The organism is Streptomyces sp. YIM S03343, from assembly GCF_054729195.1.
In genome coordinates, this window is the sequence record NZ_JBPUKX010000003.1 from 173,015 (window position 1) to 288,357 (window position 115,343).

Below are 115,343 nucleotides of genomic sequence, written 5' to 3' on the forward strand. Positions count from 1 at the left end.
GTCGTCGGCTTCGACGACCACGAACTCGCCGATGTGATCGGGCTGACCACCGTCGCCCAGCCGGTCGCCGACCAGGGCGCCGCGGCCGCCCGGCTGCTGCTCCAGCAGCTCGACGAACCGGACACCGAACCGCCGGGGCATGTGCGGATGCCGATCCAGCTCGTCCTGCGCGAGACCACCGCCCCGCCCCGCCCCCGCGGACCCCAGTAACCCCTCTACGGCAACCCTCCGCAGCCGTCAGGCCGTCAGGCCGTCAGGCCGCGAGGCCCCAAAGCTCCCCCCACGCCGAAAAGCACCACCGCACCAACCCACCACACCGCACCACCGCACTCTCGCACCGCACGGAGGCACGAACCCCATGAGCTCGACCCACAGAAGGTACCGCCGCTCGGCCTGTACAGGTCTGGCCCTCGTCCTGCCGCTCGCCGCGCTGGCCGCCTGCGGCGGCAGCGGCGGTGGTGACAGTTCCGCCGCGGCGGGCAGCGGCAAGGGCACCATCAGCGTCTGGGCGCACCAGGGCCAGACCAGTGAGGACACCGCCCTGCAGAACGCGGTGAAGTCGTTCAACTCCTCGCAGGACAAGGTCAAGGTCGAGCTGAAGCTGATCCCGGGCAACGACTACACCAAGACCATCACCGCGACCGATGCCTCGAAGCTGCCGGATGTGATGGAGTTCGACGGGCCGACGATGGCGAACTTCGTCTACAACAAGAAGCTCGCCCCGATCGACGACTACGTCTCCGTCAAGACCCTCGCCAACGCCACCGACGCCAGCAAGGCGCAGGGCGAGATCAACGGCAAGCACTACGGCCTGGGCATGTACGACTCCGGCCTCGGCATCTACGGCAGCAAGAAGCTTCTGACCGCCGCCGGCGTGAAGTACCCCACCAGCCTCTCCGACGACTGGACGGCAGAGGAGTTCAGCAAGGCGCTCACGGCGCTGAAGGCGAAGGACTCCGACGGCAAGGTCCTGGACCTGCAGGAGAACTCCGGTTACGCCAACGAGTGGGGCACCTACGGCTTCGCCCCGATCGTCTGGTCGGCGGGCGGCTCCCTGCTCAAGAACGGCAAGGCCGCCGGGGCCCTGGACACCCCGGCCGTGGTGAAGGCGATGAAGACCCTCCAGTCCTGGAAGACCTACGTCGACCCCAACACCGACTCCAACGCCTTCGCCAAGGGCCGCGTCGCCCTCTCCTGGGTCGGGCACTGGATGTACCCCGCCTACAGCAAGGCCCTCGGCGACGACCTGGTCGTGCTGCCGCTGTCCGACTTCGGCAACGGCCCCAAGACCGGCCAGGGCTCCTGGGCCTGGGGCATCGGTGCCGGCTCCAAGAGCGGCAAGGCCGCCGGCGCCTTCCTCGACTACCTCCTCAACGACACCAACATCGGCGCGATGACCACCGCCAACGGCGCCCCGCCCGCCACCAAGAGCGCGCTCGCCAAGAGCGCGCTGTACAAGCAGGGCGGCCCGCTCCAGCTCTACGCCGACCAGCTCGCCAAGCCCTGCGGCGACAGCCAGATCGACACCTCCTGCATCGCCGTCACCCGCCCCGTCACCGCCGGATACCCCACCATCACCGCCAAGTTCAGCAGCGCCCTCAGCTCCATCTACGGCGGCACCGACCCCAAGACCGCCCTCGAGAAGGCCGCCCGCGCCATCGACCGCGACTTCTCCGACAACAACGGCTACAAGATCCCGTAGACCGCAGGACGCTTCGACCGGGGCGGGCACAGAGAACCACCGCCCGCCCCGGCCGGGAACAGGACCAGGAACAGGACCACCCGTGACAACCGTGGAAAGCGCGCACACCGTGACCACAGCGCAGCCGGTACGGCCCGAACGCCCCTCGCCGCCCAGACGCAGGAACCGTGAGTGGCTGCACGGGCTGCTCATGTCCGCGCCCGCCGTGGCCGGGCTCATCGCGTTCGTCGGCATCCCCTTCGGCTACGCCGTCGTCCTCTCCTTCTACAACGTGCGCCTCGGCTCCCCCCTCGCGCCCACCTTCTTCGGCCTGGAGCAGTACCGGCGGCTGTTCACCGACCCCGACCTGTCCGGCCCCTTCCTGCGGGCCCTGCTCAACAACCTGACCTTCGCCGTGGTCGTCGTCCCCCTCCAGACCGCCCTCGCCCTCGGGTTGGCGATCCTGCTGAACCGCAAGCTGAAGGCGATCGGCCTGTTCCGGTCGCTGTTCTTCATGCCGGTGGTCTTCCCCATGACGCTGGTCGCGGTCATCTGGCGGCTCATCCTCGCCCGCAGCGACCAGGGCCTGCTCAACTCCGCCCTCCACGCCCTCAGCCTCGGCAACTGGGGGGCCTTCGACTGGCTCGGCAACGGGCTCACCGCGATGGCCTCGATCATCGTCCTGTCCGTCTGGCAGGGCGTCGGCTTCCAGATGGTCATCCTGCTGGCCGGCCTCCAGCAGATCCCCGGCGAACTCTACGAAGCCGCCCAGCTCGACCGCGCCACCCGCTGGCAGCAGTTCCGCCACATCACCCTGCCCGGCATCCGCCCCACCCTCGTCTTCGTCGCCATGCTCACCTCCGTCCTCTCCTTCCGCATCTTCGACCAGGTCTACGTCCTCATCCACGGCGGCGGACTCGACGAGGACGCCACCCGCACCGTCATGTACCAGGCCGTCACCACCGCCTTCGACCAGAACAACATCGGGCAGGCCTCCGCCATCACCGTCGTCTTCTTCCTGATCGTCGTCGCCCTCACCCTCATCCAGCGCCGCGTCGTCCGGCCCGACAACGAGGACTGACACCACCATGGCCACCACCCACCCACCCCACACCACCCACACCACCCACACCACCCGCGCGACCAGGGCATCCCGCCGCCGGCTGCGCCGCATCGCCGACTACACCGTCCTCAGCGTCCTCGCGTTCGTCTTCGTCCTGCCCGTCCTCTACCTCCTCCTGGGCAGCCTCAAGCCCTCCGACGAAGTCCTGAACGGCCTGACCGGCTTCCTCCCCACCCACCTCACCCTCGACAACTACCGCCACGTCCTGAACGCCCTCAACTCCGACAGCACCGGCCACTTCTGGCGCTTCATGGGCGTCTCACTGCTCGTCGCGTTCCTCGTCGTCACCGGCGGCCTCTTCGTCAACTCGATGGCCGCCTACGGCATGTCACGGCTGAAATGGCGCGGCCAGGAAGCCGTCTTCACCCTCGTCCTGCTGCTCATGCTGGTGCCGTTCGAGTCGGTGGCCGTGCCGCTGTTCTACATGTTCAACAACCAGCGCGACACCCTCTACATCCAGGCGATCCCCTTCATCGCCAACGCCTTCTCGATCTACCAGTTCCAGATCTTCTTCCGGAAGATCCCGCCCAGCATCGAGGAAGCCGCCCGCCTCGACGGTGCCGGCCCCTGGCGCACCTTCTTCGCGATCATCGTCCCCATGTCCAAACCGGTGTTCGCCTCCGTCGCCATCCTCACCTTCCTCACCCAGTGGGGCTCCTTCCTGTGGCCGGTCCTGATGGTCTCCGACCCCGCCGTGCGCCCCCTGCCCCTGGAGATGAGCGTCTTCCAGAGCATGCAGCCCCCGGACTGGGGCCAGATCCTCGCCTTCGGCGTCCTCCTCGTCCTGCCCGTCCTGATCGTCTTCGCCTTCTTCCAGCGCTGGTTCGTCCAAGGCGTCGCCAGCTCCGCCGTCAAGGGCTGAGAATCCCGCCCGGCGGAAAGGCAGTCCGGCACCGCACCGCCCCGCCCTGTACCGGGACCCCTGCCATGACACCGACAGACATATACAAGGACACACCTTGCGCAACCAGATCCAGCTCATCACCTACGCCGACCGTCTGGGCGGCACCATCCGCGGCCTCGGGCAACTCCTCGACGGTTCGCTGAAAGACCTGTTCGGCGGGGTGCACGTACTGCCGTTCTATCTCCCGTACGACGGCGCGGACGCCGGTTTCGACCCCATCGACCACGCGCAGGTCGACCCCCGGCTCGGTGACTGGGACGACCTGCGCATCCTCGGCGCCGATCGCGACGTGATGGCCGACCTGATCGTCAACCATGTCTCCGCGGACTCACCGCAGTTCAAGGACGTGGTCGCTCGCGGTGACGAGTCCCCGAGCGCGAAAATGTTCCTCACTTTCGACGCGCTCTTCTCCGACGGCGCCACCGAGGACGACCTGCTCGCCATCTACCGGCCGCGCCCGGGCCTGCCCTTCACCCCGGTGACACTGGGCGAGCGCAGGCGCCTGGTATGGACGACCTTCACTCCGCAGCAGATCGACATCGACCTCTCGAGTGACGCCGGCCGCTCCTACCTCAGCGAGATCCTCCGCGCTCTTGCGGCCGCGGGGGTCGGGACGGTCCGCCTGGACGCCGTGGGGTATGCCGTCAAGACGCCGCGGTCCTCCTGCTTCATGACACCGGAAACGTTCGCCTTCATCCGCGAACTGACCGCGGAGGCGCACGCACTCGGTGTCGACGTGCTCGTCGAGATCCACTCGCACTACCTGCAGCAGATCGAGGTCGGCCGCGCCGTCGACCGGGTGTACGACTTCGCGCTTCCGCCGCTTCTCCTGCATGCCCTGTTCACCGGTGACGCGACCGCCCTGCACCGCTGGCTGCTGCTCCGGCCCCGCAACGCCGTCACCGTGCTCGACACGCACGACGGCATCGGCGTGATCGATGTCGGACCGGACCAGACCGCACCGGACCGCCCCGGGCTGCTAGACCCGGACCAGATAGACGCACTCGTCGAACGGATCCACCACAACAGCGGGGGCCAGAGCCGTCAGGCAACCGGCTGGGCCGCCTCGAACGTGGACGTCTATCAGGTCAACTGCACTTTCTACGATGCCCTCGGCCGGGACGACGACCAGTACCTGCTCGCACGCCTGGTCCAGTTCTTCGTGCCAGGAGTCCCGCAGGTCTACTACGTCGGGCTGCTGGCCGGTGTGAACGACATGGACCTGCTCGCACGAACCGGCGTCGGCCGCGACATCAACCGGCACCACTACTCCGAGGACGAGATCTCAGCCGCGCTGCAGCGGCCCGTGGTGGCGGCATTGCACTCCTTGATCCGCTTCCGCAACACCCACCCGGCCTTCGACGGAACCTTCCAGCTGGGCACTGTGGGTGAACGCGGAGCGCTGTGTCTGTCGTGGACCAACGGAGAACACCGAGCGACGCTCCAAGTCGACTTCGCCACCCGTGACTACACCCTCTCCTGGACCGAGAACGGCGACCTCCGCGTCACCAGCGACCTGCTCGGCGCCCCTCCCGCCTCCGACACCGCCTGTGAGCTCCTCGAGCCTGTTGCCCTGCTCGGCGAAGAGGAGTAGCCGCCCGTACCGCTTTACATCTCGGCAAGTTGACCGGCGCCCCCGCTCTCGGATCTGCCCATAGCGGGCGCGGGAGGGTCCGGGCAAGGGGGGCAAGTCTAGGCGTATGCCCGAACTCGGCACGGCACCCTCGTAGGGCGGCAGCCGACTGCCGTGAGCCCGCGCCGGTACGCCGCCCGGCCGCCTGCCTCGTGCTGCCGGACACGCGGGTCATCGACGTTCCCCGTGCACTTGAGCGAGATGAGGCGGATTCCATGACCGCGACCAACCTGGTGCTGTCGCCCCGCGCCGCGGCCCCTCCCCTGCTGTCCCGTCTTGCGGTGTCGGCGGCGGCGGTCGAGGGCGGGGTGATGAGCAACGCGGAGATGTTCACCTGGCTCGCAGAGCGGCAGGCCGAACAGCAGCAGCAAGTGGAGCGGGTGCCGTTCGCGGCGCTGCGCGGCTGGCGGTTCGACCACCGGACCGGCGATCTGCGCCACGACAGCGGCCGGTTCTTCACGGTGCGGGGTCTCGCGGTGAAGTCGGACTTCGGGCCGGTGCGGTCCTGGTCGCAGCCGATCATCCAGCAGCCGGAGATCGGCATCCTCGGTATCGCGATGCGGGACTTCGACGGTGTGCCGCATCTGCTGATGCAGTCGAAGTCGGAACCTGGCAACGTCAACGGTGTGCAGCTGTCCCCGACGGTTCAGGCGACCAAGAGCAACTACACGCGGGTGCACGGCGGTTCGTCGGTGCCGTATCTGGACTCGTTCCGCAGGCCGGGCCCCGGGCGGGTGGTCGCGGATGTGCTCCAGTCGGAGCAGGGCTCCTGGTTCCTGCACAAGCGCAACCGCAACATGGTGGTGGAGGTCGGCCCGGAGGTGCGGGCCGAGGACGACTTCGCCTGGCTGACGCTGGGTCAGGTCAATCTGCTGATGCGGCACGACAACCTGGTGAACATGGACGCCCGTACGGTGCTGTCCTGTCTGCCGGACTGGCGCGGCGCGGACGACTATCTGGGCGGCGACCCCGGCTGGTCGCTGCACCCGGACCGGGAGATCCGTACGTGGATCACCCGGCGGCGCGCCGAGCATGAGGTCGCCGTCACGCCGATCCCGCTGGCGCAGACCAACGCCTGGCTGCGCACCCCGCACGCGGTGACGCACTGCAACGGGCTGTACTTCGACGTCGTGGCGGTGGACGTGTCCTCGCGCGGGCGTGAGGTGCCCGCCTGGACGCAGCCGCTGCTGGAGCCCCGGGGCATGGGCGTCACGGCGCTGTTCGTGAAGCGGATCGACGGGGTCCCGCACGTGCTGCTGCGGGCGCGGGCCGAACCGGGGTTCCTGGACGTGGTGGAGCTGGGCCCGACGGTGCAGTGCGTGCCGGAGAACTACGAGCATCTGCCCCGGGCGGACCGGCCGCCGTATCTCGCGGAGACGCTGGAGCGGCGCGCGGGCGCCCGGTACGACGTGATTCTGTCGGAGGAGGGCGGCCGGTTCCGTAACGCCCAGAGCCATTACCTGATCATCGAGACGGAGCGGGAGTTTCCCGCCGTGTCGGACGAGTTCCGCTGGCTGACCTTGCGTCAGCTGGACGAACTGCTGCGTTACAGCCATCACTTGAGCGTCCAGGCCAGGACGCTGGTAGCGGCGCTGAGGACGCTGTGAGCGCGGCGGGCGGCCCGGCGGGGACCGGTCCGCCGGGGTCGGCAGGCACCTGGTCCGGCGCGTCCGACGGCGGTCCGCTGGGGTCCGGCGCGTGCCGACCGTCGTCCGACGGCGGTCCGCTACGGCTCGGCGCGCTCGGTACGTCGTCCATCGCGGCCCGCCGGGTGCTGCCCACGGCGGTGGCGACGCCGGAGGTCGAACTCGTCGCGGTGGCCGGGCGGTCGGAGCGGAAGACGGCCGATTTCGCCCAGCGGTTCGGCTGCGCGGCGGAGACGGACTTCGCGGCGCTGCTGGACCGTCCGGACATCGAGGCGGTGTACATCTCCACGCCCACCGCACTGCACCATGTCTGGGCCCGGCTTGCGCTGCGGGCCGGCAAGCATGTGCTGGTCGAGAAGCCGATCGGCGTGAACGCCCACGAGGCACGGGAGTTGGCCGACCTGGCCGAGGAGCGGGGGCTCGTGCTGCGGGAGAACTTCATGTTCCTGCACCACCCCCAGCATGCCTACGCCGCCGAGCTGCTCCGGCAGGGGCGGCTCGGTGAGGTCACCACCCTCCAGGCCGCGTTCTGCATCCCGCCGCTGCCCTCCGACGACATCCGCTACACGCCCGGCATGGGCGGCGGTGCGCTGCTCGACGTGGGCGTGTATCCGCTGCGCGCCGCCCAGTTGCTGCTGGGCACGGGGCTGCGGGTGGCCGGCGCGGTGCTGCGGGTGCGCGAGGAGGACGGACTCGATCTGTCGGGCCAGGCGCTGCTGGTGTCGCCCGAAGATGTCCTCGTCCAGGCGACGTTCGGTTTCGAGCACGCCTACGCGTCTTCGTACACGCTGTGGGGCAAGAGGGCGCGGCTCACCGTACCGCGGGCCTTCACCCCGCCGCCCGCGTTCCAGCCGGTGCTGGTGCTGGAGGAGCAGGACCACGAGGAGCGGTTCACGCTTCCGGCCGCCGACCAACTGCGCGGCTGTCTCGCCTCCTTCGCCGCCGCCGTGCGCCAGGGTGACGCGCGCGGCAGCGCGGCGGAGGCCGAAGCACGCCGGTCGGCGGTGGCCGGGGCGGAACTGGTCGACGCGGTGCTGAAGGAGGCCGTGCGGGTACCGGTGTCCGCGGGCGACGACGGGGAAGAACGCAACAGACCTGCCACCGCCGTGACGAGCGCCTGACCGCCTCGGCCCCCGCGCCCTGGCACCACCCCTGCGAACCGCACTCCCGAGCCTGCCCCCGCACAGGAGCACCCACCCTCATGGTTCCCCCCACCTCCGCATCCACCTCCCCATCCGCCGCCTACGACGCCCCCTCCGCACCCCGCGCACGCGGCGACTCCTGGGCGTTCGCCGTCACCGTCGCCTGCGACATCGTGCTGCCGGTCGGGCTGTTCTATCTGCTGCGCGGTCTGGGCGCCGGTGAGATCACCGCGCTGCTGGTGAGCGGCAGCGCACCCGCGCTGCACACGCTCCACTCAGCACTCCGGCACCGCCGAGTGGACGCGATCGGCATCTTCACGGTGACGCTGCTCGTGGTGAGCGCCGTGGGCTCGCTACTCACCGCGAGCCCCCGGATCGTCCTCGCGCGGGGCAGCCTTTTCACCGCGCTCGCCGGGGTGTGGCTGCTGGTCACGCTGTTCACCGCGCGGCCCTTCACCTACCAGGCGCTCAAGGCGTTGCTGCCCGGGCGGGCGGGGGTGCTGGAGGGGCTGTGGGAGACGGACGCCTCCTTCCGCCGGATCTGGCGGGCGCTGACCGTGGTCTGGGGGCTCGGGCTGCTCGTGGACGCCGCGCTGCGGCTGGTGATGGCGTACACCCTCCCGGTGGACACCGTCCCGGCGCTCGACGCGGGGCTGTACGCGGTGACCTGGGTGGTGCTTCAGGTGGTCACACAGATTTCGCTGTTCCGGTCGGGCACGTTCGCCAAAATCTTCCCCGGTGGGCGCCCCGGGCGGCGGATGGCAGAGGCTGCAGTGGCGGCAGGGGCGGAACGGACGGAACGGACGGAGCAGGCAGAGCAGGCAGAGCAGGCAGAGCAGGCAGAGCAGCCGACGCAGGGCGGCGGCTGAGGCCGGACCAGACCCAACGGTCGTTTTCCATGATTCTTTTGCCCTTTGAAAAAAGGTTCAAGAAGGTTCAGTACGTACTTCCGTGATGTCGGCTCATGTCCTGAAACCACCCATGTAGGACCTGTACGCTCTTCGCCGTCCGCGGTCGAGCAAACATTCGGGACACAGGCTTCCGCACCGGCCCGGCGGGCACGCGCCCGCCGGTTCCACCGGCCGCACGGCGTCCGCACGCGGACCACGCCGCGCACGGACACGGCGCACTCACAGGTTTAGCCATGCCGAATATTACGTACACCCGTGCCGGGGGGCCGCCGTCGCTTCTGCCGACCGCGCCGAAAGGGCGAGAACCGTGCGCAGTCGTTGCACTGCGGACCGCACACGCCCGGCCGCGATTCCCCGGCGTACCGCTTCCCGGCTTGCCGCGGTCCGTCTAGTGTGCCCCAACTTCCTTGACGTAAAGCCCGGTTCGCACATGCCCACGGAGAACGCTCACATGCTGGAGACCAAGTCCAGACCTGTTCGAAATCGCTTGAATACGGGAGCACGAACGCAGTTTTCCGACACTTTCAGCGCCCTGCTTGCCGGGCCCCTTGCCGCAACTGTTGCCGGGGCATCGGCTATTCGGGGGCTGCGCCGCCTATCGGGGAATTCCCCTACACCGGCTCACCCACACCCACGCCCACCTGCACTTCCTGCCATGCACCCACCGGCCAGCACCGACTGCTTGGAACGCACCTGACGATTGCGCGAGCCTGCCGGGGAGCCGCAACAACGAAGGAGGCCCCGTGCCGCACGGGACCGCGGGAGACCGCCGACCGGACGCGCCGACGTCCGGATCGGCCCTCCTGACCGAGGAACTGGAACACCACCGCACATCGGCCGGGCTGGTGCTGCTGTCCGGGGAACCGTGGACCGGCAAGACCCGGCTCACGCTCGAACTGGCCGCCACGGCACGGCGGCGCGGCTGGACCGTGGCCTGCGGCAGGGCGGCCCGGGACGGCACCGCCCGCCCCTTCCACGCCGTGGTCGACGCCCTCGACGACCATCTCGCGCGCCTCACCGCCACCGGCTCCACGGCCCTGGCCGGGCTCGGTGCCGCCCGGCTGGGGACGTTGGCCCGGGTCTTCCCGGCGCTGGGCGGGCTGTCGAGCGGTCAGCTCCGCGATCCGGGCGGCCTCGACGCCGACGCGGTGCACGCCGTCGTACGGGCCCTGGGCGCGCTGCTGGAGCAACTGGCGGCCTCGGCAGCCGCGGTGGGCGGGCCCGGGCTGCTGCTCGTCCTGGACGACGCCCACCGCGCCGGTCCCGAGACGGCCGAGCTCGCCGACCATCTGCTGCGCAGGCCGCCGCAGGCCCCGCTGCTGACGGTGCTGGCGTTCCGCGAGGGCGGTCCGGCCGCCCGCAGGCTGGCCGCGCTGGCCCATCCGGAAGGCGCCGTACCCCACTTCGTGCTGCGCCCACTGCCCCTGCCGGCGGCCGCGGCGCTGCTGCCCGAGGGACTCGGGCCGCTGCGCCGCACCCTGATACTGCGGGACGCGGCCGGGGTGCCGGGGCTGCTCCGGGCGCTGTCCGGCGGCGGGATGCCGGCGACCGGGCCGCCCTGTGAGGAGGCACCCGACGGCGGGTCACCGGACACCGGCGCGGAGAACGGGTACACCCCGCACTCCGGCCCGTTCACCCCGCCCGAGCCGTTCGAGCCGTTCGAGCCGTTCGAGCCGTTCACCCCGGGCACGCCGTACGAACGGCCGTACGCGCCGTACGCGCCGTACGAACCGCCGTACGCGCCGAACGCGCCGTACGAGCCGTACAGCAGCCTCGAACTAACCTCCGGCCCCTGCCCGTTGCCGCCGTCAGCCACGGCGCCGGACCTGGGCCCGCTGTCCCCGCTGACCCACGGCGCGGCGCTGGCCGCCGCGGCGGCGGGCGATCCCTTCACCCCGGAGACGGTGGCGGCCACTGCCGGGCTCGGCCTCGATGACGCGCTGCGCGCCGTCGACGAGCTGTGTGCCGAGGGCATCGTCGAACAGGACGGCCGCACCGGGCTGTTCAGGTTCCGCCGTCCGGTGGTACGTGCCCTGCTGCACCGCACGGCCGGTGAGGCGTACCGGCGTGCGGCGCGGGTTCTGCCGCACGCCGGGCCGGACGGCGGTGAGCGCAGCGAAGCGGTGGTCGCGGCGCTGCTGGAGTCGGCCGTACCGCCCTCGGCCCGGGAAGCGGAATCGCTGGCGGCATGGGCGCGCACGGCGGTCCACACCCAGCCCTCCCGTGCCGCGTGGGCGGCCGCCCGGGCGGCGGAGCACTCCGACGCGCCGTCCGGCGTACGGCTGTTGCGGTGCCAGGCGCTGGTGCTGTGCGGGCGGCCCGCCGAGGCGCTCGCCGAGTACGCGCGGCTGTGGCCGAGGTCGGGCACGGGCGGCCCGCCGGACAAAACGGTGGCAGGAACAGCGGAAGGAGCGGCGGCAGGGCCCGAGGAATGGGTCGAGGCCGCCGTGTGGCGGGCCCGGGCGCTGCGGCTGATCGGGGCCCGTACGCAGGCCAGGCGGGTGCTGCGTGCGGTGCTCGCCCGGGATGGCGCCACCGGTGCGGCGGGCGCGGCGGTGCGGGCCGAACTGGCCGCGCTCCTGCTGGACTCGGGGCAGCCGATGTGGCGGGCGGCGCTCGCCGCGTCCCGCCGCGCGGTGCGTGCGGTGCCGGAGGGCGACGTGGCGGGCTACGGTCTCGCCCTGGCGCTGCTGGCCGCCGCGCACGCGGCCGCGGGGGCCGCGGGGACGGCACGGGAACTGGCCGCGGAGGCAGGGCCGTTGCTGACCGGGCTCGGCCGTGCGGAGGCGGCGAGGGTGGTGGAGGCGTGGCTGAGGCTCGGCGAGACCGCGATGGACACCGGGGATCCGCGCGAGGCGCGCCGGTGTCTGCAGCGCGGCTTCGATCTGGCGCTGCTGCACGGGCAGGGAAATGCGCTGGGGCCTTTCGCGCTGGCGCTGGCGCGGGTGTGCCTGGAATCCGGGGACCGCAGTGCCGGGTGCTACGCGCGGCTGGCGGTGGCGGAATTCGAGCGGCTCACCGCTTTCGAGGCGGCGGACGAGGCGCGGGATCTCATCGAGCTCATGGAGAATCCCGGCGGATCGGGTTCGAGGGCGGACTCTCCGGTGCGGCTGAGTGCCCGGGAGAAAGAAATAGCGATGCTCATCGGTCCGGGTCTCACCAATCAGCAGATCGCGGAACGGATGAACATCAGCGTGAAAACCGTCGAGACACATATGGGCCGGATCTTCAAGAAGCTCGGTGTGAAATCCCGTGCGCAGGTCGTTCTTTTCCTCTCCCCCTCGAATTCCTCAGATTCCCCAAACTCTTCGAATTCCTCGAATTCCGGGTAGAAATGTCTACCGGTGCCGCGGGAGCGCTCGGCGCCCGGCGGCGCGGACCGAGCGCTTCGGGCCCGCTCGCGGCCCGGCGCCGGCTGAACCACGGATTCCGTTTGCCCCGCACGGTACGGTCCCGGGGCCGACGCGGAACAGGCCAGCGGCCGGGCACGCCCTGGAGTGTCCGGGAGCGTCCGCGGCATCCGCTATGTCTTGGCGGCCGCAAAGGTTCCACCGCCCCCGTGTCGCGTTCCCACCGCCGACGGTGCGCAGGTCCGGGCGGGTGCGAGAGATGCAGGCACAAGGCCGCTGGAGTGCCGCGAGTCCGGCTTCGGGGTCGCTCCGGGGCGCGTCACAGAGGCGTCGCCGGGTGCCCCGTAGGGCCGCGCGGCCCGCTTCCGGCACCACACCCGGGCAAACCGACCGACCGTGCGGTTGGGTGGTTTTCCGCCGGTGGTCGAGTGCACTCGAAGCATTCCATCGGCCGACGGGTCCGTCGACAGCCTTTCGACAGGTACGGAGAAAGGACGGAAAGCGAGCAACGGCCGAACAATTCACCCGACGAAACCGGGTCGGCCGTTCGGCGACGTCGAGGATCGACGGATCGACAGATCGACGGAATTCAGACACGGCCGAAAACGGCCGATCCGGGCGCCACCGGCGCATCCCGCAGCCCAGAGCGCCGCCGCAACCCCCGTTCACCCCCGGAAACCCCCCGGGGTACCCATGACACAGCAGCGGCCCGCCGCGGGGGACGGCGGGCCGCTGCTTCCTGACGTGGCCTTCTGTTCAGTACGGGGGAGGACAACGTTCACTGTGCGGACATGCGAGCGGGGCGGACCACGGTCTCGCCGGTCCGCCCTGTCACACTCGGTGCATCAGCCCCACTGGTCGTCCGCGGGCGAGACCACGAAGCTGGAATGCGCCGGTGCGGCCAGGGTCATCCCCGCTGTGCCCCCGAGTGCATTGGTGGTCGCCGTAATCTCGGCCCCGAGGACACCGACGAATGCGGCGGCGGCCAGAAGTCCGGTCGTGATTCGCAGCGCGAGCTTGCTCATAGCTACCCCTTAGTTCAACAGTTGGCCTGGCACGCACAAGACTCCATGAGCCCGGTTTTCAACCCAAGGGATTCCTGGTGTCGTAAAGTTGCCTGGCCAGAAGTTCCGACACGGGGGAGGTGAGCAACCAATGCCGGAAAGTCCGCTCCCGGCAGGCACTTTCGCCATGCTGGACGACTCCGAGGCAAGCGCCTACCGCAATGCCGTGCTCCTGGGTCGCTTTGTCCGCGAGGAGATGGCGACCGCCCTGGGCGTCTCGCTCGAAAAGACGGCACAAGTCGAGCGGCGCCTGCTCGCGCTCAGCCTGCTGCGCCCCATGCCCGGTGAGCCGGACCTGCTGATACCGGTGAGCCCCGACACCGCGGTGGCCGACCTGGTGGGCCCGGCCGAGAGCCGCATCCGTGACCTCCAGCGTGAGGTCACCGACATCCGCAGCGCGATGGGCGCCCTGCGCTCCACGTACTTCGCCAGCCGCCAGCAGCGCAACCAGGCCGAGGCGTTCGACGTGATCAGCGACGTCCACGCCCTCCAAGCCGTGCTCGACGAGCAGGGCGAACGCTGCCGCAGCGAGATGCTCACCGCACAGCCCGGCGGCGCCCGGCCCTCCAATCTGCTGGCCACCGCCCGGCCCAAGACCCTGGAGCGCCTCAAGCGCGGGGTGCGGATCCGGCACCTCTACCAGCACACCGCGCGCAGCGACCTCGCCACCACCTCGTACGTCCGCGCGGTGACCGAGCACGGCGCGGAGGTGCGCACCACCGACGAGCTGATCGACCGCATCGTCATCTACGACCGTGAGGTGGCCTTCCTGCCCGAACCGCACGTGGACGGCAGGGCACCGGGCGCGGTGGTGGTGCGCGAGCCGACGCTGGTCGCGTTCATCTGCCGGGTCTACGAACATCTGTGGTCCGGGGCCACCCAGTTCACGCCCGGCTCGGAGGAGACCACGGAGATCACCGACGATCTGAAGCGGTCGATCATCAAGCTCATGGCCCAGGGCTACAAGGACGAACTGGTGGCCCGCCGGCTGGGCATGTCGGTGCGCACCTGCCGCCGCTACATCTCCCAGATCATGCTGAGCGTCGACGCCACCAGCCGTTTCCAGGCGGGGGTGCACATCGCCCAGTCGGGCCAGCACGATCTGAGCTGACGCGGCGCGACCGTCCGGCCCGGGACGGGTGCCTTCGTGTCCGACCTGGCAGAACGTCCCTGCGGCAGATCGTCATTGACTGCCAGGGCACAAACTGTCACCGGGCCGGGATGGCACTCGGACCCCCGGCGACGGCAGGCTTGAGGGGACCGTTTCAGGACACGTCCAGGAGGGCGAGCTTGGAGACTTCCCTGCCCGCGCCGGCGGGACACGGACTCGGCAGCCGCCATCTGGTGCACCGCCCGCGCTACTCGGGCCCACGACTGCCGGGCAGCCCCGACGACCTCACCCAGGAGTTCGTCCTCACCGGTGAACTCCCGGCCGGGCACCCGCTGTTCAACGACGGACCGAACCGCTGTCACGACCTCCAGGCGGCCATGGCGATGATCCGCCAGGTCAGCGGGGGCATCGGCCAGGCACACTTCGGTGTCGCCGCCGACCGGGTACCGGTGTTCTACCGCTTCGGCGTGACCAGCAACGACGTGAGCGCCTGGCGCCGCCACACCGGCCCCGGCGTCCTCACCGCGACCTTGCGGGTACGGCCCGACAAGGTGATCGGCGGGATCCCGCGGGCCCTGGAGTTCGAGGCGGGCCTGGAGATCGACGGAACCCCGGCGGGCACCGGCACCGCCAGCCTGCTGCTCCTCGCGCCGCTCGCACACCGCAACCACCGTGAGCACTCCCGCACTTCAGCGCTGGCCGCCGCGGACGGCCGGCCCCCCGAGCAGGACCGCACCGCCCCCCGCACACCGTCGCCGGAACCCGGCGAGGTGGGCCGGACCACCGTGGCGAACGTGCTGCTGCGCTCCCCCGTCACCGTGGGCGGCCAGCGGCTGTCCGCGGCGGTGCAGCCACCCGCCCTGTGGCCGCAGGGCCTCGCCCGGCAGGACGGCGCGGTGTCGTCCGTGCTGCTGCTCGAAGTGCTGCGCCAGACGGCCCTGCTGACCGTGCACCGGCTGCACGGCCTCGACCCCCGGCACTGCGCACCGGTCTCCCTGCACACCCACTTCCGCGGGCACGCCGAACCCGACCTGCCGCTGCGCTGCGTCGCGGTGACACAGCCGGTCGGGATGGACGCACTGGGGCGCCCGCTGGTGACGCTGACGCTCGCTCTGTCGCAGGCCGGGCGTGCCGTGACCGAGGCGGTCGTGTCAGTCGTCGAGGATCTCTGACCTCATTGACCTCAGTGACCTCAGTGAGTGACCTCAGTGACCTCAGTCGTCGAGGATCTGTGACCAGTCCTCCCGCTCGGCGTCCAGGGCCGCGTCGATCACCGCGGCGGCCTCGGCGTCGAGCATCGTGGTGACCTCGGTGTCCAGGGTGCGGCCGAGACCGGCGTCGTAGACGGCGACGGACACCACGAACGCGATGCCGCCGCTGTCGAGGGCGACGGTGCGCAGCGCCCACTCGTCACCGGCGCCGGGCGTGCCGTCGGGGCGGTTCAGCTGGACCGGGCGGCTCTCCGGTCCGAATCCGAACTCGTTGAAACGGAACTGCATGCCCTGCCCGATCGCCTTGCTGTACGCCTCTTTCAGCGTCCACAGCCGCACCAGGCTCGGGTTGCGCTCCGGTTCCGGCAGCCGGGTCAGCATCCGGCTCTCGTGCGGGGTGCAGATGAGCCGGGTCAGACCGCGCGCGTAGATGCTGCGGTCGGCGCGTTCGGCGTCCACGCCGATCAGTCCGCGGGTGGTCAGACCGACCAGCAGCAGGTCGTCGGTGTGGCTGAGGCTGATGTCGATCTGGTCGCAGCCGCGCAGATACGGCCGTCCCGTCGGCCCGTACGCCAGTTCCAGGTCGATCGCCTCGGCGCGCAGGGCGGCGGCCGCCGCGTGCTTGAGCAGCCGGCGGGAGGCGGCGTACCGCTCCCGGATGTCGGCGTGCCCGATGTCGCGGTAGCGCGACCAGTCCCGGCCCAGCACGGCGCGCAGCGCGGGTCCGTCCGGGGCGCGCGGGCGCCAGTCGGCGAGCCGTCCGTGCACCACGGCCGTGCCGTGCCGACGCAAGTCCTCGCGGACCGCCGCCCAGTCGGTGTCCTCCGCGGTGACCTCGATCAGGTCCCCGCCCGCCGCGTTCATCGGGTGTCCGTCCGTTCGCTCGTGACCGGTCGGGTCGGCTCGATCGGCGCGCTCGTCATCGTTCGGGCCGGGTCGCTCGGCTCGCTCGTCATCGGTCGGGTCGGCTCGCTCGGCTCGCTCGTCGCCGGTCCGAACGGCTCGATCGGGCCGACCAGTTCGTGGATCTCGCGCATGCTGCGGGCCCGCAGCACCCGGCCGACCGGGACAGTGCGGCCCGTCTCGCGCTCCAGCACCATCACCAGGCGCAGCAGATGCACCGAGTCCCAGTCCTGCAGCGCGTCGAAGTCGGAGGCGGCTTCTTCCTCGGTGAGGTCCAGCCCGAGTCCGTCGCGCAGCAGGTCGAGAAAGTCGGCCAGACCGGGGTCGCCGGTGCCGGTGGTGCGGTCACGGCTCATCGGCGTCTCCTTCGAGGTCGGCCCGCACGGTGAGATGGCCGGGCACGGCGGGGATGTCGGCCAGGTCGTGCCGGAAGACGGTCTCCGCGCCACCCTCGGAGACGTCACGGGTGCCGCCCTCGCCGTGCGACGCGGGCCGGAAGCCGAGGGAGGGGTAGAAGCCGCCGGCCCGGGAGTTGCGGCGGGTGGCCCGGTAGCGGGCGTGGACGGCGGGCAGGCCGCGTTCGCGGGCATGCGTCAGTACGGCGCTGAGGCAGCCGTCCTCGATGCCGCGGGCCAGCACCCGGCAGCTCAGCAGCATGTTGTCGATGTGCAGCCCGTCGGCCCCGTCCCGGGCGAGCACCGCGCCGACCAGGCCGCTGTCGCCGTACCGGTCGCTGACCCGCACCGCCAGCGGACGCCGCCCGGGCCCGAGGATCCGCTCGGCCGGGACACGCTCCCCGGTGAGGTTGAACTGGTTGGTGCGCAGGGAGAGTTGCGCGATCCGCTCGATCTCGTGGGGGCGCGGCGGGGAGATCCGCACGACGATGTCCAGTTCCCGCAGATACTCCTCGTGCGAGCCGGTCGTCCCGCGCAGCCGCTCACGGGCGGCGGCGGCCCGGTAGCGGGCGGTGCGGTGCCGGTCGTCGTCGGTGAGGTGCGGGGTGTCGAACCAGCCGTCGGCGAGCAACCGGCCTATGTGCAGGGCCGGTTCGTCGCCCAGCGGTACGACGGCGACCTCGGGCAGCCGGTGCCGTACGAGGGCTCGCTCGGCGGCACTGTCGTCGGCGAACACCAGGGCGTCGAGCCCGATGCCGAGTTCCTCGGCGATGCTCCTGAGCGCCTCGTCCTTGCCGTCCCATCCTGCCCGCACGCTGACGAAGTCACCGGCGCGCAGGGTCAGATCGGGATGGTCCGCCAGGACGTCGGCCACAGGCTCGGGGTCGTTCTTGCTGCTGACGGCCAGCAGCACGCCCTGCGCGGCGAGTTGTCTCACCACCCGCTGGAAGGCTGCGTACGGTTCGCCGCGCGGCGTGGGCCCGCAGTGGATGCCGTCGGGCCCGTCCTCGGCGAGCACCCCGTCCCACAGGGTGTGGTCGAGGTCGAGCACCAGGCACTTGCGGGTCATCCCGCGCCGGGCGCGCAGCACATGAACGGCCTCACGGGCGAGGGCGCCGAAGAGGGCGGCGCTGTAGGGGCTGCGGGTGTAGACGGCCAGCCGGGCGTCCGTCACCGGGCCGGTCGCCCCGACGAGCGGTTCGAGATCGATGACGGCGACTGCAGGGCGTTCGGCGCCCAGCCGCAGCAGCCGGGCGTTGAACTCCCGCCACACCGCCCCGAGCAGGGCCCGCTGCCGCAGCCCGACTAGCTGATGGGTGGCGGTGCGGGGCAGCGGCAGGGTGTTGAGGACGAGGACACCGGTGCCGTGGGCGTCATGGGCATCGGCGATGGCCTGCACGCGGTCCAGGATTTTCCCGCACACACGTTCGATATCGTCGACGCCCCAGGGCGACGGCAGCTCCTCCAGCACGGCCTCCGCCCCGAGCACGCACACCGTCAGCTCCGGCTCGCACCGCCGCAACTCGCTGTGCCGGTCTGTCAGATCACGCAGATAGGCACCGTGATCGCCGGTGACGACACGGGCCAGCAGTCCGTGCCGGGCCAGTTCTGCGACCAGCGGGTCGGTGAGCTGGGCGGTGGTGGAGTGCCCGGTGACCGCGACGGTGACGGCGGGCGTCGCGGGGTGCCGGGCGAGCACGTCCTCCGGCCGCAGTCTGGCCAACAGCGCGCCGCAGCGGGTGAGTTCGTCGCCGATCTGTTCCTCGGACCGGTCGGCGGCATCGGCGACGCGGGCGAGGAGGGGGGCCACGTCGGGGTAGGAGGGGGCGAGCCGGCCGGTGCGGTGGAGATCGCGGAAGGTGTCGAGGGGGGTGTGGAGGGGGGCGCTGGTCATCGGCTGCCCCCTGTGGATACCGGACGGACGGCGGACGGTCCGCCGGTGTGAGGTGTGCCCCGGGAGACGGCCGGGTCCGTCGTGGCCGACCAGTCCGGCTGCATCGCCGCCGACAGGGTGAGCCATGCCAGCAGGCCTGCCGTCGCCGGGCATTCTGCGGCCAGTTGGCCGGTGCTGCGGGCGTCGCGGAGGGTGGTCCGGGCGGCGGTCATCGGGCGTGTCCCCCCGGTGCCGGGCGTTCCAGGGCCAGACCCGTCTTGATCCACTTGCTGGACTCCACCGAGACCACCAGCGCCCGCTCCCCCGGGGCCAGTTCGTACTGGAGCCGGTCCATCTGGAGCAGCGGCAGGGCGTTGCCCGTGTTGCCGGTGTCGCGGACGCAGGACACCTCGCGGCAGCCCGGCGGCAGGCCGAGACCGTCGACGATACGGTCGGTCATGTGCCCCGACAGCTGCGGCGGCAGAAGATAGTCGAGCTGCTCCGCCGTCCAGCCCGTCGCGTTGAGCAGTTCCCACACGATCTCGCCGGTGAGGGCGGGGACCTCCTCCTCGATGGTCTTGTAGTCCTCGAAGAGCATCGGACGGTCCTGCTCGGTCTCGGCGAGACCGCGCCAGCCCACGATCTGCCCCGGCGCACGGCCCCGCCCCGCGAAACGGTGCAGCAGGGCCCGTACGGCCACAGCGGAGTCGTCGTACGGCTCCGCGGTCACCACCGCGGCCCCGGCGCCGTCGCCGAACAACACGTAGTTGACCAGCTCCTGGGTGGCCAGATCGGCGGCGTCCGTCCCGGGGCGCAGGAAGCGGTTGGAGACATCGCCGGACACGACGAGACCGGTCTGGTGGCCGCCCGCCAGCAGGGCGCGGGCCAGGTCCAGGGCCTGTACGGCGCCGGAGCAGCCCGCCTGGATCTGGTGGACGGGCAGATGGTTGAGGCCCAGCAGGTCGGCGGTCTCCGTGGCGGTGGACGGCAGCAGGGCGTCCGGGGTGGCGGTGGACAGGATGAGGAAGTCCAGGTCGGCGGTGCCGAGTCCGGCGTCGGCCAGCGCCCGTCCGGCAGCCTCGGCGGCGAGGTCGGCCAGGGTGTGGGTGACCTTCCGGGTCACCGGGTCCCAGCCGAAGTGCCGGGTACGGGTGCCGACGAAGATGTCGATCCAGTCCTCGCTGATCCCGAAGATCCCGCTCAGGGCGGCGTTGTCGACGGGCTCGCCGGGCAGCGCGCTGCCGGTTCCGGCAATGTGCATGAGCGCGGTCGACGCCGGGGACGCCGTGGGTGCGGGAGAGTCCGCGGTGCTGGTCATGCCGTGACCTCCGTGCCCGTCAGTTCCCGTACGAAATCCGCCAGCGTGCCCACCGACCGCAGCGCGGGCAGCAGTTGCTGCACCGTGATGCCCGCGGAGGGCGGCAGCCGCTGTTCCAGGCGGTTTTTCAGCTGCATGATCATCACCGAGTCGAAGCCGAGGTCCTCGTAGATGCGGGCGTCGGTGCCGACCTGCTCGCGCGGGCAGGCGCCGATCTCCATGACCGCGTCGACGACGACGGTCAGCGCGGTGTCCTGGGCGGACGGCGGGGCCGGTCGTGTCGGCGGGGCCAGCGTCTGCACCATTGGTGCGGCTTGTGCGGCTTGTGCGGCTTGTGCTTCCTGTGCCGCCGGTGCAGCCGGTGCGGGTTGCGGGTCCTCCGGTGCCGTCGTCCTCTGGTTCGGCACCGGCACCGGCACCGGCAGCGGCGCCGACGCCGTGTGCCGGAAGCGGCGGGTGTCGGAGAAGACGTACGGCGCGAGGCGCTCCGTGCGGCGCTGGCCGGGGTCGTAGAGGGCGTCCCAGCTGGGCTCGGCGCCGCTGAGGTACAACTCGCCGATCATCTGGGCGAGTTCGGTGTGCCCGGCGATGCGGCCGGGGGCCGGGTGCAGCAGCCGTATGCCCGCGGGCAGCCCCGCGCGTTCGGCGGTGCGCAGCAACTGCCGGGCCGGGCCGAGTTCGACGAGGCAGGTCGGGGCGATGCCGCTCACCAGGGCGGTCAGGGCCTCCCCGAACCGTGCCGGTGCCGTGGCCAGCCGGGCCCAGTGGGCGGGGTCCGGAAGGTCGTCGCCGAGCACCCCGCCCTGGGCGGCGGAGGCCAGCACGATCCGGGCCGGGGCGGCGGTCACCGGGCCCGCGAGCTCGGCGATGCGCGCCGCGTCGGTGTCGCCCGCCGCGCCGGGTCCGGTGTGCCGGCCGGGGAGCGGACGGCTGCCCACATCCAGCGCGTACAGCGCTCGCGCGGCCCGTTCCAGCAGGTCACGGGGGCCCGCGAGGACAAGGTCACGGGGGCCGTCGGCGGCGGCCAGGGTGATTCCGGGGTGGGCTGCGAGGACGTCGGCGATCTCCTTCCGCGAGCCCCGTACGGCGAGCGCGGCGCACTCGGGCAGCGCGTCGGCGACGGCGCCGTGTGCGGCGACGAGACGGGCCGCGTCCGGCAGGGTGAGCACCCCGGCGGCCACCGCGGCGGCTAGTTCGCCGGTGCCGTGGCCGAGCACGGCGTCGGGGACCACGCCCAACTCGGCGAGGGTGCCGGTGAGGGCGTGGGCGACGGCGAACAGGGCGGGCCGGGCCCAGCGGGGGCGGTGGATCTCACGGTCGGAGGCGAGGATCAGGTCCCGCACCGAGCGGCCGGTGTGCGGGCGCAGCGCGTCGTCGGCCTCGTTCAAATGGCGCCGGTAGACGGCGGATTCGCGGTAGAGGACGGCCGTCATGCCCGGCTCCTGGCAGCCCTGCCCGGGGTAGAGGAAGGCGATGGCAGGGGGGCGCAGGGCGCGGTCGGTGACCCGGGCCCAGGTCTGTTCGTCGTCCCTGGCGGCGCGCAGTGCGGTGGCGAGGTCGACGGTGTCGCGCACGGTGAACACGGCCCGGTAGGGCAGCCCGGTCTTGACCTGGTTGCTGGTCCAGCACACCGAGGCGGCGTCGCCGCGCGGCCGCCGGGTCAGGGTGTCGGCCTGCGCGGCCAGGTTGCGGCGCAGCGCCTCCGGTGTGTCGGCGGACAGCGTGAACACCCCGGCACCGGCCGGGCCGCGTGCGGCGGTGACCGGAAGGCGGGGCGGGGAGGCGAGGACGGCGTGCGCGTTGGTGCCGCCCATGCCGAAACTGCTGACGCCGGCGAGGACTTCACCGGGCGGCAGCCGCAGCGGCGCCTTGATCAGCGCCAGGCCCCGGTCCGCCAGCCGGAGTTGGGGGTTCTCACGGGCGGCGAAGCGGCTGGCGGGCACGATGCGGTGGTGCAGGGCGAGGGCGGTCTTGATCAGCCCGGCGATGCCCGCGGCGCCCTCGGTGTGGCCGATGTTGCCCTTCACCGAGCCGATGGCGCACGGCTGTTCACGGGGCACGGCGTGCACCTCGCCGAGTGCAGCGCATTCGATGATGTCGCCGAGGGTGGTGCCGGTGCCGTGCGCCTCGACGAAGCGGACCCGGTCCGCCTCGACGCCCGCCCTGCGGTACGCGGCGGCCACCACGGCCTGCTGCGACCAGCGGCTGGGCGCGGTGACGCCGTTGCTGCGGCCGTCCTGGTTGACGGCGGTGCCGCGGATGACGGCGTAGACGCGCTGGCGGTCGGCGAGCGCGTCCTCCAGCCGGCGCAGGACGACCATTCCGGCGCCGTCGCTGCGGCCGATGCCGTCGGAGTCGACGCTGAACGGCTTGCAGCGGCCGTCCGGCGCGCGCAGCCCCATCTGCTGGTAGACCAGGCCGAGCACGGGGGTGAGCACGACGTTGACGCCCGCCGCGAGCGCCGTCGAGCACTCGCCGGACAGCAGCGAGTTGACGGCGAGGTGCACGGCGACCAGCGAGGACGAGCAGGCGGTGTCCACCGCGAGACTGGGCCCGCGCAGATCGAGGTGGTACGAGATCCGGTTGGCGGTCATCCCCGCGCTGCTGCCGACACCGAGCTGCGGGGTGACGCGGGTGTGGTCGCCCAGGTGCAGCTGGGCCCACTCGCTGCCCATCACCCCGACGAACACACCGGTGTCGCTCCCGGCCAGCGTGGAGGGGGCGCGGCCGGAGTCCTCCAGGGCCCGCCAGGCGCACTGGAGCAGCAGCCGCTGCTGGGGGTCCATGGCGGCGGCCTCGCGGGCGGCGATGGTGAAGAAGTCGTTGTCGAAGACGGTGACGCCGTCGACGAAGCCGCCGCGCACCCCGTCGTCGAACCCGGGCCCGCCGCGGTCCGCGGGCAGCGGTCCGATCGCGTCCCCGCCCCGCATCAGCAACTCCCAGTACGCCTCGGCGTCCTGAGCCCCGGGAAACACACAGTCAAGGCCGACGATGGCAACGGCCCCGGCGCCGGTACGGCCCCCGGCCGCCCCCTCGGCCGGCACCGCGACACCGGGCTCGTCGGCAGCACCGGAGCCTGGTACCGCCGTAGCCCCACCTCCGGCCGTACCACTAGCCGTACCACTAGCCGTACGACCGACCGCACCACCGGCTCCATCCGGATCCCCGGACCCGAACCCGCCCCCCGCGCCCACGGCTCCCCCAGCGCCCACCGCACCCACCGCACCCACCGCGCCGTCCCCCGCCCCCGCGTTCACCGTCGCCCCCTCTCCGGGTCGGCGCCGCGGGACCGGAGATACGCGGCCAGTTGGGCGACCGTCGGGTGGTCCCAGGCCAGGGACGGGTCGACGATGAGGCCGAAGTCGTCCTCGATGTCGCCGCACAGGCTCAGCGCGCACACCGAGTCCATGCCGTACTCGGCCAGGGGCACCGTCGCCTCGATGCTCTCGGGCAGCCGGTCCAGGTAGACCGCGAGATGCGTGGTCAGCCACTGCTGGAGCGGGACCTCGATGTGCCGGGTCGGGGAGGGGGTCATCCCTGAAGGCTCCTTGTCCTGATGGTGCGGGCCCTCGGTCAGCCCGGAATCGGTGTGTTGTACAGGTCGAAGCTGCGCCGGTCGCCGTAGCGGGCCAGGACCTCCCGGTGGACCCGCGCGGTGCACTCGGCGGGCAGTTCGACGGCAGGAGTCCCGAGCCGCTGGGCGATACGGTGCAGGGCCGCGGCGGCCCACGCCGGGTCGGCGAGGAAGGGGTCGGGGCCACCCCGGTTGTGGTGCCAGACCCCGAGCACACTGGCGGCGGCCAGCACCAGCACATAGCGGTCGGTCAGCGCGAACCAGGCGGGTCCGACCGGCCGGTCGGGGGTCAGCGGCGGCAACGCCAGTACCCGGCTGCGTAGTTCGTGCAACTCGGCGATCATCTGTCCGGCCAGGGTGCCCAGGGTGCGCTCGGCGGGCGTGGCGCCGGGCAGCGAGTCGGCGACCGCGAGGAGGGTCGCGCTGACGCTGTCCCGGCCGCAGGCCAGTGCGAGACGGCCGTAGTCGAACGGCGGCAGGGGCGCGCCGGGGCGGAACAGTCCGGGGGGCGCCTCGGCCCCGGCGAACCAGGAGTCCTCGGCGAGGGAGCGCAGCTGCGGGATGATCGTGGCCTGGCAGGCGACGGTGCCCGCGTGGCCGAGGCTGACGACGGGCACGTCGCGGATGTGCTTCTGGAAGATCCCGACGGTGCCTTCCCGGGTGTAGATCTGCGAGCCGAGCACAGTCGCGAGGTCGTACATGGTGTCGCTGAGCACCTGCGGCAGCAGCAGTTTGATGGCGGCCGAGTAGACGCTGGTCTCGGCGGGCAGCAGATGCAGCGCCCGGGTGGCGACGACGGCGAGGCAGTCGTAGACGAGCAGATTGACGAAGGCCCCGGCGAGGGTGCCCGCCGTGTGCTGCGGGTCGGCGGGGTCGAGGCCGCCGCGGCCGGGGGCGTGGGTGCGGTCGACCCTGACTGCGGTGCGCAGTCCGGTGTCGACGGCGGCGGACACAAGGGACGCCATGAGGGTGCGGCTGACCTGGAAGGACCGCAGCGCGGTGGCCACGCCGCCGCCGAGCGGGCCGAGCAGGGTGTCGTACGGTACGACGCACTCGTCGAGTTCGACCCCGGCGAAGAAGCAGCCGCGCAGGCCGAGGGCGGCGGGGCGGCGGGTGACCCGGTAGCGGTCGGGGGGCAGGGTGTGCGGGTCGAGCAGCAGCGCGGAGTGGCTGCTCGCGACGGATCCGGAACCAGGGACGTAACCAGGGACGTAACCAGAAGCGGGACCGACGGCGGGTTCGTCGTCCGGCCCGGTGTACGGCCCGGTGTCCGGCCCTGTGCGGCAGAACAGCACCAGCGCGTCGGCGCGGTGCAGGTTGTTGATGACCGGCTTGGCACCGGTGACGGACAGTCCGCCGGGGTGGCCGCGGGCGCGGACCCCGCTGCGTACGAAGTCGTTGGTGTGGGCGGTCTCGTGCTGGGCGATGGCCGCCTTGGAGCCCGCGAGCAGCAGCCCGGCCAGCCAGTTCTGCTGGTCGGCGGTGCCGCGCATCCAGACGTCGGAGGCGGCCATGAAGGTGGTCATGCCATAGCCCGCGCCGAGCGCGACGTCACGCCGGAAGACGGGCCGCATCACCCGCAGCAGGGTCTCGGCGGAGTCGAAGCGGCCACCGAGCCGGACCGGCACGAACTCGCGGCTCATGCCGAAGTCGTCGAGCAGCGCCTCGGCGTCGGCGGACAGCGCGGCGCGCCGGTCGGCACGCAGCAGCGCGTGGTGGCCGACCGGGTTGCCAGGGTCGGTGGGGTCGCCGAGCAGGGCCTCGACGCGGGCGACCCGGTCCGCCGCCGTGCCGTCGCCGGGCGGTGAGCCCGGCGAAGAGCCCGGCGGGAGGGGCTGCATGAGCAGCGCGGACGGCGACGCGGAGGTCACCATCGGCTGCTCCGCACCATGTCATGGGCCTGGGCGGGACCGGAAGCGGGGGCGGCGGCGGAGGCGGGACCGGCGGGTGCGATCAGCTCGCGGACGGCCGGGTCGAGCACTTCGTGCAGGGGGGTGATCTCGCCGTCGAGGAACAACCTGCGCATCAGGGTGCGCTGGACCTTTCCGCTGGTGGTGCGGCGTACGGTGCCGGGGCGCACCAGGACAACATTGCCCGCCGGGACGTCGAAGTCCTGGCCCACGAGGGTCTGGACGGCGCGGGTGAGGTCGCGCAGCCGGTCGGTGTCCTGGCGGGGCACCCGGGCCTCCTGGACGACGACGAGCTGTTCGCGGTCGGCGCCGACGGTGAACACGGCGCCGTGCCCGGTGCCGAGGGCGGGCCCGATCTCGCGGATCGCCCACTCCACGTCCTGCGGGTAGATGTTGCGCCCGTTGAGGATGACGACCTCCTTCAGCCGCCCGGTGATGTAGAGCTCATCGTCCGCTACGACGCCGAGGTCGCCGGTGCGCAGGAACTCGCCCGGGACACCGGCGAGGGTGGCACGGAAGGTGTCGTCGGTCTCCATCGGGCGGCGCCAGTAGCCCCGGGCGACGCTGTCGCCGCGCAGCCAGATCTCCCCGACCCGGCCGGGCGGCATCTCGGCGCACGCCACCGGGTCGACGACGCGCAGCTCGAAGTCGTGGACCTGGCCGGAGCCGACCAGGGTGCGGGTGGGCCGATCGGGAGTCGGCGGGCGCAGTACGTCGTGCTCCAGGGCTGCCGCATCGACCGTCAACCGGCGTGCGGGGACGCCCGGGTGTCCGCCGGAGACGACGAGGGTGGCCTCGGCGAGGCCGTAGCCGGGGTAGAGGCTGGTGGCGCGCAGCCCGGCGGCGGAGAAGCGGCGGGCGAAGTCGTCCAGGGTGCGGGCGCGCACCGGTTCGGCGCCGCACAGCGCCAGCCGCCAGCTCGACAGGTCGAGGCCGTCGAGCTGGGCGTCGGTGACACGGCGGGTGCAGAGGTCGTAGCTGAAGTTGGGGCCGCCGCCGACGGTCAGGCCGTACTCGCCGAAGGCGCGCAGCCACCCGGCCGGCCGTTTGATGAAGGCGGTGGGCGCCATCTGCACGGAGAGGGTCCCCAGCCACAGGGGGTGCAGCAGATGGGCGATGAGGCCCATGTCGTGGTAGTGCGGCAGCCAGTTGCCGAAGCGGTCGTCGGCGGTGGTGCCCAACAGGCGTTGCAGGGCGGCCTGGTTGGCCATCAGATTGCGGTGGGTGACCATCACGCCGCGCGGTTTGCTGGTCGAGCCGGAGGTGTACTGGAGGAAGGCGAGGTCGTCGGGGCCGGTGTCCGGCGGACGCCAGTCGTCCGCTTTTATGTCGTTCATCTCGCTATCGATGTCGTTATCGATGTCGGTGGCCAGACAAACCGTTTCTCCGCCGCCGGACACGGCCAGCCACAGGGAGGTGTCCGCGGCGTGCTCGCTGTCGGTCAGCACCAGACGCCCGACGGTGTCCTTGAGGATGCCGGACACCCGCTGGAGCCGCTCGCCCCGGTCGCCGGGCAGCGGCGCGGGCACGGCGATCGCACCGGCGTAGAGACAGCCCGTGAACGCCACCAGGAACTCAGGACCGGGAGGGTAGAGCAGCAGTACGGGCCGCCCCTGGGCGCCGTGTTCACGCAGCCGTACGGCGAGGGCGCGGGCGCGCCGGTCGAGCGTGCCGTACGTCAGATGCTCGGCGTTCGCGCCGTCGCGCAGGAACACCAGGGCGTCGGTGTCACCGAGTGCGGCCGCCCGCTCCCGCAACAGCCGGGTGAAGGTGGTGAAAGCAGCGGTCAACGTCAGCCCCCTCATGGTGCGTACGAAGCGGGGCACAGGACACCCCTCTGCCGCCGAAGCACCTCCATCCTGGGATCAAGGCCTAAAGCGCGGCTTGCAATACAACCCGCTTCACGGAAATCAGGGGTAGGGCTGTCCGATTCTGGGGTGTGGCCGACGCCTACATTGGGACACGGAACGAACTGACGAACCACGAACTGTCGTATCCGCCAAATCCGTTGTATCCGTCGTCTCCGTCGTCGGACCTCCACCGAGGCAGCCCCCGAGCGGGCGGCGCGGCGGGCCCGAGAGGGCCGGGAAGTCCCGGGAACGCCCGCAGCCGTCCGACCCCGCCGACCGGCGCGCGACCGAGAAGAGGGTGGGAACATGCGTTTTCGGATCCTGGGTCCATTGGAGATCACCTCGTCCAGGGCGGTCGAACCGCTCAGGCCCAAAGCCGCCAAGATCCGTGTGGTGCTGGCGACTTTACTGGTCCGGCCGAACGAGATCGTCGCCGTGGACCACCTCATCGACGAACTGTGGGGCGAGAATCCGCCGCGCACCGCGACCACCACACTCCAGGTCTATGTCTCGCAGTTGCGCAAACTGCTCGACGCCGCCGACCCCGAGTACGGCCGGGACGCGCTGGTCACCCGCCCGCCGGGCTACGCGCTGTATCTCGACCCGGCGCAGCTCGACCTGGTGGTGTTCGAGGAACTGCACCAGAGCGGCCAGGCGGCGTTACTGCGCGCCGAGCCGGCTGCCGCGGCCGACCTCCAGCGCCGCGCGCTCCAGCTGTGGCGCGCCCCGCTCGCCTCCGACACCCCGCACGGCCCGCTGCTCGCCCGCACCGCGGTACGGCTCGCCGAGATGCGCGCCGCCGCCCTCGAACAGCGCATCCGCGCCGAGCTCCAGCTCGGGCACCATCAGCAGCTGATCGGCGAACTCCACTCCGCGGTCGCGGAGATGCCGATGCGCGAGGAGTTCCACATGCTGCTGATGACGGCCCTGTACCGGGCCGGCCGGCAGGCCGACGCGCTGCGGATCTTCGCCCAGCTGCGCCGCAGCCTGGTCGCCGAGCTGGCCATCGAGCCGGGGGCGCAGCTCCAGCGGCTGCACCAGCGGATCCTGGCGGGCGACCCGGAGCTGCTGTATCCGGCGGCGCCGACGCCGCCCGGGACGGACGGGGAGCGGGGGCCCGCCGCGGAACCGGCCGTATCACGGGAGGCGGAGACATTGCCGGTACGTGCCCCGGCCCCCGCCCCGGAGCCGGTCCCCGCCGCAGCCGCGGCAACCGCCGTCGCCGCGACGACCCTAACCGCAGTCACCACAACCACCGCTACAGCAGCGGCACAGGCACCGCCGCCGATACCGGCACCCGTCGTCGTACCGGAAGGGCCCGCCGGGGACACGCAGGCCATCCGGGACCCCTCGCATCCCTCGCATCCCTCGCTGCTCAAGCCGGCGCTCGACCACATCCCGCCCCGTGACCCGGCGTTCACCGGTCGCTCCGACGAACTCGACCAGCTCGGCGCCCTGTTGCGCAACGTACCGCCCGGCGGCTGCGCGGCGGTCACCGGCCCGGCAGGCACCGGCAAGACCGCGCTCGCCGTCGCCGCGGGCCACACACTCACCGAACTCTTCCCCGACGGACGGGTGTTCCTGGAGCTCGACGCCTCCCAGTCCACGGACCCGGTGGTCTCGCTGACCCGGCTGTTACGGCAGATGGAGGTGCCGGAACCGCTGCCCGCCGACGAGGACGGACTGCGCGGCGTGCTGCACAGCCGCACCGAGGGATGCCGGCTGCTGCTGATCCTCGACGGCGCCGAGTCCGCCGAACAGGCGCGGGCGCTGCTGCCGGACACCCCGGGCAGCACCGCGCTCCTCACCTGCCGGCATGTCCCCGAAGGGCTGACCGACCGGGTACTCGAACTCGATGTGCTCCCCCAGGACGAGGCACGGCAGCTGTTCACCGCCGCGGCCGGACGGCTGATCCCGCAACACGGCAGCGAGGCGGCGGTACGGGAGATCGCCGCACTCTGCGAGGGATTGCCGCTGGCCCTGCGCGCGGCGGCGGCCCGGCTCGCGTCCCGTCCGCACTGGGGCACCGAGATGCTGGCGGCCCGGCTGCGCAGCGAGCAGCGGCGGCTGGCCGAGCTGAGCGCGGCGGCACCGGGCTTCCACGCCCGGCTGCGCTCCAGCTATGTGGAGACCGAGCCGGTGCTGCGGCACGCGTTCCGGCTGCTGGGGCTGCTGCCATCGGGTCCGTTCTGCCCGCAGGCGGCGGCCGCGGTGCTCGGGGAGGACGTGGCGAAGACGGCTGACGTGCTGAACGCGCTGGTCGGGGCGCAGCTGCTGCGCCGGGTGGCGAGCGGCCCGGAGCACGGTACCCACTACCGGCTGCACGAGCTGTGGCGGCTGCTGGCGCTGGAGTGCCTGGCCGCGGAGAGCCCGGCGGCCGAGGCGCGGACGGCGACCGCCCGGCTGGCGGCCGAGTTCACCGCGCAGTTGCGCGCGGTCCACGCCGGGGCCAGGCGCGACGTCCCGTATCCGCTGGAGTGGTTCAGCCGCCGTGAGAACGGTCTGGTGGATGTCGTACGGCGGTGTCACGCGGCCGGGTTGTGGGCGCAGACAATGGAACTGGCCGACGCCATGACGGGGTTCCTGGAGGCGCGGGCGTCCTGGGACGCCTGGGACACCTGCCACAGCCTCGCCCTGGACGCCGCCCGCCAGCAGGAGGACCTGGCCGCCGAGGCGCGGCTGCTGCGTTCGCTGGGCGATCTGGCGTGGCAGCGGCGGCAGTTGGAGACGGCGGGCGAGTTCTACGAGCGTGCGCTGCTGACGGCGGACGCGGCTCCGGCGGCGGTGGAGCGCGGCCGGGCCCTGGTCGGGCTGGCCGATCTCCAGCTCGACGCGGGCGGCCTGGAGGAGGCGGCCACACTGCTCTCCCCCGCGCTCGACGCGGTCGCCGACGACCCGCGTGGGCGCTACGAGGCACACCGCGCGCTGGGGCTGCTGGCCCTGGAGAACGCCGGTCCGGGCGCCGCCGAGGTGCACTTCGCGGACTGCCTGGACATGGCGACGACGCTGAGCGACCCGCATCTGGAGTCGTACGCCCAGCGCTGGCTGGACCGGGTCGGCGGCCGGGACCACCACCCCGAGGGCTGGTCCGAGGTACGGCCGGGGGTGTGGCGTCTGGCGCCCTGCGCCGACTGAGCACCCAGACACGGCGACACGCCCGCGGAGGGAGGGCGCGCTGACAACGTTGGCGGTCCCCGCGCCCGGAAAGTGGCGCGGGGACCGCCTTTTTCAGCGACCGGTGTGACAGCGCATGGCCAAAGTCAGGTGGGCGGGGACCCGTGCGAGGGGCCCGGGCCTTTCCCAGCAGGGCTGCGACCTGGTTGTTGAGCGGTGAACGGTGTCCGAAAGAGACTTGCATGCCCCACACAGCGAAACCACAAGCGCCTGATGGTGCAGTCAGGCACGTCCCCTCCCGTTCGTGACGAACCGCAGCGATCACGGAGATCTCGGAGATCGAAGAAATCGAAGAGACCGAAGAGCTCGAGGAGATCAAAGAGCTCGAAGAGATCAAAAGGCTCGGAGAACGCACAGAACTCAGAGCTCCGGGAGAACGACGAGATCCAAGTCCGCTCCTTGATTCCCGGCCATCGCCCGACGTCGTGCGAAGGCCGGCCGTGCAAGGCGGCAAGCACTGTGCCCCCGTACGTGGATGTGGAAACAGAAAGCGGTACGACATGACCACTCGTATCACCGATGTCCTGCCCGTCGACCACCGGACTACCACGCCGCGCACCGCCGTCGGACACCGGTACACGCACTCCGTCCGACCGCTCCCGCAGGGCGACCGGCGCACGTACACCGCCCATCTCGACCCCGAGCGGCACATCGTCGCCGCCGAGCCGGACTTCGCCCGGCAGTTCGGGCGCACCTCGGCCGACACCTGTGGCCGCAGCCTCTACGAGCTGCTCCACCCGAGCTCCCCGACCTACCTCGACCGGCACTTCATCCGGCTGTCCGAGGGCCGCTGCAACCGCTTCGACGAGCGCATGGTGGGTCTCAACGGCGCGGGCCGGGTGTTCTCCGCCGGGCTGACCGGGATCGCAGTGCACGACACCGGCGGCGGCCTCGCCGGCATCGTCGTGCAGGTGCGCCCCGACCAGGAGGGCGCCGCCGCGCCGGCCGCGGAGCCCGCGGCGCACCCCAAGGAGCGACTGCTGAGCAAGCTCGACGCACAGGTCCTGGAAGGGGTCGCCGCGGGCGCCTCCACCGTGCAACTCGCCGCACGGCTCTACCTCAGTCGGCAGGGCGTGGAGTACCACGTCGGGCTGATGCTCAGAAACCTCAAGGCCCCGAACCGTGCAGCGCTGGTCGCGCGGGCGCACTCACTGGGCATGCTGACGGTGGGCCAGTGGCCGCCGCGGGTGCCGCCGGAGTTCATCAAGTAGACGCCCGGCCGTCCGGGCCGTCCGGGCCGTCCGGCCGTTCGGTGCAAGCTGTACGGGGGTGTCAGCACTCGGCCTGGTCGAAGGCGCGCATCCGCAGGTCCAGGGGCAGGTCCTGGCGGCGGGAGATGCCGAGTTTGCGGTAGACACCGGTGAGATGGCGCTCGACGGTACTGGCGCTGACGAAGAGCTTCGCCGCGATCTCGCGGTTGGTGTGGCCGTGGGCCGCGAGGGCGGCGACCCGTTCCTCGGCGCTGCTGAGCCGGACGTCGTCGTCACCGGTGCGGTCGGCCGACTCCGGGACGGGCGATTCCGCGGAGAACGGTTCCGCGGCGAGCGGTTCCGCGGCGAACGATTCCGCCGAATACGGTGGCTGCGTCGGCTGAGGGGCGCGTTCGGCGGCGGTGGTCGGCCGGATCCGTTCCCGCAGGGGTACGGCGCCGCAGTCGCCCGCCAGCTGCCAGGCCCGCCGGATGACGGTACCGGCCCGGTTGCCCTCACCGCTCAGCCGCAGCGCACCGCCCAAGTCGGCGAGACAGCGGGCGAGTTCGAGGCGGTCGCCGTAGTCACGCAGTTCCTCGACCGCACCGGCGAGGAGGTCGACGCGGCGCCGGGGTTCGGCGGTGGCGGCGCTGAACCGCAGCGTCACCCCGCGCACCCGTGCCCCGGTGGTCACCGGCAGGGCGAGCTGGTCGGCGACCAGGGCCTGGGCCTCGGCAGGGCGGCCGAGGGCGAGCAGGGCCTCGGCGGCGTCGGTGCGCCAGGGCAGCAGTTCGGGCTGGTCGGCGCCCCAGCGTCCAGCGAGGCGACCGGCCTCCAGGAACTCCTCCAGGGCCGCCTCGGGCCGTCCGGTGGCCAGCGCATGACGTCCGCGGGCGCGCAGGAAGGCGAGCGCGTGCACGGTGGAGTACGGCTCACCGGGCAGCGTGGGGTGCAGATGGACGGCCGCCGCGGCGAACTCGCCCTGCTCGGTGAGCGACTGGACCAGCAGCGCGAGCGGGGCGAGCAGGAACGCCCCGCCCCGGCCGCCGAGCCAGTCGATCGCGTCGGTCGCGGCCCGCTGGGCGCCCGCGAGATCGCCGAGCCGCAGCAGGGCGTCGGCGTGCGCGGTGGCGAACGCGGCCTGCCAGCCCGGGGCCTCCCGGACGAGGGGCTGGGCGGCGAGCCGGGCGCACCAGGCGGCGGCCCGGTACGGGCGGTGGTGCACGAGGGTGCGCAGCGCGCGGGACACGGACTCGTAGGTGGTCTGCGTCAACGGCGTGTCGTTCAGCAGTCGTTCGGCGCCGGTGGCGTCGTCGCGGGTGCCCGGGAGCAGCCACCGGGCGGCGGCGCGGACGGGTTGTCCGCTGGGCCGGTCGTGGGTGCCGGGTGAGCGGGGGCCGAGGGTTTCGCGCGGCAGCCGGTCGGGCCCGGGGCGAATGTCGAGATCGGCGTGCGCGAGGGCCTCGTCGGCCTCCGCGACCCGCCCCTGGGCGGCCAGCAGCCGGGCCAGCCAGCCGGCGTCGGCGGGCGACAACTGCCCGGCGCGCAGGGCCGCGTACGGCTCGTCGAGCAGTCGGTGCGCGGCGGCAGGGTGCAACCGCCAGGTGAGGGCGGCGAGTTGAAGGGTGATCCGGAGCCGGGTCGGTTCGTCACGGCAGCCGGAGCGGGCCAGCCGCAGGAACGCCTGGGCGCCGTCGACTCCGGTGGCAGGACACGGCGCGTACTGGGCGGCGTCCCTCAGGGCCTGGATCTCCCAGTCGTGCGCGGCGGCCCCGGCTGCCAGCAACTGGCGTGCCACGACGGCCGGTTCGGCGAGCGCGTGATGCAGCACCCGGGCGGCGTCCCGGTGGGTCGCCCGGCGCTGCTCGGCGGGCAGGGTGGCGAGTACGGCGGACTCGGCGGCGGGGTGCGCGAGCCGGCCGGCGTCCGTGAGGAGCCCGGCGGTCTCCAGCACGTTCTTCGCCCGTACGGCGGCGTCGGCGCCCAGCCTTGCGAGGCGGGCGGCGCGCGGCAGATCGGCCTGCGGACCGAGCGCGGCGAGCGCGAGCGCCAGCCGGCGTGCGGCGGGACCGCAGCGGCGTACACAGGTCACGAACGCCTCGGCGAAAGGCCCGCCGGGCTCGGGCTCGGGCCAGTCGGCTGCGCCCGCGTCGACCGGGCTGCTGGTGGCGCCCTCCCTCTCGGCAAGGAGGGCGCGCACCAGCAGCGGGTTTCCACCGCTGAGGCGGTGGAGTCGGGAGGCGGCGTCGGCGGGCACGGCCATGCCCCAGAAGCGCGCCAGTTCGGCGGTGTCACGGACGTCGAGGCGGGCGAGCGGGATACGCACGAACCCCGGGTGGCGCAGCAGTTCGGTGTACAGCCCGGCGCCGTCGGCACCATGGTGCGGGGAGCGGGCGAGCACGGTGAGCAGGGGCGCCTCGCGGAACGTGTGGGCGAGGCGCAGGAGTTCGGTCAGGGAGCCGCGGTCGGCGTACTGCACGTCGTCGACGCACAGAACCACGGGCCCGCGGGTGCAGGCGGCGGCGAGCAGTGCGCCGAAACCGCCGTTCTCATCGAGCCCGCCGGACCTGCCCGGGTCGTCGGTGGTGAGTGTGACGGCGAGCGTGGCGGTGAGGCGGCGCAGCAGCGAGCAGTCGCGGCGCCGGGCGGCGGGGTCGGCGGCGAGATGCAGCACGGTGAGGCCCAGTCCGGCGGCGGTGTCGGCGGCGTACTGGAGGAACCGCGTCTTGCCGCAGCCGGGGGCGCCTTCGGTGAGCACCAGTTGGGCCGTGCCGTCGACGCAGGCGCGCAGCGCCTTGTCGAGCCGTGCGGTCGCGTCGTCACGGTGCAGGAGCACCATGGGCTCGCCCCCTCCCGGTCGGATTCCCTGCTCGTGGCTGCAGTTTAGGAAGGCATATGCGCGCCATGGGTACGCGCAACGCTGTCCACTGGCTGCACGGCAGGAAGTACCAGAGGGGAAGCGTCCGGTCGCGGGCGGGCGTGGCGTCCCGCGCGCCATCAGCCGACGACGGTCCAGGTGTCGTTGCCCCTGAGCAGGAGCGACAGGTCCCCCTTTCCGAACTGCTCGATAGAAGCGTCGAGTTGGTCTGCCATCTGGGTGTCGTATACAGCCCGTTCGACGGACCGGAAGACACCGATGGGCGTGCGGTGCAGGGTGTCGGGGTCGGCGAGCCGCGACAGTGCGAAGGCGGTGGCCGGGGAGGCGGCATGCGCGTCGTGGACGAGAACCCGCCCCTCGTTCTCGGGTGTCACGTCGATGACTTCGAGGTCGCCTGTGGTGCTGTTGCGTACGACCCCTTTCGCCCCGTCGGCCCCGAACCGGACGGGCTGCCCGTGCTCCAGCCGGATCAGTGTCTCCGGGGCGCGCTGCTTGTCCTTGAGGGCGTCGAAGGCGCCGTCGTTGAAGATGTTGCAGTTCTGGTAGATCTCGACGAGCGCGGTACCGGGGTGGGCGGCGGCCCGGCGCAGGGTGTCGCTGAGGTGCCCCCGATCGGAGTCGATCGTACGGGCGACGAAGGAGGCTTCGGCGCCGAGGGCGAGGGACACCGGGTTGAAGGGGGCGTCCAGCGAGCCCATCGGGGTCGACTTGGTGATCTTGCCGACCTCGGAGGTGGGGCTGTACTGGCCCTTGGTGAGGCCGTAGATCCGGTTGTTGAAGAGCAGGATCTTGAGGTTGACGTTGCGGCGCAGGGCGTGGATGAGGTGGTTGCCGCCGATGGACAGCGCGTCGCCGTCACCGGTGACGACCCAGACGGACAGATCACGCCGGGAGGTGGCCAGCCCGGTGGCGATGGCGGGGGCACGCCCGTGCACGGAGTGCATCCCGTACGTGTTCATGTAGTACGGGAAACGGGACGAGCACCCGATCCCGGAGACGAACACGATGTTCTCGCGGGCGAGCCCGAGTTCGGGCATGAACCCCTGCACGGCGGCGAGGATGGCGTAGTCGCCGCAGCCGGGGCACCAGCGCACCTCCTGATCGGTCTTGAAGTCCTTCATGGAGAGCGCGGCCTCGGCCCTGGGCACGAGGGACAGTGTCTCAGGGGGCATCGGTGATCTCCCTCAGTGCGTGGGTGAGCTGGTCCGCCTTGAACGGCATGCCGTTGACCTGGTTGTAGGAGTGGGCGTCGACCAGGTACGTCGCCCGGATGAGGGTGGCGAGCTGGCCGAGGTTCATCTCGGGGATCACCACCTGGTCGTAGCTGGTGAGGACCGTGTCGAGGTTGCGGGGGAAGGGGTTGAGGTGCCGCAGATGCGCCTGCGCGATCGGCACACCCTCCCGCCGCAGACTCCGCACGGCCGCGGTGATCGGCCCGTAGGTCGAACCCCACCCGAGGACAAGGGTGTTGGCCTGGTCCGGGTCGTCGACGACGAGATCGGGTACGTCGATGCCGTCGACCTTGGCCTGGCGGGTGCGGACCATGAAGTCGTGGTTGGCGGGATCGTAGGAGATGTTGCCGGTTCCGTCCTGCTTCTCGATGCCGCCGATACGGTGCTCCAGCCCCGGGGTGCCGGGGACGGCCCAGGGCCGGGCGAGGGTCTGCGGATCACGCTTGAACGGCCAGAAGACCTCGGTCCCGTCCTCGGTGGTGTGATTGGGCCCGGTGGCGAACTGCACGCGCAGATCGGGGAGTTCGTCGGGCTCCGGGATGCGCCAGGGTTCGGAGCCGTTGGCCAGGTAACCGTCGGAGAGGAGGAAGACGGGGGTGCGGTAGGTGAGCGCGATGCGGGCGGCTTCGATCGCCGCGTCGAAGCAGTCGGCGGGGGTGCGGGGCGCGACGACGGGTACGGGGGCCTCGCCGTTGCGGCCGTACATGGCCTGGAGGAGATCGGCCTGCTCGGTCTTGGTGGGCAGACCGGTGGAGGGCCCGCCGCGCTGAATGTCAACAATGACAAGCGGCAGTTCGAGCGAGACGGCGAGCCCGATGGTCTCGCTCTTGAGCGCCACACCGGGCCCGGAGGTCGTGGTCACGGCGAGCGAGCCGCCGAAGGCCGCGCCGAGCGCGGCGCCGATGCCGGCGATCTCGTCCTCGGCCTGGAAGGCGCGCACGCCGAAGTTCTTGTGACGGGACAGCTCATGGAGGATGTCCGAGGCCGGAGTGATGGGGTACGACCCGAGATAGAGCGGCAGATCGGCCTGTCGGCTGGCGGCGATGAGGCCGTAGGCAAGGGCGAGGTTGCCGGAGATGTTGCGGTAGGTACCGACAGGGAACGCCTTCGCCGCCGGGGCCACTTGATAGGAGACGGCGAAGTCCTCCGTCGTCTCACCAAAGTTCCAACCGGCCCGGAACGCGGCGATGTTGGCGGCGGCGATGCCGGGCTTGTTGGCGAACTTGGCCTTGAGGAACTTCTCGGTCCCCTCCGTCGGCCGGTGATACATCCAGCTCAACAGCCCGAGCGCGAACATGTTCTTGCACCGGACGGCATCCCGCCGCGAGAGCCCGGAATCTTTGAGCGCCTCGACGGTGAGGGTGGTGAGCGGTACGGGATGCAGCCGGTACCGCTCGAGGGACCCGTCCTCCAGCGGGCTGACGGGATAGCCGACCTTGAGCATGGCCCGCTTGCTGAACTCGTCGGTGTCGAGGATGACTTCGCCACCGGCCCGGAGATCGCCGATGTTGGCCCTGAGGGCGGCGGGGTTCATGGCGACGAGGACGTCGGGTGCATCGCCGGGGGTGAGGATGTCGTGGTCGGCGAAGTGCAGCTGGAAGGAGGAGACACCGGGGAGGGTACCGGCGGGAGCGCGGATCTCGGCGGGGAAGTCGGGCAGGGTGGACAGGTCATTGCCGAACGACGCGGTTTCGGAGGTGAAACGGTCACCGGTGAGCTGCATACCGTCACCGGAGTCTCCGGCGAACCGGATGACGACCCGGTCGACTCGGCGGACGTTCTTGGTTTCCAGAGGCATGGGTGTCGGCTCCTGTCAGTGGCTAACCGGGGGCGTTGAAGGGCTCCTTGGACGCGGGTTCGGGTTCGCGGACGGAGGCGTCGATGAGCGGAACCTCGTACCCTCGAACCCCGTACGCGCGAACCTCGTACGCGCTCGGGCTGTCCGGGGCAAGGCACTCGCCCCACACATCACGCAGGGCACCGCTCGCCTCGCCGAGGGTGGCCCCGGCGGCGAGAGCATCCTTGAGCGGATAGAGAACGTTGCCATTCCCCCCGGCGGCCGACCGCACCGAGGCAAGCGCCTGATCGACACGCGGCCCGTACCGCCAGGCCCGCACCTTGGCGAGCCGCTCGCCCTGCCGCACGGCGACGGCGGATCCGCCGCGGAACTGGTCCCCCGGTACGTCGACAGCCCCCAGAATGCCGCCTTCCCACCCGATCTCATGGCGCTGGAGGCCGAGTTCGACAGCGGCGGCGGCACCCCCCAGCGCCTCGACCCGGTCCAGCAGTCCGACGATCCCGGCGTCGATCCCATCCCCGACGAGGAAGCGCGGCAGCCAGGCACCGGGCACCCCGGGCCACCGCACACCGAACTGCTCCTTCATCACCCGGGCCCAGACCCGCCGCCCCGCCCGGAAGGTGAGCAGGGAGGCGAACTCCTCCACATCCAGCCCGGCTCGGGTGGCGGTACGGACGTACTCGATCCCGTTGGCGAGGACGAACGCGGCTTCCTGCACGGGCGAGGCCCCGGCGCGCACCAGCCGGTGGCCGGTGAGGGAGATGGGCCGCCAGCGGGGCAACTCGGCGTGGCAGTAGGCGAAGAGGTCAGCGGTGAGCCGCAGCGAGGGCCCGATCGGAAACAGCCCACGGCCACGCACGATGAACTCGGTGAGGATGTCGTTGCGAACGGCCCCGCGCAGCCGCTCACCGGGCACTCCTTGCTCCTCCGCAACAAGCTGATACAGAAGCAGCAGCAGAGCGGCGGGCCCATCGGCGGTGAGGTAGACCGAGACCTTCTCGAGCGGCACCCCGCCGAAAAGAACCCGCATGTCGTCAAGGGAGTCGACGGCGACCCCGGCCCGACCGACCTCCCCGGTGGCGGTCGGGGAGTCGGAGTCGTACCCGAGCTGGGTGGGCAGATCGAACCCGGCCGACAGCACGGTGGCACCGCCCCCGGCCAACTGCCGGTAGCGGGCGTTGTACTGCGCGGCCGAGGCGACGACAACGCCCCCCGAAACCCCGCCACCGAAGAACTCCCCTGCTCTGACCCGTTCCACCAGGGAAGAGTGACGGCCACCCCTAAAGGCAGACCAGCGGCGGCGCTCAGCTCAGCGGACGGAGGCCCAAGTCACCGTTCGGAAGCGTCGCGCCAGTAGTCCTTCAGCATCTCGCCGGGCCAGGAGGGCTGCGCGACAGGACCGCGCGGGAGCATCTGCTCGAAGACCGCCACCAGATCGACGACGAGCGTGCCGTCGTCCGCGTCGAGGTCGGTGACATGCAGGTCGCGTCCCTCGACACGAAGCAGCCGTGGGAAAGAGGTCGCGAGCCGGGCCGGCCGCCGATGGTTGTGGTGCACGAAGGTGCCCGTGGCGGGCCAGAGCGGGTTGTCGCGAGGGCTGCGAGCATGCAGTGCGACATCGTGTGGGGACCCGAAGTTGAAGAACCAGGTGACTTGGAGGTGCGAGAACTCCTCGATCCCCTGCAAGGTCTCCACCGGATACTCAGGCCGCAGCCGGATGATCGGCTCCACACCACCCTTGAAGTCGTCGAGCCGCCCGGTGTGCCCACCCACGACAGTGGCGATGACAGGCACGTCGATGGACTCAGCAGCCACTGAATTCCCCTTCACCAGCCGTGAAGCCCACGGCGCCGTCAGGCTACGCGTTCGAGTATCGCCCTGGCCCGCTCGTCGATCTCCGCGGCCGCGGTGATCCCCCGGTTCCGGAACGGGGAGAGCACCCTGCGCATGGTGACGACGGCCTCACGCGCTCTGCCCGACTGAACCCCCTCCATGGCACTGAGTGCCTGGCCCCAGGTGGCGCAGGCGGCCTCGACGTTGCCCTGGCGGGCCTGCACCGTGCCCATGTAGCCCAAGGTGACGGCATGGGTCCGGCTGAACCTCTCGGCCTTCCTGGTCAGCACGCTGTTGTGGAATTCACGGAGAGCCCCTTCGAGATCGCCGAGGGTCCACAGGGTGCGCGCGGTCTCATGGGCCAGCGAGGCTCGCTGGAAGAACCACACCCGGTGCGGGTCATCGTCACCGGGCACGGCGGCAGCGAGATCGTCCTCGGCGCGGAGAAGGGCTGCTGTGGCCTCGCGCCGTTGCCCGTCCACGGCAAGGCTCCGCGCATGTACGACGCCGAGCAGCGCACGCTCACGTGGTGTGGCCAGGGTGTACCGCTTCCGGTCGACGGACGCGGTCGCGAGTCTCAGGCCCGCCCCGGTGTGTCCCAGGTCGATCGCCTGATGGGCCATTGCCCGTAGGACATGACCGGCCAGCGCGCCTTCGTCGGCTTCCGCCGCAAGTTTCAGCGCCAGGGTGAAGTAGCGGCGCGCGGCTTCGTGCTCCGAGGCGTCGAAGCTCATCCAGCCGGTGACGTAGACCGCCTCAGAGGCCGCAGCAAGCAAGTGCCTGCGGGTCTCGTCGCTCGCGAAGACACCACCGGCATATCTGGCGACGTCATCGATGATGTAGCGGCGGAGGGCCGTGCGGCCGTCCATTCCGCCATGCCGTTGGTCCCGTTCGGAGAAGAACTCGGTCATCTCCCGGACGGCGGCGACCTCCCCCGCGCCGATGCGTCGGCTGGTCACAGCTGGGCGAGACCTGGCTCTCTCCGGAGCCTGGTCCCACCACTGCTGTCCGGGCAGCACCAGGACACCTGCCGAGTAGGCAGCATCGTGCAGCAGCCTGCGGCGTTCCAAGTCCACGTCGCTTCTCCCCAGATCCACCAGCGCGGTCAAAGTGTCGACACACCATTCGGATACGGGGTCCGTGTCGATTGCCGATTCGGAGAGCCCGATCTCCGCCAGTGTGACGGGGCGTCGCAGCCGACGGGACAACGTCTCACACAAAATGCGCGGCGCCCTGCCCGTGGGACGGGTTCCGGAGATCCACATCGCGATGTGCGAACGGCTCGTGTTGAACAGCTCATTCGCACCGGCCTCGGCAGCAACCCTGACCACCGCCGCTGCGACCTTCGGCTGCGACCAGCCGGTCTCCGCGATCACCACGGCCAGCCTCTCGTTTCTGCGTGCCATCCTTCGTCCCCCGTTCACAAGAGAACGATCTTTGACGGGTTTGACGGCATCGCTGACCTGCCGGGGATACCAACCCGCCGTCATTCACGGTTCGCTCAACGTGACGAAAGCACCATCTGCCGTTGCCCGGGAGGGAACTCGGTGAAGATCAGCCAGACGTGGGACGCCGACATCAGGCCGTTGCCGAGCGCCCCCGAGGACCGGAAGAGCCTGACCCTGGCCGCAGACGACCGCGCTCCCGGCGCGGCACGTTCCTTCACCCGTGGCGTCCTCACCCTGTGGGGACTGGAGGACGTCGTGGACGACGCGGTGCTGATCGTCAGCGAACTCACCACCAACGCTGTACGCCACGGCCAAACCTGCGAAGCCGCCGAGGAAGACTGCTCGACCTCGCAGGCCGAGAGCCGCGAGGGCATCACCCTGACGCTCACGGTCCAGACCGATGTCGTAGCGATCGAGGTTCAGGACAACTCACCGCAGGAACCCGTACAACAGGCTCCCGAGCACTTCACGACCAGCGGGCGCGGCTTGTCTCTCGTATCGTCGATCGCCGAAAGCTGGACCACGTGCCCCACCGAGGACGGAACTGGAAAGCGGGTATCCGCCTTTCTCAAGCGTCCTTGACGGAATGCCCCCGAAAACGCGTTGTCACCCGCCCGGACCCCTGTGCCAGGATCCGGCGCATGCCCATTCGCTACCCGCGCCCCCTGCGTCCCGGTGACCGTGTCGGTGTGACGTCTCCGTCGAGCGGGGTCACGGAGGTGCTGCGTGAGCGGCTGAGTGTCGCCGTCCATGAGGTGGAAGCACGCGGCTACGAGGTCGTGGTCGGGCGGTGCATGGACGGCTCCGGGCACATCAGTGCCCCGGCCGCAGACCGCGCGAGCGAACTGATGTCGATGCTGACCGACCCCACCATCAGGGCAGTTGTGCCACCGTGGGGCGGAGAGACCGCGATCGACCTCGTCCCGCTGCTCGACTGGGACCGGCTCCGTGACGCGGAACCGACCTGGTTCGTGGGGTTCTCCGACATCTCGACCCTCATCACACCGCTGACCCTGCTCACCGGCACGGCGACCGTGCACGGCAACAACCTCATGGACACGCCCTATTGCGTACCCGAAGGGCTGGTGTCATGGCTCGACATCGTCGCCACCCCCGCAGGCCACCGGTTCACGCAGACCCCGCCCGGCCGCCACCGCACCACAGGCTTCGACGACTTCGCCGCCTTCCCCGCCGTACGCGAGTACACCCTCGACTCCCCCGGCACCTGGGCACGACTCGACGCCGACGACGATGTGGAAGCCGAGGGCAGGCTGATCGGGGGCTGCATCGATACGCTGTGCAACCTCGCGGGGACGCGCTACCTCGACGTCACGGACTTCGCGCGCGCCGAATCCCCCGAGGGACTGCTCGTCTATGTGGAGGCCTGCGAGGACAACGCCTTCACCATCTGCCGGAATCTGCACGGCATGAGACTCGCCGGATTCTTCGACCATGCGAACGCGATCCTCGTCGGCCGCACCCGGGCCCCTGACAGCAGCACCCTCACCCAGCACGAGGCCGTCCTCGACGCCCTCGGCCCCTTGAACGTCCCGATCATCGCCGACATCGACTGCGGCCACGTCCCGCCCCACATGCCGATCGTGAACGGCGCCTGCGGGCGCATCGTCCACGCACAGGGCAGAAGCGAGCTGACACAGACACTGACCTGAGGGTCACTCCCCGACGAGGCGACTCCTGGTCACCCTTGTGGGCGATAGCGAGCCAGTGAGTTTTGAAGTAATTTCAAAGTCATGCCGACCGAGAATGCCGCCGTGAACTTCTCCGAGCTGGTGAACAAGAACAAGCAGACGCTTGCCAGGCTGAAGGAAGCACCTCGGCTGCTCCTGCACCGCAGGGACGGCGAGGATCTCGTCCTGACCACGGTGGCGCGGGCTGAGCAGGACCAGACGGTGGTATCCGCCGCCACCCGGATGCTGGCCGCGATGGCGCGCCGGGAGCCCGGCGGTCCAGAACTGCTCCTGGACATACTGCCGGATGCTTTCCCCTGGATTCGTTTCCTGCCCGACCACGACGTCCACGCCTTCGCCGTGGAACTCGTCGACACCATGCGGGCCGCCGACTCCGTAGGCAACAGCGCGTCAGTCGCCCAGATGCTCATCGCCTGGCAGCACACGGCGGAGGCGTACTCGGACCCGGAACTGCTGGCGGCACTGACCCGGGACCACTGCGAGGACTACGGTCCGGTGCCCGATCCGCAGGGCGCCGTGTGAGCGCGGGTCGCGCAGACCGCGCGGCCCCACCGGCACCGGACGGCCACTGCTACGACGGCCCGATCTCCGTCGAGCTCCTGAGACAGCGCTTTCGGATGCCCCGTCCCCTGTGTGGGCCGGGGCATCCAGTCATCCGGAGGATCAATCGCTGCCGTCGTCGAGAGTGATCGGTTTGACGCCGAGGAGGAGATGGACCATCGCTTCCGGCATACGGCCGAAGGATGCCACCCAGGTCTCGACGAGATAGATCTCGCTGTTCTCGTCGATCCCGAGGAAGAAGCGGCCGTGGTCGAGTTCCCCCACCGGGAATATCGACTTTCCCAGTGTTTCGCTCCATTCGGCAAACCGATCCTCCTCCCCCCGGCACAGCATGGGATCAAGCTCAAACGACTGACGCGCACTGCTGATTCCCGGCCCGGAGTTCTCCACGGCAAGCCCCCCGAACTCGGCCAGAAAGGCACTGACCGCCGGATGCCTGCGAAGCCCCTCGCTCTCAAAGGCCGACAGCCACGGCTCTGGGTCGACCCACCGGCCAGGCACCCATCCGGCCTCGCGCAGCACCCGGGTCACTTCGTCGGGGAGAACCACTGCCTACACCACCTCTCTGTCGACCAGATCCTTCGACAGAATGCCCCCATGACCACGTCCGAAGAGAGCACCGCGCACGGCACGACCGGCACGACCGGCACGACCGGCTCATACGACCCCAAGGCCGATCTGCTCCGCTACCTCCAGTCCGCCCGTGACGCCCTGTTGTGGAAGCTGGAGGGGCTCTCCGAGTACGACGTCCGTCGGCCGCATACGCCCACCGGGACGAATCTGCTGGGTCTGGTGAAGCACGTGGCGAGTGTTGAACTCGGGTATCTGGGCGACACGTTCGGACGGCCGTCCGGGGAGTCTTTGCCGTGGTTCGAGGAGAGTGCCGAGGACAACGCGGACATGTGGGCCACCGCCGACGAGTCACGTTCGTCCATCGTGGAGCTCTACCGCCGCGCCTGGGCCCACTCGGACGCGACGATCGACGCACTGCCGCTCGACACGGTCGGCAAGGTGTCCTGGTGGCCCGACGGCAAGGACGAGGTGACCTTGCACCACGCCGTCGTACGGGTGATCGCCGACACCCAGCGGCACGCCGGGCACGCCGACATCATCCGCGAACTCACGGACGGCACCGTGGGGTTGGCCCAGGACAACGACAGCATGGCGCCGGTCGACGAGGGCTGGTGGGAGGACTACCGAGCCCGTCTGGAGCGAGCGGCCAGGGAGGCCGACGAGCGGGACCGGTGAGCGGGACCGGTGAGCGGGACCGGTGAGCGCCGCGGGCCGGTGCGGGGCCCCACACTGGCCCGCCTGGTTCGACATATGTGAACATAGATGTATGTCGAATACCGAGGCGCTGCCGCTGCTCGAGCCCGAGGCGGCCGAGGACGGGGCGGTATGCTGCCCGCCGCTGGCCGAGCGCCCGTTCACCGCGGAGGAGGCCGAGACGGCGGCGCGGATGTTCAAGGCGCTGGGCGATCCGGTACGACTGCGCCTGTTCTCCTCGGTGGCCTCGCACGAGGGCGGCGAGGCATGCGTGTGCGACATCTCCGACGTCGGCGTCTCCCAGCCGACCGTCTCCCACCATCTGAAGAAGCTCAAAGAGGCCGGTCTGCTCTCCTCGGAGCGGCGCGGCACCTGGGTGTACTACCGGGTCGAGCCGCCGGCACTTGCCGCGATGCGGAAGCTGCTGGCGTTCCAGTGACGTGTCGCAGAGAAGCCCCGATTCGCAGAAAGGTCCCGATCTCCGATGCCCCAGAAGCCTTCCGTGCTGTTCGTCTGCATCCACAACGCGGGGCGCTCGCAGATGGCAGCCGCATGGCTGACGCACCTGGCCGGTGACCGTGTGGAGGTCCGCTCGGCGGGCTCGGCCCCGGCCGACCAGGTCAACCCGGCCGCCGTGGAGGCGATGCGCGAGGTCGGTGTCGACATCTCCGCCGAGACCCCGAAGGTCCTCACCGTGGACGCGGTCAAGGAGTCCGACGTCTGCATCACCATGGGCTGCGGCGACACCTGCCCGGTCTTCCCCGGCAAGCGCTACCTGGACTGGCAGTTGGACGACCCGGCCGGCCAGGGCGTCGAGGCGGTACGCCCGATCCGAGACGAGATCAGGAAGCTGGTGGAGGGCCTGATCGAGGAGATCGCATCGGAGGGCCGCCCCGGCACCGCACTGTGATCGCGCAGTCCGCCGGATTCAGGCAAGTTGCACGCGCGTCACGTTGACCAAGGGCTGGGTGAAGAATCCCCCGTCGATGAGTCCCTGCTCGATCTGGTGCTCCGCCTCGAAGAGCAGGCTGTCGCCGACGAGGACACCGCCCAGGAAGGGAATGTTGATGCTTCCCGATCCGTCGACGACGAACGATCCGGAACCCGGGTCCACGGTGCCGTCGGGCGCGAGGAGCCGGACGAAGAGCATGTCCCCGGGCTGGATCTTGTTGTCGAAATCCACCCGCGCGAAACCCAGCGTGAGATTGACCGTGGCAGGGGAAAGGATCCCGTCGGCCACGAACCGATCCTGAATCTCGTCGCGAAGCTCAGGCGTCAGCGCCTTGCCGGTCGCCTGAATCGTGCTGAGGGACGGAATCCGCAGCAGACCGGACGGGTCGACGGGGTACTCATGCGTGAACGCCGTCACCGCACCCGAGGCGTCACGGACCTCCACTTCGACGATCTCGCCGAGGTCCAGAGAGGTATCCGACATGGTCACTCCATTTCCACCGTGCCGCCGTCGAACCACCCGGAGCAGCGTCTCCCAGACCCGACGAAACCCAGATTGACACGACCCTGAAGTCACCAGCGGAACGAATCGCCGCCGGACGCGGATGAACAGGGGGAGCCCGCACCCCAGCCCGCACCCCAGCCCGCACCCAGCTCACACCCCAGCCCGCGACGCCCCGCGTCTCCTCCGACGGGGTGTTCCGGAAGACACCGCAGATCGCCATCCGGTCACGGGGCCGGGCCTTCGGCATCCCAGTCAGTGAGCACTCGGGCACGGTGATCGCACACGACAGTCGAGCGCCATGGGGCACCGCGGTGCCGGACAAGCGTGCCGTCTTCCGCCCTGCGCCCTTCCCACCTGCGCCCAACCCCCACCTCTAGGTGAGTACGTGACACGCGAATGCGTACCTGATACGCTCTGCGTACCGCATACGCCGAGAGGATATGGACGATGGCCATGCCGGAGCTGAAGCCCAAGGCAGGAATGAAGGAGTGGTGCGGCCTGGTGGTGATCGTCCTGGTCACCCTGCTGGTCGCCGTCGATGTGTCGGTCCTAGGATTCGCCATCGCCCCGCTCAGCGAGGACCTCGCGCCCAGCGCCACCCAGCTGCTGTGGATCATGGACATCTACAGTTTCGTGCTGGCCGGCACCCTGGTCACCGTCGGCTGGCTCGGTGACCGCGTCGGCCGCCGCAAGCTGCTGCTGATCGGCGCCGCGATGTTCGGCGTCGCCTCCGCGGGCGCCGCATTCTCCACCAGCCCGGAGATGCTCATCGGCTCGCGGGCCGTGCTGGGCCTGGCCGCGTCGACCCTGACGCCGACCTCCCTCGCGCTGATCCGCAACATGTTCCACGACTCCAAGCAGCGCAAGGCCGCCATAGCCGCCTGGGGCGGCACCCTCACCTCCGGTGCCGCGGTCGGTCCCGTCGTCGGTGGTCTGCTGCTCAACAACTTCTGGTGGGGCTCGGTCTTCCTGATCAACACCCCGGTCATGGTCCTGGTGCTGATCCTCGGACCCGTACTGCTGCCCGAGTACCGCGACCCCGACCGCGGCCGCCTCGACCTGCTCAGCACCATCCTGTCGCTGGCCGGTGTGATGACCCTGATCTACGGCTTCAAGGAGCTGGTCATCAACGGCTACAGCCGCAACGCCGCCATCTCCGCAGGCGTCGGCGCCGTGCTCCTGATCCTCTTCGTCGTCCGCCAGCGCACCGCCGCCGACCCGATGATCAACGTCCGGCTGTTCCGCAACGGCGGGTTCAGCGGTGCCGTCATCACCAACATGATGGTCGCCTTCGCCCTCATGGGCAGCAGCGTCCTCACCAACCAGTACCTCCAGATGGTCCTCGGCTACTCCCCGCTCAAGGCGTCGCTGTGGTCGCTGGCTCCGATGCCCGCCATCGGCGTCGCCGTCGGGCTCGCACCCGTCCTGGGCCGCAAGATCAAGCCCGCGAGGATCATCGGCGGAGCGCTGCTGATCATCGCCGCCGGCTTCGGGATCCTCACCCAGGTCCAGGTCGGCTCCAATGTCGCCGTGCTGCTCACCGGTGTCGGGCTGCTCGCCGGTGGCATGGTCGCCTGCAAGACGCTCGCCGCCGAGATCGTCGTCACCTCCGCCCCGCCGGAGCAGGCAGGTTCCTCCGTCGCCGTCTCCGAGACCTTCACCGAGTTCGGCATCGCCATCGGCTTCGCCACCCTCGGCAGCATCGGCTCCGCCGTATACCGCCACGACATGACCGACGTCGGCCCCGCCGGGGTCTCCGGCTCCGCCCTGCACGCCCTGCGCAACACCGTCGGCGGCGCCGCCGACGTCGCCTCCCACCTCTCCGGCGGCGCGGGCGGGCAACTGATCGCCACCAGCCACGACGCCTTCACCCACGGCATGCAGATCGCCTGCCTCACCGGTGCCGGACTGCTCGCCCTCACCGCCGTACTCGCGGCGTTCCTGCTGCGCAGGACCCCGATCGAGGCGGCCCTGCCCGGCTCCATGGAGGCCGCGCAGGCCCAGGAAGGCGACTACGCCGCCCAGCAGTTCACCCAGTCCGTCGCTCGGGCGGACGGCTCCCCCGCCGACGCCGTCCGGCACATTTCGGTCGCCTAGCGCCACCCCCGGCGACAGGCCGGTTCGAAGAGGTCCCCGAAGAGGTCCCCGAAGAGGTCCGCTCCCGACGTCAGCGTCGGGAGCGGACCTCTCTTCGTGCCTGCCCTGTACGGGAGTTCAGCGGGCCAGCGGGGTCTCCCCGCCATGCGTCCTGATCAGGACCTCGATACCGTCCAGCACGCACCGGAGGCCGAACGTGAAGTCGTCCTCGGCGGCCTCGAACGTGCCGGCGTCCACCAGTTCGCGCACCGCGGGGAAGGACTCGGCGTCGATGAACTTGTCCATCGCCCTGCCGTAGTCCGCCATCAGCTCCGCCTCGCTCTCGCCCAGGCTCGCCATGCCCGCCGACAGCTGCGCGTTGTGACGGACGTAGCCGACCAGCAGCAGCATCACCGACAGCTTCTCGTTCGGCGTCAGACCGGTGCGGCCCAGCGTCCGCAGGCCGCGCTCCAGCCAGTTGAGCTGGCCGGGCTCCAACGGCGGGCCGCCGACGGGGATGTGCACCATCCACGGATGGTGGCGGAAGACCTCAAGGAAAGCCCGCGCCCACTGTTCGAGTCCCGCCCGCCAGTCGCGGTCGCTGTCCGGCAGCTCCGGCGGCATGCCGTACGCCATGTCGACCATCAGGGCCTGGAGTTCGTCCTTGCTCGACACATGCCGGTACAGCGACATCGTCGCGAACTCCAGCCGCTTGGCGACCCGCGCCATGGACAGCGCCCCCAGGCCCTCCTCGTCGGCCAGCTCGATCGCCGCCTGCACGATACGCACGGTACTCAGGCCCGTGCGCCCACCGCGCTGCTCCCGCTCCCGCAGGTCCCACAGCACACCGATGCTGCTGGGCAGCGCCGAGTCGCCGTCGCTGCCTTCACCCGTCCCGGACCGTTCCGGCCGTTCCGCCTTCATACGCTGACTTCCGTCTCTTCCGCCGACCCGACGCGTATCACGATGCGTATCACGCACGCACGTGCGTCCATCGTAAGCGTCAGCGTCGGGGTCGGTTCCGCGCGTGCGGGTACGCAACTCTCACACGCGGCCGACTCGACTACGGCTGAGCACGTCAGCGGGTCGGGGAGGCGCCTTCGAACGAGGTCAGGCCGGTGTCGACGAGCTTGGCCGCGCGGCGGACGTCGGCCGTCACCGCCTCATGGATCTGTGCCGGCGTGCAGGCGCCGTCCAGGTGTTTCCCGAGGCTTTGGAACTGGATCGACCACAGTCCGAGCAGGGCGGTTGCCGCGATCTGTGGTTCCGGGTCGTCCGGGCTCGTGCCGGTGCGCTGGGCCAGCACCTCGGCTGCGACGGTGACGAGCCGGTCGGTCATGTCCCGGTGGTAGGCCCTCAGTGAGGGAGCGGACCTGGTCAGCGCGCCGAAGCGCCTGATCATGGCGGCGGCGTGGATGGGGTCGTCCTGCTCGGCGATCCAGGAGGTCATGGCTCGCAACTCGCCGGAGAGGATCCGCAGCGCCGCCTCGACCGGAGAGTGGTCCGTGTCGGCCAGACCGGCGCGCAGGGCGGCCATCGTGGTCTCGCCCTGGTCCAGGATGAGCGATTCCTTGGTGGGGAAGTAGTTGAAGACCGTCTTCTCCGAGACTCCGCACGCCCGGGCGATCTCTGATACGCGGACAGCGTCGAAGCCGCGCTCCAGGAACATCTCGGTCGCGGTATCGGACAGGCGTTGCCGCAACCGGCGCTTCTTCTGCTCCCGCAGCCCTTCCGCCTCGGGCTCCGCGGCCTGCGGGCGCCATGCCGTCCAGTCCACCGTGCTCATGACGACAGGGTAGTGCAGCAGCAGAATATTTACTGCTACTGTAAATTTTCAGTGACTGTATCTTCTGCTCTCCGTTCGGCCACCTCGGGAGCCCCCATGAGCACCATCCACATCGTCCGCGACTACCCCCACTCCCCCACCAAGGTCTGGCACGCCGTCACCGACCCCGGGCTCATACCGCTATGGACAGCGACCGGAGCCGGGGCACGCCCGGAAGGATTCGCCACCACCGTCGGCACCCGGTTCCAGTTCATCGCCAAGCCCAAGCCCGGCTGGAGCGGCATCGTCGACTGCGTCGTACTGGAGGTGGACAAGCCCCGGCTGCTGCGCTACTCGTGGACCGACCATGGCGGCGGCGAAACCACCGAGGTCGCCTACCACATCGAACCTCACGGCCCCGGAACGCGCTTCACCTACGACCACACGGGCTTCACAGGTGCAGGCGGGCTCCTGATGACCCAGATCCTGGGTCACGTCCGGCGGAAGATGCTGCGCGTCGGCCTGTCCGCCGTGCTGAACGATCTGGACGAGGAGGGCAAACTCCGCCCCGGAAGCACACTCAAGCCCAAGATCTGACACTCTCATCGAGCCCGGCCACCAGGTGACGTCGTGGGCCGTATTTTCACCGAGCCCCGGCAGGGGCGGCTGGGAGACCAGGACTGCCACCACTGACGTGCGGTGGGCAGGTCACAGCGCAGCCCCTCTCGCTGGCAGGGGGCGTCCATGACTGGCTCAACGCACAACGATCGGGTGAGTCTGAACCACCGTCGACGGTGGAACGCCATCTGACGAGCATCTCTTGATGTCGACGATCCAGTACTTCTGGCGCCACCCGCTCGCCGAGCAGGTCCGTGAGGAGGGGCGTGAGGAGGGGCGTATTCAGGACCGCGGTGAGATGGTCCTCAGGATTCTCGAATGGCGCGACATCCCCGTCACCGACGACGTCCGCGAACGAGTGATCTCCTGCACCGACCTGGACCAGCTCGAGACCTGGGCCAAACGGGCCACACATGCCTCCGAAGCGGCGGAACTCTTCACCGAAGAGTAGGCCGGACGGCGGTTGCGGCGCGGTCGCATGGACCACCCGAGGGCGACCAGGTGGGCGGCACGGGAATCGGCCTCTTGGGGATGAGCGAGGTGATGCAGCCCGCTGGGGGAAGCGGTAAAGGGTGGCGAGAACCTCACCCCCGCGCTCCAGCCGACCGAGCACAGGAGCACCGGCACTGTGCGCGCCCACCCCGTTCGTCCGCAACTTCTCGGTCACCGTCAGCGGGACGGTGTGCAGGACGGGCCGCGACGCAGGAAGTCTCCGGCCGAGGTGAGAAATTCGTCGACGTCGTCCTTGAGGTGCCAGCCGTCCGAGCGCATGCTGCATGATCCCCGATGCACTCGACCCGGGGGACCACTTTCCCGGACACGAGCCGTCGCGCTGCCGGATCCCGCCAACAGCCGTCCGGAGATACAACTTCTGCTGCGTGGCCGAGCAAATATTGGAATGCCCCGACGGCACCTTCGAAGAAATCATGGGGCATGCACTCAGACGGTTGGCACCTGACCCAGAACCTCGACCTCTTCCTGAACCGAGCCGCCCACTTCCTCCACTCCCGCCCCGCCCTGCACACCGTCCCGCTGACGGTGACCGAGACACTGCGGACGCACGGGACCACGGCGTACGGCGCCGAAGCGCCGCTCTTCGGCTGGCTGGAGCGAGCGGGCAAGGTCGAGGCCACCCTCTTCCAGACCCCGCCCAACCACCTCAACCTCACCCCGCTCGCCCCCGAGGACGCCGACTCCCTCGCCGCCCACCTGGCGGGCACCGGCCACTCCTTCCCCGGCGTCAGCGCGGAACACGCCACCGCCACCGCATTCGCCGAGGCATGGCAGCGCCACACCGGTACGACACCGGCCCTCTACGAGCGTCAACGCCTCTACCGCCTCGCCGCACTCACTCCGCCCACCCCGCTCCCACCGGGCCGCCCGAGAATCACCGACGCCCTCGACCAGGAACAACTACGGCGCTGGAAGCATGAGTTCGGCGTTGCCATCGGAGCTCTCCCTGCCGGGCACAACGACGCTGTCTCCTGGGCCGACACACACTTCAGGGACAGACGCTTCACCTTCTGGGAGGCCGAGGACGGCACCACCCCCGTCTCCATGGCTGGCGTCTCTCCGATGATCGCCGGCCAGGTCCGGGTGGCCCCCGTCTACACCCCGGCCCACCTCCGGGGCCGCGGCTACGCGGGCGCGGTGACCGCCGAGGTGAGCCGGGCCGCCCAGGCAGCGGGTGCGCAGGAAGTCGTCCTGTTCACCGACCTTTCCAACCCCACCAGCAACGCCCTCTACCAGCGCATCGGCTACCGACCGGTCACCGACTTCGCCGCCTACGACTTCCCGCCGACCGCGCCGTAGGACGCCGCCACGCGAGCTCAGGTTTCGGCATCGGTCGGGGTCAGTCTGCGGACCGGGCCGGGCGGCGCAGCAGGAATGCCGTGGCCGCGGCCGTCGTCAGCAGCATCGCGGCGCTGATCGCAAAGCTGGTGTCCATGCCGTGCCGGAAGTGGGAGGCGTCCGCGATCAGGTCGCCGAACGCCGCCACCGCTATGCAACTGCCCACCTGACGGCTGGTGTTGAGCACCGCGGCTGCGGTGCCCGCCCGTTCGCCGTCGATGTTCTCCAGGATCGCCGCCGTCAGCGACGGCACCGCGAACCCGCCGCCCACTCCGATCGGGACCAACAGCATCACCGGGATCAGATAGGCCGTGTGCGAGGAGACGGTGAGCATCAGCAGTGAGCCGCCTGCCATCACCAGCTGACCGATCGTCATCGGCATCCAGGCGCCCCGGCGTGTCGCCAGTTTGACGCCCGCCATGTTGACGACGGAGATGAGCGCGCACATCGGGATGAACATGGCGCCGGTGCTGACCGGGGAGGCGCCGCGTACCTGCTGGAAGTACATTCCGAGGACGAAGATGGCGCCGTAGAAGACCGCGTTGATGGTGAAGCCGGCCGCCAGGCAGACCAGCACCGTACGGGACTTGAAGACGCTCAGCGGCACCATCGGGTGCTCGCGCCGCGACTGCGTCACCGCGAACACCACCGCCGCCACGGCGGCCAGGAGCAGCGTGCCCATTACGTCCGCGCTGCCCCAGCCCGCGCGCCCGCCCTCGATCACGGCGTACGTGAGAGCCGCCAGGGTCGCGACCACCGACAGTTGGCCGAGCAGGTCGACCGGGGCCTCGCGGCGCGGAGAAGGGGCGATACGGGTCAACAGGGCAAGTCCGATCGCGCCCACCGGGAGGTTCAGATAGAACACGGCCCGCCAGCTCAGCCCGCTGGTGAGCATGCCGCCGATCACGGGTCCGACGGCGACGGCGACGGAACCGGCGGCCGTCCAGATCGCGATGGCGCGCGCCCGCTTGCCCGGGTCGCCGTAGGTCTGGCGGATCAGCGCCAGCGAGGCCGGCACCATCAGCGCGGCGGCACCGCCCTGCACCATGCGGGCGCCGATCAGCGTGCCCAGGTTCGGCGCGACACCACAGGCCAGGGAGGCCACGGTGAAGGCGGCGATCCCCCAGGTGTAGGCCCGGCCGGCGCCGATCCGGTCGGAGAAGGTGCCGGCGGACAGCATGAACGCGGCGAACATCAGCGTGTAGCCGTCGACGATCCACTGGAGGTCGGCCATCGAGCCGCTGAGGCTGTGGGAGATCGCCGGTAACGCCACATTGACGACCGAGCCGTCGAGGGAGATGACGAAGAAGGCGAGCAGCGCCGCCACAAGGACGAGGGTGGAGGAACTGCCCTGCGGGGCGGCGGACTCGTCGGCCGGGGCGATCGGGCCACGGTCGGTCCGCACGGACCGGGTCAGGATGGCCATGGGAACTCTCCTTGGAAAGAGCCAGGTTGACGGGGGTGGGGTGGGGAGGGGAGGGCGGGTGCGGATACTGCACTCGGGGCGCGGGGCGCGACGAACTCGAATTGATTGGCTGAGAAATTGATGGTGCGTCAGAGCTTGACGGACGGGCGCTGTACCGGACGAAGCGCGTCAGGCCCGTTGTTGAAGAAGCTAGCTGGGCTCGGAGACGGATGCAACCATCCAGTTGGTTTTTTGTGTCCCCGCAGCCCGCAGCGGGCTGCGGGACAGGCAACAGAAGAGGGAGCCCGGACACCGGACTCCCTTGCAACCTGAGCGATGTGACGAAGCTTCAGACGACGCCCGAGGGACGGGCGCACCGGACATCGTTTCCGACGGACGTCAGACGGCGTCAGACCGCCCCCTGCCGGACGTTGTCGATGATCGAGTTCCCCTGCGCGACGATGCCGGCGCGCAGCAGGGCCCAGCCGGACTCCGTGTCCCCGTCGGGTCCCAGCATCAGCCGGCGCTGCTGCGGGACGATGAAGGGCCAGGACGCGATCCCGATCAGGGCGAGCAGCACGCGGGCCGAAGCGGCAGGGTCGTCGACACCGAGGGCGAGACTCAGCGCGGCGGTCTTGTGGACGTAGTACGCCTCGCGCTCCTTCTCGTCCGGGATGGACTTGTCCCGGTAGTGCAGCCCCTCCCAGGCCAGGAGACGCACCAGGTCGGACTTGCGGTGGTAGTCGAAGACCTCGCCGACATAGGCGCGCAGCCCCTCCTCCGTGGTGGGGATGGGGACCACCTCGGACATATGCGCGTACACCTTGGTCATGACGGCCGCGAACAGGTCTTCCTTGTTGCCGAAGTAGGCGTAGATGCGCTGCTTGTTGACGCCGGAGCGTTCCGCGATGCGATCCACGCGCGCACCTGCGAGACCGTACTCGGAGAACTCCGCCTGGGCAGCTTCCAGAAGCTTGGCGCGGGTCTGCTGGCCCTTGGGTGTTTCAACCATGGGACGAGCGTAGCCACGAAGCAACCAACTGGATAGTTGTGGAAGCCGGCAACGCGTCGCGGTGGCGGCACGCGTCGAGGGGCGGGCTATTACGTCGTAATAGCCCGCCCCTCGATATCCCCCGATCACCTCGATGTCCCCCGATTACGCCCCTGCTTCCAGCGGCACAAGGACGTCGTAGTACTCGACGACCCCGCCGCCTGCGTCAAGGCGAAGTTCACCGAGCAACATCCAACTCCCCCGGTCCGTACAGGCGGTGACGCGAAGCGCGACCCGGTCGCCGTCGGCGACGACGCTTTCGCAGGTGAGCCGGAGGCCGCTGTCATCGCCCCAGTAGCGGGTGAGCCGGTTGCTCTCACCGCGGTTGGCCGCGTCGACCAGAGCCAGGGCGAGTTCCCTGTTGCGCTCCTGCGCGCAGTGCGCGGTGAGGAGTTCGTGCAGGGCCCCGCTGAGGGGCACGGTCAGCGCCGGAACCGGAACCATGGCCGTACGTCCTTCCCCGTCGTGCGCCGTCTTTCTCCGCAGGGTGGGCACGGCGGGTCGAGGACCGTTAAAGGACCGGTGAAACGGGAGCCCGTCACCGTCGATGGGAACCTCTACGCCGCCCTCACAACGGCAGCGAAAGCCCGCGCTCGCGCGTCTGGTCGGACGGCGGCCCGCCCTCGGACCGCTCGGTCTTGCGCCCCTTGCTGCCGGGCGCCAGGGTGCGCGGGTCGACGGCCTCGGCGGGCGCCCCGGTGGCGTACAGGCCGGCGGGGACGGTGTCCCGGTCGTGGGGCAGAAGCCAGAAGACGCGGCGGCGGAAGGTTCCCGAGGAACGGGACGGCTTGGCTCCGGGACCCAGCAGGGCGTAGCCGACCATACGTCCGTCGCGGTGGTAGGCCGGCCTGCCGCGGCGGGTGGGCAATCGGTCGAGGCTCTGGCGCACATAGTCCAGCCCGCTGACGTCCTCGAGCCAGACGAGATCGACCTCGTGGCTGATCTCGTCCTCGTCGATGAGGGCACTCATGCTCTCTCCTCGTCGGGGACCAGTCCGATGCCCGGGTAGTACTTACGCTGGTTGGACAGAATCATCTCCTTGGGCGATGCCAGCCCCACCGCCTCTCGCACCCGTGCCGCGAAAGCCCGGGACGAGATCGCAGGAGCACCGTCATTCTGACACCAGGTCTTGTACTCCGCGTAGAGCTGCGCCTGTTCGGCCCTCAGATCGGGTCCCAGACGGCAGAACTCCGCCAGGAAACGCCCGGTGTGGTCCTCGGTCTCCGCGTACGCCGTCGTGGCGATCCGGACGCGCTCGGGGCCGGTGAGGTCCCGCTGGCCGTTCAGATAGCGCCGTGCGCCCAGGATGAGCCAGTTGAGGATGCCGGGGCCCTCCTCGGTGACGAGGATGTCCGCCAGGTTGTCGATCTTGCGGTCGTCCGGGACGACGCGCTCGAAGGGGATCAGCCGCATGCGCCGCCAGAAGGCGAAGCCGCCGGTGCCGACCTCGGGGCGGTGGTTGCCGAGCAGCCAGAGCTTGTGGGTGGGCTGGAAGCTGAAGAAGTCCTGCCGCATCCGGCGTGCCTTGATCCGGTCGCCGCCGGTCAGCAGCTTCACCCGTGCCTCGTCGAACCGGTCCCCCGGCTTGACCTCGTTGCACACGATGACGCGCCGCCCGTGCAGCTCGGCGAGGTCGGTGGGATGACCCTCGTAGGGGCGAGCCATGAGGAACCCGGGCGGCGCGGCGTCGGCGTAGTCGCCGACCAGCTTCATCACCACGTCCAGCAGCACCGACTTGCCGTTCTTGCCGGAGCCGAACAGGAACGGCATCACCTGGCCGCCGACGTCGCCGGTGATGGAGTAGCCCAGCAGCAGGTGCAGGAAGCCGATCATCTCCGCGCCCTCGGGTCCGCCGCCGAAGGTATCGGTGAGGAACCGGTCCCAGCGCGGGGTGGGCATCGTCTGCGGCGCGGCCGTGGTGGAGCGGGAGTGGAAGTCCTTGTCCGGGTCGGGGGTACGGATCAGCCCGGTGCGCAGGTCGACGATGCCGGCCGGGGTGCACAGCGCGTACGGGTCGGCGTCCAGGCGGGAGGCGTTGAGCACCATGCCGGGGGCGGACCTGGCCTGGGTGAGCATGGCGTTGATGCCGCTGGTGCTCAGCGCGCGGCGGCGGTGCTGCTGGAGCGCGGCCGAGCTGAACACTCCGCGCGGGTCGTTGGCGGCGATGGACTCCGCCAGGTCGCCGGCCGCCCACAGCACGGTGTCGTCCTCGTCGATCTGCCAGCGGGTGCTGTCCCAGCGGAACCAGCCGAGACCGGGCACGTGCCGGTAGTCGTTGGAGTACAGCTTGACGAACAGTTTGGCGTTGCCGCGGTCGGTGAGGGTGTCCGGCAGCAGCCCGTCGGCGGTGGCGACGTCGGGCCCCTGCGGCGCGGCACCGCGTACTCCGTCGGCGTCGGCCTCACCGGCCTGCCGGGGCAGTGTCGGTTGAGGCAGTGTCGGTTGAGGCATCGGCTGGGCGGGCGGGGCGCTGCGCTGGGCGAGGATCTGCGCGGCGACCGCCTGGGCGTCGAACAGCGCGTTGTCTTCGGTCGTCACGCGCGACCTCCCGCTCCCGGGTAGAGGGGGCGCATGCGGCCCGCGTTCATCCCGCTGCGGATGATGGCGCCGTAGCGCCGCTCCTGCCCGGGACGCGCGTGCTCGGCCGCCTGTCTGAGAGCCTGCTCGGCCTCGTCGCTGTCGAGGTGTCCCGCGGCGACCAGACCACCCGCGGTGTACGAGGCCCGGTTGAGCTTCTCGGAGAATGCCGCGCCCTCGGGTACGGCGGCGCAGTCGGCCACTTCGGCCAGTACGGCGGCCAGGGCGCGGCCCGCGGCGTCACGGGCGCCGCCCGCGGCGATGACCGCCTGCCGGGCCCTGGGGGGCACCGGACGCGGCACGGGGATGTGCGCGGGCGGCAGATGCCCGGTGCGCTGGAGTTCGCGCGCCAGCCAGGCGGGCAGCGGCGCGGGCTCCCGTACCGGTCCTACGGGCGTGTAGACGCCCGCGTCTGTCACGGTGCCGGGCGCGACGATGTACCCGCCGTGCGCCCGTACATCGACCTGCCAGGCCAGCGCGCGCCCGGTGCTCGATCCTGCGGAGCACTGCCAGCGGTGCCCGCTGTGGGCCCGGTACCAGACGTGGAGGCCCCCTGAGGGCGTCCGCACGCGCAGAGTGGTCTCGTCGTCCCCAGGGCTGCCCTCGTCCCGCAGAGCGGCCAGCACGCCCATCGTGTGAAATCCGCTGGCGAGACCCGTCAGGTCGACACTGTCGGAGATCTCGATGCCCGGCAGGAGGCGTTCGCGCGCGGGAAGTTGCTGGGCATGGGCGTCGATGTCGATGACGACCAGCCCGGCCGGGCCGCAGGCGATACCTACGCCGAAGCCCGGGTTGGCGCCCCACCACTGCTCGATCCTGGCGAAGTCCAGTGTCGCGGCGTGAAATCCGTGGCACCAGCGACCGGAAGCGAGACACTGGCACCCGCGATGGGTGTGCCCGGGCTCCCGGCACGCCTCGCAGTTGCCCGCGGGGGTCTTGCGGCCCGGGGCCAGCGGATGGACGGGCCAGCCCCGGCTCGCGCACCAGCGCGCGGTTGCGAGGGATCGCCCGGCGTCCAGCTGAACGGAGACCGGCGGCGTTGAGTCGCTGCGTGAAACCCGCAGCTCAGGAGCCATTTACATCCCCCATCAGCGACCGAAGCGACTCAACGATTGGGACAGAGTAGCGAACCCTGGGGACTGAGGGGGACAGGTGTGGAGACAAACGTTCGCGTGTCGCGCCGAACCACCAGCGACTCAACGAAAAGCGCCAAGCGACTCACGATTCTTCGGTCGCTGGCTCGGTAGCTGAGCAAAACCGCAGGTCAAATGCCCTCCAGAGACCAAAACAGCGACTGAAGCGACTGAAGGCTTCTATATATGACGCACACACGCGCACGCACACACGCGCCAATGTCTCCATATACCCGGACCTTGGGTCGCTTCAGTCGCTGATCACCCCCCACCAGTGCGCTGACCAGGCTTTTCTTCTCAGTGACCAGGAGCGACCGAACCACATTTCAGTCGCTTTCCTTCAGTCGCTGCCCCTCCCCTCCCCCCGCAGGCCCACAGCGACTGAAGCACCCGGGACCCCGCCTCAGCGACCGCAGCGACTCAAGCGACCCTTCAGCGAGAGTGAACCGACGACCCCGCCTTACCGCAGGTCACAGCCATGCTCCGGCACTTGGACCGGACGCTACGGTCGCTTCGGTAGCTGCTTTCCCCACACCGGCGCGCGCAGCGCAGGCCGGCGTATGTCCTATAAGACGAGCGCTCCCCCACATGAATGGCTGAATAGTGCGCGTAGTTGACACTTCGTCAATCCAGCGTGATCACCCCCTGTTCTTAGGAGTGAACGAACCGGGGTGATGGTCATACCGGGTCACCGGCACCTGAGCACCCGTCGACGCCGCATCGAGTGCCCCGCGCAGGCTACGTATCGAAATCGTGCCCGAATCGCTTCACGGCCGGAAGGAATCCCGCCGATGACCTCAGCACCACCTTGGAACGCGAGGTTCGAGACCGTCCTCCGCCAAGGCCTGCCGTCGCTGGACCCGGGCAGTTCCCCCGAGCCCGACGTTCCGCTGGAGTCCTATGGCCTGGACTCCCTCTCCCTCATCGGCATCGTGGACGCACTGGAGTCGGCCTACGGCCTCACCCTCACCGGACAGATCACCGTCCCGCTTCGGGTCCTGACAGCTGCCCAGCTCTGGGACATCCTGTCCGCTGCCCTTGTGGCCCCCCGTCAGCCGCGCCCGCTCCCCTCCCCCAACGCTATTACGGCGTAATAGCCACGAGCTTCAGAGCCCCCAAATCGCCCTAAAGCAACCGAAGTACAGTCAAAAGAGAGGCCGGAGGCCCGCTCCAGCAGCAGGGCCTAACGTCACCAACTTTGCCTAACTAACGTGTCGGCGATGATTTCGATCATGCACGTTAGTAAGGTATCTGCATGAGTTCTCCAGTCACCTCCAGCGACCGCGAGAAGGTCGTCTCCAAGCTGCCGGGATGGCTCCGGCAGAACCTCAAAGTCAGAGCTGCCCAGCACGGCCTGGACATCCAGACCGCCGTGGAACAGGGCATCGCCGCCTGGTGCAGCCTCGCCTCCGCCCTCGAGACCGTCGACACCGCGGGTGCCGACTCCTTCGCCACCTTTCTCCCCCAGGGCCAGTGGGACGAGTTCAAGCAGACCGCCAAGGACCGCGGCGTCTCCCTCATCCAGGGCCTCGCCCAGTCGATCGTGCTCTGGCTCGACACCAACCACGCCCCGGACATCGTGCGCCCGGCCGTCACCCGCCGCATCGTCGTCTGCAACCAGAAGGGCGGCGTGGGCAAGACCGCGATCGCTGCCGGCACCGGTGAGGCGATGGCGGAGGACCCCAACAAGCTCCACCCGGTGCGGGTGGCCAAGCAGTTGGTCGCCGCCCTGCGCGCCGTCGACCAGGACAACGCGCTCGTCGCCGACGACAGCGATCCCCTGGACGTGGAGAACCTGCTGGGCCTCGGTATGCGCGTCCTGCTGGTCGACTTCGACCCGCAGTGCCACCTCACCAACCAGCTCGGTGCCACCCCGGTCCCGATGAACGGCGACAGCCTGACCAACCACATGGCGGGCGACGCCAAGGGCGATCTGCGCGACCTCGTCGTGTCCATCGACGAGGAACACTTCGACGGCCGCCTGCACCTCCTGCCCGGGTGCAACGACGCCTTCCTCCTCGACGTCCGGCTGTCCGCCGTACGGGCCCGCGAAGCCGCCCTGGAACGTGCGCTGGCCCCGCTGGAGCCGGACTACGACGTCATCATCATCGACTGCCCCCCGAGCCTCGGCCTCAGCATGGACGCCGCCGCCTACTACGGCCGCCGCCGCGAGAACGAGGGCCCCGGACAGTCGGGAGCCCTGATCGTCGTCCAGGCCGAGGACAGCTCGGCCGACGCCTACGAACTCCTCACCACCCAGATCGAGGATCTCCGGGGCGACCTCTCCCTGGAGATCGACTACCTCGGCATCGTCGTGAACCTCTACGACGGCCGCCGCGGCTATATCGCCACGTCCTCGCTGCAGGGCTGGGTCGACATAAAGGATCCGAGAGTCGTGGGCCTCGTGGGCGATCTCAAGGAACAAAAAGAAGCGGTCCGTATGAAGCAGCCTCTCCTCTCCTACGCGCCCAAGTCCCAGCAGGCCGTCAGCATGCGCGCGCTGGCCCGGGAGATCTCATGAGCAAGAAGGCCGACCAACTGGGAGCCGGCCGCTTCGGAGGCTCGGCCAAACCGGTCAGCGCACGCCGAGCGGCCGTAGCAGCCGCGACGGGCGTTCCCACCGAGGGCGTGGCCCCGCCCACAGAACTCCCCACCAACCGCGTCAGCCTCAACCCCGACAACCCGCGCTCCAGCCTCGGCGACCTCACCGAGCTGGCCGGCAGCCTCAGCACCCATGGCCAGAAGCAGGCGATCACGGTCATGAACCGTGACACCTACGTCAAGGCCAACCCGGACCACGAGTCCGAGCTTGAACCCGACACCCACTACGTCGTCGTGGACGGCAGCAGCCGCTTGGCCGCCGCCCGAGAAGCCGGGCTCGCGACGGTGAAGGTGATGGTGAGCGACGACCAGGGGAGTACCTCCGAGGAACTCCTCGAGTCGGCCCTGGTCGCCAACATCCACCGCCAGGACCTCGACGAGCTGGACGAGGCGAAGGCCCTCAACCGCCTGCTCGCCATTCACGGCAGTCAGACCGCCCTCGCTAAGCGCCTCCACCGCTCCCAGGGCTGGGTCTCCCAGCGTCTGGCTCTCCTCAACCTCACGCCCGACCTCCAGTCGCGCATCGGTCAGGACCCTATCGACCTGCTCCGCGCCGTGGGCAACAAGCCCGCCGCCGATCAGGAGACTGCCCTGGAGGACCTGAAGGCCGAGCGGGCCCGCAAGGAAGCCGAGAAGCCCACCCAGAAACCCGGCAAGCGCCCGAAGCCCCCTCAGCCCGAAATCGAAACCGAGCCTGAGCCCCAGCCTCTCGCCCCGCCGACCCATTACGACGTAATAGAGCGTCCGCAGCCTCAGCCCCAGCTTCCCACCGAGGCCTCGGTACTGGCCCCGACCCCGACCCCCATCCCGACCCCCATCCCGGCATCGGGACCGGTCCCGGTCCCAATCCCCCACCCGGAACCCGCAGCGGCCCATGCCTCCCCAGTCCCGGAACCCCGGACGGACTATCAGGCCCCACCCCCCAAGCTCCCCTACGACGACGGCGCTTTCCTGGCGATGCATCTCATCCGCAAGATGACGGACACCGAGTTCGACAAGATGCTCCGCATCCTCAACGACCACCAGACCCAACGCTCCACCGCACCCACCAACGACCTCTGACAGGCCACCACCTCCATCGGGGCTCCGTCTCACCGAGACGGAGCCCCGATGTCTATTACGACGTAATAGGGGAGTGCGACGGGAGTGCAGCACCGTGCGGCACACAACGGGGGAGCGCTCCCCCCTTCTTCTTGTACGTATGCACGCACTCGCGCACCCACCCACGCACAGCGGTCCTATTACGCCGTAATAGGACCCACGGCCTCGAAGCCCACCTCAAAGAACAAGGTGACATGGCTGGGCCGAGTGGGGTGCTGAGGTACCTCCGTTCCTCGGTGGGGAAGTGCTGCGCCGCTGGGGCTGACTTTCGGTGGTACCGGTATAAGACGGGCGAAAGTGGCGATAAGGGTGAGTAGGGGAGTGGCCGACCACGGTGGACTCTTTAGTAAGAGGCGCGCGCCGAGAAACCGCCCCTGACCTGTGCTTTCTTGCCACCGATGTTGTCCTGGGGAGCACATTTCGCCCTCTGAAATGTCAACCTGGCGGACACATTTCGCGGCAAGAATCAACCCCTGCTTGATTTCCTGGACGGGCTGACCCCGCCCGCAAACCCGCAGGTCAGAAGAGTGCCGCGAGCGTCGGCAACCCCACCCCACAACACCGACGAGTAATCGAAACGTGCCGCAATAGGGACACCGAAACTCAAGCACAGCTTGATTAATGCTCCAACTAGGCCGCAGAAATCAACCCCTGCTTGATTTCTTCCCCTCACAGCACCTCCCACCCCCAACCACCCAGTCCCAGACCCCCTCTCGACGCGCCGCAGCAGCAAAAGACAAGCCCTGCTTGATTTTTCGGCTAGTGTCTGGAACGCCTGAGTACAAGAGGAGGTCCCGTGACATCTGACCCACCAGCACGCCGCCGCCCTCGTGCGGTACCTGACGCCACATCGGACGACGCCGGCTTCGATGACCTCCTACAGGTCCTCGGAGAGCAGCTTGGCCAAGTCGGCGACAGCCCCGACCCCCGCTCCCGCCGCAAGCTCAAGAACGTCACCCTGGAGTTCGAGGCGGACCACACGGCCGTCCACGACATGGCGGGAGACGCTGGCTACAGCCTGGCCTCGAACTGGTTCACCCAGCTCCTCGCCCAGTTGGCCGTCGCGAACTCCATCACCAAGTCCCAGCTGTGTGTGTTCCTCTACGTCGCGGGCGGCCAGGAACGCGGCACGGGCGTCACCCAGTACACCCAGCAGGAGATCACCGACGGCCTCAACAAGCTGGCCGCGCAGAAGGGCGGCAAGCGCATCACCCGCTCCACCGTCAACCGGGCCATCCGGGCCCTGGTCGGCTACAAGTGGGTCGAGCAGCTCGGCAACGGCATGATCCAGCTGAATGTGCGCCTGTGGTTCCACGGCAACAGCACCGCGCAGCACGCCGTCCTCGAACAGATCGCCGTCCAGCACGACCGCGACCCGGAGGCCTTCCCGCACGCGATCGGCCCCGAGGCCCACCAGGAGGAGCTCGACCTCGGCTTCAGCCGGCATCCGCAGTACGGCACGGGGAGGCGCACCGGGTGATACTCGTCCAGGAACCGCCGCACAGCACCTCACGAGGAAGGAGCACTGATGGCTGAGGTCATGTCACCGGTCGTGTCCGAGCGCATCTGGGCACTGCCTGTCTCCGGAGCTTCGGTGAAGTTCCTCCAGTACCTCCTTTACCGCTCGGACTTCGGCGGCCGCCTGCCCATACGGCAGAAGGACATGGCGCGCGAATACCGGGTGACCCCGCAGGCCATCAGCAGCCTCATGGCCCCGCTGTGCGAACTGAACATCGTGCTGCGCCCGAAGAACGAAGACGGGGGGAAGGGCAACTCCTACCGTCTCCACCCTCTCGCGGCGAAGTACGCCGGCCCGGAGGAGATGGAGTCCGCCTTCCGGTCGGCCATCACCAGCATCAAGACCGGCACCCTGCCCAACCTCAAACTCCCGGCCTACGCGGCCGTGCCCCCCACCGAGGGCCGCCCCAAGCTCCAAGTGGCCTGAGACGACATACAAACGACCTACCGACGACATACATATAAGCGACACACATACAGGGGCCCCGCCGGCGAACCGGCGGGGCCCCTGTGCCTGAGTAAGAGGTTGTGCCCCAACTATACCCACGCCCCGCCCACCGCACCCGCGCGATGGCCCCCGTCCTTCATCCGCCGAGCATGCGCTATTACGACGTAATAGGCCGATGCCTCCCACCGACCCGCCTCGGCACGCCCACCGACCCGCCTCGGCACCCCGCTGCCACGCCTCGGCACCCCGCTGCCACGCTCCGCTCACCCTCGCTGACAGCCCGCGAGACAGCTGAACTCGGGCGTCTTAAGCACGAATTAAACGCGTCTTAAGCATGCTTCGGACTGACGTCATTTCCCAAGTTCTCGCAGGTCAGAGGCATTTGAGGGCTTCGCGTTCCGGTTGGCGGTGGCAATGATCGTGCGTATCGTCTGGCCCACCGGTGGCGCCCGCCCTGCAGGAGAGAGCGCTCTCAGATCCCCGTCTGTCCGAGCGCTCGGCGTGCACTTCCGGTGACCGACATGGAAGTCCCCCATAGACAAGGTGTGTTCACCCCATGGCCGCTCATCGCGCACGCAGATGGTCGCTCGGAGGACTGGCGTTCCTGATGTCCGCCGCCCTCGGCTCCGCCATCCTCATCAACACGTCAGACTCGGCGACGAACAGCGCGAGCGCCGCCACAACGACGGTGTGGTCCGACGACTTCAACGGAGCCGCGGGCAGCGCGCCCAGCTCCTCGAAGTGGAACCTGGAGACGGGTGGCAACGGCAACGGCAACCACGAGCTCCAGTACTACACGAACAACACCAACAACGCCGCCCTCGACGGCAATGGCAATCTGGTCATCACCGCCCGCAAGAACTCCGACTCGGGCCTCCAGTGCTGGTACGGCACCTGCCAGTACACCTCGGCCCGGATGAACACGGCGAAGACCTTCACCCAGAAGTACGGCCACTTCGAGTCCCGTATCAAGGTCCCGCGGGGCCAGGGCGTCTGGCCGGCCTTCTGGATGCTGGGCGATGACCTCGGCAGCGCCGGCTGGCCCAACAGCGGCGAGATCGACATCATGGAGAACATCGGCAAGGAGGCCGGCACCATCCACGGCACCATCCATGGCCCCGGCTACTCCGGCTCGGGCGGTGTCGGCGCCGCGTACACGCTGCCGAACGGCAAGTCCTTCGCCGACGACTTCCATGTCTTCGCCGTCGACTGGAGTCCCTCCAAGATCACCTGGTCCGTGGACGGCCAGGTCTACGAGACCCGCACCCCGTCCGACGTCAACGGCAACAAGTGGGTCTACGACCACCCGTTCTTCATCATCCTGAACTTCGCGGTCGGCGGTGACTGGCCCGGCAGCCCCGACTCCGGCACCTCCTTCCCGCAGACGATGACCGTCGACTACGTCCACGTCACCACCTCGGACAGCGGCTCTGACAGCGGCTCCGGCGGGACCAGCCGTACGGGCGCCATCAAGGGGATCGGCGACATGTGCGTGGACATCGCGGGCGGCAGCTCCGCCGACGGCACACCGATCCAGCTGCACAACTGCACCGGCAACGACGCCCAGAAGTGGACACTGGGCAGCGACGGCACCGTGCGGGCTCTCGGCAAGTGCCTGGATGTCAAGGCCGCTTCGCACGACGACGGCGCGGTCGTGCAGCTCTACACCTGCAACGGCACGTCGGCCCAGAAGTGGACCTACACCGCCGCCCACGATCTGACCAACACCGGCGCGAACAAGTGCCTCGATGCCAAGGGCAACTCCTCGGCCGACGGCACCCGCCTGCAGACCTGGACGTGCACCGGCGCCGCCAACCAGAAGTGGACCATCAGCTAAGCACCCCCAAGCCGCGGCGCCCCCCAACCCCCCACGTAATCCCACCCTCCACGTAATCCCTCCCGCCCCCGAGTTGCCCAGGCACCCCAAGGCCGGGGCCGCCGGGGCCCCCAAGGAGCACCCCTCATGGCACCCCGCCACCAGCGCAACCTCACCCGCCGCAAGATGCTGTTCGCCCTCGGCGGCGCGGCCGTCGCCGTCCCTGCGATCGCGACGATCGCCCCGCACGCCCTTGCGGGCCAGAGCTCGACGAACGCGGCGAGCGGCTCGCTTCCGGTGACCGTCGTCAACAACAGCGGTTCGTTCAGCAACACCTCCGTGCACCTGTATGTCGTCGGCAACGTCGACGGAAAGCAGGTACGGCTGACCCCGGACGGCACGGTCGCCCCCATCGCCCTGTCGGACAACGGCGCCGACGGCTATACCGACTACGCCATCCCCCTGGCGGGCAGCGGCGAGACCAAGGTGTCGCTGCCCTACATGTCGGGCCGCATCTACATCTCGCTCGGCCAGAAGCTGAAGTTCAAGGCCGTGACGGACGGGAACGGCAACGCCGCTCTCCAGTACCCGGCCGGTTGGGTCAAGTCGGACCCCAACTACGGGATCCTGCACGACTGCGCGGAGTTCACGCACAACGCCGCCGGCATGTTCTGCAACACCACGATGGTGGACATGTTCAGCATCCCGATGAGCATCCGGCTCACCGGGGCCAAGGACCAGACAGCGGGTACCCTGCGCGACGGCGGCCGCGCCGCCGCCTTCGCCGCGGTCAAGCAGGTCCAGGAGTTCGCCCAGCTCGTCGTCGACGACACCCGCATCATCGCCCCCGGCCACGGTCTGGACGCGGGCATCTTCTCCAAGGACTACTTCGCCCCGTACATCGACGAGGTGTGGAGCACCTATACCGGCAAGGACCTCAAGGTCACCACGAACGCCGGTACCTTCACCGGGCGTGTCCGCGGGGAGCGCTTCACCTTCGGCGGCCCGGCATCGGTGTCCTTCGCCAAGCCGTCCACCCGCGACGTCCTCTTCTGCGACGGCAACCTCGCCGCTCCGAACGACGGCACCACCGGCCCCGTGGCCGCGGTCCTGGGCGCGGGCTTCAACCGCTCAACGCTGCTCAGCAACCCCGCCCAGCCCACCACCGACCCCGCGACCTTCTACCGGACCGCCCTGACGAACCACTACTCGAAGGCCATCCACGCGGCCACCAAGGACGGCAAGGCGTACGGCTTCGCCTTCGACGACGTGGCCGACTTCGCCTCCTACATCCAGGACACCGGCCCGACCGGCTTCACCCTCACCCTGACGGCGTTCTGAGGCACCACCTGGCAGAGACCACCTGGCAGAGACCACCTGGCAGGGCAGCACCCGGCAGACCCGATGCGGCACCGCACTCTCCTCGAGTGCGGTGCCGCATCGTATGCGCCGTCCCAGCGTGCGTTCCGCCAAGTGGCGCGCGAAGTACCGCGTGGGAACGGGGGTAAGGTACGTAGCGTTCGGTTTGATTTGTCCGTGGAGGGGTCCCATGGCACGACAAGAGCGTGCGATTCAGACCCGTCGTGCTGTTATCCATGCCGCAGCCCAGGTCTTCGCCGAGCGCGGCTATGCCGCGGCCACCATCGCCGAGATCCTGGACCGGGCCGGCGTGACCAAAGGCGCCCTCTACTTCCACTTCGATTCCAAAGAAGCCCTGGCACGCGGTGTGATCGAGGCTCAGATCTCGGACAACCGGTGCATGCCGCGCGAGCTGAAGCTCCAGGAATGGGTGGACATGGGCATGATGCTGGCTCATCAGGTCCCCAGGGACGTGATTCTCCTGGCCGGCATCCGCCTGTCGGCGGATCTCCAGGGCCGCCGGAGATTCGGCAGCGCCTGGCCGGCCTGGACCGAGCTGTCCGTCGCACTGCTGGCCGACGCCAAGGACCGCGGTGAGGTCCTGCCGCATGTCGTCCCGGTGGAGACGGCCGAGTGCTTCCTCGCAGCGTGGGTCGGCACGCAGATGTTCTCCGAAGCCGCCACCGACTGGTCAGACCTGAGTCAGCGGGTCTCCGTCCTGTTCAACCACATGCTTCCCGCCATCGCCACGCCCGCAGCGCTGATCAGGCTCGACACGGCGCCCGACCGGGGAGCACGGGTCATCGAGGAAATGACGCGGGCTGAAGCACTGGTGACGGCCGAGTCCTGACCGGCGGCGTGCGGAGCCGCGTGCACAGCAACCGTTACCAAACCATCCGCGTGGTTTCATACAGGCTGTTTCCTACCTCCTACCTCCATTCACGCCTGCCTCCCTGCCTACAGGCGGCACGCGTGGATGGAGGTGGTCAGGATGGCGCGGGCGCCCAGGGCGTACAGGGCGTCCATGACCCGCTGGGCGTCGTCGGTGGGGACCATGGCGCGGACCGCGACATGGTCCTTGGCGCGGAGCGCGGAGATCGTGGGGGACTCGAGACCGGGTGTGAGGGCGATCGCCCTGTCGAGGCGGCCGGTCGGGCAGTGGTAGTCCATCATCACGTAGGAGCGGGCGACCAGAACGCCCTTGAGACGGTGCAGGAAGCGCTGCGCCGCCGGGGCGTGGACCTCGGAGACGTCCGTGCCGGCGCGGCGGACGACGATGGCCTCCGAGGTCATGATGGGTTCGCCGAGGACCTCCAGGCCCACGTTGCGCAGGCTGGTGCCCGTCTCCACCACGTCGGCCACGATCTGGGCGACGCCCAGCTGGACGGCGTTCTCTACGGCGCCGTCGAGGTGCACCACGGAGGCGGACACCCCGGCCTGGGCCAGGTGCTTGGCGACGATGCCCTCGTAGGAGGTGGCGATCGTCATGCCGTCGAAGTCCTCGACGCAGGTGGCCGTGCCGGGCCTGGCGGCGAAGCGGAAGGTGGAGCAGGCGAAGCCGAGCGGCAGGGTCTCCTCGGCGGCGGCGGCCGAGTCGACGAGCAGGTCCCGGCCGGTGATGCCCAGGTCGAGGCGGCCTGCGGAGACGTACACGGCGATGTCGCGGGGGCGCAGATAGAAGAACTCCACCTCGTTGACGGCGTCGACCAGGGCGAGCTGCTTGCTGTCGTCGCGCTGGCGGTAGCCCGCCTCACGGAGCATCTCCATCGTCGGTCCGGACAGCGAGCCCTTGTTGGGGACGGCTATGCGCAGCATGCTTCGGTTCCTCTTCCTTCGCGTCAGCTGTTCCGCTGGTGTCGGACGGTCAGTAGTGCTGCCACCTCTGCGCCGTTGGAGGCGTTGATCGTGGACTGCGGGCGTGGCGGGGCCTGGCGCAGGAACACTCCGGCGTGGGTGCCGCCGAAGACGAGAGGGGCCAGGACCACTTCGCGTTCGGCGGCCGGGCGTGCCCCGGGGATCCGGACGGTGGCGGGCCGCTGGCGTATCTGGAGGACGTAGCGTTCGTCGCGGTCTGCCAGCCGGTTCTGCAGGAGGGTGCGCCATGCGCGATCGCTGCTGGCGGCGCCGTACTCGAGGTTCTTGCCGCCGTAGGCGGAGGCCGGCTTGCAGACCAGCAGTTCGCGGTGGTCGAGCGCGCGGTCGAGGGTGCCGGGGCGCAGCCGGAAGGTCTCGGGTATGTGGCGGGTGACCAGGGCGCGTTCCTCGTCGGTCAGCAGGCCGCGGTGTTCCGGGTCGTGCAGCAGCGCCAGATTGCCCTTGTTGTCGTACAGCGCGGCGGCGGGGGAGCCGATGAAGTCCACCAGGCCGGCCGAGTCGAGTTCCATGAGCCTGCGGGTGACGGCGGGCGGGACGAACCGCTTGGTCTCGTGCCAGGTGTACGCGGTGAAGACGGCGTCGACAGGTTCGCCGTCGTAGGTGACCCCGGCGTCGGTGAGTTCCAGGTCGGTGACGAGGCCGCAGCTCACGTGGTGGCCGGCGGTGCGGAGCATGTCGACGAAGAAGCGGCGGCCGCCGTCGAGGTCCGCCGGGTCGGCGGTGGCCTCGAACACGCGCAGCGGGCCTTCGCTGCGGGCCCGTGTGAGGCCCCTGAAGACGTTCAGCCAGATCCTCGCCGTGTCCGGGGCGTCGATTCGCAGTCCGCGCTCCGCGAGGAAGACGGCGTAGGCCGAATCGCGGGCGGCCGCGGTGTACGGGGCGAGGGTGCTCAGCCCGCCCAAGGAGGCGGCGACGTTCAGCTCGACCAGCTTCAGGCCCTCGTCGGTCAGGACCAGGTCCGGGCGCATGAAGGCGGTCGCCGCCCGTCGCAGCCGGGGCCGGAGCAGCGCCTCCGTCATGAGGGCGGCGTCCTCGGCGGGCACATCCAGGTAGCCGGTCCACGCCGTAAGGTCCTCGCCGAAGACCCGGCGCGGGAAGCCGGAGATCAGCTCGGCGAGGCGCAGCCCGGCCGTGGCCGTCTCTCGGGCGGCGTCGGCCGTGAACAAGTGGGGCGGGTAGGCCGACCTCCAGCCGGGCCGCTGCAGGGCCTTGTCGAACCGCTCCCGGTCGCAGTCGGCCTCCGGATCGGCTGCGAAGTCCTTCCAGGCGGTCGCGGCCCGGTCGTCGAGCCAGGACCAGGCCTTCACGACAGCTTTCCCGCGGTGCGCAGGGCCGCCAGTACGGTGTTGACGGCCTCGGAGGACCGGTCCTCGCCGGTGGCGAGCTGGTGGTAGCTCAGGCCGCCGGGATTGACCATGTTGACCTCGATCACATACGGGTAGGCCATGTCGATGCCGGAGTAGAAGACGCCGAGGTCCATCAGCCGCTTGCCCAGGGCGCGGACGAACTGGTCCTCCTCCGCGGTCAGTTCCAGCTTCTCGAACCGGGCGCCGAGGGTGGCGTTGGAGCGGTTGTCGTGCTCGGGGTGGAAGCGGAGGAAACCGGAGACCGGTTCGCCGCCGGCGATGATCACGCGCTTCTCGTTCTCGCGGACGTTGGGGATGTACTCCTGGACGGCGGTGTGCCGCTTGGCCATGCCGATGATGTCGCGGCCGTAACGCCCGTAGCGTGATGCCGCGTTGCCGGTGGCCGAACCCAGCAGGGCCGAGCGGTTGCGGTCGTACCTGCCGACGACGAAGACGTCGGCGCCGCAGCCGTCGTTCGTGGGCTTGACGACCCAGGAGCGGTCGGGGTCGGACTCGACCAGGTTGTTGAGGAAGTCGAAGTCGTTGGTCACGTACGACGTGGGCAGGTGCTCGCCGGGCACGATGGCGACCAGGTTGGTCTTGGTGTTGAGGAAAAACAGCGCAGCGGCGTCGTTGACGAACGGCACCCGCTGGTTGAGCAGCCACAGCAGTTGGAAGGAGTCGTTGCCCGCCTCCGGGTGGGTGCCCGCGAGGACCCACACCAGGTCGAAGTCCTCGGCGCTGACGCCGGATTCGCTCAGGGCCGGGAAGTCGCCGCCGGAGGTGAACTCGTCGGTGACCTCCATGCGGTCGCACACGACGACCGAGTCGTGCACACCGAGGGTGTCGATGTCACCTATGTGCACCTCGTGGCCCTCGCGGTGGAGAGCACTCGGGATGATCGAGTGGTTGTCGAGTTCGAACTTGGACGCCTCGGAGACGAGGATAAGGATCTTGTACGGCACGTCGGGACACCTATCGCTTGGAAAGGGCGGGGGAGGGGGGCGGAGGCGGTCGTCACCGCGGGGGGCGGAGGTGGTCGTCACTGCGCGGTGAGGGTGCGCACTGCCCGGGCGAGGTTGGTGTCGAGCTCGTCGCGGGTGTCGCCGGTGGCGACGACGAAGCCGTGCCGGTCGCCCGACTTGCGGACCTCCGGCGGCCTGCGGTTGGGTTCGACGGTGATGGCCGCCTCGGCTACGCCCGGCAGCGAGGTGACGAGTCCGGTGCTGATGCCCGGTACCGGGACCTCGCGGTCGAAAGTGACGAAGCGGATGCCGGCCATCCGGCGCCGGGCGGTGGGCGCAGGCTCCGGCAGGCCGAGGACCGCGGCCATCGCCTGCGCGAACACGTCCTCGCCGAGGGCGAGGAACAGCAGGTCGCTGATCCGGTCGCCGCCGGGGCGGCCGTGCGACTCGATGAGGCGGGGGCCGTCCTTGGTGAGCATCACCTCGGTGTGCGACGGGCCGTAGCGGTAGCCGACCGCGTCCAGAGTCCCGGTGACCAGGTCGTGGACGGCGGCCTCGTCCGCGGCGTCGAGCTGTACCGGGAGCGTGTGTCCGGTCTCGACGAAGTGGGGCGCGCCGGTGGTGGCCTTCTCGGTGATCGCCAGGATGCGGTGTCCGCCGGGGGTGCCGGGGGCGCCCGGGGTGCCGGGGGCGCCCGGGGTGCCGGGGGTGCCGGGGGTGCCCGGGGTGCTGACCGCCTCCACGCTGTACTCCGCGCCGGACAGGAACTCCTCGACGATGTGCGGGGTGCCGAAGTTCAGGGCGGCGAGCCAGCGCTCGGTCTCGTCCGGGTCGGCGAGGAACTGCACGCCCGAACTGCCGGTGCCGTCCACCGGTTTGACCACACAGGGGTAGCCGATCCGCTCGATGGCGGGGCGCAGCTCCTCCTCTGTCGCACAGGTGATGTGGGCGACAGGGACGCCGGCCCGGTCGCCGACCTTGGCCCGCAGCAGGGCCTTGTCCTTGAAGGCGTCCAGCGCCGCGGGCGGATTGCCCGGCCAGCCCAGGCGTTCGTTGACCACCGCGGAGGCCGCGGAGCCCAGTTCACCGAAGCCGAAGCAGCTCACGGGGGCGGGCAGGCAAAGGACGCGCAGCCGCTCGACGAGCTCGTCGAGGTTGCTCGTCCACGGGATGCGCAGGACCGGTCCCGGGGTGTCGCCGGGCTGCGGCAGCTCGGGGTCGGCGACGACGACCACGGACAGGCCCAGTTCACGGGCCGCGGTGACGACCCGGTCTCGGGGGTTGAGCAGGACGGCGGTGGGCCGGGTGTCAGACATGCTGCGTGTGCACCTTCGGTAGGAGGAGACAGGTGGCTGCGGCGACGAGGGAGAAGACGACGAGCACCAGCCACAGACCCGTGCCGCCGTGCAGCGTCTGCAGCAGGTAGCCGCCCAGACTGGAGCCGAGGAGGCTGCCGACGGCTCCGGCGGCGCTCATCGTGCCCAGGGCCAGTCCGGTGCGGCGGACGGAGGTGACCTGGACGGCCTGTTCGTCGAGGCTGGGGGCGATCAGCATCTCGGCGACGGTGACCGGCAGGACGAAGGCCAGCAGTGCCGACCAGCCGGCCAGCGGGATGAACACCGCGTAGGCGCAGGCGAAGGCGATGAAGCCGACGGCGAGCAGCGTGCGGGTGGTGGCCTTGCCGAACACGTGGTGCAGCAGTGCGTACTGGAGCAGGACGCACAGCACACCGTTGAGGGTGAAGACCACCGAGCTGGCCCCGGTGCTTCCGGTGAGGTCCTTGGCGGTGATGGGCATCAGCACGTTGAGCTGGCTGTAGACCGCCCAGAAGGCGACGCCGAGCAGACACAGGGGTATCCATCGCCAGCGGGCCCACTGCGGTGCGTCGGCGGCGGCGGCGGGCGGGCCATCTGCCGTGGCCTCCGTGGCCGCGGCATTCGCCGTGGGCGCCGCGTCCGCCGCGGAGGACTGCGGCTCGGGCCGGGCCCCCGTCAGGGGGCGGACGGTCAGCCGTATGCCGAGGATCAGGTGGGAGAGCACGCAGGCGGTGAGGACGTAGGTGAAACCGAAGGGGTAGACGGCCGCGCCGAGTGCCGGTCCGGCGACCACGCCGACGTTCACGAAGGTCGAGCGCAGCGCGAGCATCGCGCGCGGCTCCACGCTGTTCTCACGCACCAGCAACGTCTTGATGGTCAGGCCCAGCAGGGAGCCGCCGATGCCGATGGCCACGATGCCGGCGACGAGCGGAACCAGCCGGCCGCCGTCCCCCAGCGCGAGCAGCAGATAGCCGGTGATCCGCAGGCCGAAGCCGCAGGTGAGCACCGTACGCGCGCCCAGCCGGTCCACTATCAGCCCGCACACCAGGGAGAAGCCCTGGCTGCAGAAGGCGAGCAGGCCCACGAGGAAGCCCACCCGCCCGGTGGGCAGTCCCTCGGCGGTGAAGTGGATGGCCAGCAGCGGCAGGAACATGAACGTGGTCAGACCGGTGAGCAGCACGGCCAGCAGCAGTGCGTGCCCGTCCGACGACGTCCGGCGCCAGGTCTTCATGACGTGGGGTCTTCTTCCAGGTGGGCCATGAGCCAGCGCTCCGCCTCGAGCAGCCGCTGCTCGACCTCTTCGAGGCCGCTGCCGCCGACGATGACGAAGCACAGGAACGAGGTGCTGTTCTGTGTCGTCGCGCCGGGGGCGAGCTTGTCGTTGACCTCGTAGTGCCGCACCCACTCGAAGGGAGGGCGTTGCGGGGCGCGCACCGGGCGGCCCTGCGGAAGGATCGAGAGGGAGCCGTGCACCTGGACGGGCGCGGTGGCCGGCGGCGCCTCGACGGGCAGCCCGCAGGACTGGCGCAGCCAGCTCGCGTGCAGGTCCACGCCGTAGGTGAGGCGGGTGAGGGCGGGGATGCGGTCGCCGCCCACGCGGGAGGCGATCTCGCAGAGTACGAGTTCGTCGTCCGGGGTGTGGAACACCTCCAGGTGGTAGGCGCTGACCTCGGGGGTGTCGAACGCATCCAGGACGCGGTCGAGGAAGTCCTCCAGACGCCGTGCGAATTGGTCCTCGGGGTGGAGCTGGATCGAGCCGTTGTTCCGGCCGGAGAACACGCCGAGGCAGCTGCGGACATAGCGCGAGGAGGCCACGAACCGGTATCCGGGGGCCAGCACCGCGTCCACGTGGTACATCGGCCCCTCGACGAACTCCTCGACCATGAGGTCCTCGCGCCAGTGCCGGCGGCTGAACTCCAGCAAGTCCTCCTCGCCGCGCAGCACCGAGATGTCGCGGGAGCCGCCCTGCTTCACCGGCTTGACCACGACCGGGTAGGCGTGGGCCGCGATGAAGTCGGTCAGATCGACGATCGTCTCCAGCCGGGCGAACCCGGCCGTGCGCACGGTGCGCCCGGCGACCTGCTTCATCACGGCCTTGTCCCGGAAGGACAGCGCGCTCGCCGCGGACTGGCCGGGGATCTTGAGATCCTCACGGATCCGGGCGGCCCGCTCCAGGTCGTACTCGTTGTCCGTGATGAGGTGGGTGAACGTCCGGCTCTCGGCGAGCTGCCTGATCCTCAGTTCCGCGTAGGGGACGAATTCGCAGTCCGGTACGTATGCGTAGTGGGCGAAGTCTGCGGTGCCGGCGAGTTCGTGGTGGCTGAACACGTGGAGGGTGTCGGCCAGTTCCGGCAGCATGGCGGCGTAGTCGCTCTGCGGGCTGTAGTTGATGACGGCGACGTTGGTCATGGGGGTTGGCCTCACAGTGGGATACCGGGCGTTCGGGCGTTTCCGGTGGTGGGTGCCGGACGGGCGGGCGTCGGGCGTTCTTGCTCCGGGGGCGGTCAGGACGCCAGAGGGAGGACCGGCAGGTCGTCCTGGACGTCGTAGGACCGACGCGCCCAGTTCATGGCGCACCAGGGGCCGGTCATGTCGGCGAGGTCCGTGATGAGGTGGGGGCGGTGGTCGGGGTCGTCCTCGACGGGTCCGTCGGGCGGGAAGACCTTGTCGACATAGCGGTGTCCGGGGTCGGCGGCGAGGAAGACTATGGGGCCACCGTCGGGTTCGCCCGCCCGGATGTGGTTGGCGACCTGCCAGCCCGCGCCCGCGGAGAGCCCGGCGAACACACCCGTGGTCGACAGCAGCCGACGGCAACCGGCCGCGGAGACGCCGAAGTCGATCCAGTGGATGTCGTCGTAGGCGCGGTAGTCGATGTTGGCGAACCGGATGCCGCTGCCGATGCCGGCGATGATGAACCCGTCGAGTGGGATGGCCTCCGAGCCGAAGGAGCGGCTGCCGAAGGGCTGGATGCCGACCACCCGGGCGTCGCAGCCGGCCTGCCGCAGATAGCGGGCCATCGCACTGGTGGACGCGCCCGTGCCGACTCCGCCGACGAGGGTGAGGTCGTCGCTGCCGAGTTCCTTGACCACGGTGTTCGCGACGCTCTCGTAGCCGATGTAGTGCACGTCGTCGTGGTACTGCTGCATCCAGTACGCGTCCGGGTTGTCCTTCAGATACGCGTGGACGAGCCGGACGCGGGTCTCCTGGTCGTGCTGGAGGCCGTCGTCGCCGGAGGGCGGGACCTGGGTGTAGGTCGCCCCGAGGTACTTCAGCTGGGTCCGGATGGCCGCGTCGACGGCTATGGAGGCGAAGATGTGGCATTTCAGGCCCAGTTCGCGGCAGACCAGCGCGAGTGCGTGACCGTAGATACCGCTGGAGCTGTCGACCAGGGTCTGCCCCCGGCGGATGACTCCGCGGTCGAGGAGGTCCTTGACCGCGGCCCGCACCGAGGTGACCTTCATGACTTCGAAGCGGACCACGTATATCCCGTTGCCCAGGTCTATGAGATCCGGTTCCGAGAGTTTCTCGGCGAATGAGGTGTACACGGTGTGCCTTTCTGCTGGTCATCGACTTCTGCTGGCATCGACAGCCGCACCGTAGGCGGGGCCGGTACCGGGGCATTCCCGATCCGTTCCCGGACCGTGCCGGGAGCGTGCAGGGAGGTTTTCCGGAAGGGTCTGCGGAGGATTTCGTGCATGACGAGACTTCGACTCCGCACAACGACGTCCCACGAGCTCCATCCGCCCGGCTCCGTGCAGCGCGTCTGCGACGCGGTCATGGAGCGGGCGGGACAGCACCCGGACCGCCCCGCCGTGATCTGCGGCGACGACACGCTCTCCTACGGTGAACTGGCCGCGGCTGCTTCGCTGCTGGCCCGCCGTGTGAGCACCGACGGCTCCTGCTCCGGTTCCCGCCGGATCGGGATCCTCTCCCACCGGACGGTCTCCACGGTCGCCCTGGCCCTGGGCGTGTGGCAGTCCGGCCGGTCCTTCGTGTTCCTCGACCCGGCGGCGCCGGAGGGCGTCGCCCGCCACATCAGGTCCTCTGCGGGGGTCTCGGTGGTGCTCGATCCGCTGACGGGAGGTCAGCCGACGTACGCCCGGGCTGACTTGGCGCCAGGACCGGCGGTAGATGGGGTGCCAGGCGTCGGGACCGTGCCGGAGGACGAGGCGTACGTGCTCTACACCTCGGGCACCAGCGGCAGGCCCAAGGGCGTGTCCGTCTCCCAGGAGAATCTGGCCGTCTCCAACGCCGCGCGGCTCGCCGTGTACGAGGGGTTCGGCAGCCCCGTCTTCCTGCTCCTGTCGCCGTTCCACTTCGACTCGTCGGTGGCCGGCGTCTGGGGCACGCTCGCGGCCGGGGGGACGCTGGTCGTGGCGGGGGAGGAGGAGCGGCGCTCCCCGGAGGCGCTCGCCGAGATCGTCGCCCGGCACGGGGTGACGCACACCCTGACCGTGCCGAGCTTCTACGCCGAACTCCTGCACACCGTCGCGCAGGACGAGAGCGTGGCCCGGAACCTGGCCTCGCTGCGGCTGGTGATATGCGCCGGCGAATCGCTCTCCCGGAGCGTCATGGACCAGCACTTCGCGCGGCTGCCCGCGGTCAGCCTCGGCAACGAGTACGGGCCGACCGAGTGCACCGTCTGGTCCACCTACCGCGTCTACGACAAGCCCGCCGAGCCCTGCATCGGCCTGCCGGTCCCGGGGACCGGCATCCACCTCCTCGACGAGTACCTGCGTGAGGTCCCGCGCGGCACAGTCGGCCAGATCGCCGTCTCCGGCGGCGGTGTGGCCCGGGGGTACGTCGGCGACGAGCGGGAGACGAGCGCCAGGTTCGTCGACGTGGAGGCCTCGACCGGGCGGCCGGGACGGACCGTGCGGGTCTATCTCACCGGTGACCTCGGCCGCTGGTCCGAGCGGGGCGAACTCGAGTTCGTGGGACGGCTGGACAACGAGGTCAAGATCCGCGGAGTGCGGGTGCACCTGGAGACCATCGAGGAGGCGCTGGCCGCCCATCCCGGCGTGCAGTCCGCCGCCGTCGCCTACGACAGCGAGACCTCGACCTGCTACGCCTTCGCCGTCAGGGAGCCGGGCGCGGAGACCGACGCCGCTTCGGTGCGCCGGTTCCTGACCGAGACACTCGGCGGTGCCGTGGTCCCCGACCGGATCCTGTTCACTGAGGTCCTGCCCCGCTCCGCGCACGACAAGATCGACCGGACGGCGCTGCTGGCGTCGGTACGCACCGAGGAGACGGCCACGGGAACCGCTCGCTCCGCACCCGCCCCGGCTGACGATCCCGCCCCGGCCGACGATCTCGCACCCCGGGTCGCGCAGGTCTGGGAACAGGTCCTGGGCGTCCCGGTCAGTCAGGACGAGACCGGCACCTTCTTCGACCTCGGCGGCAACTCCCTGACGGTGCTCAGGCTTTCCCGCGCCCTCGGGAAGATCGCCGGGCGGCCCCTCGGGGTCAAGCAGGTCTACCGCTGCGGCACGATCCCCCAGCAGGTCCATCTGCTGGCGCAGTCGTGAGGGGGCCTTCGGTGGCACCGGCCACCGCCATCAGAAAGCCGGGCGGCGCGCGCGGCGGAGGCACCGCCGACGCACGCCCGGCCCTGCTGTGCTTCCCGCACGCCGGCGGCTGCGCGTCGTTCTTCCGGCCCTGGCAGTCACTGCTGCCCACAGCCCGGGTGCATGCCGTGCAGTACCCGGGGCGGGAGGACCGCATCCTGGACGAGCCGCCGGCCGGGCTGCGCGAACTCGCCGAGTCCGTGGCCGAGGAGATCCTTGCCGGCCGCGAGCGGTACTCCATCCTGTTCGGACACAGCATGGGCGCGTACGTCGCCTTCGAGGTCGCCGACTGTCTGCGCGGCACCGGCGCCGACGTCCCCACGCTGGTCGTCTCGTCCGCCGCGGCACCGGCGCTGCGGCCACCGGTCCCGTACGAGGACTCCGCGGACGTCCTGCGCTATCTCGAACGCTACGAACCCCTGAGCCCGCAGGTCCGCCAGGACGAGGAACTGCTGGAACTGATCCTCGACTACATCAAGGACGATCTCCGTCTCGTCGCCCGGTACCGGGAGCACGTCGGCAAGCGGATCGACGCACGGCTGGTGGCCGTGGCCGGGGAGGACGACATCCCGGAGATCCGCTCCCGGTTCCGGCAGTGGAAGCAGCACACGGACGGCCCGTTCGTCCCGGTGCTCACGCCGGGAGGGCATTTCTACCTGCGTGAGGATCCGCCCACCGGGCTGATCGCCGCCGAGCTCGCCCGGTGCACGCATTCGGCCCCGGCCGACGGCCGGAGTTCCTGGAAGAAGGCATCGTGATCGACGACACCTACACCATCGATGACACGTACACCATTGACGACAGGTATGACACGTACGACACGTATGGCACGTATGGCACGTACACCATCGGCGACATCGGGCGGCTCGTCGACGGCGAGACCTACCGGCACGGCAACCCGTTCGCACTGTGGCGCTGGATGCGGGAGAACGAACCCGTGGTGCGGCACGAACCCGGCGTCTTCCCCGCCTTCTGGTCGCTCACCCGCTACGACGAGGTGAAAGAAGTCCTGCGGGACGCCGAGACGTTCAGCTCCTCCTCCGGCATCCTGCTGCGCCCGCTGGCCCACGGAGAGGACCCCGGCAGCAACCGCACCCTGGCGTTGTCCGATGCGCCGCGGCACCAGACACTGCGCGGCGCCGTCGCGGGCTGGTTCGCACCCAGGAACCTGCGGCGGCTGTCGGACTTCCTGGACTCGGCAGCCTACTCGGCCGTCCGCTCGGCCGTCGCCGCCTCGCGGATCGACTTCGTCGGTGATGTCGCCGCGAAGCTGCCCGTCGAGGTCGTCTGCTCGTTCCTGGGCATTCCCGACGAGGACCGGCCGTCCCTCGTGCAGTGGTCGACGGACGCGTTCTGCGCGGGCACGGCCGAGGAGCGCAGCATCGCGCACCTGGAGATCCTCGACTACTTCGGCGACCTGGTGGAGCGGCGGCGCACGGCACCGGGCGACGACCTGGTGAGTGTGCTGGCCACCCTGACATACGAGGGCGCGCTCCTGCCGCTCGACGAGGTGGTCCTCAACTGCGACAACCTGATGGTCGGCGGGACGGAGAACGTACGGCTCGCCATGTCCGGCGGGATGCTCGCCCTGCTGCGGCGGCCGGAGCTGCTGGCGCGGCTGCGGGAGGACTTCGACGAGCTGGTGGACTCCGCGATCGACGAGATCCTCCGGTGGACCTCGAGCGCCACGCACATCATGCGCCGGGCGACCAGGGACGTGGGCCTCGGCGGGCGGCTGATCAGGCGGGGCGAGCTGGTGGTGTGCTGGCTGGCGGCCGCCAACCGCGACCCGGCCCACTTCACCGACCCCGACGTCTTCGACATCCGCCGCGCCCCCAACCGGCACCTCGCTCTCGGCGCCGGCCCGCACTACTGCGTGGGCACGCGGCTGGCGAGGCTGGAGATCCGGGCCGTACTAAGGGAGTTCTTCGCCCAGGCCGGCGACGTGGCTTTGGACGGCGAACCCGAGTACCTGGACTCCATCGTGGTCAACGGGCTGCGTACCCTTCCGCTGAGGCTGACCCCGGCGGGCCCGGCCGGTACCGGTCCGGGATCCGATCGGGAACGGGCGCGAGGAGCATCTGTGCCGTCTGAAGCAAGCGTCTGAAGCAAGCGTCTGAAGCAAGCAGGGACGACAGCCCCAGCACAGAGGTGGAATGAAGATGTCCAGCAAGCTCGCTGTGGTCGTAGGAACCGTCGCACTCGCGGTCACCGTGGGGTTCGGGGCCGCCGCGCCGGTGCACCCGGCGCCCGCGGCCCGCCCCCTGGCCAACGGGACGGGCCCCGCGACCCACACCTCATGACCGCTCGCATGACCGTTCTCGTGACCGGGCCCGACCGGATCGCGGCGACTCAGACCGGCATCGCGGCGACTCACACCGTCAGCGACGGATTCAGGGGAACCCCCATTCCCCTGAAGAGGTCGTACGCCTGCTGCCGGTGAACCCCGGACTGCCGGAAGTCGCCCATGCCTTCGAGGGCCTCCGCCATTCCGTCCAGGGCGCGGGCGATCTCCATCCGGTACTCGACGGCGACCGCATGGCCGTGCGCGCCGGTGTGCAGCGCCAGCGCCATCGGGTAGTCACCGCGCCGACTGTGGAAGGCGCCGAGGATGTTCTCCACCGTGGCGCTGCGCGTCGCCGTTCCCTTGGCCTGGATCATGCGCAGGGACTCGGCCGCGTACTCCGTCGCCTGCTCGGGTGCCCCGACCCGCTCACTGGCCTCGGAGGCGAGCGCGAGGGCCAGTGCGAGGTTCTCCGGCATGAGGGACTCGTCGCCCAGTTCCAGGGCACGCTCCAGGGCGACGAGGGCCGCCGCGGGCTGCTCCATCCCCAGCCGGGCCGCCGCCAGATCGGTCAGGGCGATGATCTTCTCGCCCCGGGCCTCGGAGCCCTGGCAGAGCAGCACGGCGCGCTCGGCCGCAGCCGCTGCTTCCTCGTGGCGTCCGAACCAGGCGTACACCGTGCTCAGGTTGCACCAGGCGTAGGACCGCTGGCGGCTGTCGGGCAGGTCGTCGTGCAGCGCAACGGCCTGCTCCAGGGAGCGCCGGGCCTCGTCGAGACGGCCGAGGCAGCTGTGCAGCAGCCCCAGTTGGTCGAGGCACATGGACTCGCCGCCGCGGTCACCTTGGCGGCGCGTGACGTCGAGGGCCTCGGTGGTGACCGCGAGCCCCTCACGGAACCGGCCCAGCTTCCACAGCACGGCCGACAGGTTCGTCAGGCTCAGGCACAGCGTGCGCGGCTCCCCGAGCCGGCGGGCGGCGGAGACGGCGACGCCGGCGGCCCGCAGGTACTCCTCCAGATAGCTGCGCGAGTTGAGATGGAAGACCAGGTCCCGGGCCAGATGGACGGCATGACGGTGGAAGCCTTCCTGCTCCGCGCGCTCGACGGCGGCCAGCAGCATCACATGCTCCCGGTCGAACAGTGCCTCCGCCTGCACCGCGTCCGTGATCCGCGGCAGTTGGAAGACCGCCGCGGCGCCGGAGCCCCCGCCGATCCGGGCCCGCCCCGGATACAGGTTGCGGCAGGCCACTTCTGTCACCGACAGGCAGTAGTCGAGCAGGCGCCCGAAGGCCGCCCGCTCCTCCTGCGGGCTGCTCCCCAGCAGCCGCCGGGTGAAGCTGCGCACCAGATCGTGGAAGACGTACCGGCCGATCTCGTACTGCTCCACCAGATGCATGTCCAGCAGGTGCTCCAGCACGTCCTCGGCCTCACGCACCCCGGTGCCGAGCAGCGCGGCCGCCGCGTGCGCGTCGGTCTCGGCACCGGGGTGCAGGCCCAACAGCCGGAAGGCGTCGCGCTGTTCGTCGTCCAGCGCCTGGTACGACAGCCGCAGTGTCGCCTCGACGCTGTGGTCCCCGGACGTCAGCTCGTCCAGCCGCCGGGCCTCGTCGTCCAGCCGGTCGACCAGATACCGCACGGTCCAGCGCGGCCGGCTGCGCAGCCGTGCCGTGGCCACGCGCAGGGCGAGCGGCAGCCGTCCGCACAGCGCGCTCAACTCCCGTACGGCCTCCGGCTCGTCCGCCACCCGCTCCGGGCCGAGCGCCGTCCTGATCAGCTCCAGGCTGTCCGACGGCGACATCGTCCCGAGGGAGAGCCAGTCAGCGCCGTCCAGTCCGGCCAGGTGGTTGCGGCTCGTGACCAGCACCAGGCACCCCGCGGGCGCCGGGATCAGCGGCCGGACCTGGGCGGCGTCCAGGGCGTTGTCCAGGACGAGCAGCAGCCTTTGCCGGGCCAGGGCGGTCCGCCACAACTCCACCCGGCCGTCGGTGTCGTCGGGGATCCGCTCGCCCGGCACGCCCAGGGTGCGCAGCAGCGCGCCGATGACCGCGCCCGGCAGGCGTGGCCGTTCGCCGGGGGTGAAGCCGCGCAGGTCGACATAGAGCTGGCCGCCGGGGTAACGGTCGGCGAGACGGTGCGCGGCACGTACGGCCAGGGCGGTCTTCCCGCTGCCGCCCATCCCGTCGACGGCCACGATGCGCACCGCGTCGCTCCCGGACGGCTCGGCCAGCTCCAGCAGCCTGCGCAGTTCGCTGTCACGGCCCGCGAAGTCGGCGAGGTCGTGCGGCAGCGTGCAGGGTCGCACCGCCGCTTGCGGTGATGAGGTCGGCGGCCGACCGTGGGGCGCGGGCTCCTCCGGCTCCCGGACGGCGGCCGGTGCCGCGGTCAGTTCGGGGCTGTCGCGCAGTATCGCCTCGTACAGGCGGGTGAGTTGCGGGCCGGGGTCGATGCCGAGCTCTTCCACGAGGAGGTCCCGGACCGTGCGGAACTCCTCAAGGGCCTCGGCCTGCCGCCCCGACCGATACAGCGCGACCATCAGATGCCCCCGCAGGGTCTCCCACAACGGGTGCTCCGCGACGAGCTGCCGCAGGTCCCCGACGAGCTCCCCGGATTCCCCCAGGGCGAGCCGGAGTTCGGCGAGCTGCTCCACGGCCGCCAGTCGGCGCTCCTCCAGCACGGCGGAGGCGGCGGCGATCACCTGGCCGCCGCTGCCGCACAGCACCGGGCCCCGCCACAGCGCGAGAGCGTCCCGCAGCCGGTCCGCCGCCTCCGCCGTACGGCCGCACTCCTGCGCCTGGCGCGCCTGATGCAGCCGCAGCGAGAACAGACAGAGGTCCAGGTTCTCCGGGGCGACGTCGAGGCGGTATCCCGGTCCCTCGGTGACGAGCAGGGAGCCGCCGCCGGGAATCCTCTGGCGCAGATCGGCGATCGCCTTGCGCACCTGGTGCTCGGCGGTGCGCGGGGGGTTGCTGCCCCAGGCCGCCTCCACGAGCCGGGAGACGGGGACCATGCGTCCCGGCTCCAGCAGCAGCGTGGTGAGAATGCGCCGGGGGACGGGTCCGCCGGGCTTCAGCCAGGTGTCACCGACCGTGATCTCCAGTGTTCCCAAGACGGCGAAGCGAACGTCCCCACTCACGCGATCCCCCATCGTCATAGCCTCGCCGGGGGCCCTGAGCCAGGCCCCACGGACCACGGCAGCGTAGGTCCCGACCACGGGATCGCATACAAAATGTGCGCACACCCACGAACCCACTTGCGCCCCTGCCTCCCGCGGGCCGGTGCGCGGTGGCGGGGAGTTGGGCCGTCGGCCGGTTCGGAGGGGGCGCGTGCCGGGATCCGGCCCGCGAGGGGGCGGGCCGGGCGAGGATGGGGCGGGTGACAACGACCACCCCGGACCTCTGGCACCACTACGGCCGCAACCGTGCCGCCAACGACCGCGACGTTCCGGACTCGTTCTACTGGACCTGGGGGCAGGACTCCGGTCCCGGCCCGGAGGTCCTGGGCGAGCTGGACGGGGCATGCGTCGGGGACCTCGGCGCGGGATCGGCCCGGCACGCCGCCCACGTGACGATCCGTCACCAGCCAGCCCGGGTCATCGCCGTGGACTCCTCGCCCGCCCAGACCGAGATGGCGACCGGCCTGTTCGGGCACCTGGCGCCGCGCCTGGCGATCGTCCACTCCGACGTCGTCGCCCACCTTCACGCGATGGACGGCACCTACGACGCCCTGTACTCGGTGTTCGGCGCGGTCGACTTCACCGATCCGCGGGAACTGCTGCCGGCCGCCGCCACGGCGCTGCGGCCCGGCGGGCGTCTGGTGTTCTCCACGCTGGCGCACTACTTGTCGGGGTCGCCCGCGCAGCCGGACGTGATCGCCGGGAGGGTCGGCGCGAAGACGCCGGACGGGGAAGCGACCACCATGCCCCGCTGGGTGCTGGAGGAACAGGTGTGGGTGAAACTCCTCGACCAGGCCGGGTTCACCGACATCGGCGTCGAGGTGTGGCCCGCTACGGGTGACGGGCAGCGTACGGCGGCGACGCTGCTGGTGGGGGCACGCCGCACCAGGTGAGCGTCGGACAGCTCAGAAGCTGCCGGTCCCAGCATGTTACGACGCGAACATCCCAGCCCTGGCCCGTGCTGTGGCAGCGGCTCTACCGGCTGTGGATCGCCCACGCCGACGAGCTGCGGTGCGAGCTGGGCGAGGACCAGGCGCAGAACATGCTGCGCGAGGCGCACCAGGTGCTTCCCAAGCTGTCGGGCCGCCGCGCGGTCCTGCTGACCCTGCGGCGCGGCGCGAAGCCCTGGCTGCGCCCGGTATGGCCGATACGATGACCGGGCCCGACCACCCGACGCAAGGGACACCGCAGTGACCCAGCTCCGTTCGGCCCGTGCTGCGGTGTTCTCGGCCGGGTCCTGGGGCACTGCCGTCGCCAAGATCCTGGCCGACGCCGGTACCGACGTTGTCGTGCACGCCCGCCGCGGCGAGATCGCCGATGTGATCAACACCCGGCACCGCAATCCGGGCTACTTCCCGGACATCGAGCTGCCCGCCGCCCTGACCGCGACGACCGACCCGGCCGCCGCCCTGGACGGCGCGGACTTCCTGGTGCTGTCGATCCCCGCGCAGAGCCTGCGCACCAACCTCGCCGCGTGGGCTCCGCACATCGGGCCCGACACCGTGATCGTGTCGCTGATAAAGGGCATCGAGATCGGTTCCGGCCTGCGGGCGAGCCAGGTCATCACCGAGGTGACCGGCATAAGCGCGGAACGGGTCTCTGTGCTGTCCGGCCCGAACCTGGCGCGCGAGATCATGGACGGCCAGCCAGCCGCGGCCACCGTCGCCTACTCGGACGAGGAGGCAACGCTGAAGACTCTCAGTGACCGCCGCTCGGGGGCTCGCAGCCGGTGCCGTCGGGGTAGCCGCCGAAGGCATCCGCCTTGGTGGAGTCACTGCTCATCGTGCCCTCCACACACCAGGGAGAGACGCCGATGTCGATGAGGAAGCCGACCCCGGACCCGTCCTGGTACGCCTGCACCTTCCCGGCGGAGTAGCCGAGGCCGGTGAGCGCGTTGCGGACGTTGTCCGGGGCGAAGTCGCCGCGCCGGCGGAGGGGTTCGAGTGCGTTCTTGATGCGTCCAACCGCCGTGAGTCCTTTGCAACGGTTCTGGCCGTGGAGCGGGATGGGAACTCTGAAGCCGTGGTTTTCGGCGTAGTGGTCGGTCGGCGGCACGGTAGAGCTGGGGGTAGTGGCGGCTGCGGACGCCGTCGGCTTGGGGCTCTCGCCGGGGCAGGGGAAGTCCGCCAGCGTACTCGGCGTCGATATGCCGGTCGGCGTTGGATGTGAACGCCGGTACGTGTCGGCTGGATCCCCTGCCCGCTGCGTTCCGCACCCCGCCGCCAGCAGGACCACCGCCGCCAACGGCAGCATCCCGAGCGGGGCTCTTGTCTTCCTTAGCGTCGTCACCCCCCGATCCTTCCCCGCAGCCAGGTGGGCGTCATGAGTATGTGTACTCATCGGGCCACAACGCTTCGGTCGGCCTTCGATGGCAAACCAACAAGCTTCGTCAGTGCGTTGCGGCGCGTTCATGCACCTGGGGGCGACTCATCGGCAGCGTTGCCGACGGTGTCGGCTCAGGCCGCCGGATGAGTCGCTTCCGTCTTGCGTGCCCGGCGTTCCCTGCAATCGCCGCACAAGGGGACCGGATCATCGGTGCGGATGCCGCGTTCGCAGTCGTCGCAACTGACGATCGGCAGCGGTTTCGATCGTGATGGCGTCGTGGCCGTTGTTCCGGTGGGTGCCGTCGGCAGTGGTGGGGGCAGGAGGGTGGTCAGGCGGTATTCGAGGAGGCGGGCGGGGTGGTGGATGGGAACGGCCTGGGGCGGAAGGCCCGCGGTCAGGGTGCGGGTGATCTGGTCCGGCGTCACTGAACGGGCCAGCCAGGTCTCGACGGCGGGCACGAGTCGCCGTACGTCCCGTTCGGACAGCAGCAGCCGGGAATCGGCGAGACGCATCCGCGCGAGCAGATCGGCGGCCGGTCCGGCGGGCAGCGTGCCTGATTCGGGCGGCGCGGCTTGCCTGGTCGGCCGGGAAGCGGGCGCCGGGGTCGGTTGTGCGGCCCTTGCCGACTTCGTGACAGTCACTGGAGCCGGTGCGGGCACGGGCTCCGGGGAGGAAGACACCGCAGGCTCGTCCAGGACCGCATCCACGGACACGGCTACATCTACGGCCACAGCTACAGCCGCAGGGGCAGGAACCGCGACCGGACCAGGAAGCGGAATCGGAACCGGAATCGGGGCGGCGGCGTCCCCGCCACTGCCCGGCTCGGAGAGTCGTACGACCGCCGCTCCTGGATGGTCGAAGAAGAAGGTGCGTGTGGCGATGCGGCCTTTCCCGAGCGGTAGGCGGCGGCGGACGAGGTAGCCGGCCGTCTCCAGTTCGTTCAGTGCGTTGCCGATCGTCGTTTCTCCCTCCGGGAAGCGCAGGGTGAGCGCCTTGACGGTGACGGAGGTGCCGTCCGGCAGCGACTGGATGTGCACGCCGATGCCGATCGCCGTGGCGGAGAGGGAGGCGTGCTGGGCCAGGTGGTTGCCGACGACCGTGTAGCGCTCGGTGTGGCGGTGCCGTACGTGGAGAACTCCGGCGCGGGGCGCGCCCGGCGGGAGCTCCGGGAGGACGGGCGGCGCGGGCAACGAGGGCGGCGCGGGCGCCAGGAACGCGGGCAGGGCCGCGTTAGACTGCGGGTCAGCCATGGGGAAGGTCTCGACTTCCTGAATGGTCAGGCCCTCGCTGGGGTTGCAGTCCTGCGGGGGCCGCCTTTGTTTGCGGTTGCGTCTGTTCGGCGACCGTACCTCACCTTCCGGCCCTGCCGACCCCTCGATCACCCGAACGAGTGGCCCCCAACTCGCGCACGCCAGGGCCGGGTTTGGTGGGTTTAGTAATTTCCCCCAGTGATTTAAAGAGCGTCGTGCGCCACCGGGTCGCGGAATTCCGCGACCCGGTCCCGACCTGCACGGTCGTCCCATGCGGCGGCCCCGCTGCCCGGTCCGTGCGCGATTCCGGCACGGCCCGTGCGCGTTCAGGCAACGTACCGGCACCCTGGTTTTCTATCGTGACGGTGTCGTCCACCCGTCTGCCCTGCGCACAGGGCCCAAGGAACGCCGAGGTCCGTCACATGACCATGCTCCCCGCAACCGGCGCTCCGCACCGGCCCGCTGCCGATGTCGGCCTCCGGAAGGTACTGGCACGCGTCGGGCAGACGGTGGGCGCCGACCGGGTGACGCTGCCCGACGAGAAGACGACCCACGTCCCGGTCACCACTCTCGGACCGAACACCGGCCGGTACCGCTCGCGTTCGGTGTTCGCCGTCGTCCGGCCCCGCACCGCCGACGAGGTGCGCGGCATCGTCGAGTTGTTCGCCGACAGCGGGGTCGCCGCCCCCCTGCACACCTACAGCACCGGGGCCAACTGGGGGCTCGGCTCACGTGAACCCGCCCGCGACGGGGCGGTCGTCCTGGACCTGTCCGGCCTGGACCGCGTCCGGGACATCGACGTCGCCCGGGGCTGGGCCGTGATCGAGCCGGGCGTCACCCAGGCCCGGCTCGCCGGGCTCCTCGAGGGCACCGAGCGGATGCTGAACGTGACCGCCTCCTCCGCCCACACCAGCGTCGTGGGCAACGCCCTGGACCGCGGTGTGGGACTGCGCCATCAGCGGGTTCACGACCTGCTGGGGCTAGAAGTGGTGCTGCCCAGCGGTGAGTTGGTGCGGGTGGGCTGGTGGCCCGAACCCGGCCGCCGTCCCACCCCGGTCTACCCCCACGGACTCGGCCCCTCGCTGGTGCAGCTGTTCGTGCAGTCCGACCTCGCGGTGGTGACGGCCGCCACGGTCAGGCTGCTGCCGCGCCCGGAGGAACTGCGCGTCGTCCGCCTCAACTTCGCCCCCGAACGGCTGGAGGCGGCCACCGCCGAGCTGCGCCGCTGGGTCGCCCAGGGCCTGGTCCGCGGTGTGGTGAAGGTGTACAACGAGGCGGCCGCCCGCCCCTACGGCAGCCCGGCCGGCCAGTACCTGGTCCATCTGTGCGTCGACGGCACCCGCCAGGCGGTGGACGCGCTGACCGGCGTCGTCACCGCCGAGGCCACGCGCTCGGGCCTGTTCACCGAGGTGTCCGACAGCGACGCGGCGGACCCGGACGCCGAGAACCACGACATCGCCGTACGGGTGGAGCGCGCCTACGCCGGTGACCCGGACACCACGGACGCGCTGTTCCAGGCCAAGACGGGCCATCCGGCGGCACGGTTGGACGCGAAGGGCGGCTTCCTGTTCTTCCTCCCGCTCGTGCCCTTCACCGGGCAGGCGATCGCCCGGGTCGGCGAACTGCTCGACCAGGTCCGCGCCGAGACCGGGGTCCGCTGCGGGGCCACGCTCAACGCGCTCGACGCGGATGTCGTCGACTGCGTCGTGACGATGAGGTTCGACCGCGAGGACGAGCAGGCCACCGCGAACGCCCACCGGGCCCTGGACCGGCTCTACGCCCTCTTCACCGGTGAGGGGTTCATTCCCTACCGCCTCGACGTGGAGCACACCGAGTGGGTCGGCAGGCTCGATCCCGGCACGGGGGAGCGGGCCCTCGCCCGGCGCCTGAAGGATCTCCTCGACCCGCATCGGGTCATCGCCGCCGGGCGCTACGCGTGAGCGCGCCCCACCGCCAACGGTGGCTCTCGGGGGACGTCCAGGACCGCGCCGTAGGCCGTAGGGACCTAGCTGTAGACCGCCAGGACCGAGCCGGTCACCGACGGGACCGCGCCGCGCTCCGCCGGGACCGTGCCGCGGCGGCGCACGGCGTCCTGACCGCCGGTCAGATCCTGAACCGGGCGCGGGCCGTGGTTCCGCTGCTGCGCGAACGCGCCGCGGAGATCGAGGAGAACCGGCAGCTCCCGGCCGACGTGGTGGAACTGCTGCGCGGCACCGGGGTCTTCCGGATGGCAGTGCCCCGGGCCTACGGCGGTCCGGAACTGGACGCCGTGCAGCAGACGGAGGTCATCGAGGCCCTCGCCGCCGGGGACGCCTCCGCGGCCTGGTGCGCCATGATCGGCATGGACACCGGGATCTACGCCGGTTTCCTGGGCGAGGACGTCGCCCGCCGGCTGCTGGCAGACCCCGACGCCGTCACCGCCGGGGCGATCATGCCCATGGGACGGGCCGAGCGTGTGCCCGGCGGCTACCGGGTCACCGGGCAGTGGCACTTCGGCAGCGGCATCACCCACTGCACCTGGGTCGTCGGCGGTGTCCTGGTCACCCGCGACGGCGAACCCGAGCCTGGTCCGCCCGGCACACCGGGCAACTGGCGGATCGTCATCGCACCCCAGGAGGACTTCGAGCTCCAGGACACCTGGTACGCCACGGGGCTGGCCGGCTCGGGCAGCCACGGCTACCGGGCACAGAACCTGTACGTCCCCGAGGAACGCACCTTCAGCTTCGCCTCCCCCCGCGTCACCGGCGCCGCCGCCGGCCCCGACGCGGTGCTGCGCAACATGCCGGGCGTGCCGCTGGGCGTGGCCCGCGCCGCCCTGGACGACGTACGGCGGCTGGCCGCGGCGCGGATCGACCGCGCCACCGGGACGCCGTGGACCGAGGACTACCGGGCGCAGACCACCATCGCCCGGGCCGAGATGGACCTGGCCGCCGCGCGTTACGCGGTCTACGGCAGCCTGCGCGAGCAGTGGGACACCCTCGAGGCGGGGCGCGAGCCGACTCCCGACGAGCGGGTGGCCACCGTGCTCGCCCGTGTCAACGCCTTCCGCACCGCGCGCTCGGTGGTGGCCGGTCTGTTCGACCTCGTGGCCACGGCCGCCGTCCACCGGCCGTCCGTGCTCGACCGCAGGCTGCGCGACCTGAACGCCATGTGCCAGCACGTCATGGCGCAGGAGGAGGTCCTCCAGTCCGCCGGTGCCCATCTGCTGGGCGGCACGGCACGCAATCCGTACAGCGTCGGTGTGGTCCCGGGCCCCGGCCCCTGCTCCGGGCGGCTGCGGGGGCCGCGGGGCGACGGTGGTCGCCGAGCGGCGGAGGCGGGCGGTGCGCTGCCTGTGGTGCGGGCGGGCGACGGTGGCCGTCGAACGGAGGAGGTCTGATGCCGCCCCCGCTCCGGCCCACCGCCGGGATCCGTCCCCGCTCGTGGGCCTGCCCGGGTGCACCGGGCGCACCGGGCAGGCCCACGTGGGCCCGGACGGGACCGGGCTACCGGTGGGGCCGCCGTCCCGGCCTACCGGGCCGCGGCGGAGACCGGTGCGGCGGCGCACTGCCGGCCGGTGAGGTAGGAGCGGTACCAGGTCCTGCTCGGGGCGAAGTCCTCGGCGAAGGTCCTGCCGGGCGTCTGCCCCAGCAGTCCCCACAGCCGGGAGGTGTCGTACCAGTGGTCGACCGTCAGCAGCGACAGTCGGCGCCGCCAGTCCGGGTCGTCTCGCGCGGCGGGCCAGACGGCCGCCTGTGCGTGCGAGACCTCGCCGCGGGGCAGCCGCATACCCATTGCGCGCGCCGCAGCCGTGAACAGCTCCCGCCCGCTGACCGGCTCGGGCCGTCCCACATGCAGAACCTCGCCGTGCGGCAGCCGCGACGACAGTGCGAGGCGGGCTGTCACCCGGGCCAGGTCGTCGGCGCCGATGACCGACATCAGCGCTCGGCCGCCGTCCACCCAGTGGGGCAGGACGCTCATGAACCGCACCATCGACGGCACCACCCACATGTCGCCGGCGCCGTAGACCAGGTGGGGGCGCAGCACCAGGCCGTGCGCGGCCAGCACCTGCTCCTCGCCGGCGAGCCGGGTGACGCTGGTCGGCGAGGCCGGGCCGACGGCCAACTCGCCCTCCGCGGCGTCCAGATGACGGCCGTCCCGGTAGACGGCCGTGGTGCCCAGTCTGATGATCCGGGTGACGCCGGAACGTTCCGCCTCGGCGAGCAGTGCCCGGGTGCCCGTGTCGTTCACCGCCCGGCACCGTTCGGGGCTGCCGCCGATCTGCGAGGCCAGGTGCAGCACGGTGTCGACGCCGTCGCACAGGCCGTGCAGGGAGGCGGGGTCGCACAGGCTGCCCCGGTGCACCTCCACCGGGCCGGTGCCGGGCAGCCGCGGCCGCTTGCGGTGGACCAGCAGGCGTACCCGCGGTGCTCCGCGGTGCGGAGGGGCGGAGGCGGAGGCGAGGAGGGCGGCCACTCTGGCACCTATGAATCCGGTGCCCCCCGTGATCAGAATGCGTTGTCCTGCCATGTGCTCGTCCCTTTCGGCTTCAGCCGCGTGCGGGTGCGGACGGTTCAGGCGCGCGAGGCGCGCGGAGGGCTGCTTTTCGGCCGCGTGAGTCAAGTCGGATCGACGGGCGGCAGGGCCCCGGAAGAGCAGGTTTCGTACCCGGGGCGGACCGGGAGCAGAGGGATCAGGCCAAGTGATTGCCCGAGCGATAGCGGAAGGCCCTACTCCGATAGCTTGAGATCATGACGCAACGGGGCCTCCTCGCAGGCAAACGTGCCTTTGTCACGGGGGCCAGCAGCGGCATCGGAGCAGCCGCCGCCCGGGTGTTCTGCCGCGAAGGAGCGGCCGTGATGCTGGTGTCCCGGCGCGAGGACCGGCTGGCGGCCCTGGCCGAGGAGCTACGGGGCAAGGGCTACGACGTCGACCACGTCACTGCCGATGTCGCGCGCAGCGACGAGGTTGCCGCCGCCGTGGACCGGACGCTGAGCCGCTTCGGCGGGCTGGACGTCGCCTTCAACAACGCCGGTGTCGGAGCGGCCCAGATCCCGCTGCATGTCATGACGGACGAGCTGTACGACACGATCATGGACACGAATGTGCGGGGGGTGTGGAACTGCATGCGCCATCAGATCCCCGTGATGCTCCTGCGAGGCGGAGCGATCGTGAACACCAGCAGCACCGCCGGACTGGTCGCCACACCGGTCGCCGCTCCCTACATCGCCTCCAAGCACGCCGTGCTGGGACTGACCAAGGCGGCGGCCGCCGAGTACGCGGCGCGGGGCATCCGCATCAACGCGATCGCGCCCGGGTCCACGCACAGCGAGATGATCGACGCCTGGCTCGAGCAGGAGCCGGGTGCCCGGGAACTGCTGCTGAACGCGGCTCCCCTGCCGCGCATCGCGGAACCCGGGGAGGTGGCCGAGGCGGCTGCCTGGCTGTGCAGCGACCGGGCCTCGTTCGTGATCGGTGCCACCTTGCCGGTCGACGGCGGCTGGACGGTGCGCTGACCGTGGCGGAAGTGTCGGGAGCGTCGGGAGTGACGGGAGTGGCGGCCTTGCCCTCGGGGCAGGCGGATGCGGTGACGGAGACGTTGTGCCCGGGGCGGGCCGGCGTGCGGGAGAGGCACGGCGCATGACGGTGACGGACGCCAGACCGGGGCAGGTCGGACACGGACCGAGGGGAGCGGCGCTGCGGTGCGCTCGTCGACCTGGGCACGTGTCTCCTCGCGTGGACGGCGAGGCCAGCCGGACGTCCTCCTCCTTTCCGGGTTCTGTTCGGCGTTCTGTCCGTTCTGTCATAGAGAGCGGGACACCCGCGTGCGCGTTCCATGCCGTGCCGTGGCACGGAACGCGCACGCCGGGAACCCGCGGGAAGCGACGGCGGGGCCATCGCGGAGAGCGGTGCACCGGCTGCGGCTGGACGGTTGCTGTCGGGGAAGGACGGCAGGCTCCGGACGGTGCTCCGGATGGGCGGCCTGTCCCGCGGGCCCTGACCTGCGGAGGAACGCCCCGACGAACACCCCGACGAACACCCCGACGAGTGTTGTGCGGACTGGACGGCCGACCGGGTGGACGCACGGCACGGCGCGGTGGTGGGGCACCGGGAGCCTGGGCCGGGGAGCGTTCACGCCGGCCGTCGGCGGGCGGCCCGAGCGGGGGGAGGAGCGGCCGAGCCGGGCGTCCTCCCGGGCGGCGGTACCCGTGGCGACCTGCGGAGGGAAAGCCCTGGTCCGCGGTGCGGGGCCTAGCGGGTGACAGCCTGCTCGAAGCCGATGGTGAAGGCGAGCTGTCCGTTCTGGTGGCCCGTCACGTCGATGCGGGCCGTGCCGTCCTCGGCGATGCCGGGAGCGGCCTCGATGCGGCACGGCGCGCCGAGTTCCACATAGCGGCTGAACGTCATGTGCGACGCCTGGGGGCTGAAACGCCCGGTCGCCGCGGCCAGGTGGGCGGCCTGCTGGGCGGCCTCGACGAGGACCATGGCCGGCAGATGGTCGTTGGGCCGGTCGAAGAAGAGCTGGTTGGACGGGTCGGCGCGCAGCAGCCACCTGCCCGCGGCGTCGTCGGGGGTGAGCACCACGTCGCAGGCCCGGCCGCGGTGCACGGTCGGCGGGTCGACGGGGGCGGTGAGTGCGGTGAGCGGTTCCAGGGCGGCGGTGGTGGCCAGCTCGCCGCGTATGCGTGCGTACGCGGCGGGTGACGTGATGCTGAACCGGATGGATCCGCTGCCGACCGTGCCGTCCGCCGACCTGAGGACCATCTCCATCCGTGCGCTCGCCGGCACGCTCGCGCGCCGCCGCACCTCGGTGACCTCCACCTCCAGCGTCAGCGCGGGGGCGCCGGCGGGTCCGGCCGGCAGTCGGCCGGGCTCGAAGCGGTGGGACAGCTCGTACATCACGAAGTGGTGCCCCAGCGGCACGCCGAGCCCCGCGTGCGAGACGAGGAGTGTGGTCTGGCGGATGGTTTCCAGGACGAGCGAGGCGGTGTACCGGCCGTCCGGCGTGAGGTACAGGGCGTGCTCGCGCGGCCAGCGGGCCGAGACGGTGAAGCTCGTGTCGCTGTGCTGTGCCAGATGCGTAGGCAGTACGTCGTGAAGATGCGCGCGGTGCACGAGCGCCTTGTCGACCGGAAGAGCCGGGGCGACCGGCCTTCCCGCGTGGACGGGAAGAGCCGGGGCGACCGGTGTTCCCGCTGCTGCCGCGCCGGAACGCGCGCTGTGTGTCCCAGTCCCCCTGCGTCCGTTCCGTATTGCCGTAGCCGTAGCCATAGCACTCGAGGTCATTGCCGCCTCTTTCCGAGAGAAGGTGCGTGACATCTGACGAGGTGCATGAGGCGTGGAGTATGGCTGAATCCCCCCCGCGGTCGGTAAGGTACAGGCATGCGGGTTTGTTTTTCAATGGAGAAAGACGAACCGGCACAAGGACACGGTTGCCGCCCCTCCAAGGGCGGCCGGGAACAGATGGGAGGCCTCGTGGCACGACAGGAGCGTGCGCTCAGGACCAGGAAAGCGATCTTGGAAGCGGCCGGAGAGGTCTTTGCGGAACACGGCTACGCGGGGGCCACGATCTTCGACGTCTACAGCAGGTGCGGAGTCACGAAGGGAGCCTTCTACTTCCACTTCCCCTCGAAGGTGGAGCTGGCCCAGGCCGTACTGGACGAGCAGGTGAGTGGTCAGATCAGTTATCTGGACATGCCTCCGGCCGATCATCCCATCAAGCTCCAGGAAGCCCTCGACTTCGGGCTGCTGGTGGCTCATCGGCTCACCTTCGACCGGATGCTGCAGGGCAGTATCCGGCTCGCGGTGGACCAGGTGCACGAGATCGACCGCCGCGTGCCGTACCAGGCGTGGATAGACGCGCACACGGAGATCCTCACGGAGGCCGAGGGGCGCGGGGAACTGCTGCCGGGCGTGGACGTGTCCGACATCGCGCAGATGATCGTCGGCGCCTTCAGCGGGGTGCAGCTGATGTCGGAGGTGATGAGCGACCGCAGTGATCTGGAGCAGCGGATCGCCGTCCTCTACCGCTGCCTCGCCCGGTCGGTCGCGACTCCGGAGACATTGGCGGAGCTCGACATAAGCCCCGACCGGGGCAAGCGGCTCATGGCCAGGGTCGACCGGGTGAGACAGGAGGCACAGCAACAGCAGCAGCAACAGCAACAGCAACCCGTCGAGTGAACGAGTCCGCCGCAGGACATGGGACGGGCCGGCGGCGGACCCGCATCCTGAACGTGCCCCGCCTGAGCCTCGAAAGAATACAGCCGGGCTGGTATGTTATGTGCTGTCGGGGAACGTGACCGGGGAAGGGAGCCGTGTCATGCAGTTTCAGCACTTACGTGCATTCCGCGAGGTGGCGGCGGAGCTGAGCTTCACGCGGGCGGCACGGAACCTGCACTACGCCCAGTCGACCGTGACGGCCCAGATCAAGGGCCTCGAAGAGTCCGTCGGCACCGAGCTGTTCGACCGCAGCCGCCGTCAACTGGCGCTCACCGAGGCGGGGGTGATACTGCTGCCGCACGCCGAACGCATCATCGCGATCGCCGAGACGGCCCACCGCGAGGTCCGCGCCGCACAGCAGCTCCCCGGACTGCACGGCCGACCCCGCCATCGCCCCGTCGGGCGCGCCGTGCTCTAAGACCTTTCACGCCGGCGACCGGCGACCGCTGTGGGCAATCGTTCCGCATGGGGGTCCCCCCTGCTCGAAGAACTTGGGGGAGGAACGGGTGGGCACAGCCCCCAGCGCCGGGTGCCCCCACAACCCCCGGCCACTGCCCCCACGGCGGCGGCCCGAAGCCCCACCACGCGAGGCCCGCGACCTCGCATCCCTCCCCGCAACGCGGCCGATCCCTCAGGACCGGCCGCTTTCCTGTTGCCGGAGAAACCGCGCGCAGCGACGCCGCCGTGAAAGAACCGGTGCGCGTGATTCCGCCAAGGCCGGTGCGCTGCACGGCAATTGAGCAGCCAGACCACTACCTACAGTCACTCGCGTCGAGCGCATCCGCACGGCACCCCGAGGCCGATTGGTGACTGACACATGCCCCCAGGAATATCGATCGGCGTCGTCGGTGGCGGCGCGGCCGCCGTCTGCCTGATCGACGCGCTGGCCCGCAGCGAGGCCGGCCCGGGCAGCCTCACCGTGTTCGAGCCGTCGCGGCACCTGTGGCGGGGCAGGGCGTACCAGGCGGACAGCGACACAGTGCGGGTGAACGCGCCCCCCGACGACATGTCCGTCCGCGCAGGGGACCCCGGCCACTTCGCACGCTGGCTGGCCGGTCGCGACCGCACCACAGATACCACCGGTACCGCCCAAGACGTCGACCGCTTCTCGGGCACCCGCTTCCCGCCCCGCCAGATCTACGGGGAGTACCTGGAGGAATCCGCCGACACCGCCGTGGACACCCTGCGGCGCGGCGGCTGGCGGGTCGAGACCGTCCCGAGTGCTGTCACCGAGGCCGTCAGGGAGTCCCGCCGGGTGCTGCTCGGCACGGGTGGCGGACCGGCACGCGCCTTCGACTACGTGGTCCTGTGCGTCGGCGGTGACGGCCCCACGGACGTCTACGGGCTCCGCGGCGTCCCCGGTTTCGTAGCCGACCCCTACCCGGTCTCCCGTTCGCTGCGGCGGATCGGCGCCGACGAGCACGTGGCGGTGATCGGCAGCGGCCTGACCGCCGTCGACATCGTGCTCTCGCTCGCGGCCCGCGGGCACCGCGGCCCCATCAGCCTGTTGTCGCGGCGTGGCGTGCTGCCGGGTGTGCGGCAGCGGCCCGCCCGCTTCCGGCTGCGGCATCTGACGCCCGAGCGGGTGCGCCACGAGGCCGCGGTGCGGCGGGAGTTGACCCTCGGGGACGTCGCCGCGGTGCTGCGGGCGGAGCTTCACGAAGCGGGGGCCGATCTCCGCACCGTCGTCCGCGAGATCGACCGGGTCGACCTGGAGGACCCGGTGAACCGGCTGCGTCGGCAGATCGGCGAGGTGGACTCCTCGAACCTGGGGCTGCGCATCCTGCAGCGCGCCGTACCGGAGACCGGCCCCGACCTGTGGCCCGTGCTGCGCGAGCAGGACCGGCTCCACATCCTGCACGCGCACTACCGCACCGTCATGAGCCTGTGCTGCCCGATGCCGCCCGGCAGCGCGGCGGTGCTGCTGGACCTGGCCGAGGCGGGGCAGCTGAGGACGGTCTCCGGGCTGCTCGGCGTCGTGCCGGCCGAGGAGGGCGGATTCGACGTCCTCGCGGCCGACGGAACCGAGTTCCGCGCCACGAAAGTGATCAACGCCGTCCACTCCTCCCGGGCGCGCATTCCCACCGGTGCCCTGTCCCTGGTGACCTCGCTGGTCGAGGCGCGCGCCGCCGGCCGCCATCCGCACGGCGGACTGCAGCTGGCCCGGGCCACCAGCCGCCTGACCCGCGGCGACCGGCCCGACCCGCGCCTCTACGGGCTGGGCACCATCGCCGCCGGCGCCCTGTTCTTCACCTTCGGTATCCCCTCGCTGGTCGACCGGAGCCAGGACATCGTCACGGCGATCCGCGACCACTCCGCCACCGCGACCACCGTTCTCAGCGGGGCCCGGCCGACCACGGTCTGACCGGACCGGACCGGACCGGAACCGAACCGGGACCCGGAACCGAACCGGGACCCGGACCGAACCGGGACCCGGACCGAACCGGGACCCGGACCGAACCGGGACCCGGACCGAACCGGGACCCGGACCAGACCCGGCACCAGGAACACGGCACGGCACCAGGAAGGAAACGTTCTCCGATGACCACGACCGTCAGCGAGCACCGTCCGTCCCATCTGTCCGACACAGCCACCGGCCTGCCCATCCCCGCCGAACCCCGGTTCGCCACGCACGAGGAGGCCCGCCGGCACCGCAAACAGCGACTGGCCGCAGCCGTGCGGCTGTTCGGCAAGTACGGGTTCGGCGAGGGGATCTCCGGCCACATATCGGTGCGCGATCCCGCACACGAGGACCGCTTCTGGGTCAACCCGTTCGGCATCTCCTTCAGACAGGTCCGGGTCGCCGACCTGATCTGCGTGGACGCGGACGGGCAGGTGGTCAGCGGCCACCACCCCGTCAACCCCAGCGCGTTCGTCATCCACTCCCAGATCCACGCGCTGCACCCGGACGTCACGGCCGCCGCCCACGGACACACCCCCCATTCCCGGGCATTGGGCGCCCTCGGCCGTGTGCTGGAACCCATCGACCAGGAATCCGCTGCCTTCTACGGCCGCCAGGTGCTCTACGGCGACTACGAGGGACCCTCCGTCTCCGTCGCCCAGGGCCGCGACATCGCGCAACGGCTCGGCGACAACCGGGCCGTCCTGCTGCGCCACCACGGGCTGATCACCGTGGGCGGCTCCCTGGACGAGGCGGTGCACTGGTTCTTCACCTACGACAGCTGCGCCCGGGTCCAGTTGCTGGCCCAGGCAGCCGGCACCCCGCAGACCCTCACCCACGGGCAGGCGCTCGCCGCCCGCGACGGATTCGGCGACGAACAGCTCGGTCACTTCAGCTTCCGGCTGCTGTGGGACGAGATCGTCGCGGAGCAGCCCGAACTGCTCGAGGAATAGCAGGCATTGCCAGCACACCCGGCACACCCGGCACACATGCCCCGCCCCCCGCCCGGTTCCGGTCCGGCCGCACCGGCCGCCCACCCGAACCCCGACGAAGGAAGCACATTGTCCACTCTGCGATGGCTCACCGCCGGTGAGTCGCACGGACCGGCCCTGATCGCCGTGCTGGAGGGGCTGCCCGCCGGTGTGCGCACCTCCACCGGCGAAGTCGCCGACGCCCTCGCACGCCGCCGCCTGGGGCACGGCCGGGGCGCCCGGATGACGTTCGAACGTGACGAGGTGGCCTTCGTCGGCGGAGTGCGCCACGGCCGCACCCTCGGCAGCCCGGTCGCCGTCCGCGTCGCCAACACCGAATGGCCCAAGTGGCAGACCGTGATGGCCGGCGACCCCGTACCCGCCGAGGCACTCGTCGGCCAGGCCCGCAACGCGCCGCTGACCCGGCCCCGTCCGGGCCACGCCGACCTGGCCGGCATGCAGAAGTACGGATTCGACGACGCCCGGCCGGTGCTGGAGCGGGCCAGCGCCCGGGAGACCGCCGCGCGGGTCGCCGTAGGGAGCCTGGCCGAGTCGTTCCTCCGGCAGGCGTACGGAATCGGGGTGGTCAGCCACGTCGTCGCCCTCGGGGGACACCGTTCGGCCGGCACCGAGCTGCCCGGGCCCGACGACACCGCGCGGCTCGACGCGGACCCGGTGCGCTGCTTCGACCCCGAGGCCTCGGCCGCCATGGTCGCCGAGATCGATCGCGCGCACCGCGCGGGGGACACCCTCGGGGGGATCGTGGAGGTCCTGGTGCACGGCATGCCGCCGGGCCTCGGCTCCCATGTGCACTGGGACCGCCGGCTGGACGCCCGCATGGCCGGTGCGCTCATGGGCGTCCAGGCCATCAAGGGCGTGGAGGTGGGCGACGGTTTCGCCCTGGCCGACGTGCCCGGTTCCCGGGCGCACGACGAGATCGTTCCCGGCGCGGAGGGGGTGCGCCGCGCCACCGGTCGCTCCGGCGGGATCGAGGGCGGCATCTCGACGGGCGAGGTGCTGCGGGTGCGCGCGGCGATGAAACCGATCGCCACCGTGCCCCGGCCGCTGGCCACCGTGGACGTGGTCAGCGGCGAGCGCGCCGTCGCCCACCACCAGCGCTCCGACGTGTGCGCGGTGCCCGCCGCGGCCGTGGTCGCGCAGGCCGTCACCGCGCTGGTCGTCGCGGACGCGGCGCTGGAGAAGTTCGGCGGGGACAGCGTGGCCGAGACGGCCCGCAACCACCGCAGCTACCTCACCCATCTGGCCGTCAAATGAGGCGCTTCATGACTCTTTCATCCTCCGCCCGCCCGGTGACCGCCCCGGCTGCTCCGGCTGCTCCGGCTGTCCCAGTCGCCCCGGCTGCCCGGGCTGCTCCGACCGCGCTCGCTGTCTCGCAGGAGACCGGCCCGGCGCCGTATCCGGTGGTCGTCGGCCACGGTCTGGCCGGGCACGTCGACCGCCTGCTGGGCGAGCACACCCGGAAGGTGGCGCTGGTCCACCCGCCCGCGCTGGCGCCCGCGGCCCAGCACGTCACCGGTGAACTCCGGCGCCACGGACGCCAGGTGGTGCCGCTGACGGTGCCCGCCGGCGAGAACGCCAAGGACGCGGGTGTCCTCGTCTACCTGTGGACGTGCCTGGCACAGGAGGGCCTGACCCGCTCCGACGCCGTCGTCGCCCTCGGCGGCGGCGCGACCGCCGACCTGGCCGGCGTCCTCGCGGCCACCTGGCAGGGCGGGACCCCCCTGGTCCTGGCGCCCTCCACCCTGCTCGGCATGATCGGCGCCGCGGACGGCGGCCGCGGCGCACTGAACATCCCCCAGGGCAAGAATCTCGTCGGCACCCGCCACGAACCCGCCGGTGTCGTGTGCGACCTCGACCTGCTGCGTACGGTGCCGCATGCCGACCACGCGGGCGGCCTGGCCGAGGTCGTCAAGACCGCGCTGGTCGCCGACCCTGCCGTACTGGACCTGATCGAGGCCGACCCGCGGGCGGCCACCGACCCGGAGAGCGACCTGACCCGGGATCTCATCGAGCGTTCGATACGGCTCAGAGCCGGCCTCGCCGCCGACGCGAACGGCCCCGGGGCCCGCGCGTTCCTCGGCTACGGCCACACCCTCGGCCACGCCCTGGAACACACCGAGGGCTACCGCGTCCGGCACGGCCACGCCGTTTCCATCGGCATGGTGTACGCCGCCGAACTCGCACGCGAGGCCGGGTGGCTGGCGGACCACCACGTGGCACGGCACCGCCATGTGCTGCGCTCGCTCGGACTGCCGACCTCCCATCCGCGGCACGCCTGGGAACGGCTGAACGCCGCACTGAGCACGGAGGGCGAGACCCCGGCCAGGCGGCTGCGCTTCGTCGCCCTGCACGCCCCGGGCCGCCCCGGCTTCCTGGAGAACCCCGATCCGGCCCTGCTGCACGCCGCCTACATCCGGGTCGCCTCATGAACCCTGCTGCCTCGCCGGGAGCGCGGCCCGCCGGCCCGGCCTCGGCCGCCCCGGGTTCTGTGGTTCCGGCCTCCCCCGCCCCGGCCCCCGCCCTCGTCCCGGTCCGCGCGCGGTCCCTGGCCGCGGCCCCGCCCGCCCCGGGCGGGGAGGACGGGGCGGGCGGCGAGGTGGCCGGCGGGGCGGCCGACGAGCTCCTGGGGCTGGTGCTGGGGCGGCTGCCCCGGCGGGACCAGCGGCGCAGCGGGGAGCTGTACATCCGGGGGCTGCTCGCCGCCACCGGCCGTAAGAGCATCCGCAACATTGCCTCCCGCACCGGCTCGCCCGCCGACGCGCAGCGGCTGCACCACCTGGTCAGCGGCTCGACCTGGCCCTGGCGCCCGCTGCGGGCGGCCCTGGCCGGGCACATGGTCCGTCTCGCACCCCCCGCGGCCTGGGTGGTGCTCACCGCCACCACTCCGCGCGCCGGCCGCACCGGCGTCGGAACCGACCACTTCGCCGATCCGCGTACCGGACGGTCCGTCAGGGCACAGCGAGCCGTGGGTCTGTGGGCGGCCACCACGCAGGGCGGCTACCCCGTCGACTGGCATCTGCGGCTGACCACCCGCTGGCTCGACGACCCCTGTCTGCGCCGGCAGGCCGGCATCCCCGGGGACACCGTCGCCGTCAGCGAGGCGGAAGCCGGCCTCGCCCTGGTCCTGGAGACTGTTCCGGACACCGGGCGGGACCAGCCACCGGTCCTGCTGGACGTCCGGCACACCGGGGCGGGCCGGGTCACCGGACGGCTCGCGGCGGCCGGAATCCCGTACCTGCTGCGCGTCAGTGCCTCCCAGCTGCTGACCGCCCTCACCGCCGACGGCCGCCCGGCCGGATCCCTCGCCACCGCCCGGCAGTTGGCGGCCGGGCAGCCCGCAGGCCGGTGGAGCCGTGTTCCCGCCCCAGGATCGGCGGCAGGCGTGCGGGAGGTGGCCCGGCTGTCCTGCCGGGCGGCCGACGCGCCGCCCGGTCCGCCGCACCGGCAGGTCCTGCTGGTGCAGAAGGACCCCCACGCCCGCCAGGACGCCGCCTTCTGGCTCACCGACCTCGTCGCAGCCCCCGCGGCGGAGCTGGCGCGGCTGGCCGCCGTCCCCGCCCGCGTGGCCCGGGACGTGACCGGCACCGGTCGCCGGGTCGGTCTGTACGACTTCGAGGGGCACACCTTCGCCGGCTGGCACCGACACCTCACGCTCGCCTCCGCCGCCCACGCCGTCGCCCTTCTCAAGTGCGGCCGGTTACAGGCCGAGCCCCGACCGCTGACCGACGTCGCCTGCTGAAGCGTGGGCGCGTCCGAGGAGAACTGATGACCGCAACGTTCACCGAGCACGGCGCAGCCCCGACGACAGGACCGGTGCGGACCGGGGCGGACCGCTGTGCGGTCGACGCCGCCCGGACCCCGACCGCCGAAGCGGCACAGGACCCGGCACAGGGCCCGGCACAAGGCACGGCACACGGCCCGGCACCGGACGACGGTGCCGCACGGGGCGGCTACGTCCTGGTCGAGGCCACCGGTGGACCGCCCGAGGCCGTCCTCGTCGCCGCCGGTGGCGAGGACGCCGTAGCCCTGGAGGCGCGCCGCATCCTCCAGGGCGAGGGCACCCCCACCAGGGTGGTGTCGATGCCCTGCCCGGAGCGGTTCGCCGAACAGGACGAGGAGTACCGGGAGTCGGTGCTGCCCTCCGCCGTCGTCGCCCGGGTGTCGGTGGAGGCGGGTATGACGTTGGGCTGGTACGCGCTGCTGGGCGGCGTCGGTGAGGCCGTCGGCGTCGACCGGTTCACTCCCGGCGCCCCCTACCGGAGGCTGTACGAGCAGAGCGGTCTGACACCGGAACGGGTCGCCGCGGCTGTTCGCGGCAGCCTCGCCCGCGCCGACCGTGCCGACCGTGCCGACCGTGCCGACCGTGCCGACCGTGCCGCCCGTGCCGCCCGCGCCGCCCGCACCGCCCGCGGAGCCGGGCGATGAACGCCGCCGCACTGTACGTGCCCGGGACCGCGGCAGCCGCGGCAGCCGGTGCCCCGGGCCGGGACGCGGCCTGCGGAGGACCGCTCGGCACACTGCTGCACCAGCACACCCCGGCCGCCGCGCACGGCGCCGAGGGCATGCCCGTGCCGTACCCGGCGTACGACCGTCATGTGCGGGACCTGGCCCGCTGCCGGCGGACCACCGGCGGCGCGCTGGGCGAGCTGGTCGTGCACGCGGCACGCAGGGCCGCCGACCGGCTCCGGGAGTGCCATGAGGCGTCCGGGGGCGCGTACGGGTACGTCTGCGCCGCCGTGCCGGTGCGGCTGGCGCACGATCCGCGGGGCCTGCGGGCCGGAGCGCGTGCCCTGTACGACGCCGTCGGCCGGCCCAACCTGATGATCCGTGTCCCGGCCACCGCACCGGGCTGCCTGACGGCGATCACGGCGTGCCTGGCCGAGGGCATCGGCGTCCACGCCGGACCGGTCGTCTCCCTGGAGCACTATGCGCGACTGACGGACGCGCTGCTCACCGGGTGGGAGCAGGCCGCGGACGCCGGGCACGACCTGGCCGCCGTACCGGCCGCCGTGTCACTGTCCGTGGGCACGCTGGACGAGGACGCCGGGCAGGGGACCGGGCCGGCCGGCCGGGGTCCGGCCGCCGCCACCGTCCACCTGGCCCGCCGGATCCGTGAGGAGACGCACCAGGGTCCGCGCTGGCGCGCACTCGCCCGGCTCGGGGCACGCCCGCACCGGCTGCTGTGGGATGCCGCCGTCGTCGTGCCGCCGGTGTGGCCCGGCGACGGGCAGGACCCCGGGCAGGCCTGGCGGGTCCTGGAGGAGCTGCCCCGGCACGGTGTGAGCTACCGGACGCTGACCGCCGACGCGGAGCGGGCCGCCCTGGCCCGCACGGCCCGCCAGGAGCAGGCCGTCGCCCGCTCCGTGGCCGCCGCCCTCGCGGCCGCCGCCGGACGCCTGACGGGGGCCGGCTGCCCCGGCGACGTCGGCGTCTGAGCCCCCGGCGGGGAGGTGGCGCGGCCCGGTTGCGGGGCCGCGCCACCTTTTCGCTCCACAACCCGACCCCCGGAACAACCGGCCTCCCCGATCGAACTCTCCGATAGGACGGCAATACCAGCATGCGGGTATGTTTCCATGGTGGGGTGATGGGGCGTCCACCCGACGGCCGCTTCGTCCCCCCGCACGGATGGAGGTCACCGCAGTGCCACGCCTCGACGCATGCCAGCCCGCCGGAACGCTGCTCGTGGACAGCCCCGCACCCTCTGTCCGCGGGGGAGTGCAGATCGTCAGGGAGCACGACGAGCCGCTTCGCGGGATCACGACGACCCGTCATCTCGGCGGGCTCCGGGTGGCCCTGGTCAGCGGCGGACCCGGTGAACTGATCCGGCCCGCGCGGCTGATCGGCGCGCGCACGGCGGGCTGCCTGCGCGTCCTGCGGCCGTTGACCGGCGAGGTCTGGGTCTTCCAGGACGGCCGGCACGGCACCGTACGCGCCCCGCAGCTCGTCTGCTACGACAGCACCCGCCCCTACAAGGTGATCATGCCCGAGACCTTCCGGCTGGTGGACGTCACCGTGCCCCACCGGCTGGTCGGCCTGACCGCCGCCGAGGCCGACCGGGTGACCGCCCGGCCCTGGAGCGGCACCGAGGGCCTGGCCGCCCTGCTGTCCGCGCTGCTCGAAGGGCTCGACCGGCACGGCACCGAGGTCGAGACCGCGGTGGACCTGCTCGGCGGCAGCGTCGCCGGGCTGACCGCGGCGCTGTTCGCCGAGCGCATGCGTGAGGTCGCCGAGGACTCCCAGATCGCCCGGCAGGCGCTGATGCTGCAGATCCAGGCCTACGTCCGCCAGCGGCTGGCGGAACCGGGACTCAGCCCGATGACCATCGCCCGCGAGCACAACGTCTCGCTGCGCTACCTGCAGAAGATCTTCCAGGAGTACGGCAGCAGCCCGGCCAGGTGGATCCGCGACGAGCGGCTGGCCCGCTGCCGCGCCGAACTCGCCGACCGGTCCCTCGACCACCTGCCGGTCGCGCTCGTCGGGGAGCGTTCCGGACTGTACGGCGCCTCCCACTTCAGCCGGCTCTTCCGCGACCGCTACGGCACCACCCCCAGCGAATACCGCAGGGATCGGGGCGGCTTATGAGCCGCCCCGGCACCGGCGCCCGCAGCGGTACCGCCACCGGCGCCACGACGACCCGCACCCCGCACTCTCGATCCCCAGAACCCGCACGCCTCACCGCCGGCCGTCACGGCCGCCGCACGACGTGCGGAACGGGAAGGAGCACAACGCAATGAACGCAACCGCACCGGACGGCGCGCTGCGGATCGGGGTGCTCGGACCGCTCGAGGTCCACGCCCGGACAGTCCATGCCCAGACAGTTCACGCCCAGACAGTCCATGCCCAGACAGAGGACCGCACCCCCACCGCGCCCATGGCACAGCGCACCCTGGCACTGCTGCTGCTCAACGCCAACCGCCTGGTGTCCACCTCGGCGCTCATCGAGGAACTCTGGGAGGACGACCCGCCGCGCCTGGCCCGCAAGACGGTGCAGACGTACGTCTACCAGATGCGCAAGGCGCTCAGGTGCCCGTCCGATGCCGACGACCGGGTGCGCACCCTGCCCGGCGGTTACCGGATCGATCTGCGGCCGGGCGAGCTGGACCTGTGGGAGTTCGAGCACACGGTCGTCCGCGCGCGGACCGCGCTCAGCGAGGGCGACCCGCGCACCGCGGCCGCCCTGCTGCGCGAGGTGCTCGCGCTGTGGCGGGGCGAGCCGTTCGCCGGTCTGGAGACCGGGCCCATGCTGGCGGCCCAGATCGCGACGATCGCCGAGGCCCGGCTCAGCGCCCTGGAGCTGCGGATCACGGCGGACCTGCAACTGGGCCGCCACCGCGGTCTGGTGGGGGAACTCCTCCAGCTCACCGCCGACCATCCGCTCAACGAGGAGTTCACCGCGCACCTGATGCTCGCCGCCCACCGTTCCGGGCAGCGCGCCACGGCCCTGGAGGCGTTCACCCGGCTGCGTCGCCGGCTCGTCGACGAGCTGGGCATCGAGCCGTCCGAGCGGCTGCAGAGACTCCAGCAGGCCGTCCTCAGCGAATCCCTGCCGCAGCCTGCTGCCGCGCCCTCCGCGCTGCCGTCCGTGCTGCCGGACGACGCCATGGCCTACGCACTCTCGGTTGCCCCGCCGACCCCGGCGCCCCTCGGGTCCCCGGTCCCGCAACCCCACGTCGCCAAGGCCGCAGCCGCCGCCTCGCCTCGCCAACTGCCGCTGGACATACCGGACTTCATCGGCAGGGTCGCGGAGGTCGAGCGGCTCGCCACACTCGCCGGACCGACCGGCACACAGGCGGCCGGCACACAGGCGGCAGGCACACAACCGACCGGCACACAGGCGGCCGGCAGCCCGGGGCAGGATGCTCCCGCTGCCGGGCCCCGAGTGCTGGCGGTCCTGGGCCCGGCCGGCGTGGGCAAGACCGCGCTCGCCGTGCACAGCGCTCACCGGCTGGCCGCCCGATTCCCGGACGGGACGCTGTACACCCGCCTGCACGACGCCCAGAACCGTCCCCGGGAGACCGCTGCTGCCCTGGGCACCCTGCTGCGCGGCCTGGGGGTGGACCCGGGCGGGCTGCCCGACGACACCGACGAGCTCTCCGGGATGTTCCGTGCCGTCAGTTCCGGCCGGTCGCTGCTGGTCATCCTGGACGACGCCGCGAGCACCGACCAGGTGCTGCCGCTGCTGCCCGCCGACGGACGCAGCACCGTCCTGGTGACCTCCCGGGTCCGACTGCCGGGTCTGCCCGGCGCCCGGAGCCTGTCGCTCGGCCCGCTGCCGCCCGCCGACGCCGCCGCCTTCTTCACCCGGCTGGCCGGTGCGGAACGCCTCGCGGCCGACCGTGACCTGCTGGAGCGGGTGACCACGCTGATGGGCAACTTCCCGCTGACGCTGCGCACGGTGGGCGAGAAGTTCGCGGCGCGCCCGATGTGGACGCTGCCGGACCTGGCCCGCGGCCTGACCGACGAGGGCCACCTGGCGGCGGAACTGCACGACGAGGCGTGCGACGTGCTCGCGCGGGCGTCCGGCGCGGTCGCCCGGCTCCCGCAGTCGCTGCACCGGGCGCTGTCCGTGCTGGCCTCGGCCGGACCCGACTCCTTCGGCATCACCACGGCCCGGCGGCTGCTGGGCGGGGACACCTGGTCCGTGCAGTCCGTACTCGGCCAGCTCCTGGACCATCACGTGGTGGTGCCGTTGCAGCAGTCCGCCGCCGACGACACCGCTGTCGAGTACCGGGTCCCGGAGCTGATCCGCCTGGTCTTCCCTTCCCCCGACGACGCCGAACTCCACGTCTTGCCCGGCAGGGACACCCCGGGCCGCCGCTCCGTGGCGGGCGTACTGACCGTGGCGGGTTAGTCATCACCCCGCCGCCCCGCCCGCCACGAAGCGCGCCCACGGTCGCCCATGACCGGGTGCGCGGCTTCGCCGACGGCCCGCGCACTCCGTACCCGCCCCGTCCTACGGCGGCGGGCCGGTCCACGGTGCACAGGACGCCCCGTGGTGCGCGGACACCCCGCCTGGAACGGCTGCCGACCTTCCACCGGCCGCCGGTCGTCCGGCTGGCGGGCCGGGGCTCCGCCGGGTCCCGGACGGTGTCCGGAGTCCCCGGAGTCCGTCCGTGCCGGTGGGGCGGTGGATGTCCCTGGCAGGGGCTTGGACTGTGCTTCGCCTGCTCTCGACCGCGCGGGCGGACGCTGGGCGCGGGCGGCGGCGTACGCCGTCCGGACGACCCGAGGACGAGGGGGCACCATGCGCTACAAGGGCGACGAGGAAGACCTGGCGCCACCGGCCCGCTGGCTGATGGTGCCGGCGGGACTGGACATCGAACTCGCCGTCCCGTGCGGCGCACAGCGTCCGCGGGTCGGCGGCTCAGCCTCCGCGTCATCGTGTACGGGGGAGGAGCACACCGGCCGGCCGGCCCGCACCTCGTCCCCGGCCGTCTGCCGCCACTGCGGCGCACCCCGGCCGACGACGGTCTCAACCGTGCGCCGAGGATGAGTGGTCAGCACATCGTTTCGCCCTGCGGTGCCGGTGCCGGTGCCTGTGACAGCGACCGCGACGGTGGCTGGGGCGGCGGCCGGTGCGGTGGCGGTGGCAGGTGTTCGGCACAGGTGTGCCTGGCCGTCGGCTCCGCAGTGGCGGTGCCGCACGTACCGGGTACGCCCGTCGGGCCGTCCGACCGGCCTCCGTCCGCCCCGACGTCCCCGTCCGGTGCTCCGTCCCCGTCCCCGTCCCCGCGGCCGCAGTCGCAGTCGCAGTCGCAGAAGGCCGGGTCCCGCCTCCCCGCGACGCCCCTCGCCTCGTACGGCCCGGCGTCGCCCGCCACCCACTGCCCCGCTCCTGTCCGCAGCCTTCCCGCGCATGGTCGCCGTCCTCGTAGAACCGGATCTGACCTGCGCATTTCCCGCCCCTTGGTTCTGTCTTGGACGCCTGCTCGGAGGCTGCCATCACAACCGGACAAGGGGCGTGATCGGACCGGCGCCCGGCCGGTGGCAACCGCACAGAACGCAGGTCGCGGCCAGAGCGCCGGGGCCGCCGACCGAGTGAGGTGGACGGGGATGCAGACCAAGGCGGACACACGCATACGGGGCGACGAGTTGCCCTATCCGAGGCCGGAACCGGCACGGCCGGTGTTTCACGAGCAGGCCCTGCACCAGCAGGCCCTGCACGAGAAGGACCTGCACGAGAAGGACCTGCACGAGAAGGACCTGCACGAGAAGGACCTGCACGAGAAGGACCTGCACGAGAAGGTCCTGGAGGAGCTGGCCTCGGTGCTCTTCAAGTCCCTGCCGCGCAGTGACCAGCGGCGCAGGGGCCTGGAGTACGTCCAGGGACTGCTCGGCGTCGAGGGACGCAAGTCCATCCGCAACATCTCCTCGCTGTTCGGAGGGGAGGCCGCCGAGCAGAGCCTGCACCACTTCATCAGCGGCTCGACCTGGGCCTGGGAGCCGGTCCGCCGTGCCCTGGCCCTGTACCTGGAGGAGATCTCCCCGGCCCGCGCCTACGTACTGCGTCCGATGGTGATCCCCAAGGCCGGCGACAGCTCCGTGGGCGTGGACCGCCGCTTCTGCCCGGGACACGGCCAGATCATGAACGCCCAGCAGGCGGTGGGCGTCTGGGCGGTCTCCGAGGAGCACAGCACACCCGTCAACTGGCGACTGCATCTGTCCGAGACCTGGCTGGAGGACGAGACCCGCCGCCGGCAGGCGGCGATTCCCGAGACCACGCTGCCCGAGACCCTCGACCAGGCGGGCGTGGAGGCCTACGTCGACATCACCCGGGACTGGGGACTGCCGGTGCGTCCGGCGGTCATGGACGCCCGTGACGCCGACGTCGCCGGTACCGTACGCAGGCTGCAGGCCAGCGGCGCGCCGATGCTGCTGCGTGTCGGCGCCAACCTGGCGCTGTCCGCCGTGGACCCGGGCATGCCGCGCACCACGGCAGGACTGGAGACCACGGCACATCAGCTGATGCTCATGGCCCGCTCGCTGCGCCAGCCCGTCATACAGCGTCGGCCGGGCCCGGCGGGCACCGCCGTGCACACCGCGCTGACCGCCGCCGTACGGGTCCGGCTGCCCCGGCGTTCCGTCCGGCGCGCCGGACGGTCCGGCGACCTGCTGCTGCTCGGCGTGGGCGAGAACCGCGGGCGCTGGCCTGCCGAACTGTGGCTGACCGACATCACCGACCTGCAGCCCGCGCAGCTCCTGCGGCTCAGCCGGCTCACCCAACGCGTCGACCGGGACTTCGCCGAGATCGCCGAGCGGGTGGGCATCAGGGACTTCTCGGGCCGCTCCTACAGCGGCTGGCACCGGCACGCCACCCTCGCCTCGGCGGCGCACGCCATCGCGGTGCTCACCGGCGCGGCCGAGCGGCAGACGGAGGTGGCCAGGGCGTCCTGAACACCGGGGCGCGGAGTGTACGGGCCCGTACGGCGCCTGTCAGCCGCCGTACCGGCCGTTGCGTCAGCTGTGGTAGCGATCCGGCCACCGAGCTGACGGATTGACCGGGCGTGCTTTGGCGCCCCCCGAACTCCCGGCACACGATCGGCGGACCAGACCGTCCACGTGTGCGAGGAGTTCACATGGCCAGCCAGCCGCATGCCGCGGACCGGCGGGGAGCGCCCGCCCTCACCACGGCCGCGCCCGGTTCCCGCAGCGTGTCCGGTTCCCGCGGCGTGTACGGCCCCGGCGGCGCGCCGGGCTTCGGCGGTGCGTCGGGCCCCCGAGGCGCGGTCGGCCCCCGTGGCGTGTCCGGTTCCCGGGTCGTGGTGCGCACAACCGGCGGGCTGGTGGCCGGTGAGCGCACCGGCGCCGTGGCCGTCTTCCGCGGCGTCCCGTACGCCGCCGCCCCGGTCGGCCCGCTGCGCTTCGCCTCACCGCGTCCGCCGGTGCCCTGGCACGGTGTCCGCCCCGCCGTGCGCTTCACCGACGTCTCCTTCCAGAGCGCGGTGCCCAACCGGCCGGTACCGCCCAGCAGCGAGGACTCGCTGTACGCCAACGTCTGGACGCCCGACCCGGACGGCGCACGGCGGCCCGTTCTCGTGTACATCCACGGCGGCGGCTGGCAGGCCGGCGGCGGCAGCCTGCCCGTCTACGACGGTGCCCGGCCGGCCGAGCGGGGCGACATGGTCGTCGTCACCTTCAACTACCGGCTCGGCGTCCTCGGGTTCGGCCTGCACGAGGACCTCACCGACCCGGAGACCGGCCACTTCGCCAACTGGGGCCTCCAGGACCAGCAGGCCCTGCTGCACTGGGTGCACGCCAACGCCGCCGCGTTCGGCGGGGATCCCGGCAACATCACCGTGTGCGGCACCTCCGCGGGCGGCGCCAGCACCTGGCAGCTCGCGCTGCTGCCGGACCTGCGCGGCCTGATCCGCCGTATCGTCCCCATCAGCCCGAGCCATGTCACCGCGCCCGCGGTCTCGCTCACCCCGCACGACGCGCGCACCGCCTTCGAGGCCGTCGCCCGGCACCTCGGCACCACCGTCGCCGGCCTGCGCCAGGTCCCCGCCGCCGCGCTCGCCGGGACCTGGGAGGAGATCTTCGCTCCGCCGCCCGAGGAACGGATCGTCACCAGCGGACGCTGGTACCGCGGCCCCGTCGCCGACGGGCGCACCATGCCCGCGTACGACCATCTGCTGCCCACGCCCGACGTGCCGGTGCTGTCCGTGCACACCCGTACCGAGGGCTCCTTCTACACCGGCCCCGGCTCCCCGCAGCCCGCACCCGTCCCCCGTGACGAGGCGGCACTCCGCCGGGCGGTGCGCGACGTGCTGCGCCTGGCCGAGCCGGACGCCGGCGACGACCTCACGGGCGCCTGCCTCGACGCCTACCGGGTGGCGGCGCGCGAGGACGAACTGCCCGCCGACCCGCGGTCGCTGTGGACGGAGATCTGGGGCGACGCCTACTTCCGGCACCAGATCGTCCGGTTCGCCGACCGCCACGCCCGCCTGGGCACCACCGCGCTCTACGCCATGGAGTTCGCCCACCCGGCGCTGCCACCGCACTTCGGCACCCCGCACGAGGCGACCTCGCCGTTCCTGTTCGGCACCCACCGGCTGCCCCAGCTCGCCGGCGTCTTCGGTGACGGCAGGAGCGAACGGACGCTGTCCGACCTGTTCATCGACGCGGTGGCCGCCTTCGCCAGGACATCCCGCCCGGCAGCCCCCGGGCTGCCCGCGTGGCCGCCGTACGCACCCGACACCCCCAGCACCCTCGTCCTGGGCGGCTCCGCCACCGCCGCGGTCGTCGCCACACCCAAGCTCGCCCAGCTGCGCTTCTGGGACGAGGCGAGGTGGGAGCCGCGCCTGTGAAGCGGCTCCCACCTGCGCAGCAACCTCCGCGCAACCTGCGCAGCAACATACGCAGCACCCCACCGCGCGGCCTCGCGAACCGCGAACCTTCGTACCCGCCCGCACATCGCGGCCCCGTGCCGCGTCGCCGTCGCTTTCCGTATGGAGACATCAGTGGAGAATGCCCTGCTCGACATCGACATCGACCTCGACATAGCGGTCCAGCAACCGGACTGGGAGGATCCGGCCCAGGTACGGCGCATCCGTTTCGACCTGTCGGGCCGGCCCGCGCTGGTGCGCGCCGACGACGTGAGCCTGCTACGGCGCCAACTGGCGGCGGTGGCCGCGGGCGAGGCACTGGTGGTGCAGGCCGGGGACTGCGCGGAGAACCCCGACGAATGCACCGCCCAGGACGTCGCCCGCAAGACCGCCGTACTCGACCTGCTGGCCGGATCGCTCCGGCTGATCACCGGGAAACCGGTGATCAGGGTGGGCCGCATAGCCGGACAGTTCGGCAAGCCGCGCTCGCAGTCCACCGAGCATATCGATGGCGTCGAACTGCCGGTCTACCGCGGGCACATGGTCAACGACCCCGGCCCCACCCCGGAGGGCCGGCGGCCCGACCCGCTGCGCCTGGTGACCGGCTACATGGCGGCCGACGACATCATGCGTCACCTCGGCTGGCACCGCACCCTGCCGTGCGGACGCATCGACCCGGCGGTGTGGACCAGCCACGAGGCACTGCTGCTCGACTACGAGGTCCCGCTGCTGCGGCGGACCGACGACGGGCTGCTGCTGAGCTCGACGCACTGGCCCTGGATCGGGGAGCGCACCCGCCGACCCGACGGCGCGCATGTCGCGCTGCTCGCCGAGGTGGTCAACCCGGTGGCCTGCAAGGTCGGCCCGAGCACCACCGTCGCGGATCTGCTGGAACTGTGTGACCGGCTGGACCCGCTGCGCGAGCCGGGGCGGCTGACCCTTATCGCGCGCATGGGCGCCGGCAAGGTGGCCGACGCCCTGCCGCCCCTGGTGGCGGCGGTCCGTGATGCCGGTCACCCGGTCGTCTGGCTCACCGACCCGCTGCACGCCAACACCGTCACCACCCCCGACGGCTTCAAGACCCGTTATGTGGAGGCCGCCGAGCGGGAGGTCGCCGCCTTCCACCACGCGGTCGTCCAGCACGGCGGCATCGCCGGCGGCCTGCACCTGGAGACCACCCCCGACGCCGTCATGGAGTGCGTCCCCGACGCGCGATCGGCCGACCTGGTCGGCGAGTCCTACCAGAGCTTCTGCGACCCGCGGCTCAACGTCGGCCAGGCCGTCTCGGTGGTGTCGGCCTGGCACCAGTGACCTCCGGCGCACAGCGCATGTTCCTGCCCGCACGCCTTGTGAAGGAGAGACACGCCATGGAGAACGGGGAGAACGGACTGGCCCTGGTCACCGGCGCGGCCGGCGGCATCGGGGCGGCCGTGGCCCGCGTCCTGGGGGAGCGCGGCACAGCGGTGGCCGCGGTCGACCGCGACGCCGTCCAGCTCGATGAGGTGGTGGCCAAACTCGGCGTCGACGGCCTGCAAGTGGCGCCGTTCGCGGCCGACGTGACCGACAGCGCGGCGGTCGATGCCCTCGTCGCCGACGTCGAACAGCGCCTCGGCCCCATCGACTACCTGGTCAACGCCGCCGGGGTGCTCCGCCTCGGTGAGGTCACCGACTTCAGCGACGACGACTGGATCAGCACCTTCGCCGTCAACACCACCGGCGTCTTCCACCTCTCGCGGGCCGTGGTCGGCCGCATGGTGCCGAGGCGCCACGGAGCCGTCGTCACCGTCGCCTCCAACGCGGCGGTCACCCCCCGCAGCGGCATGGCCGCCTACGCCGCGTCGAAGGCGGCGGCGGAGATGTTCACCAAGAGCCTCGGCCTGGAGGTCGCCCGCCACGGCATCCGCTGCAACATCGTCGCTCCCGGATCCACCGACACCCCGATGCTCAGCTCGATGTGGCACGACGACAGCGGCCCGCGCGCCACTCTCGCCGGCAACCTCGAGGCGTTCCGCGTCGGCATCCCGCTGGGCAGGCTCGCCCAGCCGGCCGATGTGGCGCAGGCGGTCGGGTTCCTGTTGTCCGAACAGGCCCGTCACATCACCCTGCACACCCTGACCGTCGACGGGGGCGCGGCGCTCGGTTGTTAGAGTGCCGCGCGCTCCGCTGGGAGTGCCGCGATTTGTCGTCTTTCGTCTGCGGCAACGTCGTGGCTGGTCGCGCAGTTCCCCGCGCCCCTTGGGGGAGTTGCCGGACCGTAGTCGACTTCGCCCGACCTGCTTAGCGCGACGCCGGAGTCCGCCGCCCCACCCGACAGGGTCCGCCTCCCCCGTCGGGACCGGCCGTCCAATCAGGGCCAGCCGGTCCCGACGGGGGCGCGCCTGGCCGCCCTGCCCTCGCTCGTTCCCCACCGAGAAAGGACACCGACACGTCATGGCCGGACTTCCGACCATCGAGTCCTATCCGCTGCCGACCGCGCCGGAGCTGCCGGTGAACACCGCGCCGTGGACGGCCGATCCGGCCCGCGCGGTGCTGCTCGTGCACGACATGCAGCGCTACTTCCTCCAGCCCTTCCCCGACCCGCTGCGCAGCCAGCTCGTGCAGCACGCGGCCGAGTTGCGCGAGCGCTGCGCCGAACTCGGCATCCCCGCCGCCTACACCGCGCAGCCCGGCGGGATGACCGTCCACCAGCGGGGCCTGCTGAAGGACTTCTGGGGCCCGGGCATGCGTCCCGCGCCCGCCGACCGCGCCGTGGTCGACGAACTCGCCCCCCGCGACGGGGACTGGCTGGTCACCAAGTGGCGCTACAGCGCCTTCCACCACACCGACCTGCTCACCCGTATGCGCTTCCACCAGCGCGACCAGCTC

The 115,343-nt window shown here is 71.1% G+C and carries 94 protein-coding genes and 1 pseudogene (2 of these 95 running past the window's edge); 58 read left to right on the plus strand and 37 right to left on the minus strand.

The window, feature by feature from the left end; all coding sequences use genetic code 11:
- From ACSYGN_RS40965 to ACSYGN_RS41005, 9 genes are all read left to right on the plus strand, one after another.
- On the plus strand, positions 1 to 210 hold the 3' end of the coding sequence (locus ACSYGN_RS40965; RefSeq protein ID WP_460405996.1) for a LacI family DNA-binding transcriptional regulator. It extends 810 nt beyond the left edge of the window; only the last 210 of its 1,020 coding nucleotides appear in the window; its start codon lies beyond the left edge, outside the window; the stop codon is at positions 208 to 210.
- A 148-nt stretch (positions 211 to 358) separates the two neighbouring features.
- Positions 359 to 1,702 carry an ABC transporter substrate-binding protein gene (locus tag ACSYGN_RS40970; protein WP_460405998.1) on the plus strand — a complete coding sequence of 448 codons (1,344 nt, stop codon included), beginning with the start codon at positions 359 to 361 and terminating at the stop codon, positions 1,700 to 1,702.
- Positions 1,703 to 1,784: 82 nt separating this feature from the next.
- A complete protein-coding gene (locus ACSYGN_RS40975) occupies positions 1,785 to 2,762 on the plus strand; it encodes a carbohydrate ABC transporter permease (RefSeq protein WP_460406000.1) in 978 nt (325 codons plus the stop codon).
- Positions 2,763 to 2,769: 7 nt separating this feature from the next.
- A complete protein-coding gene (locus ACSYGN_RS40980; protein WP_460406002.1) occupies positions 2,770 to 3,666 on the plus strand; it encodes a carbohydrate ABC transporter permease in 897 nt (298 codons plus the stop codon).
- Positions 3,667 to 3,763: 97 nt separating this feature from the next.
- Entirely contained in the window at positions 3,764 to 5,302 is a 1,539-nt protein-coding gene (gene gtfA / locus ACSYGN_RS40985) for a sucrose phosphorylase (RefSeq protein ID WP_460406004.1), read from the plus strand.
- A gap of 254 nt (positions 5,303 to 5,556) precedes the next feature.
- Positions 5,557 to 6,948: an NDP-hexose 2,3-dehydratase family protein gene (locus ACSYGN_RS40990; protein ID WP_460406006.1), complete on the plus strand. Its 1,392-nt coding sequence runs from the start codon at positions 5,557 to 5,559 to the stop codon at positions 6,946 to 6,948.
- A complete protein-coding gene (locus tag ACSYGN_RS40995) occupies positions 6,945 to 8,108 on the plus strand; it encodes a Gfo/Idh/MocA family protein (RefSeq protein ID WP_460406008.1) in 1,164 nt (387 codons plus the stop codon). The genes ACSYGN_RS40990 and ACSYGN_RS40995 overlap by 4 nt, the downstream gene beginning before the upstream one ends.
- Before the next feature lie 80 nt (positions 8,109 to 8,188).
- Complete coding sequence (locus tag ACSYGN_RS41000; protein ID WP_460406010.1) at positions 8,189 to 8,998, plus strand: VC0807 family protein; 810 nt, start codon at positions 8,189 to 8,191, stop codon at positions 8,996 to 8,998.
- A 785-nt stretch (positions 8,999 to 9,783) separates the two neighbouring features.
- Positions 9,784 to 12,372: a helix-turn-helix transcriptional regulator gene (locus tag ACSYGN_RS41005; RefSeq protein ID WP_460406012.1), complete on the plus strand. Its 2,589-nt coding sequence runs from the start codon at positions 9,784 to 9,786 to the stop codon at positions 12,370 to 12,372.
- Positions 12,373 to 13,235: 863 nt separating this feature from the next.
- Here ACSYGN_RS41005 and ACSYGN_RS41010 read toward each other — a convergent pair.
- The gene (locus ACSYGN_RS41010) at positions 13,236 to 13,415 is read right to left on the minus strand and encodes a hypothetical protein (protein ID WP_460406014.1); all 180 of its coding nucleotides are present in this window, start codon (positions 13,413 to 13,415) and stop codon (positions 13,236 to 13,238) included.
- Between the two features lie 130 nt (positions 13,416 to 13,545).
- On the opposite strand from ACSYGN_RS41010, the gene ACSYGN_RS41015 reads away from it, so the two are divergent.
- The gene (locus tag ACSYGN_RS41015; RefSeq protein ID WP_460406016.1) at positions 13,546 to 14,565 is read left to right on the plus strand and encodes a hypothetical protein; all 1,020 of its coding nucleotides are present in this window, start codon (positions 13,546 to 13,548) and stop codon (positions 14,563 to 14,565) included.
- Positions 14,566 to 14,744: 179 nt separating this feature from the next.
- Positions 14,745 to 15,737, plus strand: coding sequence for an AfsA-related hotdog domain-containing protein (locus tag ACSYGN_RS41020; protein ID WP_460406018.1), 993 nt, complete (start codon positions 14,745 to 14,747; stop codon positions 15,735 to 15,737).
- A 42-nt stretch (positions 15,738 to 15,779) separates the two neighbouring features.
- Here ACSYGN_RS41020 and ACSYGN_RS41025 read toward each other — a convergent pair whose 3' ends face one another.
- The 9 genes from ACSYGN_RS41025 to ACSYGN_RS41065 form a co-directional block, all read right to left on the minus strand.
- On the minus strand, positions 15,780 to 16,640 hold the full coding sequence (locus ACSYGN_RS41025; RefSeq protein WP_460406020.1) for a 4'-phosphopantetheinyl transferase family protein: 861 nt from the start codon (positions 16,638 to 16,640) through the stop codon (positions 15,780 to 15,782).
- The gene (locus ACSYGN_RS41030) at positions 16,637 to 17,035 is read right to left on the minus strand and encodes a hypothetical protein (protein WP_460406022.1); all 399 of its coding nucleotides are present in this window, start codon (positions 17,033 to 17,035) and stop codon (positions 16,637 to 16,639) included. Before ACSYGN_RS41030 ends, ACSYGN_RS41025 begins: the two co-directional genes overlap by 4 nt.
- Entirely contained in the window at positions 17,025 to 18,968 is a 1,944-nt protein-coding gene (locus ACSYGN_RS41035; protein WP_460406024.1) for an HAD-IIIC family phosphatase, read from the minus strand. Before ACSYGN_RS41035 ends, ACSYGN_RS41030 begins: the two co-directional genes overlap by 11 nt.
- Complete coding sequence (locus ACSYGN_RS41040; protein WP_460406026.1) at positions 18,965 to 19,180, minus strand: hypothetical protein; 216 nt, start codon at positions 19,178 to 19,180, stop codon at positions 18,965 to 18,967. Before ACSYGN_RS41040 ends, ACSYGN_RS41035 begins: the two co-directional genes overlap by 4 nt.
- Positions 19,177 to 20,265, minus strand: a complete 1,089-nt coding sequence (locus ACSYGN_RS41045) for a 3-oxoacyl-[acyl-carrier-protein] synthase III C-terminal domain-containing protein (protein ID WP_460406028.1) — start codon at positions 20,263 to 20,265, stop codon at positions 19,177 to 19,179. Before ACSYGN_RS41045 ends, ACSYGN_RS41040 begins: the two co-directional genes overlap by 4 nt.
- The gene (locus ACSYGN_RS41050) at positions 20,262 to 23,309 is read right to left on the minus strand and encodes a type I polyketide synthase (RefSeq protein WP_460406030.1); all 3,048 of its coding nucleotides are present in this window, start codon (positions 23,307 to 23,309) and stop codon (positions 20,262 to 20,264) included. The genes ACSYGN_RS41045 and ACSYGN_RS41050 overlap by 4 nt, the downstream gene beginning before the upstream one ends.
- A gap of 209 nt (positions 23,310 to 23,518) precedes the next feature.
- On the minus strand, positions 23,519 to 23,800 hold the full coding sequence (locus tag ACSYGN_RS41055) for an acyl carrier protein (protein ID WP_460406032.1): 282 nt from the start codon (positions 23,798 to 23,800) through the stop codon (positions 23,519 to 23,521).
- Positions 23,801 to 23,838: 38 nt separating this feature from the next.
- Entirely contained in the window at positions 23,839 to 25,713 is a 1,875-nt protein-coding gene (locus ACSYGN_RS41060) for an acyl-CoA dehydrogenase (protein ID WP_460406034.1), read from the minus strand.
- Complete coding sequence (locus ACSYGN_RS41065) at positions 25,707 to 27,539, minus strand: fatty acyl-AMP ligase (protein ID WP_460406036.1); 1,833 nt, start codon at positions 27,537 to 27,539, stop codon at positions 25,707 to 25,709. The genes ACSYGN_RS41060 and ACSYGN_RS41065 overlap by 7 nt, the downstream gene beginning before the upstream one ends.
- A 366-nt stretch (positions 27,540 to 27,905) precedes the next feature.
- Here ACSYGN_RS41065 and ACSYGN_RS41070 point away from each other — a divergent pair, with 366 nt between their 5' ends.
- Both ACSYGN_RS41070 and ACSYGN_RS41075 read left to right on the plus strand, forming a co-directional pair.
- The gene (locus tag ACSYGN_RS41070) at positions 27,906 to 30,734 is read left to right on the plus strand and encodes an AfsR/SARP family transcriptional regulator (RefSeq protein ID WP_460406038.1); all 2,829 of its coding nucleotides are present in this window, start codon (positions 27,906 to 27,908) and stop codon (positions 30,732 to 30,734) included.
- Between the two features lie 539 nt (positions 30,735 to 31,273).
- Positions 31,274 to 31,984 carry a helix-turn-helix transcriptional regulator gene (locus ACSYGN_RS41075; protein ID WP_460406040.1) on the plus strand — a complete coding sequence of 237 codons (711 nt, stop codon included), beginning with the start codon at positions 31,274 to 31,276 and terminating at the stop codon, positions 31,982 to 31,984.
- Positions 31,985 to 32,045: 61 nt separating this feature from the next.
- On the opposite strand, the gene ACSYGN_RS41080 is transcribed toward ACSYGN_RS41075, so the two are convergent.
- The 6 genes from ACSYGN_RS41080 to ACSYGN_RS41105 all read right to left on the minus strand — a co-directional run bounded on the left by ACSYGN_RS41080 (position 32,046) and on the right by ACSYGN_RS41105 (position 41,110).
- Positions 32,046 to 34,802, minus strand: coding sequence for a LuxR C-terminal-related transcriptional regulator (locus tag ACSYGN_RS41080; protein WP_460406042.1), 2,757 nt, complete (start codon positions 34,800 to 34,802; stop codon positions 32,046 to 32,048).
- Positions 34,803 to 34,960: 158 nt separating this feature from the next.
- Complete coding sequence (locus tag ACSYGN_RS41085; RefSeq protein ID WP_460406044.1) at positions 34,961 to 36,013, minus strand: 2-oxoacid:ferredoxin oxidoreductase subunit beta; 1,053 nt, start codon at positions 36,011 to 36,013, stop codon at positions 34,961 to 34,963.
- On the minus strand, positions 36,003 to 37,871 hold the full coding sequence (locus ACSYGN_RS41090; protein ID WP_460406046.1) for a 2-oxoacid:acceptor oxidoreductase subunit alpha: 1,869 nt from the start codon (positions 37,869 to 37,871) through the stop codon (positions 36,003 to 36,005). The genes ACSYGN_RS41085 and ACSYGN_RS41090 overlap by 11 nt, the downstream gene beginning before the upstream one ends.
- A 22-nt stretch (positions 37,872 to 37,893) precedes the next feature.
- Positions 37,894 to 39,129, minus strand: coding sequence for a methylmalonyl-CoA mutase family protein (locus ACSYGN_RS41095; RefSeq protein WP_460406048.1), 1,236 nt, complete (start codon positions 39,127 to 39,129; stop codon positions 37,894 to 37,896).
- Positions 39,130 to 39,200: 71 nt separating this feature from the next.
- On the minus strand, positions 39,201 to 39,686 hold the full coding sequence (locus ACSYGN_RS41100; RefSeq protein ID WP_460406050.1) for a TrmO family methyltransferase domain-containing protein: 486 nt from the start codon (positions 39,684 to 39,686) through the stop codon (positions 39,201 to 39,203).
- A gap of 38 nt (positions 39,687 to 39,724) precedes the next feature.
- Positions 39,725 to 41,110: a Tat pathway signal protein gene (locus ACSYGN_RS41105; RefSeq protein WP_460406052.1), complete on the minus strand. Its 1,386-nt coding sequence runs from the start codon at positions 41,108 to 41,110 to the stop codon at positions 39,725 to 39,727.
- A 141-nt stretch (positions 41,111 to 41,251) separates the two neighbouring features.
- Between ACSYGN_RS41105 and ACSYGN_RS41110 the strand changes: the two genes are divergently transcribed.
- The 3 genes from ACSYGN_RS41110 to ACSYGN_RS41120 all read left to right on the plus strand — a co-directional run bounded on the left by ACSYGN_RS41110 (position 41,252) and on the right by ACSYGN_RS41120 (position 43,383).
- Positions 41,252 to 41,734, plus strand: a complete 483-nt coding sequence (locus ACSYGN_RS41110) for an ATP-binding protein (protein WP_460406054.1) — start codon at positions 41,252 to 41,254, stop codon at positions 41,732 to 41,734.
- 59 nt (positions 41,735 to 41,793) lie between these two features.
- Positions 41,794 to 42,822 (plus strand): S66 family peptidase, encoded by a 1,029-nt coding sequence (locus ACSYGN_RS41115; RefSeq protein ID WP_460406056.1) that lies wholly within the window; start codon positions 41,794 to 41,796, stop codon positions 42,820 to 42,822.
- An 81-nt stretch (positions 42,823 to 42,903) separates the two neighbouring features.
- Complete coding sequence (locus ACSYGN_RS41120) at positions 42,904 to 43,383, plus strand: hypothetical protein (RefSeq protein ID WP_460406058.1); 480 nt, start codon at positions 42,904 to 42,906, stop codon at positions 43,381 to 43,383.
- A 141-nt stretch (positions 43,384 to 43,524) separates the two neighbouring features.
- On the opposite strand, the gene ACSYGN_RS41125 is transcribed toward ACSYGN_RS41120, so the two are convergent.
- Positions 43,525 to 43,971: an SUKH-3 domain-containing protein gene (locus tag ACSYGN_RS41125; RefSeq protein ID WP_460406060.1), complete on the minus strand. Its 447-nt coding sequence runs from the start codon at positions 43,969 to 43,971 to the stop codon at positions 43,525 to 43,527.
- A gap of 48 nt (positions 43,972 to 44,019) precedes the next feature.
- Here ACSYGN_RS41125 and ACSYGN_RS41130 point away from each other — a divergent pair, with 48 nt between their 5' ends.
- From ACSYGN_RS41130 to ACSYGN_RS41140, 3 genes are all read left to right on the plus strand, one after another.
- Positions 44,020 to 44,670, plus strand: coding sequence for a DinB family protein (locus tag ACSYGN_RS41130; protein ID WP_460406062.1), 651 nt, complete (start codon positions 44,020 to 44,022; stop codon positions 44,668 to 44,670).
- 91 nt (positions 44,671 to 44,761) lie between these two features.
- On the plus strand, positions 44,762 to 45,127 hold the full coding sequence (locus tag ACSYGN_RS41135; RefSeq protein WP_460406064.1) for an ArsR/SmtB family transcription factor: 366 nt from the start codon (positions 44,762 to 44,764) through the stop codon (positions 45,125 to 45,127).
- 45 nt (positions 45,128 to 45,172) lie between these two features.
- Positions 45,173 to 45,598: an arsenate reductase ArsC gene (locus ACSYGN_RS41140; RefSeq protein ID WP_460406066.1), complete on the plus strand. Its 426-nt coding sequence runs from the start codon at positions 45,173 to 45,175 to the stop codon at positions 45,596 to 45,598.
- A gap of 18 nt (positions 45,599 to 45,616) precedes the next feature.
- Here ACSYGN_RS41140 and ACSYGN_RS41145 read toward each other — a convergent pair whose 3' ends face one another.
- The gene (locus tag ACSYGN_RS41145) at positions 45,617 to 46,159 is read right to left on the minus strand and encodes a polysaccharide biosynthesis/export family protein (protein ID WP_460406068.1); all 543 of its coding nucleotides are present in this window, start codon (positions 46,157 to 46,159) and stop codon (positions 45,617 to 45,619) included.
- Between the two features lie 432 nt (positions 46,160 to 46,591).
- Here ACSYGN_RS41145 and ACSYGN_RS41150 point away from each other — a divergent pair, with 432 nt between their 5' ends.
- Positions 46,592 to 48,241 (plus strand): MFS transporter, encoded by a 1,650-nt coding sequence (locus ACSYGN_RS41150; RefSeq protein WP_460406070.1) that lies wholly within the window; start codon positions 46,592 to 46,594, stop codon positions 48,239 to 48,241.
- A 117-nt stretch (positions 48,242 to 48,358) separates the two neighbouring features.
- On the opposite strand, the gene ACSYGN_RS41155 is transcribed toward ACSYGN_RS41150, so the two are convergent.
- Together ACSYGN_RS41155 and ACSYGN_RS41160 are read right to left on the minus strand one after the other, a co-directional pair.
- Positions 48,359 to 49,144 carry a TetR/AcrR family transcriptional regulator gene (locus ACSYGN_RS41155; RefSeq protein ID WP_460406072.1) on the minus strand — a complete coding sequence of 262 codons (786 nt, stop codon included), beginning with the start codon at positions 49,142 to 49,144 and terminating at the stop codon, positions 48,359 to 48,361.
- A 154-nt stretch (positions 49,145 to 49,298) separates the two neighbouring features.
- A complete protein-coding gene (locus ACSYGN_RS41160; protein ID WP_460406074.1) occupies positions 49,299 to 50,006 on the minus strand; it encodes a TetR family transcriptional regulator in 708 nt (235 codons plus the stop codon).
- Between the two features lie 96 nt (positions 50,007 to 50,102).
- On the opposite strand from ACSYGN_RS41160, the gene ACSYGN_RS41165 reads away from it, so the two are divergent.
- The 3 genes from ACSYGN_RS41165 (at position 50,103) to ACSYGN_RS41175 (ending at position 52,415) form a co-directional block, all read left to right on the plus strand.
- A complete protein-coding gene (locus ACSYGN_RS41165) occupies positions 50,103 to 50,582 on the plus strand; it encodes an SRPBCC family protein (protein ID WP_460406076.1) in 480 nt (159 codons plus the stop codon).
- A 226-nt stretch (positions 50,583 to 50,808) separates the two neighbouring features.
- On the plus strand, positions 50,809 to 51,054 hold the full coding sequence (locus tag ACSYGN_RS41170) for a hypothetical protein (protein ID WP_460406078.1): 246 nt from the start codon (positions 50,809 to 50,811) through the stop codon (positions 51,052 to 51,054).
- A 482-nt stretch (positions 51,055 to 51,536) separates the two neighbouring features.
- Positions 51,537 to 52,415 (plus strand): GNAT family N-acetyltransferase, encoded by an 879-nt coding sequence (locus ACSYGN_RS41175; protein WP_460406080.1) that lies wholly within the window; start codon positions 51,537 to 51,539, stop codon positions 52,413 to 52,415.
- 40 nt (positions 52,416 to 52,455) lie between these two features.
- Here ACSYGN_RS41175 and ACSYGN_RS41180 read toward each other — a convergent pair whose 3' ends face one another.
- The 6 genes from ACSYGN_RS41180 to ACSYGN_RS41205 form a co-directional block, all read right to left on the minus strand.
- Positions 52,456 to 53,880, minus strand: coding sequence for an MFS transporter (locus ACSYGN_RS41180; RefSeq protein WP_460406082.1), 1,425 nt, complete (start codon positions 53,878 to 53,880; stop codon positions 52,456 to 52,458).
- Positions 53,881 to 54,268: 388 nt separating this feature from the next.
- Positions 54,269 to 54,871: a TetR/AcrR family transcriptional regulator gene (locus ACSYGN_RS41185; protein ID WP_460406084.1), complete on the minus strand. Its 603-nt coding sequence runs from the start codon at positions 54,869 to 54,871 to the stop codon at positions 54,269 to 54,271.
- Positions 54,872 to 55,015: 144 nt separating this feature from the next.
- Positions 55,016 to 55,354 (minus strand): hypothetical protein, encoded by a 339-nt coding sequence (locus tag ACSYGN_RS41190; RefSeq protein WP_460406086.1) that lies wholly within the window; start codon positions 55,352 to 55,354, stop codon positions 55,016 to 55,018.
- A gap of 124 nt (positions 55,355 to 55,478) precedes the next feature.
- On the minus strand, positions 55,479 to 55,880 hold the full coding sequence (locus ACSYGN_RS41195; RefSeq protein ID WP_460406088.1) for a DUF6009 family protein: 402 nt from the start codon (positions 55,878 to 55,880) through the stop codon (positions 55,479 to 55,481).
- Positions 55,877 to 57,448 (minus strand): DNA primase family protein, encoded by a 1,572-nt coding sequence (locus ACSYGN_RS41200; RefSeq protein ID WP_460406090.1) that lies wholly within the window; start codon positions 57,446 to 57,448, stop codon positions 55,877 to 55,879. Before ACSYGN_RS41200 ends, ACSYGN_RS41195 begins: the two co-directional genes overlap by 4 nt.
- Entirely contained in the window at positions 57,445 to 58,563 is a 1,119-nt protein-coding gene (locus ACSYGN_RS41205; RefSeq protein WP_460406092.1) for a bifunctional DNA primase/polymerase, read from the minus strand. Before ACSYGN_RS41205 ends, ACSYGN_RS41200 begins: the two co-directional genes overlap by 4 nt.
- Positions 58,564 to 59,411: 848 nt before the next feature.
- Between ACSYGN_RS41205 and ACSYGN_RS41210 the strand changes: the two genes are divergently transcribed.
- The 8 genes from ACSYGN_RS41210 to ACSYGN_RS41245 all read left to right on the plus strand — a co-directional run bounded on the left by ACSYGN_RS41210 (position 59,412) and on the right by ACSYGN_RS41245 (position 68,313).
- Positions 59,412 to 59,714, plus strand: a complete 303-nt coding sequence (locus ACSYGN_RS41210; protein ID WP_460406094.1) for an acyl carrier protein — start codon at positions 59,412 to 59,414, stop codon at positions 59,712 to 59,714.
- 161 nt (positions 59,715 to 59,875) lie between these two features.
- Positions 59,876 to 61,141, plus strand: a complete 1,266-nt coding sequence (locus ACSYGN_RS41215) for an AAA family ATPase (protein ID WP_460406096.1) — start codon at positions 59,876 to 59,878, stop codon at positions 61,139 to 61,141.
- Positions 61,138 to 62,283, plus strand: a complete 1,146-nt coding sequence (locus ACSYGN_RS41220; protein ID WP_460406098.1) for a ParB/RepB/Spo0J family partition protein — start codon at positions 61,138 to 61,140, stop codon at positions 62,281 to 62,283. Before ACSYGN_RS41215 ends, ACSYGN_RS41220 begins: the two co-directional genes overlap by 4 nt.
- Positions 62,284 to 63,118: 835 nt before the next feature.
- Complete coding sequence (locus ACSYGN_RS41225; RefSeq protein WP_460406100.1) at positions 63,119 to 63,802, plus strand: hypothetical protein; 684 nt, start codon at positions 63,119 to 63,121, stop codon at positions 63,800 to 63,802.
- Positions 63,803 to 63,850: 48 nt separating this feature from the next.
- Entirely contained in the window at positions 63,851 to 64,267 is a 417-nt protein-coding gene (locus ACSYGN_RS41230) for a hypothetical protein (RefSeq protein ID WP_460406102.1), read from the plus strand.
- A 577-nt stretch (positions 64,268 to 64,844) separates the two neighbouring features.
- Positions 64,845 to 66,125: a ricin-type beta-trefoil lectin domain protein gene (locus tag ACSYGN_RS41235; RefSeq protein WP_460406104.1), complete on the plus strand. Its 1,281-nt coding sequence runs from the start codon at positions 64,845 to 64,847 to the stop codon at positions 66,123 to 66,125.
- A 126-nt stretch (positions 66,126 to 66,251) separates the two neighbouring features.
- Positions 66,252 to 67,445 carry a glycoside hydrolase family 64 protein gene (locus ACSYGN_RS41240; RefSeq protein WP_460406106.1) on the plus strand — a complete coding sequence of 398 codons (1,194 nt, stop codon included), beginning with the start codon at positions 66,252 to 66,254 and terminating at the stop codon, positions 67,443 to 67,445.
- Positions 67,446 to 67,653: 208 nt separating this feature from the next.
- Positions 67,654 to 68,313, plus strand: a complete 660-nt coding sequence (locus tag ACSYGN_RS41245) for a ScbR family autoregulator-binding transcription factor (RefSeq protein WP_460406108.1) — start codon at positions 67,654 to 67,656, stop codon at positions 68,311 to 68,313.
- A 107-nt stretch (positions 68,314 to 68,420) separates the two neighbouring features.
- Here the strand turns inward: ACSYGN_RS41245 and hisG are convergent, their stop codons facing one another.
- From hisG to ACSYGN_RS41280, 7 genes are all read right to left on the minus strand, one after another.
- Entirely contained in the window at positions 68,421 to 69,278 is an 858-nt protein-coding gene (hisG, locus tag ACSYGN_RS41250; RefSeq protein ID WP_460406110.1) for an ATP phosphoribosyltransferase, read from the minus strand.
- 23 nt (positions 69,279 to 69,301) lie between these two features.
- Positions 69,302 to 70,645: a hypothetical protein gene (locus ACSYGN_RS41255; RefSeq protein ID WP_460406112.1), complete on the minus strand. Its 1,344-nt coding sequence runs from the start codon at positions 70,643 to 70,645 to the stop codon at positions 69,302 to 69,304.
- Positions 70,642 to 71,649 carry an ATP-grasp domain-containing protein gene (locus tag ACSYGN_RS41260; RefSeq protein WP_460406114.1) on the minus strand — a complete coding sequence of 336 codons (1,008 nt, stop codon included), beginning with the start codon at positions 71,647 to 71,649 and terminating at the stop codon, positions 70,642 to 70,644. Before ACSYGN_RS41260 ends, ACSYGN_RS41255 begins: the two co-directional genes overlap by 4 nt.
- Positions 71,650 to 71,726: 77 nt before the next feature.
- The gene (locus ACSYGN_RS41265; RefSeq protein WP_460406116.1) at positions 71,727 to 72,965 is read right to left on the minus strand and encodes an ATP-grasp domain-containing protein; all 1,239 of its coding nucleotides are present in this window, start codon (positions 72,963 to 72,965) and stop codon (positions 71,727 to 71,729) included.
- A complete protein-coding gene (locus ACSYGN_RS41270; RefSeq protein WP_460406118.1) occupies positions 72,958 to 74,196 on the minus strand; it encodes an MFS transporter in 1,239 nt (412 codons plus the stop codon). Before ACSYGN_RS41270 ends, ACSYGN_RS41265 begins: the two co-directional genes overlap by 8 nt.
- Positions 74,193 to 75,374: an ATP-grasp domain-containing protein gene (locus ACSYGN_RS41275; protein WP_460406120.1), complete on the minus strand. Its 1,182-nt coding sequence runs from the start codon at positions 75,372 to 75,374 to the stop codon at positions 74,193 to 74,195. Before ACSYGN_RS41275 ends, ACSYGN_RS41270 begins: the two co-directional genes overlap by 4 nt.
- A 95-nt stretch (positions 75,375 to 75,469) precedes the next feature.
- A complete protein-coding gene (locus tag ACSYGN_RS41280) occupies positions 75,470 to 76,510 on the minus strand; it encodes a pyridoxal-phosphate dependent enzyme (RefSeq protein ID WP_460406122.1) in 1,041 nt (346 codons plus the stop codon).
- A 150-nt stretch (positions 76,511 to 76,660) separates the two neighbouring features.
- Between ACSYGN_RS41280 and ACSYGN_RS41285 the strand changes: the two genes are divergently transcribed.
- Genes ACSYGN_RS41285 through ACSYGN_RS41300 form a run of 4 tightly spaced genes read left to right on the plus strand, consistent with a single transcriptional unit; the run spans position 76,661 to position 80,835 of the window.
- The gene (locus ACSYGN_RS41285) at positions 76,661 to 78,493 is read left to right on the plus strand and encodes a non-ribosomal peptide synthetase (protein ID WP_460406124.1); all 1,833 of its coding nucleotides are present in this window, start codon (positions 76,661 to 76,663) and stop codon (positions 78,491 to 78,493) included.
- An 11-nt stretch (positions 78,494 to 78,504) separates the two neighbouring features.
- Positions 78,505 to 79,290, plus strand: a complete 786-nt coding sequence (locus ACSYGN_RS41290) for a thioesterase II family protein (RefSeq protein ID WP_460406126.1) — start codon at positions 78,505 to 78,507, stop codon at positions 79,288 to 79,290.
- Positions 79,287 to 80,639, plus strand: a complete 1,353-nt coding sequence (locus tag ACSYGN_RS41295) for a cytochrome P450 (protein ID WP_460406128.1) — start codon at positions 79,287 to 79,289, stop codon at positions 80,637 to 80,639. The genes ACSYGN_RS41290 and ACSYGN_RS41295 overlap by 4 nt, the downstream gene beginning before the upstream one ends.
- 55 nt (positions 80,640 to 80,694) lie before the next feature.
- Positions 80,695 to 80,835 (plus strand): hypothetical protein, encoded by a 141-nt coding sequence (locus ACSYGN_RS41300; protein ID WP_460406130.1) that lies wholly within the window; start codon positions 80,695 to 80,697, stop codon positions 80,833 to 80,835.
- Positions 80,836 to 80,905: 70 nt separating this feature from the next.
- Here the strand turns inward: ACSYGN_RS41300 and ACSYGN_RS41305 are convergent, their stop codons facing one another.
- Positions 80,906 to 83,947: an AfsR/SARP family transcriptional regulator gene (locus ACSYGN_RS41305; RefSeq protein ID WP_460406132.1), complete on the minus strand. Its 3,042-nt coding sequence runs from the start codon at positions 83,945 to 83,947 to the stop codon at positions 80,906 to 80,908.
- Positions 83,948 to 84,186: 239 nt separating this feature from the next.
- On the opposite strand from ACSYGN_RS41305, the gene ACSYGN_RS41310 reads away from it, so the two are divergent.
- The 3 genes and pseudogenes from ACSYGN_RS41310 to ACSYGN_RS41320 all read left to right on the plus strand — a co-directional run.
- A complete protein-coding gene (locus ACSYGN_RS41310) occupies positions 84,187 to 84,879 on the plus strand; it encodes a class I SAM-dependent methyltransferase (protein ID WP_460406134.1) in 693 nt (230 codons plus the stop codon).
- 65 nt (positions 84,880 to 84,944) lie between these two features.
- Positions 84,945 to 85,142: a hypothetical protein gene (locus tag ACSYGN_RS41315; RefSeq protein ID WP_460406136.1), complete on the plus strand. Its 198-nt coding sequence runs from the start codon at positions 84,945 to 84,947 to the stop codon at positions 85,140 to 85,142.
- Between the two features lie 34 nt (positions 85,143 to 85,176).
- Positions 85,177 to 85,668: pseudogene (locus ACSYGN_RS41320) on the plus strand (2-dehydropantoate 2-reductase N-terminal domain-containing protein); the annotation flags it as partial.
- 774 nt (positions 85,669 to 86,442) lie between these two features.
- Here the strand turns inward: ACSYGN_RS41320 and ACSYGN_RS41325 are convergent.
- Positions 86,443 to 87,561, minus strand: a complete 1,119-nt coding sequence (locus ACSYGN_RS41325) for a hypothetical protein (protein ID WP_460406138.1) — start codon at positions 87,559 to 87,561, stop codon at positions 86,443 to 86,445.
- 422 nt (positions 87,562 to 87,983) lie between these two features.
- Here ACSYGN_RS41325 and ACSYGN_RS41330 point away from each other — a divergent pair, with 422 nt between their 5' ends.
- Complete coding sequence (locus ACSYGN_RS41330) at positions 87,984 to 89,501, plus strand: FAD-binding oxidoreductase (RefSeq protein WP_460406140.1); 1,518 nt, start codon at positions 87,984 to 87,986, stop codon at positions 89,499 to 89,501.
- Complete coding sequence (locus tag ACSYGN_RS41335) at positions 89,498 to 90,940, plus strand: acyl-CoA dehydrogenase family protein (RefSeq protein WP_460406142.1); 1,443 nt, start codon at positions 89,498 to 89,500, stop codon at positions 90,938 to 90,940. The genes ACSYGN_RS41330 and ACSYGN_RS41335 overlap by 4 nt, the downstream gene beginning before the upstream one ends.
- A gap of 131 nt (positions 90,941 to 91,071) precedes the next feature.
- On the opposite strand, the gene ACSYGN_RS41340 is transcribed toward ACSYGN_RS41335, so the two are convergent.
- Positions 91,072 to 92,070, minus strand: coding sequence for an NAD-dependent epimerase/dehydratase family protein (locus ACSYGN_RS41340; RefSeq protein ID WP_460406144.1), 999 nt, complete (start codon positions 92,068 to 92,070; stop codon positions 91,072 to 91,074).
- A 221-nt stretch (positions 92,071 to 92,291) separates the two neighbouring features.
- On the opposite strand from ACSYGN_RS41340, the gene ACSYGN_RS41345 reads away from it, so the two are divergent.
- On the plus strand, positions 92,292 to 93,056 hold the full coding sequence (locus ACSYGN_RS41345; RefSeq protein ID WP_460406146.1) for a glucose 1-dehydrogenase: 765 nt from the start codon (positions 92,292 to 92,294) through the stop codon (positions 93,054 to 93,056).
- Positions 93,057 to 93,792: 736 nt separating this feature from the next.
- Here ACSYGN_RS41345 and ACSYGN_RS41350 read toward each other — a convergent pair.
- Entirely contained in the window at positions 93,793 to 94,860 is a 1,068-nt protein-coding gene (locus ACSYGN_RS41350) for a ScbA/BarX family gamma-butyrolactone biosynthesis protein (RefSeq protein WP_460406148.1), read from the minus strand.
- Positions 94,861 to 95,058: 198 nt separating this feature from the next.
- Between ACSYGN_RS41350 and ACSYGN_RS41355 the strand changes: the two genes are divergently transcribed.
- The 17 genes from ACSYGN_RS41355 to ACSYGN_RS41435 form a co-directional block, all read left to right on the plus strand.
- Positions 95,059 to 95,721: a ScbR family autoregulator-binding transcription factor gene (locus ACSYGN_RS41355; RefSeq protein ID WP_460406150.1), complete on the plus strand. Its 663-nt coding sequence runs from the start codon at positions 95,059 to 95,061 to the stop codon at positions 95,719 to 95,721.
- 139 nt (positions 95,722 to 95,860) lie between these two features.
- Positions 95,861 to 96,178: a LysR family transcriptional regulator gene (locus ACSYGN_RS41360; protein WP_460406152.1), complete on the plus strand. Its 318-nt coding sequence runs from the start codon at positions 95,861 to 95,863 to the stop codon at positions 96,176 to 96,178.
- A gap of 399 nt (positions 96,179 to 96,577) precedes the next feature.
- The gene (locus ACSYGN_RS41365) at positions 96,578 to 98,125 is read left to right on the plus strand and encodes an FAD/NAD(P)-binding protein (protein WP_460406154.1); all 1,548 of its coding nucleotides are present in this window, start codon (positions 96,578 to 96,580) and stop codon (positions 98,123 to 98,125) included.
- 176 nt (positions 98,126 to 98,301) lie between these two features.
- Positions 98,302 to 99,114 (plus strand): class II aldolase/adducin family protein, encoded by an 813-nt coding sequence (locus tag ACSYGN_RS41370; protein ID WP_460406156.1) that lies wholly within the window; start codon positions 98,302 to 98,304, stop codon positions 99,112 to 99,114.
- Between the two features lie 108 nt (positions 99,115 to 99,222).
- Positions 99,223 to 100,407 carry a chorismate synthase gene (gene aroC, locus ACSYGN_RS41375; RefSeq protein WP_460406158.1) on the plus strand — a complete coding sequence of 395 codons (1,185 nt, stop codon included), beginning with the start codon at positions 99,223 to 99,225 and terminating at the stop codon, positions 100,405 to 100,407.
- 8 nt (positions 100,408 to 100,415) lie between these two features.
- A complete protein-coding gene (locus ACSYGN_RS41380; RefSeq protein WP_460406160.1) occupies positions 100,416 to 101,582 on the plus strand; it encodes a 3-dehydroquinate synthase family protein in 1,167 nt (388 codons plus the stop codon).
- On the plus strand, positions 101,579 to 102,892 hold the full coding sequence (locus ACSYGN_RS41385) for an IS701 family transposase (RefSeq protein ID WP_460406162.1): 1,314 nt from the start codon (positions 101,579 to 101,581) through the stop codon (positions 102,890 to 102,892). The genes ACSYGN_RS41380 and ACSYGN_RS41385 overlap by 4 nt, the downstream gene beginning before the upstream one ends.
- Positions 102,893 to 102,918: 26 nt before the next feature.
- Positions 102,919 to 103,578, plus strand: coding sequence for a transketolase-like TK C-terminal-containing protein (locus tag ACSYGN_RS41390; RefSeq protein WP_460406164.1), 660 nt, complete (start codon positions 102,919 to 102,921; stop codon positions 103,576 to 103,578).
- Positions 103,575 to 104,588 (plus strand): transaldolase family protein, encoded by a 1,014-nt coding sequence (locus ACSYGN_RS41395; RefSeq protein ID WP_460406166.1) that lies wholly within the window; start codon positions 103,575 to 103,577, stop codon positions 104,586 to 104,588. Before ACSYGN_RS41390 ends, ACSYGN_RS41395 begins: the two co-directional genes overlap by 4 nt.
- A gap of 190 nt (positions 104,589 to 104,778) precedes the next feature.
- Positions 104,779 to 105,735, plus strand: a complete 957-nt coding sequence (locus ACSYGN_RS41400; RefSeq protein ID WP_460406168.1) for a helix-turn-helix domain-containing protein — start codon at positions 104,779 to 104,781, stop codon at positions 105,733 to 105,735.
- 148 nt (positions 105,736 to 105,883) lie between these two features.
- Complete coding sequence (locus tag ACSYGN_RS41405; RefSeq protein ID WP_460406170.1) at positions 105,884 to 108,004, plus strand: AfsR/SARP family transcriptional regulator; 2,121 nt, start codon at positions 105,884 to 105,886, stop codon at positions 108,002 to 108,004.
- A gap of 393 nt (positions 108,005 to 108,397) precedes the next feature.
- Entirely contained in the window at positions 108,398 to 108,646 is a 249-nt protein-coding gene (locus ACSYGN_RS41410; RefSeq protein ID WP_460406172.1) for a hypothetical protein, read from the plus strand.
- Positions 108,647 to 109,341: 695 nt separating this feature from the next.
- Positions 109,342 to 110,547: an IS701 family transposase gene (locus ACSYGN_RS41415; protein ID WP_460406248.1), complete on the plus strand. Its 1,206-nt coding sequence runs from the start codon at positions 109,342 to 109,344 to the stop codon at positions 110,545 to 110,547.
- Between the two features lie 182 nt (positions 110,548 to 110,729).
- The gene (locus ACSYGN_RS41420; protein WP_460406174.1) at positions 110,730 to 112,460 is read left to right on the plus strand and encodes a carboxylesterase/lipase family protein; all 1,731 of its coding nucleotides are present in this window, start codon (positions 110,730 to 110,732) and stop codon (positions 112,458 to 112,460) included.
- 153 nt (positions 112,461 to 112,613) lie between these two features.
- A complete protein-coding gene (locus tag ACSYGN_RS41425) occupies positions 112,614 to 113,789 on the plus strand; it encodes a 3-deoxy-7-phosphoheptulonate synthase (RefSeq protein ID WP_460406176.1) in 1,176 nt (391 codons plus the stop codon).
- A gap of 56 nt (positions 113,790 to 113,845) precedes the next feature.
- Positions 113,846 to 114,625, plus strand: a complete 780-nt coding sequence (locus ACSYGN_RS41430) for a 2,3-dihydro-2,3-dihydroxybenzoate dehydrogenase (RefSeq protein WP_460406178.1) — start codon at positions 113,846 to 113,848, stop codon at positions 114,623 to 114,625.
- A gap of 283 nt (positions 114,626 to 114,908) precedes the next feature.
- Positions 114,909 to 115,343, plus strand: partial view of an isochorismatase family protein gene (locus ACSYGN_RS41435; RefSeq protein ID WP_460406180.1) — the 5' portion only. It continues 189 nt past the right edge of the window; only the first 435 of its 624 coding nucleotides appear in the window; its start codon is at positions 114,909 to 114,911; the stop codon falls past the right edge of the window.

Coding starts and splice junctions, on each gene's coding strand:
- ACSYGN_RS40970 (WP_460405998.1), top strand. CDS start 359: ATGAGCTCGACCCACAGAAGGTACCGCCGCTCGGCCTGTACAGGTCTG.
- ACSYGN_RS40980 (WP_460406002.1), top strand. CDS start 2,770: ATGGCCACCACCCACCCACCCCACACCACCCACACCACCCACACCACC.
- ACSYGN_RS40990 (WP_460406006.1), top strand. CDS start 5,557: ATGACCGCGACCAACCTGGTGCTGTCGCCCCGCGCCGCGGCCCCTCCC.
- ACSYGN_RS41000 (WP_460406010.1), top strand. CDS start 8,189: ATGGTTCCCCCCACCTCCGCATCCACCTCCCCATCCGCCGCCTACGAC.
- ACSYGN_RS41010 (WP_460406014.1), bottom strand. CDS start 13,415: ATGAGCAAGCTCGCGCTGCGAATCACGACCGGACTTCTGGCCGCCGCC.
- ACSYGN_RS41015 (WP_460406016.1), top strand. CDS start 13,546: ATGCCGGAAAGTCCGCTCCCGGCAGGCACTTTCGCCATGCTGGACGAC.
- ACSYGN_RS41025 (WP_460406020.1), bottom strand. CDS start 16,640: ATGAACGCGGCGGGCGGGGACCTGATCGAGGTCACCGCGGAGGACACC.
- ACSYGN_RS41030 (WP_460406022.1), bottom strand. CDS start 17,035: ATGAGCCGTGACCGCACCACCGGCACCGGCGACCCCGGTCTGGCCGAC.
- ACSYGN_RS41035 (WP_460406024.1), bottom strand. CDS start 18,968: ATGACCAGCGCCCCCCTCCACACCCCCCTCGACACCTTCCGCGATCTC.
- ACSYGN_RS41040 (WP_460406026.1), bottom strand. CDS start 19,180: ATGACCGCCGCCCGGACCACCCTCCGCGACGCCCGCAGCACCGGCCAA.
- ACSYGN_RS41045 (WP_460406028.1), bottom strand. CDS start 20,265: ATGACCAGCACCGCGGACTCTCCCGCACCCACGGCGTCCCCGGCGTCG.
- ACSYGN_RS41055 (WP_460406032.1), bottom strand. CDS start 23,800: ATGACCCCCTCCCCGACCCGGCACATCGAGGTCCCGCTCCAGCAGTGG.
- ACSYGN_RS41060 (WP_460406034.1), bottom strand. CDS start 25,713: ATGGTGACCTCCGCGTCGCCGTCCGCGCTGCTCATGCAGCCCCTCCCG.
- ACSYGN_RS41070 (WP_460406038.1), top strand. CDS start 27,906: ATGCGTTTTCGGATCCTGGGTCCATTGGAGATCACCTCGTCCAGGGCG.
- ACSYGN_RS41075 (WP_460406040.1), top strand. CDS start 31,274: ATGACCACTCGTATCACCGATGTCCTGCCCGTCGACCACCGGACTACC.
- ACSYGN_RS41080 (WP_460406042.1), bottom strand. CDS start 34,802: ATGGTGCTCCTGCACCGTGACGACGCGACCGCACGGCTCGACAAGGCG.
- ACSYGN_RS41085 (WP_460406044.1), bottom strand. CDS start 36,013: ATGCCCCCTGAGACACTGTCCCTCGTGCCCAGGGCCGAGGCCGCGCTC.
- ACSYGN_RS41090 (WP_460406046.1), bottom strand. CDS start 37,871: ATGCCTCTGGAAACCAAGAACGTCCGCCGAGTCGACCGGGTCGTCATC.
- ACSYGN_RS41105 (WP_460406052.1), bottom strand. CDS start 41,110: ATGGCACGCAGAAACGAGAGGCTGGCCGTGGTGATCGCGGAGACCGGC.
- ACSYGN_RS41115 (WP_460406056.1), top strand. CDS start 41,794: ATGCCCATTCGCTACCCGCGCCCCCTGCGTCCCGGTGACCGTGTCGGT.
- ACSYGN_RS41120 (WP_460406058.1), top strand. CDS start 42,904: ATGCCGACCGAGAATGCCGCCGTGAACTTCTCCGAGCTGGTGAACAAG.
- ACSYGN_RS41130 (WP_460406062.1), top strand. CDS start 44,020: ATGACCACGTCCGAAGAGAGCACCGCGCACGGCACGACCGGCACGACC.
- ACSYGN_RS41135 (WP_460406064.1), top strand. CDS start 44,762: ATGTCGAATACCGAGGCGCTGCCGCTGCTCGAGCCCGAGGCGGCCGAG.
- ACSYGN_RS41140 (WP_460406066.1), top strand. CDS start 45,173: ATGCCCCAGAAGCCTTCCGTGCTGTTCGTCTGCATCCACAACGCGGGG.
- ACSYGN_RS41150 (WP_460406070.1), top strand. CDS start 46,592: ATGGCCATGCCGGAGCTGAAGCCCAAGGCAGGAATGAAGGAGTGGTGC.
- ACSYGN_RS41155 (WP_460406072.1), bottom strand. CDS start 49,144: ATGAAGGCGGAACGGCCGGAACGGTCCGGGACGGGTGAAGGCAGCGAC.
- ACSYGN_RS41160 (WP_460406074.1), bottom strand. CDS start 50,006: ATGAGCACGGTGGACTGGACGGCATGGCGCCCGCAGGCCGCGGAGCCC.
- ACSYGN_RS41165 (WP_460406076.1), top strand. CDS start 50,103: ATGAGCACCATCCACATCGTCCGCGACTACCCCCACTCCCCCACCAAG.
- ACSYGN_RS41170 (WP_460406078.1), top strand. CDS start 50,809: ATGTCGACGATCCAGTACTTCTGGCGCCACCCGCTCGCCGAGCAGGTC.
- ACSYGN_RS41175 (WP_460406080.1), top strand. CDS start 51,537: ATGCACTCAGACGGTTGGCACCTGACCCAGAACCTCGACCTCTTCCTG.
- ACSYGN_RS41180 (WP_460406082.1), bottom strand. CDS start 53,880: ATGGCCATCCTGACCCGGTCCGTGCGGACCGACCGTGGCCCGATCGCC.
- ACSYGN_RS41185 (WP_460406084.1), bottom strand. CDS start 54,871: ATGGTTGAAACACCCAAGGGCCAGCAGACCCGCGCCAAGCTTCTGGAA.
- ACSYGN_RS41190 (WP_460406086.1), bottom strand. CDS start 55,354: ATGGTTCCGGTTCCGGCGCTGACCGTGCCCCTCAGCGGGGCCCTGCAC.
- ACSYGN_RS41195 (WP_460406088.1), bottom strand. CDS start 55,880: ATGAGTGCCCTCATCGACGAGGACGAGATCAGCCACGAGGTCGATCTC.
- ACSYGN_RS41205 (WP_460406092.1), bottom strand. CDS start 58,563: ATGGCTCCTGAGCTGCGGGTTTCACGCAGCGACTCAACGCCGCCGGTC.
- ACSYGN_RS41210 (WP_460406094.1), top strand. CDS start 59,412: ATGACCTCAGCACCACCTTGGAACGCGAGGTTCGAGACCGTCCTCCGC.
- ACSYGN_RS41215 (WP_460406096.1), top strand. CDS start 59,876: ATGAGTTCTCCAGTCACCTCCAGCGACCGCGAGAAGGTCGTCTCCAAG.
- ACSYGN_RS41220 (WP_460406098.1), top strand. CDS start 61,138: ATGAGCAAGAAGGCCGACCAACTGGGAGCCGGCCGCTTCGGAGGCTCG.
- ACSYGN_RS41230 (WP_460406102.1), top strand. CDS start 63,851: ATGGCTGAGGTCATGTCACCGGTCGTGTCCGAGCGCATCTGGGCACTG.
- ACSYGN_RS41235 (WP_460406104.1), top strand. CDS start 64,845: ATGGCCGCTCATCGCGCACGCAGATGGTCGCTCGGAGGACTGGCGTTC.
- ACSYGN_RS41240 (WP_460406106.1), top strand. CDS start 66,252: ATGGCACCCCGCCACCAGCGCAACCTCACCCGCCGCAAGATGCTGTTC.
- ACSYGN_RS41245 (WP_460406108.1), top strand. CDS start 67,654: ATGGCACGACAAGAGCGTGCGATTCAGACCCGTCGTGCTGTTATCCAT.
- hisG (WP_460406110.1), bottom strand. CDS start 69,278: ATGCTGCGCATAGCCGTCCCCAACAAGGGCTCGCTGTCCGGACCGACG.
- ACSYGN_RS41265 (WP_460406116.1), bottom strand. CDS start 72,965: ATGTCTGACACCCGGCCCACCGCCGTCCTGCTCAACCCCCGAGACCGG.
- ACSYGN_RS41270 (WP_460406118.1), bottom strand. CDS start 74,196: ATGAAGACCTGGCGCCGGACGTCGTCGGACGGGCACGCACTGCTGCTG.
- ACSYGN_RS41275 (WP_460406120.1), bottom strand. CDS start 75,374: ATGACCAACGTCGCCGTCATCAACTACAGCCCGCAGAGCGACTACGCC.
- ACSYGN_RS41285 (WP_460406124.1), top strand. CDS start 76,661: ATGACGAGACTTCGACTCCGCACAACGACGTCCCACGAGCTCCATCCG.
- ACSYGN_RS41300 (WP_460406130.1), top strand. CDS start 80,695: ATGTCCAGCAAGCTCGCTGTGGTCGTAGGAACCGTCGCACTCGCGGTC.
- ACSYGN_RS41325 (WP_460406138.1), bottom strand. CDS start 87,561: ATGGCTGACCCGCAGTCTAACGCGGCCCTGCCCGCGTTCCTGGCGCCC.
- ACSYGN_RS41330 (WP_460406140.1), top strand. CDS start 87,984: ATGACCATGCTCCCCGCAACCGGCGCTCCGCACCGGCCCGCTGCCGAT.
- ACSYGN_RS41340 (WP_460406144.1), bottom strand. CDS start 92,070: ATGGCAGGACAACGCATTCTGATCACGGGGGGCACCGGATTCATAGGT.
- ACSYGN_RS41345 (WP_460406146.1), top strand. CDS start 92,292: ATGACGCAACGGGGCCTCCTCGCAGGCAAACGTGCCTTTGTCACGGGG.
- ACSYGN_RS41350 (WP_460406148.1), bottom strand. CDS start 94,860: ATGTCACGCACCTTCTCTCGGAAAGAGGCGGCAATGACCTCGAGTGCT.
- ACSYGN_RS41360 (WP_460406152.1), top strand. CDS start 95,861: ATGCAGTTTCAGCACTTACGTGCATTCCGCGAGGTGGCGGCGGAGCTG.
- ACSYGN_RS41365 (WP_460406154.1), top strand. CDS start 96,578: ATGCCCCCAGGAATATCGATCGGCGTCGTCGGTGGCGGCGCGGCCGCC.
- ACSYGN_RS41370 (WP_460406156.1), top strand. CDS start 98,302: ATGACCACGACCGTCAGCGAGCACCGTCCGTCCCATCTGTCCGACACA.
- ACSYGN_RS41380 (WP_460406160.1), top strand. CDS start 100,416: ATGACTCTTTCATCCTCCGCCCGCCCGGTGACCGCCCCGGCTGCTCCG.
- ACSYGN_RS41385 (WP_460406162.1), top strand. CDS start 101,579: ATGAACCCTGCTGCCTCGCCGGGAGCGCGGCCCGCCGGCCCGGCCTCG.
- ACSYGN_RS41390 (WP_460406164.1), top strand. CDS start 102,919: ATGACCGCAACGTTCACCGAGCACGGCGCAGCCCCGACGACAGGACCG.
- ACSYGN_RS41395 (WP_460406166.1), top strand. CDS start 103,575: ATGAACGCCGCCGCACTGTACGTGCCCGGGACCGCGGCAGCCGCGGCA.
- ACSYGN_RS41400 (WP_460406168.1), top strand. CDS start 104,779: ATGGAGGTCACCGCAGTGCCACGCCTCGACGCATGCCAGCCCGCCGGA.
- ACSYGN_RS41405 (WP_460406170.1), top strand. CDS start 105,884: ATGAACGCAACCGCACCGGACGGCGCGCTGCGGATCGGGGTGCTCGGA.
- ACSYGN_RS41410 (WP_460406172.1), top strand. CDS start 108,398: ATGCGCTACAAGGGCGACGAGGAAGACCTGGCGCCACCGGCCCGCTGG.
- ACSYGN_RS41420 (WP_460406174.1), top strand. CDS start 110,730: ATGGCCAGCCAGCCGCATGCCGCGGACCGGCGGGGAGCGCCCGCCCTC.
- ACSYGN_RS41430 (WP_460406178.1), top strand. CDS start 113,846: ATGGAGAACGGGGAGAACGGACTGGCCCTGGTCACCGGCGCGGCCGGC.